The sequence below is a fragment of the Amycolatopsis sp. NPDC043885 genome, assembly GCF_056435685.1.
This window is the reverse complement of sequence record NZ_JBWKEA010000009.1, coordinates 1-95,562: the sequence shown is the minus strand read 5'-3', so window position 1 is coordinate 95,562 and position 95,562 is coordinate 1. Positions and strand designations below refer to the sequence as shown.

Annotated in this window: 95 protein-coding genes and 3 tRNA genes; 36 read left to right on the top strand and 62 right to left on the bottom strand. The window is 68.9% G+C overall.

Annotated features, from left to right (window positions below; translation table 11 throughout):
* Positions 1-167 precede the first annotated feature (167 nt).
* Positions 168-241, bottom strand: a tRNA-Gly gene (locus AC069I_RS25285).
* 84 nt (positions 242-325) lie between these two features.
* Between AC069I_RS25285 and AC069I_RS25280 the strand changes: the two genes are divergently transcribed.
* Positions 326-402: transfer RNA gene (locus tag AC069I_RS25280), tRNA-Pro, on the top strand.
* Positions 403-464: 62 nt separating this feature from the next.
* Here AC069I_RS25280 and AC069I_RS25275 read toward each other — a convergent pair.
* Together AC069I_RS25275 and AC069I_RS25270 are read right to left on the bottom strand one after the other, a co-directional pair.
* Complete coding sequence (locus AC069I_RS25275; protein WP_478266529.1) at positions 465-857, bottom strand: hypothetical protein; 393 nt, start codon at positions 855-857, stop codon at positions 465-467.
* Positions 858-979: 122 nt separating this feature from the next.
* On the bottom strand, positions 980-1,378 hold the full coding sequence (locus AC069I_RS25270; protein ID WP_478266528.1) for a hypothetical protein: 399 nt from the start codon (positions 1,376-1,378) through the stop codon (positions 980-982).
* 20 nt (positions 1,379-1,398) lie between these two features.
* Between AC069I_RS25270 and AC069I_RS25265 the strand changes: the two genes are divergently transcribed.
* The 3 genes from AC069I_RS25265 (at position 1,399) to AC069I_RS25255 (ending at position 3,660) form a co-directional block, all read left to right on the top strand.
* Positions 1,399-1,839 (top strand): N-acetyltransferase family protein, encoded by a 441-nt coding sequence (locus AC069I_RS25265; RefSeq protein WP_478232198.1) that lies wholly within the window; start codon positions 1,399-1,401, stop codon positions 1,837-1,839.
* A gap of 234 nt (positions 1,840-2,073) precedes the next feature.
* Positions 2,074-2,319 carry a TauD/TfdA family dioxygenase gene (locus AC069I_RS25260; protein WP_478229233.1) on the top strand — a complete coding sequence of 82 codons (246 nt, stop codon included), beginning with the start codon at positions 2,074-2,076 and terminating at the stop codon, positions 2,317-2,319.
* A gap of 126 nt (positions 2,320-2,445) precedes the next feature.
* Entirely contained in the window at positions 2,446-3,660 is a 1,215-nt protein-coding gene (locus tag AC069I_RS25255; protein ID WP_478266527.1) for an RNA polymerase sigma factor, read from the top strand.
* Here AC069I_RS25255 and AC069I_RS25250 read toward each other — a convergent pair.
* Positions 3,657-4,103 carry a nuclear transport factor 2 family protein gene (locus AC069I_RS25250; RefSeq protein WP_478229231.1) on the bottom strand — a complete coding sequence of 149 codons (447 nt, stop codon included), beginning with the start codon at positions 4,101-4,103 and terminating at the stop codon, positions 3,657-3,659. The genes AC069I_RS25255 and AC069I_RS25250 overlap by 4 nt on opposite strands.
* A 3-nt stretch (positions 4,104-4,106) precedes the next feature.
* A complete protein-coding gene (locus tag AC069I_RS25245; RefSeq protein ID WP_192745900.1) occupies positions 4,107-4,982 on the bottom strand; it encodes a TIGR03619 family F420-dependent LLM class oxidoreductase in 876 nt (291 codons plus the stop codon).
* Positions 4,983-5,092: 110 nt separating this feature from the next.
* Here AC069I_RS25245 and AC069I_RS25240 point away from each other — a divergent pair, with 110 nt between their 5' ends.
* Positions 5,093-5,863: a hypothetical protein gene (locus AC069I_RS25240; RefSeq protein ID WP_340687634.1), complete on the top strand. Its 771-nt coding sequence runs from the start codon at positions 5,093-5,095 to the stop codon at positions 5,861-5,863.
* Positions 5,864-6,048: 185 nt separating this feature from the next.
* Here AC069I_RS25240 and AC069I_RS25235 read toward each other — a convergent pair whose 3' ends face one another.
* Both AC069I_RS25235 and AC069I_RS25230 read right to left on the bottom strand, forming a co-directional pair.
* Positions 6,049-6,858, bottom strand: coding sequence for an Fpg/Nei family DNA glycosylase (locus tag AC069I_RS25235; protein WP_478266526.1), 810 nt, complete (start codon positions 6,856-6,858; stop codon positions 6,049-6,051).
* A gap of 1 nt (position 6,859) precedes the next feature.
* Entirely contained in the window at positions 6,860-7,333 is a 474-nt protein-coding gene (locus tag AC069I_RS25230) for a ribose-5-phosphate isomerase (protein WP_007034718.1), read from the bottom strand.
* 45 nt (positions 7,334-7,378) lie between these two features.
* On the opposite strand from AC069I_RS25230, the gene AC069I_RS25225 reads away from it, so the two are divergent.
* Together AC069I_RS25225 and AC069I_RS25220 are read left to right on the top strand one after the other, a co-directional pair.
* The gene (locus AC069I_RS25225; RefSeq protein ID WP_478266525.1) at positions 7,379-8,098 is read left to right on the top strand and encodes a 2-phosphosulfolactate phosphatase; all 720 of its coding nucleotides are present in this window, start codon (positions 7,379-7,381) and stop codon (positions 8,096-8,098) included.
* Entirely contained in the window at positions 8,095-8,898 is an 804-nt protein-coding gene (locus AC069I_RS25220) for an MBL fold metallo-hydrolase (protein ID WP_478266524.1), read from the top strand. Before AC069I_RS25225 ends, AC069I_RS25220 begins: the two co-directional genes overlap by 4 nt.
* Here AC069I_RS25220 and AC069I_RS25215 read toward each other — a convergent pair.
* Entirely contained in the window at positions 8,895-9,515 is a 621-nt protein-coding gene (locus AC069I_RS25215; protein WP_340687630.1) for a mycothiol-dependent nitroreductase Rv2466c family protein, read from the bottom strand. The two genes, AC069I_RS25220 and AC069I_RS25215, sit on opposite strands and share 4 nt — an antisense overlap.
* Positions 9,516-9,685: 170 nt before the next feature.
* On the opposite strand from AC069I_RS25215, the gene pepN reads away from it, so the two are divergent.
* Positions 9,686-12,259, top strand: coding sequence for an aminopeptidase N (gene pepN / locus AC069I_RS25210; RefSeq protein WP_478229227.1), 2,574 nt, complete (start codon positions 9,686-9,688; stop codon positions 12,257-12,259).
* Positions 12,260-12,332: 73 nt separating this feature from the next.
* Here pepN and AC069I_RS25205 read toward each other — a convergent pair whose 3' ends face one another.
* Complete coding sequence (locus AC069I_RS25205) at positions 12,333-12,815, bottom strand: DUF5130 family protein (protein WP_478229226.1); 483 nt, start codon at positions 12,813-12,815, stop codon at positions 12,333-12,335.
* Complete coding sequence (ctaJ, locus tag AC069I_RS25200; RefSeq protein ID WP_340687628.1) at positions 12,802-13,059, bottom strand: aa3-type cytochrome oxidase subunit CtaJ; 258 nt, start codon at positions 13,057-13,059, stop codon at positions 12,802-12,804. The genes AC069I_RS25205 and ctaJ overlap by 14 nt, the downstream gene beginning before the upstream one ends.
* Before the next feature lie 291 nt (positions 13,060-13,350).
* On the opposite strand from ctaJ, the gene AC069I_RS25195 reads away from it, so the two are divergent.
* Positions 13,351-13,713, top strand: coding sequence for a hypothetical protein (locus tag AC069I_RS25195; RefSeq protein WP_478266523.1), 363 nt, complete (start codon positions 13,351-13,353; stop codon positions 13,711-13,713).
* 118 nt (positions 13,714-13,831) lie between these two features.
* Here AC069I_RS25195 and AC069I_RS25190 read toward each other — a convergent pair whose 3' ends face one another.
* The gene (locus tag AC069I_RS25190; protein ID WP_478229224.1) at positions 13,832-14,326 is read right to left on the bottom strand and encodes an HNH endonuclease; all 495 of its coding nucleotides are present in this window, start codon (positions 14,324-14,326) and stop codon (positions 13,832-13,834) included.
* A gap of 410 nt (positions 14,327-14,736) precedes the next feature.
* On the opposite strand from AC069I_RS25190, the gene AC069I_RS25185 reads away from it, so the two are divergent.
* From AC069I_RS25185 to AC069I_RS25175, 3 genes are read left to right on the top strand one after another with little or no spacing between them, the layout of a single operon-like run.
* Positions 14,737-15,714: a mechanosensitive ion channel family protein gene (locus AC069I_RS25185; protein ID WP_478229223.1), complete on the top strand. Its 978-nt coding sequence runs from the start codon at positions 14,737-14,739 to the stop codon at positions 15,712-15,714.
* 20 nt (positions 15,715-15,734) lie between these two features.
* Positions 15,735-16,130: a globin gene (locus tag AC069I_RS25180; protein WP_125676391.1), complete on the top strand. Its 396-nt coding sequence runs from the start codon at positions 15,735-15,737 to the stop codon at positions 16,128-16,130.
* Positions 16,130-17,683 carry a glycoside hydrolase family 13 protein gene (locus AC069I_RS25175; RefSeq protein ID WP_478266522.1) on the top strand — a complete coding sequence of 518 codons (1,554 nt, stop codon included), beginning with the start codon at positions 16,130-16,132 and terminating at the stop codon, positions 17,681-17,683. The genes AC069I_RS25180 and AC069I_RS25175 overlap by 1 nt, the downstream gene beginning before the upstream one ends.
* A gap of 71 nt (positions 17,684-17,754) precedes the next feature.
* On the opposite strand, the gene AC069I_RS25170 is transcribed toward AC069I_RS25175, so the two are convergent.
* Positions 17,755-19,209, bottom strand: coding sequence for an LVIVD repeat-containing protein (locus AC069I_RS25170; protein WP_478229221.1), 1,455 nt, complete (start codon positions 19,207-19,209; stop codon positions 17,755-17,757).
* Between the two features lie 87 nt (positions 19,210-19,296).
* Here AC069I_RS25170 and AC069I_RS25165 point away from each other — a divergent pair, with 87 nt between their 5' ends.
* Positions 19,297-19,938, top strand: coding sequence for a DUF305 domain-containing protein (locus AC069I_RS25165; RefSeq protein WP_478266521.1), 642 nt, complete (start codon positions 19,297-19,299; stop codon positions 19,936-19,938).
* A gap of 74 nt (positions 19,939-20,012) precedes the next feature.
* Here AC069I_RS25165 and AC069I_RS25160 read toward each other — a convergent pair whose 3' ends face one another.
* The 9 genes from AC069I_RS25160 to AC069I_RS25120 form a co-directional block, all read right to left on the bottom strand.
* The gene (locus AC069I_RS25160) at positions 20,013-20,300 is read right to left on the bottom strand and encodes a hypothetical protein (RefSeq protein ID WP_478266520.1); all 288 of its coding nucleotides are present in this window, start codon (positions 20,298-20,300) and stop codon (positions 20,013-20,015) included.
* Positions 20,301-20,362: 62 nt separating this feature from the next.
* Complete coding sequence (locus AC069I_RS25155; RefSeq protein ID WP_340687621.1) at positions 20,363-20,998, bottom strand: DUF8010 domain-containing protein; 636 nt, start codon at positions 20,996-20,998, stop codon at positions 20,363-20,365.
* Positions 20,991-21,410, bottom strand: a complete 420-nt coding sequence (locus tag AC069I_RS25150; protein WP_340687620.1) for an acyl-CoA thioesterase — start codon at positions 21,408-21,410, stop codon at positions 20,991-20,993. Before AC069I_RS25150 ends, AC069I_RS25155 begins: the two co-directional genes overlap by 8 nt.
* On the bottom strand, positions 21,410-26,383 hold the full coding sequence (locus AC069I_RS25145; RefSeq protein ID WP_478229218.1) for an NAD-glutamate dehydrogenase: 4,974 nt from the start codon (positions 26,381-26,383) through the stop codon (positions 21,410-21,412). The genes AC069I_RS25150 and AC069I_RS25145 overlap by 1 nt, the downstream gene beginning before the upstream one ends.
* Positions 26,384-26,728: 345 nt before the next feature.
* Positions 26,729-29,209, bottom strand: coding sequence for a hypothetical protein (locus AC069I_RS25140; protein ID WP_478266519.1), 2,481 nt, complete (start codon positions 29,207-29,209; stop codon positions 26,729-26,731).
* A 16-nt stretch (positions 29,210-29,225) separates the two neighbouring features.
* Positions 29,226-30,902 (bottom strand): energy-dependent translational throttle protein EttA, encoded by a 1,677-nt coding sequence (ettA, locus tag AC069I_RS25135; protein WP_478229216.1) that lies wholly within the window; start codon positions 30,900-30,902, stop codon positions 29,226-29,228.
* 96 nt (positions 30,903-30,998) lie between these two features.
* Entirely contained in the window at positions 30,999-31,448 is a 450-nt protein-coding gene (locus AC069I_RS25130; RefSeq protein ID WP_340687617.1) for a single-stranded DNA-binding protein, read from the bottom strand.
* Positions 31,449-31,521: 73 nt separating this feature from the next.
* Positions 31,522-32,100 (bottom strand): hypothetical protein, encoded by a 579-nt coding sequence (locus AC069I_RS25125; RefSeq protein ID WP_478266518.1) that lies wholly within the window; start codon positions 32,098-32,100, stop codon positions 31,522-31,524.
* A gap of 93 nt (positions 32,101-32,193) precedes the next feature.
* Positions 32,194-34,215, bottom strand: coding sequence for a bifunctional copper resistance protein CopD/cytochrome c oxidase assembly protein (locus AC069I_RS25120; protein ID WP_478232213.1), 2,022 nt, complete (start codon positions 34,213-34,215; stop codon positions 32,194-32,196).
* A gap of 42 nt (positions 34,216-34,257) precedes the next feature.
* On the opposite strand from AC069I_RS25120, the gene AC069I_RS25115 reads away from it, so the two are divergent.
* Entirely contained in the window at positions 34,258-34,896 is a 639-nt protein-coding gene (locus tag AC069I_RS25115; RefSeq protein WP_478229213.1) for a histidine phosphatase family protein, read from the top strand.
* Here the strand turns inward: AC069I_RS25115 and AC069I_RS25110 are convergent.
* Together AC069I_RS25110 and AC069I_RS25105 are read right to left on the bottom strand one after the other, a co-directional pair.
* Positions 34,887-36,059: a sensor histidine kinase gene (locus AC069I_RS25110; RefSeq protein WP_478229212.1), complete on the bottom strand. Its 1,173-nt coding sequence runs from the start codon at positions 36,057-36,059 to the stop codon at positions 34,887-34,889. The two genes, AC069I_RS25115 and AC069I_RS25110, sit on opposite strands and share 10 nt — an antisense overlap.
* Positions 36,060-36,121: 62 nt before the next feature.
* Positions 36,122-37,300 carry an MFS transporter gene (locus AC069I_RS25105; protein WP_478229211.1) on the bottom strand — a complete coding sequence of 393 codons (1,179 nt, stop codon included), beginning with the start codon at positions 37,298-37,300 and terminating at the stop codon, positions 36,122-36,124.
* A 122-nt stretch (positions 37,301-37,422) separates the two neighbouring features.
* Between AC069I_RS25105 and AC069I_RS25100 the strand changes: the two genes are divergently transcribed.
* The 4 genes from AC069I_RS25100 (at position 37,423) to AC069I_RS25085 (ending at position 40,223) form a co-directional block, all read left to right on the top strand.
* The gene (locus tag AC069I_RS25100) at positions 37,423-38,472 is read left to right on the top strand and encodes a LacI family DNA-binding transcriptional regulator (protein WP_478266584.1); all 1,050 of its coding nucleotides are present in this window, start codon (positions 37,423-37,425) and stop codon (positions 38,470-38,472) included.
* Between the two features lie 186 nt (positions 38,473-38,658).
* Positions 38,659-39,048: a peptidase inhibitor family I36 protein gene (locus AC069I_RS25095; RefSeq protein WP_340687611.1), complete on the top strand. Its 390-nt coding sequence runs from the start codon at positions 38,659-38,661 to the stop codon at positions 39,046-39,048.
* A gap of 243 nt (positions 39,049-39,291) precedes the next feature.
* A tRNA-Arg gene (locus tag AC069I_RS25090) sits at positions 39,292-39,365 on the top strand.
* A gap of 240 nt (positions 39,366-39,605) precedes the next feature.
* Complete coding sequence (locus AC069I_RS25085; protein WP_478232217.1) at positions 39,606-40,223, top strand: MFS transporter; 618 nt, start codon at positions 39,606-39,608, stop codon at positions 40,221-40,223.
* A 3-nt stretch (positions 40,224-40,226) separates the two neighbouring features.
* Here AC069I_RS25085 and AC069I_RS25080 read toward each other — a convergent pair whose 3' ends face one another.
* On the bottom strand, positions 40,227-40,637 hold the full coding sequence (locus AC069I_RS25080; RefSeq protein ID WP_478229209.1) for a MarR family transcriptional regulator: 411 nt from the start codon (positions 40,635-40,637) through the stop codon (positions 40,227-40,229).
* Positions 40,638-40,724: 87 nt separating this feature from the next.
* Between AC069I_RS25080 and AC069I_RS25075 the strand changes: the two genes are divergently transcribed.
* The 3 genes from AC069I_RS25075 to AC069I_RS25065 all read left to right on the top strand — a co-directional run bounded on the left by AC069I_RS25075 (position 40,725) and on the right by AC069I_RS25065 (position 43,494).
* Positions 40,725-41,801 (top strand): substrate-binding domain-containing protein, encoded by a 1,077-nt coding sequence (locus AC069I_RS25075; RefSeq protein ID WP_478266517.1) that lies wholly within the window; start codon positions 40,725-40,727, stop codon positions 41,799-41,801.
* An 84-nt stretch (positions 41,802-41,885) separates the two neighbouring features.
* Positions 41,886-42,509: an AmiS/UreI family transporter gene (locus tag AC069I_RS25070; protein WP_478229207.1), complete on the top strand. Its 624-nt coding sequence runs from the start codon at positions 41,886-41,888 to the stop codon at positions 42,507-42,509.
* Complete coding sequence (locus AC069I_RS25065) at positions 42,496-43,494, top strand: aliphatic amidase (RefSeq protein ID WP_478266516.1); 999 nt, start codon at positions 42,496-42,498, stop codon at positions 43,492-43,494. Before AC069I_RS25070 ends, AC069I_RS25065 begins: the two co-directional genes overlap by 14 nt.
* On the opposite strand, the gene AC069I_RS25060 is transcribed toward AC069I_RS25065, so the two are convergent.
* A complete protein-coding gene (locus tag AC069I_RS25060; RefSeq protein WP_478266515.1) occupies positions 43,475-43,828 on the bottom strand; it encodes a hypothetical protein in 354 nt (117 codons plus the stop codon). The two genes, AC069I_RS25065 and AC069I_RS25060, sit on opposite strands and share 20 nt — an antisense overlap.
* Positions 43,829-43,839: 11 nt before the next feature.
* Positions 43,840-43,962 carry a hypothetical protein gene (locus tag AC069I_RS25055; protein WP_478266514.1) on the bottom strand — a complete coding sequence of 41 codons (123 nt, stop codon included), beginning with the start codon at positions 43,960-43,962 and terminating at the stop codon, positions 43,840-43,842.
* Positions 43,963-44,028: 66 nt separating this feature from the next.
* Between AC069I_RS25055 and AC069I_RS25050 the strand changes: the two genes are divergently transcribed.
* Positions 44,029-44,493: an SRPBCC family protein gene (locus AC069I_RS25050; RefSeq protein ID WP_478266513.1), complete on the top strand. Its 465-nt coding sequence runs from the start codon at positions 44,029-44,031 to the stop codon at positions 44,491-44,493.
* On the opposite strand, the gene AC069I_RS25045 is transcribed toward AC069I_RS25050, so the two are convergent.
* Positions 44,433-45,881 (bottom strand): MFS transporter, encoded by a 1,449-nt coding sequence (locus AC069I_RS25045; RefSeq protein ID WP_478266512.1) that lies wholly within the window; start codon positions 45,879-45,881, stop codon positions 44,433-44,435. The genes AC069I_RS25050 and AC069I_RS25045 overlap by 61 nt on opposite strands.
* A gap of 91 nt (positions 45,882-45,972) precedes the next feature.
* Between AC069I_RS25045 and AC069I_RS25040 the strand changes: the two genes are divergently transcribed.
* Together AC069I_RS25040 and AC069I_RS25035 are read left to right on the top strand one after the other, a co-directional pair.
* Positions 45,973-46,401 (top strand): winged helix-turn-helix transcriptional regulator, encoded by a 429-nt coding sequence (locus AC069I_RS25040; RefSeq protein ID WP_083649928.1) that lies wholly within the window; start codon positions 45,973-45,975, stop codon positions 46,399-46,401.
* An 8-nt stretch (positions 46,402-46,409) separates the two neighbouring features.
* Positions 46,410-47,384 carry an ROK family transcriptional regulator gene (locus tag AC069I_RS25035; RefSeq protein WP_478266511.1) on the top strand — a complete coding sequence of 325 codons (975 nt, stop codon included), beginning with the start codon at positions 46,410-46,412 and terminating at the stop codon, positions 47,382-47,384.
* Here AC069I_RS25035 and AC069I_RS25030 read toward each other — a convergent pair.
* From AC069I_RS25030 to ligD (AC069I_RS25010), 5 genes are all read right to left on the bottom strand, one after another.
* Entirely contained in the window at positions 47,362-48,750 is a 1,389-nt protein-coding gene (locus AC069I_RS25030) for an amino acid permease (RefSeq protein WP_478266510.1), read from the bottom strand. The genes AC069I_RS25035 and AC069I_RS25030 overlap by 23 nt on opposite strands.
* A gap of 36 nt (positions 48,751-48,786) precedes the next feature.
* Positions 48,787-50,151, bottom strand: a complete 1,365-nt coding sequence (locus AC069I_RS25025) for a pyridoxal phosphate-dependent decarboxylase family protein (protein ID WP_478229200.1) — start codon at positions 50,149-50,151, stop codon at positions 48,787-48,789.
* A 79-nt stretch (positions 50,152-50,230) separates the two neighbouring features.
* A complete protein-coding gene (locus AC069I_RS25020; protein WP_478229243.1) occupies positions 50,231-50,764 on the bottom strand; it encodes a MarR family winged helix-turn-helix transcriptional regulator in 534 nt (177 codons plus the stop codon).
* Between the two features lie 105 nt (positions 50,765-50,869).
* A complete protein-coding gene (locus AC069I_RS25015) occupies positions 50,870-51,142 on the bottom strand; it encodes a hypothetical protein (RefSeq protein WP_478229199.1) in 273 nt (90 codons plus the stop codon).
* A 60-nt stretch (positions 51,143-51,202) separates the two neighbouring features.
* On the bottom strand, positions 51,203-52,120 hold the full coding sequence (ligD, locus tag AC069I_RS25010) for a non-homologous end-joining DNA ligase (protein ID WP_478229198.1): 918 nt from the start codon (positions 52,118-52,120) through the stop codon (positions 51,203-51,205).
* A 46-nt stretch (positions 52,121-52,166) separates the two neighbouring features.
* Between ligD (AC069I_RS25010) and ligD (AC069I_RS25005) the strand changes: the two genes are divergently transcribed.
* Positions 52,167-53,132: a non-homologous end-joining DNA ligase gene (ligD, locus tag AC069I_RS25005; RefSeq protein WP_478229197.1), complete on the top strand. Its 966-nt coding sequence runs from the start codon at positions 52,167-52,169 to the stop codon at positions 53,130-53,132.
* On the opposite strand, the gene AC069I_RS25000 is transcribed toward ligD (AC069I_RS25005), so the two are convergent.
* Together AC069I_RS25000 and AC069I_RS24995 are read right to left on the bottom strand one after the other, a co-directional pair.
* On the bottom strand, positions 53,110-53,508 hold the full coding sequence (locus AC069I_RS25000; protein WP_478266509.1) for a VOC family protein: 399 nt from the start codon (positions 53,506-53,508) through the stop codon (positions 53,110-53,112). The two genes, ligD (AC069I_RS25005) and AC069I_RS25000, sit on opposite strands and share 23 nt — an antisense overlap.
* Positions 53,509-53,512: 4 nt before the next feature.
* Positions 53,513-54,367, bottom strand: coding sequence for a sigma-70 family RNA polymerase sigma factor (locus AC069I_RS24995; RefSeq protein ID WP_478266508.1), 855 nt, complete (start codon positions 54,365-54,367; stop codon positions 53,513-53,515).
* 104 nt (positions 54,368-54,471) lie between these two features.
* On the opposite strand from AC069I_RS24995, the gene AC069I_RS24990 reads away from it, so the two are divergent.
* Positions 54,472-54,885 (top strand): VOC family protein, encoded by a 414-nt coding sequence (locus AC069I_RS24990; RefSeq protein ID WP_478266507.1) that lies wholly within the window; start codon positions 54,472-54,474, stop codon positions 54,883-54,885.
* Between the two features lie 44 nt (positions 54,886-54,929).
* Here the strand turns inward: AC069I_RS24990 and AC069I_RS24985 are convergent, their stop codons facing one another.
* Together AC069I_RS24985 and AC069I_RS24980 are read right to left on the bottom strand one after the other, a co-directional pair.
* Positions 54,930-55,976 (bottom strand): WXG100-like domain-containing protein, encoded by a 1,047-nt coding sequence (locus AC069I_RS24985; protein WP_478232229.1) that lies wholly within the window; start codon positions 55,974-55,976, stop codon positions 54,930-54,932.
* A 6-nt stretch (positions 55,977-55,982) separates the two neighbouring features.
* Positions 55,983-56,285 (bottom strand): hypothetical protein, encoded by a 303-nt coding sequence (locus AC069I_RS24980; RefSeq protein WP_478266506.1) that lies wholly within the window; start codon positions 56,283-56,285, stop codon positions 55,983-55,985.
* A 174-nt stretch (positions 56,286-56,459) separates the two neighbouring features.
* Here AC069I_RS24980 and AC069I_RS24975 point away from each other — a divergent pair, with 174 nt between their 5' ends.
* From AC069I_RS24975 to AC069I_RS24965, 3 genes are all read left to right on the top strand, one after another.
* Entirely contained in the window at positions 56,460-57,269 is an 810-nt protein-coding gene (locus AC069I_RS24975) for a DUF4097 family beta strand repeat-containing protein (protein WP_478266505.1), read from the top strand.
* A gap of 223 nt (positions 57,270-57,492) precedes the next feature.
* Positions 57,493-58,749, top strand: a complete 1,257-nt coding sequence (locus AC069I_RS24970; protein ID WP_478229191.1) for an HNH endonuclease signature motif containing protein — start codon at positions 57,493-57,495, stop codon at positions 58,747-58,749.
* Positions 58,750-58,806: 57 nt separating this feature from the next.
* On the top strand, positions 58,807-59,424 hold the full coding sequence (locus tag AC069I_RS24965) for a tyrosine-protein phosphatase (protein WP_478266504.1): 618 nt from the start codon (positions 58,807-58,809) through the stop codon (positions 59,422-59,424).
* Positions 59,425-59,452: 28 nt separating this feature from the next.
* Here AC069I_RS24965 and pip read toward each other — a convergent pair whose 3' ends face one another.
* The gene (pip, locus tag AC069I_RS24960) at positions 59,453-60,388 is read right to left on the bottom strand and encodes a prolyl aminopeptidase (protein WP_478266503.1); all 936 of its coding nucleotides are present in this window, start codon (positions 60,386-60,388) and stop codon (positions 59,453-59,455) included.
* A gap of 132 nt (positions 60,389-60,520) precedes the next feature.
* Between pip and AC069I_RS24955 the strand changes: the two genes are divergently transcribed.
* Positions 60,521-61,600: a carboxylate-amine ligase gene (locus tag AC069I_RS24955; RefSeq protein ID WP_478266502.1), complete on the top strand. Its 1,080-nt coding sequence runs from the start codon at positions 60,521-60,523 to the stop codon at positions 61,598-61,600.
* A 12-nt stretch (positions 61,601-61,612) separates the two neighbouring features.
* On the opposite strand, the gene AC069I_RS24950 is transcribed toward AC069I_RS24955, so the two are convergent.
* Complete coding sequence (locus AC069I_RS24950; RefSeq protein ID WP_378444891.1) at positions 61,613-62,218, bottom strand: response regulator transcription factor; 606 nt, start codon at positions 62,216-62,218, stop codon at positions 61,613-61,615.
* A gap of 468 nt (positions 62,219-62,686) precedes the next feature.
* Here AC069I_RS24950 and AC069I_RS24945 point away from each other — a divergent pair, with 468 nt between their 5' ends.
* On the top strand, positions 62,687-63,385 hold the full coding sequence (locus tag AC069I_RS24945; protein ID WP_478266583.1) for an AraC family transcriptional regulator: 699 nt from the start codon (positions 62,687-62,689) through the stop codon (positions 63,383-63,385).
* Positions 63,386-63,463: 78 nt separating this feature from the next.
* Here AC069I_RS24945 and AC069I_RS24940 read toward each other — a convergent pair whose 3' ends face one another.
* Complete coding sequence (locus tag AC069I_RS24940; RefSeq protein WP_478266501.1) at positions 63,464-64,459, bottom strand: DUF1702 family protein; 996 nt, start codon at positions 64,457-64,459, stop codon at positions 63,464-63,466.
* A 435-nt stretch (positions 64,460-64,894) separates the two neighbouring features.
* Here AC069I_RS24940 and AC069I_RS24935 point away from each other — a divergent pair, with 435 nt between their 5' ends.
* From AC069I_RS24935 to AC069I_RS24925, 3 genes are all read left to right on the top strand, one after another.
* Positions 64,895-65,500, top strand: coding sequence for a response regulator transcription factor (locus AC069I_RS24935; RefSeq protein ID WP_478229186.1), 606 nt, complete (start codon positions 64,895-64,897; stop codon positions 65,498-65,500).
* Positions 65,501-65,663: 163 nt separating this feature from the next.
* Positions 65,664-66,476 carry an AfsR/SARP family transcriptional regulator gene (locus tag AC069I_RS24930; RefSeq protein ID WP_478266500.1) on the top strand — a complete coding sequence of 271 codons (813 nt, stop codon included), beginning with the start codon at positions 65,664-65,666 and terminating at the stop codon, positions 66,474-66,476.
* 47 nt (positions 66,477-66,523) lie between these two features.
* On the top strand, positions 66,524-67,210 hold the full coding sequence (locus tag AC069I_RS24925) for a winged helix-turn-helix transcriptional regulator (RefSeq protein WP_478266499.1): 687 nt from the start codon (positions 66,524-66,526) through the stop codon (positions 67,208-67,210).
* A 43-nt stretch (positions 67,211-67,253) separates the two neighbouring features.
* Here the strand turns inward: AC069I_RS24925 and AC069I_RS24920 are convergent, their stop codons facing one another.
* Positions 67,254-67,874 (bottom strand): L-threonylcarbamoyladenylate synthase, encoded by a 621-nt coding sequence (locus tag AC069I_RS24920; RefSeq protein WP_478266498.1) that lies wholly within the window; start codon positions 67,872-67,874, stop codon positions 67,254-67,256.
* A 358-nt stretch (positions 67,875-68,232) separates the two neighbouring features.
* Here AC069I_RS24920 and AC069I_RS24915 point away from each other — a divergent pair, with 358 nt between their 5' ends.
* Positions 68,233-70,554, top strand: a complete 2,322-nt coding sequence (locus AC069I_RS24915; protein WP_340687584.1) for a sensor histidine kinase — start codon at positions 68,233-68,235, stop codon at positions 70,552-70,554.
* Between the two features lie 18 nt (positions 70,555-70,572).
* Here the strand turns inward: AC069I_RS24915 and AC069I_RS24910 are convergent, their stop codons facing one another.
* The 8 genes from AC069I_RS24910 to AC069I_RS24875 all read right to left on the bottom strand — a co-directional run bounded on the left by AC069I_RS24910 (position 70,573) and on the right by AC069I_RS24875 (position 75,450).
* The gene (locus AC069I_RS24910) at positions 70,573-71,178 is read right to left on the bottom strand and encodes a response regulator transcription factor (protein WP_478229240.1); all 606 of its coding nucleotides are present in this window, start codon (positions 71,176-71,178) and stop codon (positions 70,573-70,575) included.
* Between the two features lie 248 nt (positions 71,179-71,426).
* On the bottom strand, positions 71,427-71,615 hold the full coding sequence (locus AC069I_RS24905) for a hypothetical protein (RefSeq protein ID WP_457956829.1): 189 nt from the start codon (positions 71,613-71,615) through the stop codon (positions 71,427-71,429).
* A 284-nt stretch (positions 71,616-71,899) separates the two neighbouring features.
* Complete coding sequence (locus AC069I_RS24900; protein WP_340687581.1) at positions 71,900-72,445, bottom strand: carboxymuconolactone decarboxylase family protein; 546 nt, start codon at positions 72,443-72,445, stop codon at positions 71,900-71,902.
* A complete protein-coding gene (locus tag AC069I_RS24895) occupies positions 72,417-72,899 on the bottom strand; it encodes a DUF6187 family protein (RefSeq protein ID WP_340687580.1) in 483 nt (160 codons plus the stop codon). Before AC069I_RS24895 ends, AC069I_RS24900 begins: the two co-directional genes overlap by 29 nt.
* Positions 72,892-74,211, bottom strand: coding sequence for an FAD-dependent oxidoreductase (locus AC069I_RS24890; RefSeq protein WP_478229183.1), 1,320 nt, complete (start codon positions 74,209-74,211; stop codon positions 72,892-72,894). Before AC069I_RS24890 ends, AC069I_RS24895 begins: the two co-directional genes overlap by 8 nt.
* Before the next feature lie 8 nt (positions 74,212-74,219).
* The gene (locus AC069I_RS24885; protein ID WP_125792998.1) at positions 74,220-74,705 is read right to left on the bottom strand and encodes a DUF6423 family protein; all 486 of its coding nucleotides are present in this window, start codon (positions 74,703-74,705) and stop codon (positions 74,220-74,222) included.
* A 221-nt stretch (positions 74,706-74,926) separates the two neighbouring features.
* Complete coding sequence (locus AC069I_RS24880; protein WP_340687578.1) at positions 74,927-75,235, bottom strand: DUF6235 family protein; 309 nt, start codon at positions 75,233-75,235, stop codon at positions 74,927-74,929.
* A gap of 92 nt (positions 75,236-75,327) precedes the next feature.
* A complete protein-coding gene (locus AC069I_RS24875) occupies positions 75,328-75,450 on the bottom strand; it encodes a hypothetical protein (RefSeq protein ID WP_478229182.1) in 123 nt (40 codons plus the stop codon).
* A gap of 305 nt (positions 75,451-75,755) precedes the next feature.
* Here AC069I_RS24875 and AC069I_RS24870 point away from each other — a divergent pair, with 305 nt between their 5' ends.
* The gene (locus AC069I_RS24870) at positions 75,756-75,932 is read left to right on the top strand and encodes a hypothetical protein (protein WP_340687576.1); all 177 of its coding nucleotides are present in this window, start codon (positions 75,756-75,758) and stop codon (positions 75,930-75,932) included.
* 186 nt (positions 75,933-76,118) lie between these two features.
* Here AC069I_RS24870 and AC069I_RS24865 read toward each other — a convergent pair whose 3' ends face one another.
* From AC069I_RS24865 to AC069I_RS24800, 14 genes are all read right to left on the bottom strand, one after another.
* Positions 76,119-76,310: an acyl-CoA carboxylase subunit epsilon gene (locus AC069I_RS24865; protein ID WP_478266497.1), complete on the bottom strand. Its 192-nt coding sequence runs from the start codon at positions 76,308-76,310 to the stop codon at positions 76,119-76,121.
* Positions 76,311-76,321: 11 nt separating this feature from the next.
* Positions 76,322-78,025 (bottom strand): acyl-CoA carboxylase subunit beta, encoded by a 1,704-nt coding sequence (locus AC069I_RS24860; protein ID WP_457956842.1) that lies wholly within the window; start codon positions 78,023-78,025, stop codon positions 76,322-76,324.
* Positions 78,022-78,189, bottom strand: coding sequence for a DUF6222 family protein (locus tag AC069I_RS24855; RefSeq protein ID WP_340687573.1), 168 nt, complete (start codon positions 78,187-78,189; stop codon positions 78,022-78,024). Before AC069I_RS24855 ends, AC069I_RS24860 begins: the two co-directional genes overlap by 4 nt.
* Before the next feature lie 15 nt (positions 78,190-78,204).
* Entirely contained in the window at positions 78,205-78,777 is a 573-nt protein-coding gene (locus tag AC069I_RS24850; protein WP_340687572.1) for a flavin reductase family protein, read from the bottom strand.
* Position 78,778: 1 nt separating this feature from the next.
* Positions 78,779-79,219, bottom strand: coding sequence for an acyl-CoA thioesterase (locus AC069I_RS24845; RefSeq protein WP_340687571.1), 441 nt, complete (start codon positions 79,217-79,219; stop codon positions 78,779-78,781).
* 1 nt (position 79,220) lies between these two features.
* Entirely contained in the window at positions 79,221-85,049 is a 5,829-nt protein-coding gene (locus AC069I_RS24840) for a type I polyketide synthase (protein WP_478266496.1), read from the bottom strand.
* Positions 85,050-85,855: 806 nt separating this feature from the next.
* On the bottom strand, positions 85,856-86,779 hold the full coding sequence (locus AC069I_RS24835; protein ID WP_478229179.1) for a carboxymuconolactone decarboxylase family protein: 924 nt from the start codon (positions 86,777-86,779) through the stop codon (positions 85,856-85,858).
* 2 nt (positions 86,780-86,781) lie between these two features.
* Positions 86,782-88,434, bottom strand: coding sequence for a GMC family oxidoreductase N-terminal domain-containing protein (locus AC069I_RS24830; protein ID WP_478266495.1), 1,653 nt, complete (start codon positions 88,432-88,434; stop codon positions 86,782-86,784).
* A complete protein-coding gene (locus AC069I_RS24825; protein ID WP_340687567.1) occupies positions 88,431-88,988 on the bottom strand; it encodes a DUF5987 family protein in 558 nt (185 codons plus the stop codon). Before AC069I_RS24825 ends, AC069I_RS24830 begins: the two co-directional genes overlap by 4 nt.
* Before the next feature lie 5 nt (positions 88,989-88,993).
* Positions 88,994-90,346, bottom strand: a complete 1,353-nt coding sequence (locus AC069I_RS24820) for a cytochrome P450 (RefSeq protein WP_478229177.1) — start codon at positions 90,344-90,346, stop codon at positions 88,994-88,996.
* A complete protein-coding gene (locus AC069I_RS24815; RefSeq protein ID WP_478229176.1) occupies positions 90,343-91,338 on the bottom strand; it encodes an enediyne biosynthesis protein in 996 nt (331 codons plus the stop codon). The genes AC069I_RS24820 and AC069I_RS24815 overlap by 4 nt, the downstream gene beginning before the upstream one ends.
* Positions 91,335-93,299 carry a CRTAC1 family protein gene (locus AC069I_RS24810; protein ID WP_478229175.1) on the bottom strand — a complete coding sequence of 655 codons (1,965 nt, stop codon included), beginning with the start codon at positions 93,297-93,299 and terminating at the stop codon, positions 91,335-91,337. Before AC069I_RS24810 ends, AC069I_RS24815 begins: the two co-directional genes overlap by 4 nt.
* Positions 93,296-94,252, bottom strand: a complete 957-nt coding sequence (locus AC069I_RS24805; protein WP_478229239.1) for a DUF1702 family protein — start codon at positions 94,250-94,252, stop codon at positions 93,296-93,298. The genes AC069I_RS24810 and AC069I_RS24805 overlap by 4 nt, the downstream gene beginning before the upstream one ends.
* A gap of 160 nt (positions 94,253-94,412) precedes the next feature.
* On the bottom strand, positions 94,413-95,315 hold the full coding sequence (locus AC069I_RS24800; RefSeq protein ID WP_478229174.1) for a helix-turn-helix domain-containing protein: 903 nt from the start codon (positions 95,313-95,315) through the stop codon (positions 94,413-94,415).
* Positions 95,316-95,562: the final 247 nt, after the last annotated feature.

Here is a 95,562-nt window from a genome sequence, read left to right as displayed (position 1 = left end):
GGTGGGAGGGGCGGGGGGTGGGCGGGGGGGGAGCTTGGGCGGGGGGGGGTGGGGGGGGGTTTTTGGGGTTCTAACCCGAAACGCCACTCACGACCACCCCGGCCGATGCTTCCCTCTACACAAAAGAACCCGCAGGCCAGGCGCCTGCGGGTTCGGATGTGAAGCTGTGGAGCGGGTGACGGGAATCGAACCCGCGTAGCTAGTTTGGAAGACTAGGGCTCTACCATTGAGCTACACCCGCGTGCCCCCGGAGTACCGGGTGCGAAAACAGCTTAGCGTGACCCGCTAGGCTGTGCGCACACCCCCCGGGAGATCGGGGAAGTCACGGGATGTGGCGCAGCTTGGTAGCGCATCCGCTTTGGGAGCGGAGGGTCGCAGGTTCAAATCCTGTCATCCCGACCAGATGGGGCCGGACCTGCGGGTTCGGCCCTTTCGGATACCGCCGCTCGGCGACGTCGGAACGCTCAGTCCCACCACAGCACGATTGCCAGTCGACGGCGGGCGGCTTCCTCGTAGAAGTCGCGTAGGACGGTGTGTTCCCGAGTCAGTTGTCCGGCCAGATCACCGCCCATACCCAGCGCGCTCTTGCCCAGCTCGGCCTCGATCCGGTCCGGGTCCGACGGCACGACGGCACGGACCGCATCGGGTGTCACGGCACGCAACGCTTCGGTGACCTCGCCGACCTGCGGTGGCTCCAACGCGGTCACCGGGTGTTCCCAGATCGTGTCGGGATGATCCCGGTAGGCCGGGTTGACTTCTTCCTCACCGCTGAAACAACGCCGCAGCCGTGCCAAGGTCCGGCCATCGGCTCCGGTCAGCGCCCAAGCCCGTTCCAGGGTGGCAGGCCACCAATCCATGTCGAGGTAGTCCTCGGCTGGAGTCGATGAGAAGGAGCAGAGCTCGTGCAGCGCGTCGACCGACCGACGACATGCGGCGAGTCGCGTGGCCGGGATGTGCCAAGGTCGTCGGCGGCGCCGGCTCAGCCTTGGGAGGGCCACAAGCGCAGGAAGCTCCGGACGTCGTCGAAACCGTCCATCGCCCGCCCGTCCACGTCGGCCGGGTCCGCTTCCGCGCGGGCGGCCAGAGATTCGGCGAGTTTCGCCGCCTCGTCGCCGAGCCGCCCGAAGCGCCGAGCGGTATGCCCCCAGCACAACCCTGCGAGCCCGAGCAAAGGGCCGCCCGGCTCGGCCCGTGTCCCCACCTCGGCACACCAAGGCTCGACGAACGCGTAGTCGTCGTCATTCAACGCGGTCCCGACCAAGGTCTCCGCCGCCTCGCCTTCGAACGATCTGTCCCGCAGGGCACGCTCCAGCGTCTCGACGACCGCGGCGTGGGGCAACGCGGGCGGGTTCTCGAAGCTCCGATGCGGCCGTCGCAAATCCGGGCAGGATGAGGATCATGGAAATCCGCCACGCCCTCAGCACCGACGCCCCCGCCGTGACCGCCCTCCTCACCGAGCTGGGCTACCCGGACAACGACGTGGAGGACGTGCGCGGCCGGCTCGAACGCTGGGCCCGGCATCCCGAAGGTGCCGCGTTCGTCGCCGAGGCGGACGGCAAGGTGGTCGGTGTCGTCGCGGTGGTCGCGATCCCACTTCTGGAGCGGCCGGGTTCGGGCGGGCGGATCGTGGCCTTGGTGGTGGACGAGACCCGGCGAGGCTCGGGTATCGGACGCGAGCTGGTCGCCGCGGCCGAAGCGGAGGCGCTGCGCTTGGGCTGCGACACCATGGAGGTCACCAGCTCCCGCCACCGGACCGCCGCGCACGCCTTCTATCGCGCGCGGGGATACGACGACCATTGTGAGCGCAGCGCCCGGTTCATCCGAAGGTTGACCGCCTGACCACTCCCGGATGCTGAGAGGCCCTAGGCCCACCAGCACCCGCTTGCGAACATCGGCACCGTGACCGGCAGGCGGAGCGCCAGTGCCGGCGCGGTGCCGGACGAAGGGGCGATCGCGCGCAGCACCATCGCGCCGCGCGAACCAGTGGCACACCGACGTCACCTTCGTGCTCGACCCGCCGAAGGCCAGCACGCTGCGCAGCCTGGTCGTCCCTCCTGCGCGGGGGCGCCATCGATGAGTGAAACGCTGATCGCCAACTCGGCCGCCGCCTACCGCGACCTGCCCGAACCGCTCCGGGCGTTCGCGGACACGCTGCGCGCCGAGCACACCGACGACTACGACTGCGCGAAGGCGCCGGAGACCCTCGACGAGGCGGAGCAGGAACGCCGCAAGGTGTTCGTGTCGCGGAAGTTCCGCACGGTCCACCCGGTGGTGCGGGTGCATCCGGTGACCGGCGAGCGCGGGGCTGTCCAAGGGTGAGTCGCGGGACATCCTGCGGCTGCTGCAGTCCTACGCATCGACGGGCTGCCGAGCGAATCCCTCGAAGGCGACGCTTCGCACTACTCCCCCGCCGCCTGACGGCGCGCATGAGGTAAGACTGGCGTCGTGAAGGACGATCGTCAGGTGGAAGCGCTCCTGCGGGAGCTGGCCCCGCAGGTCATCGGGTTGCTGGTGCGCAAGCACGGGCAGTTCGACGCCTGCGAGGACGCCGTCCAGGAAGCCCTGCTCTCGGCCGCGCAGCAATGGCCGGAGCAGGGTATCCCGGACAGTCCGAAATCCTGGCTCGCGACGGTCGCCTCCCGGCGGCTGGTGGACGAGTGGCGCAGCGAGAGCGCGCGACGGCGGCGCGAGGAGAACAACGCGCTGCTGGACCTCGCCCCGTCCCCTGTGTCCGATTCGGACGACACGCTCACCGTCCTCTTCCTGTGCTGCCACCCTTCCCTGTCCCCGCCGTCGCAACTGGCGCTCACCCTGCGCGCCGTCGGCGGCCTGACCACGGGCGAGATCGCGAACGCTTTCCTCGTCCCGGAATCGACGCTGGCCCAGCGGATCAGCCGGGCGAAACAGACCATCAAGAAGGCGGGCGCCGAGTTCGTCCTGCCGCCCGCCGGAGAACTGGCCGAACGGCTCCGAGTCGTCCTCCAGGTCCTGTACCTGATCTTCAACGAGGGCTACACGACCAGCGGCGGCCCCGACCTGCGCCGCGCGGACCTGACCGCCGAAGCGATCCGGCTGACCCGGCTGCTCCGGCGGCTCATGCCGGACGAGGACGAGGTCACCGGCCTGCTCGCGCTCATGCTGCTGACCGACGCCCGCCGCGGCGCCCGCGCCGGTGAGGACGGCTCGCTCGTTTCCCTCGCCGAGCAGGACCGTTCGCGCTGGAACGCGGAAATGATCGCCGAAGGTGTGTCGCTGGTGAGCGAGGCCCTGGAGGCGGGCCCGGTCGGGCCGTACCAGGTGCAGGCCGCGATCGCCGCCGTCCACGACGAGGCGCCCACCGCGGCGGACACGGACTGGTCGCAGATCCTCGCGCTCTACGACGTGCTCGAGAAGGTCTCGCCCGGCCCGGTCGTCACGCTCAACCGCGCCGTCGCGGTCGCCGAGGTCAACGGGCCGGGAGCGGGCCTCGAACTGCTGGCCACGCTCGACGACGACAGCCGGATGAGCCAGACCCACCGGCTCGATTCCGTGCGAGGACATCTGCTGGAACTGGCCGGGGACACCGGCGCCGCGCGCGAGGCCTACCTCCGGGCCGCCGGCAAGACCGCGAGCGAACCGGAGAAGCAGTACCTGACGCGGCGCGCGGAGCGGCTCGGCTAGGCCGTGTCCTTGCGGGCCGTGGCCATGGCACGCTCGGTTTCCCAGAACGCGCGCATCGACACGATCAGCCCGTCTTCGCGCACCCGGTAGACGAACACGCCGTCGGTGTCCACGCGGTAGCCGCCGGGCAAGTACGTCGTGATCGTGCCGACGTTCGCGACCTCGTCACCGGCCGCGTGCGAATCGCGGATGGTGAACCGGAAGCGTTCGACGTTCGCGATCGTCTTGTCCCAGAAGGCACTGATCCCGTCCTGCCCGTGATGCCCTTTGCCCTCCTCGTCGAACATCGACGGGCCGACCGGGTCCTCGACGACGGCGTCTCCGGCGAAGAGCGCGAGCCAGGCGGCCTTGTCCCCGGCGGTGACGGCGGTCATCGAGCGGAACGCGGCCTGGCGCGCGGGCGGCTGCGCGGCGGACGGATCCCAGCAGACGTCGACACCCATGGTTCAGTCTCCGATCTTCGCGATGATCTCGTCGCCGAACTTCTTGATGGAATCCAGCTTGGGGCCGACTTCGGCGTCGAAACCGAGGCCGTCGAACACCCACGGCATGGTGATGATGTCGGTGACGCCGATGTCGCCCTGCTCGCGGTAGCCGTCGAGACCGAACTTGTCGATGCAGACGGCCTGGTACTCGAAGGGATCGTCGGCGCGGCCCTGGTCGGCCAGCAGCCCGCGCAGTTTGGCGATCGTGTCGCGGAGGTCGTCGAACTTCATCATCGCCGACGACCAGCCGTCGGCGACGCGCGCGGCCCGGCGCAGCGCCACGTCGGTGTGCCCGCCGATGTAGAACGGCACCCGCGACGGCGGCGTCGGGCTCATCCGGAGCTTGTCGAAGTCGAAGAACTCGCCGTGGAATTCGACCATCCCGCCGTCGAGGATCAGGCGCAGCACCTCGATGGCCTCGTCCACGCGTTTGCCGCGTTTTTCGTACGGCGCGCCGCACCAGCGGAATTCCTCCGGCGACCAGCCGACGCCGAGACCGAGCCCGAAGCGGCCGCCCGTCAGCGCCGCGACCGAGTTGACCTGACGCGCGAGCAGGACCGGGTTGCGGGAGCCGAGTTTGAGCACGGAGGTGTAGAAGGTGAGCCGTTCGGTGACCGCGCCCATCGACGCGGCCGCGATCAGCGGATCGGCCCAGGGCGTCTCCTCGGTCCAGAAGCGGCTGCCGTCGGGCGTGTACGGATAGTCGGCCGAGACCGTTTCGGAATAGAACAGGGAATCCGGGAGCGCGATCGAGGAGAAACCCGCCTCTTCGGCCGCACGGGCGAGCTCGCCCAGCTGATCGAGCGGGTTCATCGCGATCGACAGGGTGAACTTCATGGAGCCGAACTATAACGTGTTCTAGTTTCTCCCGCCAGTGCGCGCGGGAACCACCGGCGGGCTCTCGGCGTTGATCCGGGCAAAGGCCGAACGATTCCTGGAGTGAACCCATGGGCACCGCGATCTTCCTGATCGTGCTCCTCGTCGTCGTGGTCGGCGGCGGCATCTACTTCGCGAAATCCCAGGCGGCGGCCAAGAAGCGCCAGCTGGACGACGCGAAGGCCGACGCGCGGCGCCTCGTCGAGCGGCTCGGCGGTCAGGTCATGAACCTCACCGGCACGGACACCGCCTCCCAGCAGGCGATGGCGGACGCGTCCGAACGCTTCACCGCGGCAGGCTCCCAGATGGAGCAGGCGCAGACCATCGAACAGGCCCGTCTGGTGCGCGAGACCGCCATCGAAGGGCTCTACTACGTCCGCGCGGCCCGCCTCGCGATGGGCATGGACCCCGGTCCGGAACTGCCCGGCAGCGAAGAGCGCGACCGGGCGGGCAAGGTCACCGAGTACCGCTCGGTCGACGTCGAGGGCGAGCACTACGAGGCTTCGCCGGACCCGAGCCAGCGGACGCCGCACTACTACCCCGGTGGCCGCGTGGCCGGCCGTCCGGTGCCGCAGGGCTGGTACAGCGAGCCGTGGTGGAAGCCCGCGCTCGTCGCCGGTGCCTGGGGGCTCGGTTCGATGCTGCTGTTCAGCGCGATGTTCTCCGGGATGGCGGGGATCGCGAGCGCGTCGGCCTGGGAATCGGGCTATGACGCGGGCCAGGAGGACGCGGCCGCGGACGCGGGCGGCGACGCCGGAGGCGACATGGGCGGGGACGCCGGTGGATTCGACGGCGGCGGCTTCGATGGCGGCGGTTTCGACGGCGGCGGGTTCGACTTCTAGCCCGCTGCTGCCGGGTCCGTGAAGGCCTCCTTCCCTACTCTCAAGGTAGGGAAGGAGGCCTTCACGGCTTATGTCGATCCGCCCGGCCAACGTCGCGGTGTCAGGCCACTGTGGCACGTTGCGAAAGTGGCTTTCGCAAACTTTGGCGAGCGTGGCCGTCGGTCAGGTAGGGGTCGGTGCCGACGTCAGGCGGGCTGGCACGTCGGGCACCAGAAGAGGTTCCGCGCCGCCAGATCGCTCCGCAGCACCGCCGTCCCGCACACGAGACAAGGCATCCCTTCGCGCCGGTAGACGTAGACCTCGCCCCCGTGCCGGTCCTGCCGCGGCGCGCGGCCCGTGGCCTCGGGCAGGTGCTCCGGCGCGACCGTGTCGATCCGTCCCACCCGGACACCGTGCCGCATGAGCGTCACGAGATCCGCCCACATGTCGTCCCACAGCCCGCGATCGAGCGCGCGGCCGGGGACGAGCGGGGCGACACCGTGCCGGAACAGCACTTCGGCGCGATACACGTTGCCGACGCCCGCCAGCACCGACTGGTCCATCAGCAGTGCCGCGATCGACGTCTTCGACCGCGAAATCCGCTCCCACGCCTTCTCCGGCTTCGCGTCCCGGCGCAGCGGATCCGGGCCCAGCCGCGCCTTGATCGCGTCGACTTGGGGCCCGTCCATCAATTCGCACTGGTTCGGGCCGCGCAGGTCGGCCGAATGCGTCGGGCCGACCAGCCGCATCCGCACCTGTCCGACGGGCTCGGAAACGGGCAGCGGCACGTCGGAAAACGTGCCGTAGAGGCCGAGGTGGACATGCACCGTCCCGTGTGGACCGTAGTCGTGGAACAGGTGCTTTCCGTACGCCTCGGCCTTCACCAGCACCCGGCCGTCCAAACGGGACGCTTCGGCGGCGAAGCGTCCTTGCGGACTGCTCACCTCGACCGGGTGCCCGGCGAAACGGCGTTTGTGCAGACGTGCCAAGCGATGGAGCGTGTGCCCCTCGGGCATGTCAGTGCTCGGGCAGCGGCGGCGGCCAGCCGGTGTTCTCGTAGTCCAGGATCTGCTGGACGCGGCGGCCGTGGCGCTCGTCCGGGCTCGGCGGGGTCGCGAGGAACGCCTCGACGATCTCCGTGGCCTCTTCGGTGGTGTGCATCCGCGCGCCGACGCCGATCAGCTGGGCGTGGTTGTGCTCGCGGGTGAGCTTCGCGGTCTCGACGCTCCACGCGAGGCCGGCGCGAGCGCCCTTCACCTTGTTGGCCGCGATCTGCTCGCCGTTGCCGGAGCCGCCGACGACGATTCCGAGGCTGCCCTCGTCCGCGACGACACGACGGGCCGCCTCGATGCAGAAGGCGGGGTAGTCGTCGGCCGCGTCGTAGACGAAGGGACCGACGTCCTCGACGTCGTGGCCCTGCTCCTTGAGGTGGGCCACGAGGTGGTTCTTCAGTTCGAAACCGGCATGGTCAGAGCCAAGGTAAACACGCACAGCGCGGAGTCTGCCATCACGTTCCGGGGCGAGCATGCTGTGGGGGTGGACATCAGGCTCGAATGGGGAAGCGAGGGCGTCACCGCCCTGGGCGCGGGCTGCGCCGTTCTCGTCATCGTCGACGTGCTTTCCTTCTGCACCACAACGGATCTCGTGCTCGGCAACGGCGGCCGCGTGCTGCCGGTCCGCTGGCGCGACCAGCGCGGTGAGGAGGCCGCGAAAGCGCGAGGCGCCATCCTCGCGGGTGAAGAACACTGGACCTTACGACCTTCGTCTGTGACGGAAATCCCTTCCGGCACCCTCCTGGCGCTCCCCTCGCCCAACGGCGCCACGCTGTGCGACACCGCCGCCACGACCGGTGCCGTCGTCCTGGCGGGATGCCTGCGCAACGCGGCCGCCGTCGCCGCCCGCGCGGCGGAGCTGGCGAACGGTCGGCCGATCGGCGTCGTCCCGGCCGGGGAACGCTGGGGCATCGACATCCGCACCGAAACCAAGACGTTCGGGCCGCTGAGGCCGTGCGTCGAGGACCAGCTCGGCGCGGGAGCGATCGTCTCGGCGCTGGACGGCTACGGCCGGCTGTCCGCCGAAGCCCGTCTCGCCGCCATCGCGGCAAAAGCGATCGACATCGCCGAAGCACTGACAGACTGTTCTTCGGGACGCGAGCTCGCCGCGGCCGGGCACGCGAACGACGTGCGACTCGCCGCGATGCTCGATAGCAGCGGCACGGTTCCTGTGCTGCGCAACGGAATTCTGGAGGATTCGTGACTTGGCTCGAACTCGCGGACGGCGTGTACGCCCGCCGTTACGAGGAGCTGGACCTGACCGTCGGCCTCGTCGTGGGCAGTGAGCGCTGCCTGGTCGTCGACGTCCGCGGCGACGTCGACCAGGGCGCCGAACTGGCCGCGGCGGTACGGGAGATCACGCCGCTGCCGTGGTCGGTCGTCTACACCCACGCGCATTTCGATCACGCCTTCGGCACGACGGCGTTCCTGCCGTGCGACGTCTGGGCGCACGAAGGGTGCCTGACGGAGCTGGCCACCTACGGCGACGGCGCGCGACGCAAGTGGATCCAGCACTACCTCGGCGAAAACCGGCCTGAGATGGCGGAGGCGCTGGAGCGCACCGAGATCACCCTGCCGGACAAGCCCGTCACCGACAGCGCCGAGATCGACCTCGGCGGCCGCGCCGCCGTGCTGCGGTTCCCCGGCCGGGCGCACACCGATCACGACCTGTTCGTGCACGTGCCGGACGCGGGAGTCGTCTACGCGGGCGACGCCGTCGAGAACGCCGAAGCAGGCTTCAGCGCGTTCTCGTTCAACGACGGCAGTTTCCTGGCCGAATGGCCCGGCGTGATGGACGCGATCCTCGCGCTGGAGCCGAAGATCATCGTGGCCGGGCACGGGGACCCCGTCGATACCGCGTTCATCGAGAAGCACCGCGACGGGCTGCGCGAACTTGTCGCGCTCAAGAACCGGATCGCGGCGGGAGACCTCACGACGGACGAAGCCGTCGCGAGGTCCTCCTACCCCGGCGATGTCACCAAGGCCGCCCTGGAAACGCCTTAGTCGAAGTTCAGCTCACCGGACCGGGTGCGCTTCAGCTCGAAGAAGTCCGGGTAGCTCGCCAGCGCGCGGGCGCCATCGAAGACCTTGACGGCGTCCTCGCCACGCGGGATCGAGCTGAGCACCGGGCCGAAGAAGGCGACTCCGTCGATGTGGATGGTCGGGGTGCCGACGTCCATTCCGACCGGATTCATACCTTCGTAGTGACTCTTCCTCAGCGCTTCGTCGTACTCGGCCGACTCCGCGGCGTCGGCCAGTTCGGCCGGCGCGCCGATGGCTTCGAGGGTCTCCTTGATGACCTTCGGGATGTCCTTGTCGCCCTGGTTGTGGTGGCGCGTGCCGAACTCCGTGTAGAAGTCGCGCAGGGCCTCCTCGCCGTTCTTCTGCGCGAGCGCGGTGGCGACGCGGACGGGGCCCCAGCCGCGGTCCAAGAGCTCCTTGTACTGCTCAGGCAGGTCGTCGCGGCCGCTGTTGAGCTCGGACAGGCTCATGATCCGGAACCTCAGGTCGAGGTCGCGGTGCTTCTCCACTTCGAGGATCCAGCGCGAGCTGATCCAGGCGAAGGGACAGATCGGATCGAAGTAGAAGTCGACCTTGGTCTTCTCGGACGGGGCGGTCATCAGGTTCTCCCAGTGCCATCGTCTTGGGGTGGGCCGGTACACACACAGGGTGCTACACAGCGAGCCAACATCGCGGCCGTCGGCGTTGTTCCCGTCGTCAGCACGGGCCTCGACATGATTGGATGCCTGTAGTTGGAAACCAAAACCGATACCGATGACCAGAGGTGCCAGTGCCCGCCCCCAACCTGACCCGAGACCAAGCCAAGCTGCGCGCGGAGCTGCTCGACGTCGAGTCCTACGACATCGAGCTGGATCTGACCGACGGCCGCGGCGGTCCCGGTGAGAAGACCTTCACGTCGAAGACGACGATCAAGTTCGCCAGCGCCAGAAGCGGCGAAGCGTCGTGGGTCGACATCGTCGCCGAGGGGATCGAGTCGGCCGTCCTCAACGGGACGGAACTCGACGTCAGCGGGTACGTCGAGGACAAGGGCGTCGAGCTGCCCGCGCTCGCCGAGTCGAACGAGCTCGTCGTGGACGCGGTCTGCCGGTACATGAACACCGGCGAGGGCCTGCACCGGTTCGTCGACCCGGTCGACGACGGCGTCTACCTCTACACGCAGTTCGAGACCGCGGACGCGAAGCGCATGTTCGCCTGCTTCGACCAGCCCGACCTCAAGTCGGTCTACCGGCTCACCGTGACCGCGCCGAAGGACTGGAAGGTCATTTCGAACGCGCTGGTCGAGTCGGCCGAGGAGACCCCGGAAGGGGCCGTCCGCACCGTGTTCAAGGTGTCCGAGCGGATCTCGACCTACCTGGTCGCGCTGATCGCGGGCCCGTACAGCGAGTGGCGCGACGAATTCACCGACGAGCACCGCACCATCCCGCTGGGCATCTACTGCCGCGCCTCGCTCGCCGAGCACATGGACGCGGACAAGCTCTTCACCGAGACCAAGCAGGGTTTCGCCTTCTACCACGAGAAGTTCGCGACCCCGTACCCGTTCTCCAAGTACGACCAGCTGTTCGTGCCGGAGTTCAACGCGGGCGCGATGGAGAACGCCGGCGCGGTCACGTTCCTGGAGGACTACGTCTTCCGCAGCCGCGTCACCCGCTACGCCTACGAGCGCCGCGCCGAGACGCTGCTGCACGAGATGGCGCACATGTGGTTCGGCGACCTGGTCACCATGCGCTGGTGGGACGACCTGTGGCTGAACGAGTCATTCGCGACCTTCGCGAGTGTGCTGGCCCAGGCCGAGGCCACCGAGTACAAGAACGCGTGGACCAGCTTCGCGAACATCGAGAAGTCGTGGGCGTACCGGCAGGACCAGCTGCCCTCGACGCATCCGATCGCCGCGGACATCGTCGACCTGCACGCGGTCGAGGTGAACTTCGACGGCATCACCTACGCCAAGGGCGCGAGCGTGCTCAAGCAGCTCGTCGCCTACGTCGGGCTCGAGCACTTCCTCGAAGGCCTCAAGGTCTACTTCGGCAAGCACGCCTGGGGCAACGCGACCCTGGCGGACCTGCTGGGCGCGCTGGAAGCGGCCTCGGGCCGCGACCTGTCGTGGTGGAGCGCGCAGTGGCTGGAGACCACCGGTCTCAACTCGCTGAGCCCGCGCTACGAGGTCGGCGCCGACGGCACGTACACCTCGTTCGCCGTCACCCAGACCGGCGCCAAGCCGGGTGCCGGTGAGCTGCGGACACACCGGGTCGCGGTCGGCGTCTACGACGAGGACGAGAACGGCAAGATCGTCCGCAAGTACCGCGTCGAACTCGACGTCGACGGCGAGCGCACCGAGGTACCGGGGCTGATCGGTCTCCCGGCAGGCAAGCTCGTGCTGGTCAACGACGACGACCTGACCTACTGCACGATGCGGCTCGACCCGGCGTCGCTGACCACGCTGATCGACCGCATCGCCGACATCACCGAACCGCTGCCCCGCACGCTGTGCTGGTCGGCGGCGTGGGAGATGACGCGCGAGGCCGAGCTCAAGGCCCGCGACTTCGTCACCCTGGTGCAGCGCGGCGTGCACACCGAGACCGAGGTCGGCGTGGTGCAGCGGCTGCTGCTGCAGGCGCAGACGGCGCTGAACTCGTACGCGAACCCGGCGTGGGCGGCGGACAAGGGCTGGCCGGAGTTCTCCGCCCGGCTGCTGGAGCTGGCGCAAGGCGCCGAGGCCGGTTCGGACCACCAGCTGGCGTTCGTGAACTCGCTCGCCGGATGCGTGCTCGACGACAAGACGCTGGCGATCATCGCGGGCTGGCTCGACGGCACGGCGCCGCTGGAGGGCCTGACCGTCGACACCGACCTGCGCTGGCGCCTGCTGCACGCGCTGGTCGCGCACGGCAAGGCGGAGAACCCCGAGATCGACGCGGAACTCACCAAGGACGACACCGCCGCCGGACGACGTCAGGCGGAGCGCTCGCGGGCGCTGCGGCCGACCGAGGAAGCGAAGGCCGACGCGTGGCAGCGGGCGGTGTACGACGACGAGCTGCCGAACGCGGTCAGCGACTCGCTCATCACCGGCTTCTCCCACCCCGGCCAGAAGCACCTGCTCGGCGGCTACGTGACGCGCTACTTCGAGGTCATCGACGAGGTGTGGCAGCGGCGGTCCAGCGAGCGGGCGCAGCCGACCGTGGTCGGGCTGTACCCGTCGTGGGCCGTCGAGCCGTCGACGGTGGAGGCGTCGGACGAGTGGCTGGCCGGGGAGCACCCGGCGGCGCTGCGCCGTCTCGTGTCGGAAGGCCGGGCCGGGATCGTGCGGGCGCTGGCCGCCCGAGAGTTCGACTCGCAGGCCGGGATCTAGTCCCGTAACGCAATGAAAGGTCCCTTCCTTGCAAATTTTGCAAGGAAGGGACCTTTCATTGCACTTGAGAGCGTCAGTGCTGCGGAGCGCCCGCCTGGTCGCTCAGCATGCGGAGGGCGTTCACGAGGCCGCCGATGAGGTCGCCTTCCTTGAAGGAGGCGACCATGCTGGCCACGGCGAGCTTCGCGCCGCGGTCGGGCAGGCGGTGCCGGGCCTGCGAGCCCGTCACGATCTCGATGACGCGCTGGCCGGGCGACACGGCGACGATCACGCCGTCGGCCGGGTTGTCGGTCGAGCTCAGCAGGCCTTCGGCGGTGGCGCGGGTGTCCTCGCCGAGGTCACCGAGGTACACACTGAAGTCCAGGCCGGTCTCGCGGCTGGCCAGGGTCAGCGCCTCGTCCAGCCGGGCAAGCTGCTGGGTCGTGAATGGGCTGTTCGGACCAGCCGGTTCGTACATCTTGGCGGCGGAAATCCGGCCGCTCGAAGTAACGGCGGCGCCGTAACCGGGCTCTTCGTCAACAGCGGTGGACGAATGGGTCAGTTCACCAGTTGCCACGAGCGCCTCCCGTCACCGAAGCTCCGTCCGCCGCACCCACGGCGGTCGCGCCGCCCGCGTGCGAATGCCTGGCGCCGACACCGTCGGGGTTGGCGCTCCACCACATGGCCGGGTACTCCCACGGCTGCCCCGGCCGGTACCGGGCGGCGCCCGCGCCCTTCGACCGCAGCGTGGCCACCCCGCAAAGCGCGTAGATGACCAAGGGGATCACCGCGAAGACCAGGATCGTCTCGACAAGGTTCACGCGCGTGAGCGTATCCGATGGCGCGAGGCCGCACCCGCTCGCACGGGTATGGGCCGCGGCACCTACCGCTCGTCGTCCGGAGGGGGCCGTCCGCCGCTTGCCGCGAAAGCGCTCCCACGTTGGGGCGAAGCCCGCAAGGCCGAAAGGTTGCAACTCAACGTACGGGCGGCCGCACCCGGCGCTGTCGTCTTGTCGCGGCCTTGAAATCCTCGTAGCTTTTTCACCTGTACGGGCCTTGCGCCCAGCTCCCCCACCCCAGCAGGTAACGCACCGGTCGCAGGAGGATATGTCATGCAGAGCACCCAGACACCCGGCCAGGCGATCATCGACGACATTTCGTCACTCTTCGAAATTGAATTCGTCCCCGGTACGCGTGTGACGGCGGGCACACGGGTTACGCGCGGTACTCGTGTCACTCGCGGTACGCGGGTCACCGCCGGAACCCGGGTCACCCGCGGCACCCGCGTCACCCGCGGCACCCGCGTCACCCGAGGCACTCGCGTCACCGCCGGAACCCGGGTCACCCGCGTCACCCGAGGCACCCGCGTGACCGCCGGAACGCGCGTCACCTGCGGCACGCGTGTCACTCGCGGCACCCGGGTCACCCGTGGCACCCGCGTCACCTGCCAGAGCGACTTCTCGCTCGCCGCCTGAGATCGAGCACGACCGGCTAAGCAGGGGACGGCGCACTCGTAACGAGCTTCACCACGGCATCATCGGCCCGCCCCGGCCGCCGCGAGGCAGCCGGGGCGCCGACGTGTTCACAATGCGATCAGGCCGCGGTTCCCAGGTACGGCCGCCACAACGGGTCGGCCTCCTTCGAATGCGCGAGCAGCCGCCAGTGCGGCCCGTGCGGGGCCCTCGGCACGACGCGCAGGCGCCAGCCGATCTCGGAAAGCAGCTTGTCCGCTTTCCGGTGGTTGCACTTGGCACAGCAGGCCACGCAGTTCGTCCAACTGTGGGGGCCACCGCGACTGCGCGGGAGGACGTGGTCGATCGTCTCGGCCCGCCCTCCGCAGTAGGCGCAGCGGTACCGGTCGCGGTGCATCAGCCCGGCCCGGGTCAGCGGCACCTGCGCGCGGTAGGGCACGCGCACGTAGGTGCTCAGCCGGATCACCGAAGGCACGGGCAGCGAAACCGTGGCGGCGTGCAGTTCGAGCCCCGCCGGGTCGCCGTGCACCACCTCGGCCTTGCCGCACATCACGAGGACCACCGCCCGCCGCAACGGCAGCGCCGTGAGCGGTTCGAACGTGGCGTTCAACAGCAATACCCGTCTGCGGCCCCACGAATTCGTGGTGGGTGCCGCCGTGGTCGACGGGTCCCGCCCTCTACGCTGTCCGGGCGGGCGGGCAACACCCCCTGGCCGCGTTCCCGGCCCGCCCGGTGGAGCCCCGTGCGAGGGGGCACCTCCCGGATGGGCGCGCAGCACGACCTCCGGCGCCTGTCCGGCCAAGGCTTGGCTCGGGACGCCGAGGGGGATGGGTTGTCGGTCTGGCACTCGACCACCTCCACCGGTGCAGGCATAGTCGACCACAGATCAGCCCCAAAGTGCACGTGTGTTACTGGACGTGTCACATGCGCGCGACCCGGCGGCCACTTGAAGTTGGGTGCTCCGCCTCCGCCGGGGCCGAGCGGCGTGACCGATCCCCGCCGAGTACGAAAGGACATTTCCTCTCCGTGAACCTGCTGCCCACCGAACCCCCGGCCTGCACGCGCGAGGCCGGCAGCCTGTGCTACCAGGTGTTCCAGGTCACAAAGAACGAATGGCTCTCCGCCTCCGCGGGCTGGCTGCTGACGAAGCCGCTCAGGATCCTGATGATCGTCGCCGTGGCGTTCCTGCTGCGCTACCTGGTGCGACGCCTGATCAACCGCGTGACTCGGATGCCGAGCGGCTCGTCGAAACTGCCCGCCCTGTTGAGACCGCTGCGGGAGAAGGCTCCCGAAGTGCTCGGGTCGGCGGTGATGGAACGGCGCCGTCAGCGCGCCGCCACCATCGGCTCGGTGCTCAAGTCGATGGCGACGTTCCTGATCTACGGCCTCGCGTTCATCCTGGTACTGGGCGAACTGGGCATCGACCTCGCGCCGATCATCGCTTCGGCGGGCATCGTCGGCGTGGCGCTCGGGTTCGGCGCGCAGAACCTGGTCAAGGACTTCCTGTCCGGCATGTTCATGATGATCGAGGACCAGTACGGCGTCGGTGACGTCGTCGACGTCGGTGAGGCGTCCGGCACCGTCGAGGCCGTGGGCCTCCGGATCACCACCTTGCGTGACATCAACGGCACCGTCTGGTACGTCCGCAACGGCGAGGTGCTGCGGGTCGGCAACTCGAGCCAGGGCTTCGCGGTGGCCGTCGTCGACGTCCCGCTCAGCTACTCCGCCGACGTCGAGAAGGCCACCGAGCTGATGGCCGAGAAGGCGAAGACGCTCCTGGAGAGCGAGGGGCTCGCACCGAACGTGCTGGAGCCGCCGGAGATGCTCGGCGTGGAGACCGTCACCCCCGAGAGCATCAAGCTCCGCCTGACGGTGAAAGTCCGGCCAGGCAAGCAGTGGGCCGTGCAGCGCGCACTGCGGGCGCATCTGCTCGCCGCGTTCGACGAAGCAGGCTTCGAGCCACCTCTGGGGCGCTTCATGGCGTCCGGCCCCGCCGGGCAGTAGGACAAGGGCAGAATGGAGCTGTGTCCGTGACCGAACCTGACCCCACCACCTTGTACGAAGCGATCGGCGGCGAACCCGTCTTCACCCGGATCGTCGCTCGGTTCTACGCCGAAGTGGCGGTCGACGAGGTGCTTCGCCCGCTGTACCCCGAGGAGGACCTCGGCCCGGCCGAGGAGCGTTTCCGGCTGTTCCTCATGCAGTACTGGGGCGGCCCGCACACCTACTCGGACCAGCGCGGCCACCCTCGGCTGCGGATGCGGCACGCTCCGTTCAAGATCGGCCCGATCGAGCGCGACGCCTGGCTGCGCTGCATCAAGATCGCGGTCGACGAGGAGAACATCGAGGAGCCCTACCGCTCGCAGCTGTGGGCGTACCTGGAGATGGCCGCCAACAGCATGATGAACAGCTTCGTGTGATGGAACGCGACGTGGCTTGGTGGGCCCAGGCGGTGTTCTACCAGGTCTACGTACGCTCGTTCGCCGATTCGGACGGGGACGGCGTCGGTGACCTCGAAGGCATCCGCGGCAAACTCGGGTACCTGGAGCTGCTCGGGGTCGACGCGCTGTGGCTGGCGCCGTTCTACCGCTCCCCCATGGCCGACCACGGCTACGACATCGCCAACCCGCGCGACGTCGACCCGATGTTCGGCACCCTCGGCGATTTCGACGTCCTGCTGACCGAGGCGCACAAACGCGGCATCAAGGTCACCGTCGACGTCGTCCCCAACCACACCAGCAACACCCACGCCTGGTTCAAATCGGCGATGGCTGCGCCGCCGGGCAGCCCGGAACGGGATCGCTACATCTTCCGCGACGGGCTCGGCCCGCGCGGCGACCAGCCGCCGAACAACTGGGTCAGCGCTTTCGGCGGCCCGGCGTGGACGCGGGTCCCGGACGGCCAGTGGTACCTGCATCTGTTCTCGCCGCAGCAGCCGGACCTGAACTGGACCAACCACGAGGTCGCCGCCGATCTGGAGCGGACCCTGCGGTTCTGGCTGGACCACGGCGTGGACGGCTTCCGCGTCGACGTCGCGCACGGCATGGCGAAACCGCCGGGCCTGCCGGACATGGACCCGCGGGTGAACGCGCTCGGGCCGAGCGAGTACTACGATCCGCGGTTCGACAACGACCGTGTCCACGAGATCCACCAGATGATCCGCAAGGTTCTCGACGAGTACCCGGGCACCATGGCCGTCGGCGAGATCTGGGTGACCGACGAGGAACGTCTCGCGCGCTACCTGCGGCCCGACGAGCTGCACCTGGCGTTCAACTTCCGGCTCGTGCTCACGCATTTCGACGCGGACGCGCTGCGGACGGCCATCGAGCGGTCGCTGGCGGTGCCGAAGTCCGCCGGAGCGCCCGCCACCTGGACGTTGAGCAACCACGACGTCTGGCGGCAGGTCAGCCGGTACGGCGACGGTGAACGCGGCGTCCGGCGCGCGCGGGCGATGGCGCTCGTCGAGCTAGCGCTGCCCGGAGCGGTCTATCTGTACAACGGCGAAGAACTGGGGCTCGGCAACGTCGACCTCCCGCCGGAAGCTCTCGCGGACCCGCGCGCCAAGATCTCCGGCGTCGAGTTCGGCCGGGACGCGTCACGGGTGCCGCTGCCGTGGGAAGGCGAACTCCCGCCGTTCGGGTTCTCGCGCAATCCGCGCACGTGGCTGCCGATGCCCGCTTCGTGGGCGTCGGTGACCGTGGAAGCGCAGCTGGAGGATCCGGCGTCGACGCTGTCGCTGTACCGGCGGGCGATCGAGATCCGTAAGTCGCACAAGGCTTTCCGCGGCGACGACCTCGAATGGTACGGCGCGCCCGCGGGGTGTTTCGCGTTCCGGCGGCGCGGCGGCGGGCTGGTGTGCGCGCTGAACACGTCGGCGAGCCCGATCGCGCTGCCGCCGGGTGAGGTACTGCTGTCGAGCGTTCCGCTGGTGAACGGCAAACTGCCGCCGGACGCGGCCGCCTGGCTCGTCTGAGCCCCCTGCAATGAAAGGCCCCTTCATCGCAAATTTTGCGATGAAGGGGCCTTTCATTGCACGCTAGTGGATCACTTGTTGAAGCCCGGGTGCAGCTTGTACTGCGTCTGGGCGTTGAACTCGTTCTGCCGGACGAGCTTCGCCGGGAAGGTCCGCCAGTCGTTGAGGTCCAGGACGTCCAGCCCCTTCACGATGTCGGACGAGTAGATGTGGCCGTTGTACCAGTACGCCGACCACGTCCCGCCGCCGACGAGCTTCTCGTTCGAGAGCGGGCCACGCTCCCAGAACGCGATCTCCTTCGGGTTCTTCGCGTCGGTGAAGTCCCACACCGAGACGCCGCCCTGGTACCAGGACTGGACCATGATGTCCTTGCCCGGCACCGGGATCAGCGAACCGTTGTGCGCGACGCAGTTCTCGGTCTCGGACTGCAGGCGCGGGATCTTGTAGTAGCTGACGAACTCCAGCTTGCGGTCGTCGCCGCGGCCGGTGATCTGGTAGATGCCGTTGGCGCCGCGGGTGGAGCCGAACTTCTCCAGGCAGGTCGCCATCCCGCCGCCACCGAGCTCGTCGGTGAAGACGATCTTGGTGGCGTCGTTGTTGAAGGTGGCGCTGTGCCAGAACGCGAAGTTCACGTTGTCCTGCACGCGGTTGAGGACACGCGGCTTGAGCCGGTCGGAGATGTCGAGCAGGACGCCGTCACCCATGCAGGCACCGGCCATCAGATCCTTCTCCGGCAGCGCCGTCAGGTCGTGGCAACCGGTGGTCGCGGACCGGCGGGTGCCGTCGGGGTTGGTACCACCGGGGTTGCCGCCGTCGTCCGGGAACAGCACCGGCGTCGCGACCAGCGAGGCCTTCGCCGGGTCCTTCACCGGGACCTTGATGATCGACAGCTTGTCGTGCGGCGGCTGGCAGTCGGGCAGGTTGGCCGCCGGCGCGTACGACGAGACGTAGATGTAGACGTCCTTGCCGCGCTTGTCCGGCACCAGGGTGTTGGTGTGCGAACCGCAGTCGGTCTCGATCGCCGCTACGTACTTCGGCGCCGCGAGGTTCGAGATGTCGAAGATCTTGATGCCCTCCCACGCCGACTTCTCCGAGGCGGGCTTCGAGACGCTGTTGCACGAGTTGTCGCTGCGCGACGAGTCGGTCGACAGGAAGAGCAGGTCCCCGGAGATCGACACGTCGTTCTGCCCGCCGGGGCAGAGGACCTGGCTGACGATCTTCGGGCGGTACGGGTTGCGGACGTCGAAGACGTTGAACCCGTCGTAGGTGCCGACGATCGCGTGCCCCTTGGTGAACGCGATGTCGGTGCCGGTCGAGTCCTTGGTGAACGGTCCCTGCTGCGGGACGTTCGCGATCGACCGGAGATTGGGGCTGTGGACGATCTCGTCCACGCCCGGAATCGCGGTCGCCGACGGTTCGGCGATGACGGCCGGCGCGGCGAGCGCGCTGGAGGCACCGAGGGCGGCGACTGCGGCCGCCGACACGAAGACCCTGGTCAAGCGGCGTTTCAGCCCAGGCTGCAGCACGATATGGCTCTCCTTCCACCCAGCTTTACGCGCACCTTATTCCTTATTTAGGCTCAACAGATACCGACCAACGGAGGAACTCCCGGGATGAGAAATAGTTTGACATCGGCACTGGTCGCCGCTGCTTTCGTAGTCTCGGGCTGCACCGGCGACGAAACTCCGGCGCAACCGGCCCAAAGTGCTCCGGTGATCGTGCCCGGGAAGCCCGGCGAGCAGGCGGGCACCGGCTCCCCCGCCCCGGTGAACCGCGATCAGCCGAACGAGGCCGACGTCGAGTACATGACGATGATGATCCCCCATCACCAGCAGGCGAAGGTGATGACCGATCTGGTGCCGGGAAAGACGGCGAACGAGCAGATCCGGGCGATCGCCGGGCGGATCTCGGTCGCGCAGGACGGCGAGGTCACGATGATGAAGACCTGGTTGTCCGACCGCGACAAGCCGGTGCCGGGCGAAGGGCACGCGGGCCACGGTGGCGGGCACGATCACGCGCTCATGCCGGGCATGGCGACCGAGGCTCAGCTGGCGGACCTGCGCGCGGCGAACGGGGTGGCGTTCGAAAAACTGTTCCTCGACCTGATGATCGCGCACCACCAGGGCGCGCTGACCATGGCCGAAGCCCAGCTCGGCAAGGGTGTGGAGATCAAGGCGCAGGAGATGGCGCAGGAGGTCATCACCGGCCAGTCCGCCGAGATCGAGCGGATGAAGACCATGCGCGGAAAGCTCTGAACCCTCGCGTTTCGTCCTCTGAACGCGGTAGTTCGTAACGCCAACTACCGCATTCAGAGGACGAAACGCGGGAGTCAGGCGTCGCCGGAGGAGCCCATGTCGAACCCGGAGTCGTCGGAGTCGTCGAGGGTGCCCGAGACGATCCAGGTCGCCAGCGCGGCGGCCTGGACGTAGGGAGCCGCCTTCGCCGCGGCCCGTCCGGCGGATTTGGCACGTCCCCACTTCTCCGGGCGTTCGGCGCGTTCCGGCGCCTCCTCACCCGGCGGGCGCTCGGTCCGCCACGGGGTCTCCTCCGGCCGGACCTCGGCGAGGAAGTCCGCGGTCGGGTCCTCCCCGTCCTTAGCGGCGTCCTTATCGCTCATGGAGACAGCCTGACACCGCGGGCGGCCGGAAGCCACCCGCGGTGCGAAGCGTAAGAAAGCCGTCAGAAGAGCAGCGGCAGGAGCGCGTGACGGCGCTTGAGGACCGCGCCGTACCGCGCGTCGATGCGCATCCACGAATCCGTCGCGGTGACGCGGACGACGTCGCCGTCGATGGACGAGTCCACGAAGCCCATCCCCGACAGCGCGAACAGGCACCGCATCTGGACCTTGATCTCCAGCTCGTTGCCCGAAACGGTGAGCACCGCCTGATCCATCAACGACGCCGGCGGCGTGCCGTGCGGGCCGACGTTGTCGCGGGCGAGGGTCACCCCTCGATCGGCCAGCTCCGAGATCACCGTCGCCGGCAGCTCGTCCACCAGCTGCCAGCGGCCGGGGGCGGGCAGTTCGGAGTGCCACATCAGGTCGCGGGCAGGCCCCGGATCCATGCGCTCGCCGCCGGCGACGGTCAGCGCGGCGAGCAGCTCGTTGCCGGACACCGTGATGTCCGAAGGCGAGATGTCACCGGCCACGGCCCTGGTCGCGAGGACCTCGAACGGCGTCGCGCACCACGCCTCGACGACGCCGTCACCGCGCTGCCGCAACCGCACCAGCGTGTTCTGGTCGAGCCGGACCGCCCTGGCCACGAACGCGCCGAGCGTTTCGCGGTCGCCCGCGTCCGGGATGACGAGCTCAGGCATCCGCGAACCCCTTCTCCAGGAAGGCACGTTCGTCCTCGGTCAGCCGCCGGGGCCGCTCCGACGCGGTGTCGAACGGCGCGAGCACCGTCTCGGCGGTGACCGCGACCTTGTCGGCCTCTGCCGGGCCACCGTGCACCCGGTAACCGAGGGTGAAGCTGGCGTGCTTCAAGTCCTTCAACGAGATCTCCACCCGGATGTCCTGATCGGACACCACGATCGGCGAACGGTAATGGACGGCCAGCTTCACCACCACGATGCCCTTGGGCAGTTCGGTGAGCCCCGCGCGGACGGCGTCCCCGAACAGCAGGGGGATCCGTGCCTCTTCGAGCAGGGTCACCAGATTCGCGTGGTTGACGTGCCCGTAGACGTCCATATCCGACCAGCGCGGCCGGATCAGGGAAATGTACGCCACTACCTCACCGTGCTCCGGATCTGCCTCGCCGCCACCGACAGCGTCGCCAGGTCGAGCTTGCCGGACTGGCTGATCTCGTCCAGTGCGACGCGAGCCCGCTGCAGCCGCGAAGCGTTCGTCTTCTCCCAGTGGGCGATCTTCTCGTCCGGGTCGGTACCCGAATCGCTGTGCCGCAACGCGTCCAGCGTGATCGTCCGCAAGGAACCGTAGACGTCGTCCCGCAGCGCCAGCCGCGCGAGCGCGTGCCAGCGGTTGCCGCGTTCGAGGCCACTGATCGACGTCAGCATCTTGTCGATGCCGAGGTGGTCGGAAAGCGCGTAGTACAGGCCCGCGGTCTCCGCCGGGGTGTGCACCGCGTCGATCCCCACCTGCTGCTCGGCCAGCTCCGCGACGTCGGTCACGTCGAGCAGGCCGTAGGTGTGCAGCAGCAACGCCACCCGTCCGGCGAGTTCCGCCGGGACGCCCTTCTCGATCAGCCGCTCGGTGTTCGCGTCCACCGAAGCGCGCTCGACACCGCGAAGCAGCTCGTGCGCCCGCGGGGCCAGCTCACCGACGACGCGGCCGAACCGGTTGATCTCGGCGAGCGGGGCCAGCGGCTGCGGCCGGTTGGTGAGGAACCAGCGGGCGGCCCGGTCGAGCAGCCTGCGGGTCTCCAGCATCATCTCGTCCGCGACCTCGGTCGGCACGACGTTGTCCAGCGCGTCGATCTGGGCCCACAGCGACGGCAGGTCGTACACGTGGGCGACCACGGCGTACGCGCGGACGGCGTCGGTCGCGGTCGCGTTCATCTCCTCCATCAGGCGGAAGACGTACGAGATGCCGGCGCCGTCGACGACCTCGTTGGCCACCATCGTCGTGATGATCTCGCGCTTCAGCGGGTGCTGGAAGATCGCGTCGCCGAAGCGCTCCCGAAGCGGCTTCGGGAAGTACTCGGGCAGACGACGCGAGAACACCTCGGAGTCCGGCAGCTCGCTCGCCAGCAGCTCGTCCTTCAGGTCGAGCTTGACGTGCGCGAGCAGCGTCGCCAGCTCCGGCGAGGTGAGGCCTTCGCCCGCCTTCTCCAGCGCGCGGAACTCCGCCGAACTCGGCAGCGCTTCGAGCTTGCGGTCCAAAGCGCCCTTCGCGACCAGCGCCGCGACGAGCCGCTGGTGCACCGAGACCATCGGGCCGGCGTGCGCCCGGCTGACCCCGAGCACGGCGTTCTGCCGGTAGTTGTCGGCCAGCACCAGCTCGCCGACCTCGTCGGTCATCTGCCCCAGCAGTTCGTTGCGCTGCTCGGCGTCCAACGATCCGGTCGAGACCAGGTGGTCCAGCAGGATCTTGATGTTGACCTCGTGGTCCGAACAGTCGACGCCCGCCGAGTTGTCGAGCGCGTCGGTGTTGATCTTGCCGCCCGCGCGGGCGAACTCGATCCGGCCGAGCTGGGTCAGGCCCAGGTTCCCGCCCTCGCCGACGACCTTGACGCGGAGCTGCTTCCCGTTGACGCGCAGGGCGTCGTTGGCCTTGTCGCCCGCGTCCGCGTGGGATTCGGTCTCGGCCTTGACGTAGGTGCCGATCCCGCCGTTCCACAGCAGTTCGACCGGGGCCAGCAGGATCGCCTGCATCAGGTCGTTCGGAGCCAACGCGGTGACGTCCCCGGCGAGCCCGAGCGCCTCGCGGACCTGCGGGCTGACCGGGATCGTCTTCGCGGACCGCGAGTAGATCCCGCCGCCCTCGCTGATCAGCGAGCGGTCGTAGTCCTCCCACGACGACCGCGGCAGGTCGAACAGCCTGCGCCGCTCGGCGAACGAGGTCGCCGAATCCGGGTTCGGGTCGAGGAAGATGTGCATGTGGTTGAAGGCGGCCACGAGCCGGATGTGCTCCGAGAGCAGCATGCCGTTGCCGAAGACGTCACCCATCATGTCGCCGATGCCGACGACGGTGAAGTCCTCGGTCTGAGTGTCCTTGCCCAGCTCGCGGAAGTTGCGCTTGACGCTCTCCCAAGCACCCTTCGCGGTGATGCCCATGGCCTTGTGGTCGTAGCCGACCGAGCCACCGGACGCGAAGGCGTCGCCGAGCCAGAACCCGTAGTTCGCCGAGACCTCGTTCGCGATGTCGGAGAACTTCGCGGTCCCCTTGTCCGCCGCGACCACGAGGTAGCTGTCGTCGCCGTCGTGGCGGACCACCCGCGGCGCCGGGACGGTCTTGCCCTCGACGCGGTTGTCGGTCACGTCCAGCAGGCCGGAGATGAACATCCGGTAGCAGGCGATGCCCTCGTTCAGCTGGGCGTCACGGTCCAGCCCGGGGTCACCGGTGGCCGCCGGCGGGCGCTTCACGACGAAGCCGCCCTTCGCGCCGACAGGCACGATGACCGCGTTCTTGACCGCTTGTGCCTTGACCAGGCCGAGGATCTCGGTGCGGAAGTCCTCACGGCGGTCGGACCACCGCAGGCCACCGCGCGCGACGTCGCCGAAGCGCAGATGCACACCCTCGATCCGGGGCGAGTACACGAAGATCTCGTACTTCGGCCGCGGCTCGGGCAGTTCGGGCACCGCGCTCGGGTCGAGCTTGAGCGCCAGGTACTGGCGGGAGTTCTCGTCCTCGTCGGTGACGTGGTAGTTCGTCCGCAGCGTGGCGAGGATGACCGACATCAGCCGTCGCAGGATCCGGTCCTCGTCGAGGCTCGTCACCTCGTCGACCAGCTTGCCGATCTCGGTGGTGAGCTGCTCGGCCTGCGACGCGCGGGCCTCGTCGCCGAGCGCGAGGTCGAACCGCGTCTCGAACAGCCGCACCAGCGCGGTGGCGATGTCGGTGTGCGCGAGGACGGTGTTCTCGATGTACTCCTGCGAGAACGGGATCTTCGTCTGACGCAGGTACCGTGAGTAGGCCCGCAGGATGGCCGCCTGGCGCCAGGTGAGCCCGGCGCGCAGGACGAGGCCGTTGAAGCCGTCGACCTCGCAGTCGCCGCGCCACGCGGCGTGGAAGGCGTCCTGGAAGCGGGTACGGAGGTCGTTGTCCGCGTGGTCGAGGACCTGCGGGTCGATCCGCAGGCCGAAGTCGTAGATCCACGACCGGCCGCCGTCCTCGCGGCGCAGTTCGTACGGCCGTTCGTCGACGACCTCGACGCCCATCCGCTGCAGGACCGGGAGCACCTGGGAGAGGGTGACGCCCTCGCCGCGCAGGTACAGCTTGAAGCGCCGCTCCCCCGCCTCCGCGTCGGCGGGCAGGTAGAACGACATCGACAGGTCGCCCTCGTCGGTCAGCGACTCCAGGGCACGGAGGTCGGCGAGCGCTTCGAGCGCGGTGAAGTCCTCCTTGTAGCCCTCGGGGAACACCGCGGCGAACCGCTGCCCCTGCTCACCGGCGGACTCTTCACCCATCAGGCCGATCGGGGCGCCGCCGTCCCCGGCGCGCCCGCGGCGTTCGGCGAGGATCGCCTCGACCATCCGGTCGTCCCAGCTGCGCACGGCTTCGTTGAGCCGTTCCTGGATGCGCAGGGTGTCCGGTTCGGACCACTGCGACGGATCGGTGTGCACGATGAAGTGCACCTGCGCGAGCACGGTCTCGCCGATGCGCGCGCTGTACTCCAGTTGTGTGCCTTCGAGTTCTTCGAGCAGGACCTCCTGCATCGCGAGCCGCGAACGGGTCGTGTATCGGTCACGCGGGAGGTACACGAGGCACGAGTAGAAACGGCCGTACGGGTCGCGGCGCAGGAACAGGCGCAGCCGTCTGCGATCCGAAAGCGTGATCGCGCCCGTCGTCGTCGAGTACAGCGAGTCGGTGTCGGCCGAGAACAGGTCCGCGCGCGGCCAGTTCTGCAGCACTTCGAGCATCCGCTGGCCGGAGAAGGACTCCATCGGGAAGCCCGCGCGGTGGATGACCTCGCGGACCCGGTTGCAGACCACCGGGATGTCGAGCACGTTCTCGTGCAGCGCGGTGGTGGTGAACATACCGAGGAACCGGTGCTCGCCGGTGACGTTCCCGTTGTCGTCGAACGTCTTCACACCGACGTAGTACGGATACACCGGGCGGTGCACCGTGGACGGCGCACTCGCCTGGGTCAGCACCAGCAGCGTCGGCGCGAGCGCGGACGCCGCCGTGTCCGGACCGGCGGTGAGACCGCGCGCGGCCAGGCTGTCCTGGCGCAGCACACCCAGCCCGGTGGCGAGCACCGCGCGCAGGGCGGGCTCGTCGCTGTCCGGGTGCGGGTTGTCGATCAGCTCGTAACGGCGGTAACCGAGGAAGGTGAAGTGGCCGTCGGCGAGCCAGCGCAACAGCCGGGCGCCCTCCGCGACCTCGTGCGCGGGCAGCCGCGGCGGGTTCCCGTCCAGCTCGTCGGCGAGACGGCACGCCGTCTCCGCCATCTTGTCGGTGTCCTCGACGACCTCACGCACATCGCCCAGCACCGACGACAGCCGGTTGTCCAGCTCGCGGGCACGGTTCGGGTCGGTCACCAGGTCGATCTCGATGTACATCCACGACTCGGCCGCCGAATTCGACGGCGGCTCCGCCGGATCCGCGTCCGGGTGGACCTCCAGCAGCTCACCGGTCAGATCCCGGCTCACCACGACGATCGGGTGCACGATGCGCTGCACCTGCACCCCGTCCCGCGCGAACTCGGCCGCGACCGAATCCACCAGGTACGGCATGTCGTCCGTGACGACCTGCACGACGGTGGCCTCACGCGTCCAGCCGTCTTCGGGGCCCGTCGGGTTCAGCAACCGCACCGCGGGACGGCCGGGCATCCGGTCCTTCGCGAGCTGCAGATGTGAGCGGACGGCGCCGACGAGGTCGACCGGGTCGTCACCGAGAATCTCTTCGGCCGGGATGTGCCGGTAGTACAAGCGGATCAAGTCGCCGATCTCCGGGGCGTATGCCGCGGCGGCGTCGATCAGGTCGTCCCGGATCTGCTCCGGGTTCGCCGACCGGCGCCGGGCGCCATCCTCGGTGCCGACATCTTTTCCGGGCGGGGACGAGACTCCCGTCGAGCTCATTGAGGCAACTCTCCACTGTAGCGAGATTGACACCGCGACCGGCACGACTCTGTACCGGCCCAGACCCAACCTACAGCTCCGGACAGTCGGCTCCACAAGGCCGGGTCCTTCCCTGCCGTCGAAGATTTCCCTGCTCAGATACCGGAATCGCCGTGATCGGTTCAGCTACTCGCGGGTCACATCGGCGGTCTGTCCGGGCCTCGCGGCGGCCCGCCGCACCGGGGTGACCAGCACCCATTGCCGCGCGGTGCCGCTTCGGGCGACCTCACCCGGCCAACTGAATCGTTCAAGCCGACCGCCACTTCCACCGAAGTGGGAGCAAGGGACCTTTGCTACCGCCCGGGGTCAGTCGCTGCCGTTGGCGCGGTGCCGGTCGTGGCCGTTGACGGGACGCTTTCCCGAGTCCTGGGAACCGAGCTGCTTCACGAGCGCGGCGGCACTGGCGGTACCCGCCTGGTGCTCCGCGAGCGCGCGGGCGAGCAGGTCGGCGAGACCGGCGTCCGGCGGCGGCTCGTCCTCCGCGATCGCGCGAGCGTAGCTCTCCGGAAACGGCGTGATCGGCCGCCAGGAGCCGGTGTCGGTCAGCGGGTCCAGCGCCGGCGGCATCCGCAACCGCGGCAGCCACGGATCAGCGACCTCTTCCTTGGCGCTCGAACGAGAGCTTTCCTGGACCCCGGCCGGGTCCTCCCGAGGCGGCGGCGCGAGCGGGACGGCGGGTTCGCTGTACTCGACGGGAGGCTGCTCCCGGCGGGCACGGCCGGTGCCGGCGCGTTCTTCGGTGACGGGTTCGGGGAGCACGGGATCTGCGACGCCGTCCGCGCGGCGGCGGCCACCGCCCTGCCCGCCCGTGCTGGAGATCCCAAGCCGGTCCAGTACCGATTTCGCCGCCACGGACCCGTGTTCGACGTCGTGCCTGGTCTTGCGCGAGACCGGCGCCGAGGATCGGCGCGCCCGCTCTTCGGCCGCCCACTCGTCGCTCTCCCACAACGGCGCGGCGGTACCCGGCGGACGGGTCTCCGCGGCCACGCGCGGCCGTGGTTCGGCGGCGGGTTCGGGAGCGAGAAGCAGTTCCGGCGGGACGGTCTCCGACGCCGCGACGGGCACCGGTTCCTCGGCCCGGCGCCGCGTGACCGGAGCCGGGGTTTCCGGCCGGGCGATCGCCGGTTCGGGAGCGACGGTCTCGCGAGCCGCGGGCTCCTCCTGACGGCGACGGCGCACGGGCTCCGGTTCCGGACGCGACACCGGTTCGGGGCGCGGCGCGGGCTCCGGCTTCGGCGGCGGCAGCAGTTTCGGCGCGACGGGTTCGGCCTTGGGCTCGAACCTGATCGACGGCTTGGTCTTCTTCGGCACCCGACGGCGCCAGTCGCTGTCGGACGTCACCGCTTCCCTGGCGGGCTCGGGGCGGGACGGCGGCTTCAGCACCGGCGCTTCGCTCTTTTCCGCGACCGGCGCCACGGGAGGCTCCACCGGGCGCGGAGGTTCGACCGGCGTATGCCGCGCAGACACGGATTCCGCATGCCTGCTCTGCCGCACGGGCCGCGGCGGCTCACGGCGAACCGGCGGCTCGGCAGCGGCACGCTTCGGGGGTGCCGCGTCGATCGCCGGGATCACCGCGGTCACCTCGGCCGGTTCCGGCGCGGGAACGGGCGCCGCGGCGGCGGTCGGCCGCGCGGCGACGGCACGCAGGACGTCGTCGAGGTCGACGGCCGCGTTCTCGGCCGCGCCGAATTCGCCGACCAGGACGTTGCACGCCTGCCGGCGCGCACGGGCGTGCAGATGTTCGGCGGCACGCGAACGGTGCAGGCAGCCGATGGCCTCCTCGGCCCGGCCGAGCCGTTCCTCGATCTGCGCGAGTTCCAGCCACAGCCGTGCCGTGACGGCGTGCAGGTTGTGGTCCTCGGCCCCAGCGACCGCCTCACGGACGAGCATTCCCGCGGCTTCACCGGATCCCGTGGGCAGCAGGACACGAGTGGCCACCGCCAGCCGCAGCCACGCGGCGGGCGCGATCCCGGCGGCACGGACGGGCGCGTCGAGGATCGGCTGCGCGACCTCCCGCGCCATCTCCGTGTCGCCCCGGTCCAGCAACGTGCAGACGAGTTGCAGGATCAGCCTGATCCGGACGAGACCTCCGTCGTCCTCCGGGTTTCCGAGCTTTTCGAGCATGCCGAGCCCGGTCCGCGCGGCGTCGGCGGCCGACGTCAGGTCACCATGCCGTCGACGGTGCGCCGACACCCCGACCCTCAGCAGCGCGCGGATCAGCAACTGGGAATCCGCCGCCATCGAGCCGTCGCCGAGCACGAGCTTGTCCGCCTCGGCGAGCACCCGGTCCAGTTCCGCCTTGCGGCCGAATTGCGCCAAGCAGCCCACGAGGTGACACAACGCCTCCGCCCGGTGCGAGGGCGAAACCGCCGGATCCGCCAGCAACGGACGCAGCGCGGCCAGACCCGTCAACGGGATGCCCACGCTGCGCGCGCAGACCGCCAGATCGATCCTCAGCCGGGCGGCGATGTCGCCGTAGCCCGCGTGTTCCGCGGCGCGCAGGGCGGCCACGGCCCGGCCGACCGTCCGGGGACGGCCACCGAGCCGGACCCGGGCGCTCACCACCAGGCTCTCCGCGCGGATCCACTGCTCGTCGGCACCGGCGGCCTCGGCGAGCGCGGCCGCGCGCTCCCCGAGGACCAGTGCGAGCTCGGGCGCCCTCAGGTGCAGGGCGTCCGCGCGTTCGATCAGCCTGCCGACAGCGGACAGGGTTCCCCCGGTGGCAGCCGTCCGCCCGCCCACCATGGTGGTGGGCGAGCCCGGCCGTTGGCGCTTGCTGGCTTCCACGGGGAACCCCCGGCCCTCAGTCGCGGGTCAGCTTGCGATGGGTGACGCGGTGCGGACGAGCCGCCTCGGCACCGAGGCGTTCGACCTTGTTCTTCTCGTAGCCCTCGAAGTTACCTTCGAACCAGAACCATTGCGAGGGGTTCTCGTCCGTGCCTTCCCAGGCGAGGATGTGCGTCGCGACCCGGTCGAGGAACCACCGGTCGTGCGAGATGACCACGGCGCAGCCGGGGAACTGCTCGAGAGCGTTCTCCAGCGAGCTCAAGGTCTCGACGTCCAGGTCGTTCGTCGGCTCGTCGAGCAGGATCAGGTTCCCGCCCTGTTTGAGGGTCAGCGCCAGGTTCAGCCGGTTGCGCTCACCACCGGAGAGCACGCCCGCCGGCTTCTGCTGGTCCGGCCCCTTGAAACCGAACGCGCTGACGTAGGCACGCGAGGGCATTTCGGTCTGCCCGACGTGGATGTAGTCCAGCTTGTCCGAAACCACCTCCCATACCGTCTTCTTCGGGTCGATCCCGCCGCGATTCTGGTCCACATAGGACAATTTGACCGTCTCGCCGATCTTGACCCGGCCGTCGTCCGGCTCCTCGAGCCCGACGATCGTCTTGAACAGGGTCGTCTTGCCGACACCGTTCGGCCCGATCACGCCGACGATGCCGTTGCGCGGCAGGTCGAACGACAGCCCGTCGATCAGCACCCGGTCGTCGAAACCCTTGCGCAGCTTCTCGACCTCGACGACCACACTGCCCAGCCGGGGCCCCGGCGGGATCTGGATCTCTTCGAAGTCGAGCTTGCGGTGCTTGTCCGCCTCCGCGGCCATCTCCTCGTAGCGGTCGAGCCGGGACCGCGACTTGGTCTGGCGCGCCTTGGCATTGGACCGGACCCATTCGAGTTCGGACTTCAGCCGCTTGGCGAGTTTGGCGTCCTTCTTGCCCTGGACCTCGAGACGCTCGCGCTTCTTCTCCAGGTACGTCGAGTAGTTGCCCTCGTAGCCGACGACGCGGCCGCGGTCGAGCTCCATGATCCACTCGGCGACGTTGTCCAGGAAGTACCGGTCGTGGGTGACGGCGAGGACGGCGCCGGCGTAGTTCGCGAGGAACTGCTCCAGCCACAGCACGCTTTCGGCGTCCAAATGGTTGGTGGGCTCGTCGAGGAGCAGCAGGTCGGGAGCGGACAGGAGCAGCTTGCACAGCGCGACCCGGCGGCGCTCACCACCGGAGAGGTGGGTGACCGGCTCGTCCGGCGGTGGGCAGCGAAGCGCGTCCATGGCCTGCTCGACCGTGGAGTCGATCTCCCACGCGTCGGCGTGGTCGAGCTCCTCCTGGAGCTTGCCCATCTCCTCCATCAGCTCGTCGCTGTAGTCGGTCGCCATGAGCTCGGCGACCTCGTTGAAGCGGTTGAGCTTGACCTTGATGTCGCCAAGGCCCTCTTCGACGTTTTCGCGGACGGTCTTTTCCTCGTTGAGCTCCGGCTCCTGCATGAGGATGCCGACGCTGGCGCCAGGCTGGAGGAAGGCTTCGCCGTTGCTGGCCTGCTCGATCCCCGCCATGATCTTCAGAACGGTGGACTTACCCGCGCCGTTCGGCCCCACCACGCCGATCTTGGCGCCGGGGTAGAACGCGGTGCTGACGTCGTCGAGGATGACCTTGTCCCCGACGGTCTTGCGCACCTTCTTCATGGTGTAGATGAACTCGGCCATGCAAACGATCGTAGAGCGAGGCGATCGCGGCCTTGACGGCGGTCACCACCGAGCTACCGACAGTCAGCCCGATATCACTGAGTGAGCATCGGAACCTCAGCCCACGGGCGCCTCCTCCAGCGCGGTGACCATGGGATTCCCGGCGGGCGGCGGCACCGACGGGATCGCCCTGGGCCGGTCACGTCCCAACCGGTGGATCTCGGCCGAGCAACGCGCCAGGTTGGGGCCGATGGAGAAGGCCTCAAGCTCAGGTAGACCCAGAGGTGCCGGGATCTCCTCCGCGGTCTCGGCGCCGCGTAGCCTCCCGGCCACGATCACCGGGTCGCCTTTGCTCAGGCAGGAGAACGCCGCCATCGCCAGCTTGCGCCAGCAGGTGACCTTGACCGCGAGCTGCCGTCCCTCGCCCCACTCCCCTCTTTCCTTGTCGTACCGGCGTTCGACACTCCGCAAGCCGAACGACACGACGTCGTGCCCGTGCCCCCGCTCCGGATGGTGGACCGGTTCGCTGGTCAGGTTGCCGATCATGGTCACCCACGTTTCGCCCATCGCCATCACACTCGCCCTTCTCCTCGTTCCGGGACCTTCCCGGCGTTTCCCTTGATCACAGAGTGCCTCGGACTCAAGGGCGGAAAGGGACGAAAACCGGATCTGTGGACAACTCCGGGCGTTGTGGGCTTCCTGTGGACAACTCGGGGCGGAAGAGCGGGCTTTGTCGGCGAGGCGTGGTAAGGGGCACTACCGATCGCGTGTCAGCTTGTAGGGCACCAGATCGACCACCAGCTCGTCTGCCGAGGTGGGTGATGCCCTGGGGTTCTTCCAGCGTGGTGAGCCATTCGGCGTGCCCCGGGTCCACGATCGCGGTGTAGGTCTTCGCGGCCGCTCCCGGACGCCGTTCAACGGCTCGGAGGATGTCGGCGGACCGAGCGTGGTCGAGAACGGCACGGATGGCCGCGTCGAACGTCGGCAACCCGACGGCCACCTGGGCGATTTCGTGGAAGCCGCCCTTGGGGATACGGGCGTAGGCGAGCCACGCCCGGCCACCCGCCGTCGCGATGACATGGCCGACCGGGAAACCGCCCGGTGTCCTGTCGTCGACGCAGACGTACACGGCCTTCCCGAAGTCGTCGTGTTCCGGCTTCAGGAAGAGCTTCCGTTGCTCCAGAAGCCTGCGGACGGTTGCTCCGATTTCGTCTGCCACCGCGGTCTCCCCACGATGGTGAACCTGCCACCGAAACCCAGGTTCCCACCGTGACGGGCGCCGCCGCCCCGTTGTCCGGTTGCGGCCAAAGCTCTAGGAGCCGGGCCCCCGTTCCTGATCGGCGAGTTTCTTCAGCATCGCGTTGTAGGCGTTCAGATCCGCGTCACCGGAGGCCTCTTCGCGGCGATCCCGGCGCCGCGCCTCCCGCTCGTCCTGCCGCGCCCACTGCACCAGCAGCGCGACGAGCACCAGCAGTACCGGCAGCTCACCGGACGCCCACGCGATCCCGCCGCCGAGCCGCTGATCGGTGAGGAGGTCGGTGACCCACGGCAGTTTCAGCCCGCGGTAGAAATCCTGTCCGAGCACGGTCTGCATGCTCATCAGCGCGATCCCGAAGAACGCGTGGAACGGCATTGCCGCGAACATCATCCCCAGCCGTCCCAGCGGCGGGAGCCGTCGTGGCGCCGGGTCGACACCGATCACCGGCCAGTAGAAGACGTACCCGGCGAGCAGGAAGTGCGCGTTCATCGCCAGATGCGCCCAGTGGTAGTTCAGCGCCGAATCGAACAGGCCCGAGAAGTACAGGCCGTAGAAGGAACCGACGAACAGCAGTAGCGCGACGATCGGATGCGTCAAGAACCTCGACAGCGGCGAGTGCACGAAGGCGAGCAGCCATTCACGCGGTCCGGGCGGGGCGTCCTTGCCCGCAGTGGGCAGCGCGCGCAGCGCGAGCGTCACGGGCCCGCCGAGCACGAAGAGCACCGGCGCCACCATGGACAGCAACATGTGGTTGCCCATGTGCACGCTGAACATCGCGGGCGCGTACCGGCCGATACCGGACGACGTCGCGATCAGCAGCACGAAACAGCCCGCGAGCCACGCGACCGTCCGGCCGGTGGCCCAGGTGTCACCGCGGCGCCGCAGCCGCCGGACTCCGGCGAGGTACAGCCCGGCGAGAACGAGCGCGAGGGTGCCGTAGACGAGGTCGAACCGCCAGTCCGTGAGCAGCCGGAAGACCGTCGGAGGACCGTAGAGGTCGTACCCGATCAGCAGTTCCGTTGTCGACGGCTGGGTCAGCGATTCCTGCGGCGGCGGGGTCTTCGCGAGCCCGGTCGCGATGCCGATCGTGACGAACATGATCAGCACCTCGACCGCGGCGAGCCGCAGCAGCTGACCACCGCCCGCTCCGTTCACCAGCCCGGCGACCCCCTTCTGCCGTTGCTGATGGCCGAAGACGCCGAGCAGCAGCAACGCGACGACCTTCGCGACCACCAGGAGGCCGTAGTCGGTGGTGAACAGGTCGGCGATCCTGATCCGCACCAGCGCGTTCACGATGCCGGAGACCGCCATCACGATCCAGCACACCAGCGCCAGCTTCGAAAACCGCGTCGCGGCGAGCTTGAGGTTCTCGCCGCGGCGCCAGCCGAGTGCCAGCAGCGCCACCAGCCCGCCGACCCACAACGCGGCGGCGACCAGGTGGTACAGCAGGCTGTTGGTCGCCATGTCGTGCGAGCCGCCGCTCGCGGAATGCCCCGTGACCGCGACCGGGACCAGGCCGCCGACGGACAGGAAGAAGACCACCGTCGTCCAGCCCCAGGTCAGCGCGAGACGGCAGCCGAGCGCGACCAGCAACGCGATCAACGCGGTGAACAGCCAGGCCTTCGGCTGCTCGATGGCGTCGACGAGGTCGACCAGTACCTGCGGCGAGAGCACCTCGGTGAACGGGCGGCCCGCGCCGTCGGCCGCGGAGAAGAAGATCGACGCGGCGGCCGCGAAGAACCAGACCCACGCCGCGACGCCGGCGACCCGGATGGCGGCGTAACCGTCGGCCGCGAGCGTGCCGGACTTCTGCGGCGGGACGAGGAACGCGGCGAGCAGCAGCGAACCCACGCACAGCACCGAAGCCGCCTCGGCCAGTACCCGGACGACGGTGATGCCGTAGCGGGTCACCAGGCCCGGGTCCGGGAGTCCGGCGATGACGTAACCGGCGCCACCGGTCAGCGCGACGAGGCCGACGGCCACCACCGCGGCCAGGAGCGCCCCGATCGACACCAGCGGCAGGACACCGGCCTTCCGCGCGGGTGGGGCCGGTTTCGTCTCGGGGTCTGAAGGCACGTCACGAGGGTATGCCGAACGCGCAACCGGCAAGATGGCGGCGTGCGGATCATCCTGCTGAGGCACGCCGAGTCACTCGGCAACGTCGACGAACTCGCCTACACCCGGATCCCCGACCACGCCCTGCCGCTGACCGACGCCGGTCGTGAGCAGGCGAAGCTGGCGGGCCCGGAGCTCAAGGAGGTCCTCGGCGGGCAGCGGACGGCGGTCTACGTCAGCCCCTATCTGCGGACACGGGAAACGTTGCGGCTGCTGGACATCCGGGAGGCCTGCGAGCGGATCGTGCCGGAGCCGAGGCTGCGGGAACAGGACTGGGGCAACCTCCAGGACCCGCTGGAGCAGGAGGTCCAGAAACAACGCCGCCACGAGTTCGGCCACTTCTTCTACCGGCTCCCGTTCGGCGAGTCCGGGGCGGACGTCGACGACCGGGTCGCGGCGTTCCTCAGCGAGCTGGCGGCGTGCGGCGAAGATCACCCCGAAACCGTGCTGGTCGTCTCACACGGGCTCACCATCCGCTTGCTGTGCCGACGGCTCTTCGGCTGGAGCATCGAGCTGTTCGAGTCCCTGTCCAACCCGAAGACCTGCGAATACCGCGTCGTGGAGCGGGTCGACGGCAAGTGGACGCTGGACCGCCCGTTCCGCCAGTGGCGGGACTCACCCGACGGGGAGACTCAGGTTTGAATCAGTTCAGCGGCGCGCAGCGCCCCCTTTGAGGGCGGCGGCGGGGGTATGGATGGAGGGGCGAGGAGCACCACCCTCGTTCCCAGCCCAGGGCTGGATTCGATCCGCGCGAATCCGCCGATCTCCGCCATCCGCGCGATGATCGAGTTCTCGAGGCCGAAGCCACGCCGCCGGGCCCCGACGTCGAAACCGGCGCCGTGATCGCGCACCGTCAAGGAAACCCCGCCGCCGATCTCTTCGACACTCACCACGGCCCGTCTGGTCCCGGAGTGCTTCAACGTGTTGCGCAGGGCTTCCCTGGCGGAGTCGTGCAGCGCCATGGCCGCCTCCTCCGAAAGCTCTGGAGCGGCGTCGTCCTGAACGACGACCTCGACGCGCAGCCCCTCCGCGGCCATTTCGGCGGCGAGCAGCCGCAGCCGCTGGCGCAGTCCGATTCCTTCGGTGGATTCGTGTTCGAGGCTGATCCGGATGCGCATCGCCTGAGCGCGTGCGATGCGGCGGACGCGGTCGAGGCTGGCCGCCGGGTCGAGTTCGTCGGCGGGTGCGGGGATCGCGAACGACTCCATCACCTGCAGGACGGTGTCGTGGACGTCGCGGCGGTGCCTCTCACGTTCCGCGGCCCGGCCCCGCTGCTCCCCGAACCCGACCGCGAACCGCATCGACGCGCCGACCAGGCCGGCGACCGCGAGCGACACCACCAGCGCGGTCGCGAGCGTGAGAAGGAGACCGAGTGAGGAGGCCGGATCCAGCAGGACGTGCGGTACCACCGCGGCCCCGATGGCCAGTGCCCCGGCCGCCGCGCCGCGCAGCAGGGTCCAGACCATCACCGTGCCCATCAGATGGGTCCAGGTGATCGACGTGATCGCGGTGTCCTGCGCGAACGGCGCCGCCCCGAGGACGAAGAGCGCGGCGAACGCGCTGTCCACCAACGGAACCAGCCTCGTCCCGGCCGCGGACCAGCGGAAGGTCCAGACGGTCGCGACGACGTTGGGCACCAGATGCAGCGCCACGAACGTCCACAGCACCGAAGATCCCAGGCCCGCCACCCACAGCGCTTGCACCAGCATCGCCAGCCGGAACGCCACCGGGACCAGGACCAGCCAGGGCACCGTGGTCCGCACCAGTCGCGCGGGGATACCTCTGCCGCCGCCGAGCATCAGCACCCTCCCGGATTAGCCTCACTGAAACAGCGACCGAAGCGCATTCATTTCAGTTTACCGAGATGTCAACGGGCGACGGGGTCGACCGCCTCCTCACGTTTCCGCGCCCGCGCCGCGGCCACCGCGGACGGCACGATCAGCGCGGCGGTCAGCCCGACGAACAGGAACGACACCGAAAGCGATGTCACCTGCGCGATCCCGCCGATCAGCGGCGGTCCGGCGAGGAAACCGGTGTAGGCGATCGCCGTGACGAAGGCCAGTTCGCGCTCGCCTCCCGTCCCGTCGGCGCGTTTGCCCGACGCGCCCGCGAGACTCAACGCGATCGGGAAGGCCGCGGCGAGCCCGGCACCCGCCAGCGCGAAGCCGACGAAGCCGAACACCGGAACGTGGGCCAGCGCGGCGAGCACGAGGCCGGCGGCGGCGATCCCGGCACCCACCGCCAGCGCACGCGTCGCGCCGAAACGGTTCTGAAGCCAGGCACCCGCGAGCCTGGCGAGCGCCATGGCCAGGGCGAATCCCGAGTACGCGAAGGCGGCGGCGCCGTCGCCGACCCCGTGCACGGACGTCATCAGCAGGGCGGACCAGTCCGAACTCGCCCCCTCCGCGATCGCCGAGAACAGCGCGATGGCGGCGAGCAGCCAGAGGACGGGACGTTTGATCGGCGCCACTCTCGGCTTCTCGACGGGTTCGGTGTGTACGGGTCGCGCGCCGGGCACGGCGGCGATGACGAAGGCGAGCACCACCAGGGCGGCCAGCGCGGCGACCGTGAGATGCCTCCCCGGCGACCAGTGGTGCGACGCGGCGAACCCCGCGGCGACGGAGCCCGCCAACGCGCCGAAGCTGAATCCGGCGTGCAGGATCGGCATGATCGCGCGTCCGGTCCGGCGCTCCACCTCGACTCCGGCGACGTTCATCGCCACGTCGAGCGCGCCGACGCTCGCCCCGAGGACGAACAACGCCCCGGCGAGCAGGACGACCGACGTCGAGAAACCGATCATCGGCAACGCCGCGCAGGCGATGATCGTGCTGCCCGCGACCACCGCGCGGGCACCGTACCGCTCGATCAGCCGCCCCGAAACCGACGCCGCGATCAGCATGCCGACGCTGGCGCCCAGCAGGGCAAGACCGAAGACACCCGGCGAGGCGTCCACTCTTTCCGACAACGCCGGAGTCCTCGGCGCCCAGGAGCCGAGCGCCGCCCCGTTGAGCGCGAACACGACGAAAACGGCCGTACGGTCACGCATAGACCCCAGTCTCCTTTCGATTTCCTCTTCCCCCAGAATGACTTAAGCGCTTCAGAAAGTCCACTGGCGCCGTCAGCGCCTAGACTGCGGCGGTGACCAGCACGCGACGGCGAAGGCCGACGTTGGACGATGTCGCCGACGCCGTCGGGGTGTCGCGCGCGACCGTCTCCAACGCCTACAACCGGCCCGATCAGCTGTCCGCCCAGCTGCGGGAAGAGGTGCTTCGCGCGGCCAAGAAAATCGGGTACGCGGGGCCGAACCCGACCGCCCGCAGTCTCGCCACCAGCCGCACCGGCGCGATCGCCGTCCTGCTCGACACGAATCTTTCGACGGCGTTCTCGGATCCCGCGTTGTCGGTCACCCTCGACGCGCTCTCGACCGTCGTCGATCCCGAGGGGCACGCCCTTCTGCTGCTGCCCGGCGACGGCGAGAGCGGCGGCCCGCGCGCGGAGCGGATCCTGACCGCGCAGGCCGACATCGCGGTGGCGTATTCGCTGGCCGACGGCGCGCCGGCGCTGACCGCGGTCCGGGACAGGGGCCTGCCGCTGGTGGTGATCGACCAGCCGCATATCCGCGGTTCGGCGAGGATCGGCGTCGCGGACCGGGCGGGAGCGGCCGCCGCGGCCCGGCACCTGGTGGAACTCGGGCACCGGCGGATCGGGATCTTCTCGGCGCAGTGCCTCTCGGCGCCGCGCGGCGGCGAACTGAGCGCGGCCGAGGCCCGGAACAGCCGGTTCCACGACAACCGCGAACGGATGGCCGGCTACCTGGAGACGCTGGCCGAGGCGGGGATCCCGACGGCGGACGTGCCGATCTGGGAGGCGTCCGGGCTCTCGGTCGAAGGAGCTCTCCCGAGCGCTTTCGGCCTGTTGGATCGGCTGCCACGGCCGACGGCGCTGCTGTGCATGTCGGATCTGCTGGCCCTGGCGGCGATTTCGGCCGCCAGACAGCTCGGCCTGTCCGTCCCGGGCGACCTTTCGGTCGTGGGCTACGACGACGTCCCGCCCGCCCGGTGGTCCGAACCACCGCTGACGACGGTCCGGCAGGACCTGGCCGCCAAAGGACGGGCGGCCGGCGAACTGGTGCTGGCCCTGCTGCGCGGGGAGAAGGTCCCCGCGCCCGCCGAGGTACCCGCCGAACTGGTCGTCCGGGATTCCACCGCGCCCGCTTAGCAGCCGATTCCGGCGCGCGCAAGGCGCCCCGGTGATATGTGGACAACTCGCCCCGATCGAGCGGCGCACAACTACTTATCCACAGAAGTAGAAATGCGGGCAGACAAACCCTTCCCCGCGCGCCATCGTGGAATCACACATTCACCGACGGCGATCGAGCGCCGATTCACGGGGGAGAACCCAGCCATGCAACGACGTTTGACCAACCTGCGCGCCCGCCTCCCACACGTGCTCCTGCTGGCCATGGTCGGCCTTCTGACCAGCGCCGGAGTCGCGAGCGCCGCCACGGCGCCGCCCGAACCCGCCTGCCAGAAGGGCGAGTTCTGCGTCTGGGGCGAAGAATCGTACGGCGGCGCGGTGCACAAATTCGACCTGCGCACCTCCAATCCCGACGAATGCATTCCCTTACCCGAAGGCTTCGACGGGCATTCGTTCGTCAACCGGCTGAGCAGGGACGTGACGATTTACCAAAGCGAGGAGTGCACGACCGAAGGAGATTTCATCACCTATCCGGGTGGCGGCACCTACGTGCCCCAGGGTCCGTTCGTGATTCGCGCCCTCAAGATCTGGGACTGACCACCCCGGCGGTTCGCGCCGGTCGCTCGCGGAAGAGTCGACTCGCGACCTGCGCGAACCCAGGGGCCGCTCCCCCGAAGCGGCCCCGGCCCGTGAGCGCGTCACCCCGCGTCGTGACGCGCTCACGGGCGTTCCAAAAAAAGGGTGGGCTCGACCTGAAACGATCTGGCGGTGTCGAACGATCGACAGGTAGGCGACGGCTAAGCTGCCGATGCTGGGCGACACCCAACGTCGCCGACGTCGGCCCTCGTAGCTCAGCTGGATAGAGCAAGAGCCTTCTAATCTCTAGGTCGCAGGTTCAAGTCCTGCCGGGGGCACGTCGCGGCTGGTCACAAGCACTTTGTGACCAGCCAACTCAAACGCAGAAGGGGCTGGGTCAGCACAAACCCAGCACTTTCGATCCGCGTCACGCTCGCGCGGGCGGCACTGCTGGGGCCTCTCCGGATGCCCCAGCAGTGGCGGTCCGTGACGCCTTACCCCTGTTGTTGGTCACTGTCACACCGGCAAGGCTTCGTGAAGTGGTCCACCCACCTCGCCGTGCGCTATAGGTTGTGCCCATGTACGTGCCGACGCCGACCCAGCGCGACTCGCAACCGACCGCCGCGCCTCCCTGGTGGCTCGTCATCGGACCCGGGTTCGCCGCGCTCATCGGCCTGTTCCTGCTCACCGTGATCTACCGGTTCGACGGCGAGTCGGCCCTGCAGATCGATCTGGGCATGTCCAGCCAGTCGCTGCTGCTGAACGGTCTCGTGGCGTATGTCGTCGCGGCCGCGATCGCCTTCCCCGCGGGCCTGCTGCTCGGCGCGCGCTTTCCGACGTCGGTGACCGTGCCCGCGATCGTCTTGATGCTCCTCGGCGTGCTGCTGGTCGCCTTCGGGCCCAGCAGCGGCCTGCTCCTGGTCGGGCGGGTGCTCAACGGACTCGGCGCGGGCGCCGTCCTCGGTGTGACCGTCGCGCTGATCCGGCGTCTCAGAACCGGTCGCGGCGTCGCGGCCGGCGTGACGGCGGGCCTCGGTGTCCTCGCCTTGGTGGCCGCACCGGTTCTCGGCGGGCTGCTCTCGGACGCCACCGGCTTCCGCGTGGTGTTCGTGGTGGCGGCGCTGTTCGTGTTCGTCGCGCTCGTCGTCGCCGGGGTCATCGGCATCGTCGCGCTGGCCAGGCCGAAACACCCCTGACCTTCAGTCGCCGAGCCCCCGCAACGCCACGAGCACTTCGTCCGGCACGTCGAGCCGGGCTTCCACCTCTGACACCTTCGCGGCCACGCGCCGGTGCGTCGCCCGGCCGCGGGCGCTGAGGTGGACGAGGACGCGGCGTCTGTCGGCGGCGTCGACCTCGCGGTAGGCCTGCGCGGTGGTCACGAGTTTGTCGACCACCCTGGTCAACGTCGGGGCGGTGGCGAGCGTCCGGTCGGCGAGGTCGGCCATGGCGAGGCCGCCCTTGCCGCTCAGCGTGTCCAGCACCAGCCATTGGTCCAGGGTGAGACCTTCCTTGGCGAGCACCTGCTCCACCCTGGCGGCGACGGCGCGGGCGGCGCGGGTGAGCGAGCCGGTGAGCGACGTTCCGGCGGTCGTGACGCCGCGTGTCCCCATATCCCGTCCCCTTGCCAAAACCGGACACCCTCGCAATACTTCCAGGTGAAAGCACTTTGACCTTACCGGGCCACCGCACGGAGCGCCATGCCCCCACGCCTCGCCACCCGGCCCCGCGACGACACCTGGCGTGTGGCCATGGTGGTCCCGTTGCAGGGACCGGCCGGGCTGTTCGGCCCGTCGTGCGAGGCGATCACGGAGCTGGCCGTCCACGAACTCAACGAATCCGGCGGCATCCTCGGCAGGCGGGTCGAGGCCGAGGTGGTCGACGGCGGCGGCACTCCCGCGCGAGTAGCCGACGAAGTGCGGCGCCTGGTCGCCGGTGGGCGGGTCGACGCGGTGAGCGGCTGGCATATCTCGTCGATCCGGCACGCGCTCGCGCCGGTGGTGGCCGACAGGGTGCCGTATGTCTACACCTCGCTCTACGAAGGCGGCGAGCGCCGCTCGGGCATCTTCTGCACGGGCGAGACGCCGCGCTGCCAGATCGAGCCGGCACTGCGCTGGCTGCGCGATCACCTCGGCGCCCGGCGCTGGTTCGTCGTCGGCGACGACTACGTGTGGCCGCACCGATCGACCCGCGCGATCCACCAATACGCCAAGGATCTCGATCTGCGCATCACCGGAGAGGCCTTCGTCGGGCTCGGCGCGGGCGATATGTCCACAGTGGTCCGCGAGGTCGAACAGTCCACAAGCGACGGTGTGCTCATGTTGCTGGTCGGACAGGACGCGGTGCGCTTCAACCGGGCTTTCGCCGCGCACGGGCTCAGCGACCGGCTGCTCCGCTTCAGCCCGCTGATGGAGGAGAACATGCTTCTCGCCAGTGGCGCGAACGCCACCGGCAACCTCTACGTCTCCGCCGCCTACTTCCGCTCGATGGTCACCGCCGACGCGATGGACCTCCTCGGCCGCTACGTGGGCCGCAACGGCCCCGGCGCGCCGGCCTTGAACAACGCCGCCGAATCCTGTTACGAGGGGCTGCATACACTGGCCCAACTCGTCGGCAGGGCGGGGACGTCGGAGCTTCCGGCGCTCAACGCGGCGATCGACGGCGTCGCTTATCACGGACCGCGCGGCACGATCGAGTTCCGCGGGCAGCAGGCCGATCAGCACGTCCATCTCGCGGTCGCCGACGGCTACGACTTCGAAGTCCTCACCCGGCTCTGAAATCCACCCTCTTGACTCGCTCCGGCACACCACTTACTTTCATTTGAAACTATTCCATATGACGCACGTTATGCGGAGGTGAGCATGGGCAACGTGGGCCTGCTCTACGTCGGCGCCGCCTTGATGATCAACGGCCTGATGTTGCTCGGACGGGTACCATCGCGTTCGGCGGCGGTGCTGAACCTGTTCGTCGGCGCCCTGCAGTGCGTCACCCCGACCGTGCTGATCGTCCAGGCGAACGGGAATCCGGACGCGATCCTCGCCGCGTCCGGCCTGTACCTGTTCGGTTTCACCTACCTTTACGTCGGCATCGCGAACCTCGCGGGCCTGGCACCCGAAGGTATCGGCTGGTTCTCGCTCTTCGTGGCGGGCGCCGCCGTGGTGTACGCGGGAATCGCCTTTTGGCACGACAACGACCCGGTGTTCGGCGTCATCTGGTTGTCCTGGGCGTTGCTGTGGGCCCTGTTCTTCGTGGTGCTCGGCCTCGGGAAAGAACAGCTGACCCGGTTCACCGGCTGGACCGTCCTGCTGCTCAGCCAGCCGACGTGCACGGTGCCCGCCTTCCTCGGCCTGACCGGCGCTTACCGCAGCGACGGCGGCACCGCGCTGCTGGCGGCGGCGATCGCGGTGGCGCTGGTCGCGGCCGCCGGTTCCCTCGACGTCCTGAAAAACCGTTCGGAGAAAAGGAGTCTTCATGCGACACGGTGACATTTCCGCCAGCCCGGACACGGTCGGTGTCGCGGTGGTCAACTACAAGATGCCGCGGCTGCACACCAAGGCCGAAGTCCTCGACAACGCCCGCAAGATCGCCGAAATGGTGGTGGGCATGAAGTCCGGGCTTCCCGGAATGGATCTCGTGGTGTTCCCCGAGTACTCGACGCAGGGCATCATGTACGACCCGAAGGAAATGTACGAGACCGCGGCGACGATCCCCGGCGAGGAGACCGAGATCTTCGCGGCCGCGTGCCGGGAAGCCCAGACCTGGGGCGTCTTCTCCATCACCGGCGAGCGGCACGAGGACCACCCGGACAAGCCGCCGTACAACACGCTCGTGCTCATCAACGACCGCGGCGAGATCGTCCAGAAGTACCGCAAGATCCTGCCGTGGTGCCCGATCGAAGGCTGGTACCCGGGCGAAGACACCTACGTCAGCGACGGCCCGAAGGGCATGAAGATCTCGCTGATCATCTGCGACGACGGGAACTACCCGGAGATCTGGCGCGACTGCGCGATGAAGGGCGCCGAACTGATCGTGCGCTGCCAGGGCTACATGTACCCGGCCAAGGAGCAGCAGGTCCTGATGGCCAAGGCGATGGCGTGGGCCAACAACTGTTACGTCGCCGTGGCGAACGCCGCCGGTTTCGACGGCGTGTACTCGTACTTCGGCCATTCCGCGATCATCGGCTTCGACGGCCGCACCCTCGGCGAGACCGGCGAAGAGGAATACGGGATCCAGTACGCGCAACTGTCGGTCTCGGCGATCCGCGACGCGCGCACCTACGACCAGTCGCAGAACCACATCTTCAAGCTGCTGCACCGCGGCTACACCGGGGTGCAGGACGCGGACGAAGGCGACAAGGGCGTGGCCGAGTGCCCGTTCGACTTCTACAAGCTCTGGGTCACCGACGCCAAGAAAGCGCAGGAGAAGGTCGAGTCGATCACCCGCGACACCATCACTCCTCGGCACCCATGATGAGGACGGTGGGCCGGACACCCCTCGACGTGGGGGCGAAACTCAACGCGAGCGGGACGAGCACGAGCGCGAAGTAGGTCCACAAAGGCCAGTGGTACAGGTGGTTCAGGTGCCACGTTTCCTTGAGGGCGATGAAGAAGGCGCCCGCGGTCACGATGAACCAGCCGCGGGCCTTGTTGGCGAAGGTGGCCATGGTGCGCCGCTGCTCGGCCGTGAACGAGTTCATGACCTCGCGGTGCACCTTGCGTCGCCGTCGCCGTTCCTTGGCGATGGCCACCGGCGGCAGCAGCCACCACCAGCGGGAAGCAGGCTCCCCGAAATCGGGCCGGGGCACCTCGACCGACCTCAGGTCGCGAAGCGCTCGCTCTCCTCACGGAGTTCGAGCGCGCCCTGGTACACGGGTCCGGCGACGAGGAGCCAGCCGCCGAGAAAGGCGGACCAGGCGATGAAGTAGTCGATGCGGATCACCCTTCCCCGGACCACCGCCGTCCGTGATCCGCGATGATCGGCCTATCCGCCCTTAGACTCGGCGTCATGGACAGGATCGACAGCGGCAGCCGGAGGATCGCCGCCCCGCCCGAGACCGTCTACCAGGCACTCCTGGACCGCGAGTCGCTCGAAGCCTGGCTGCCGCCCGAGGGGATGCGCGGCCGGATCGAGCACTGGGATCCGCGTCCCGGCGGCGGTTTCCGCATGGTCCTCACCTACCTCGACGCGTCCGCCGCGCCCGGCAAATCGTCGGACGCGACGGACGTGGTCGAAGTCGGGTTCGCCGAGCTGGTGCCCGCGGAACGCGTGGTGCAAAAGGCCGTCTTCGAGTCCGAAGACCCGGCGTTCGCGGGCACCATGACGATGACCTGGAGCCTGGCCGCCGCGGATCACGCCACCGAGGTGACCGTCACCGCGACGGACGTGCCGTCCGGCATCGGCCAGGCCGATCACGAGGCCGGTATCGCCTCTTCACTGGCCAACCTGGCCTCCTTCGCCGAAACGCGCTGACGGCCGGACGCGATCACGATCGCGGCGAGGACGGCCATGACCAGCGGCACGACCAGCGCAGCCCGGAAACCGCTGAGCGCGGCCTCTCGCGAACCGTCACCGAGCGCGGCGACGTTGACGGCGGTCACCGCGGACAGCCCGAGCGCCGCGCCGAACTGGAACGCCGTGTACAGCAACCCACCCGCGAGTCCCTGTTCGTCCTCGGCGATCCCGTCGGTGGCGACGATCGTCAGCGGACCGTAGGCGAGCGCGAACCCGAGGCCCAGGATGATCATCGACGGGAACATCGCCGCATATGTCCAGTCCAGGCCCAGCGGCAGGAACAGCGCGTACGCCACGGCGGCGAGCACGAGTCCGCCGAAGATCAGCCGGGTGTTGCCGAACCTCGCCACCAGCCGCGGGGTCAGCGTCGGCGCGAGGATCGCGTCGATCCCGACGGCCAGCAGCGCCAGGCTCGTCTCCAGCGTCGACCAGCCCAGCAGTTCCTGCAGATACAGCGTGACGAGGAACTGGAACCCGAAGAACGATCCCGCGAACAGCAGGGCGCCGGCGTTCGCCCGCACCAGCGTCCCCGACTTCAGGATGCCCAACCGCACCAGTGGCGCGGGCGAGCGGCGTTCGACGGCCACGAAGGCCGCCAGCGCCGCCACTCCCCCGGCGAACGACGCGAGGGTCCAGCCCCAGCCCTGTCCGGGGTGTTCCAGGCGGACCACCGCGTAGGCGATCAGCAGCATCGCCACGGTCACGGTGAGCGCTCCGGGGAAGTCCAGGCGACGCGGCACGCGTTCCTCGCCCGCCGGTTCCTTGATGAGCCACAGCGCGGCGAGCAGGATGACGGCGGACAGGATCACCGGCGTGAAGAACACCCATCGCCAGTCGATCCTGGTCAGCAGGCCGCCGATGACCAGGCCGAGCGAGAAACCGCCCGCTCCGGTGCCGGCGTAGAACAGCAGCGCCTTGTTGCGTTTCGGGCCTTCCTCGAAGCTCGTGGTGATGATGGACAGCCCGGCCGGGGTCATGAAGGCCGCGGCGACGCCGGTGACGAACCGGGCGAGCAGCAGCATCCAGCCTTCGGTGGCGAACCCGCCCAGCCCGGAGAAGACGAGGAACACCACCAGCCAGGCGAGGAACATGCGACGGCGGCCGTACATGTCGGCGGCGCGTCCGCCCAGCAGCATGAACCCGCCGTAGCCGAGCACGTAGGCGCTCACGACGCCGCTCAGCGTCGCCGTCGACAGCCCGAGTTCGGCCCGGATGGACGGCAGCGCCACGTTCAGCATCGCGACGTCGATGCCCTCCAGGAAGATGGCGCCGCACAGCACCAGGAGCACGCCCCAGGCCCGCCCGCCCATCCGGTCGGCGCGCGGCGGCGTTCGTGTGTTGCTCAAGATCGACTCTCCCTCAGTGAACGGGAACCGACGGTTACTCATCAGCCGGTCGGTTCCCTCTTGTAACCAAAGGGATCGTCCGTCACTATCGATGACCATGGAAGAAGGCACTTTGAACTCACCCAGTCGTTGCGAACTCACCGAGGAGGACTACGAGGCCTTCCAGTGGGACACGCGCGAGGACTGCGAGGTCCGCCAGATCCTCGACCGGGTGGCGGACAAGTGGTCGCTGTTGGTGATCGCTCTGCTCGACCGGAACACGCTGCGGTTCACCGAACTCAAGTACAAGATCGACGGCATCAGCCAGCGCATGCTCACCACCACGCTGCGGCATCTGGAACGCGACGGGCTGGTGAACCGGACCGTCTATCCGGTGGTGCCGCCCCGGGTCGAGTACGCGCTGACGCCGCTGGGCATGACACTCCACCAGACCATCCAGTCGCTGGTCACCTGGACCGAGGACCACCAGAGCGAAATCGCCCTCGCGCGCGCCCAGTACGACAAACGCGTCACCGCCTAGGGAGTCGCATGGCCAGGCTGTCCGGAGGGGATCCGTCACTGCTGCGGCGGCTCAACGCCATCGCCGTCCTGCGCGCGCTGTACGCGGCCGAGGACCTCACCCTCGCGGAACTGGTCAAGGCGAGCGAGGTCTCCCGGCCGACCGTCGAGGAGATCGCCGCGGACCTCGGCGAACAGGGCCTGGTCGAGGAGGTCCCGCTCTCCCCCGGCGCGCCGCGGCCGCGGGGCAGACCCGCCAAGCGGTACCGGTTCCGCCAGGAGTCCGGGCACGTCGCCGGCCTCGAAATCGGCCCGCATCAGGCGTTGTGCCTGGTCGCCGACCTGCGGGGCGAGGTCGTCGGCCGGGCGAAGGCCGGGCTCACCCCGGAAATGGCCGCCGCGGACCGGCTCGGCACCGCGCACCGGGTGCTCGGCACGGCCGTCGAAGGCCACGTCAACGTGCGGGTGCTCGGCATCGGCACCACCGGCGTGGTGTCCGGCGGCAAGGTCGTCCGCGACGACCGCCTTCCCGGCTGGACCGGCGTCGACCTTCCCACGGAGTTCGGCGGCGGCTGCCCGGTGCTGGCCGGGAACGACACCAAGCTCGCGGCACTGGCCGAACACTGGCGCGGGACCGCGCACGGCGTCGACGACGTCGTCTACGTGCGGGCCGGGCGCACCGTCTCGCTGGGCCTGCTGCTCGGCGGGAAGCTGCACGCCGGCCACCACGGCGCGGCCGGCGAGATCGGCACCCTGCGACAGGCCGGCGAATTCGTCGAGCTAGTCGCCGCCACGGTCCTCGCCGTAGACCCCGAGCTGGTGGTGATCGGCGGCTCGGACGACCTGTTGACGGCGAGGCTTCGCACCGAACTGGCCCGGCTGGCGCTGTTCCCGGTGCGCGTCGAAACGTCGGCGCTCGGCGAAGACGCGGTCGCGCTCGGCGCGGTCCGGCTGGCGCTGAGCCGGGTGGAGCGTGAACTGTTCAGCGTCGCGGACGTCGCCTGAGCAGGCTGATCACCACGATCAGCACGGCCACCGCGCCGCTGGTGAACAGCTGCGTCCGCGCGTCGGCGTCCGTCCACATGAGAACGAGCACGCCCGCCATCGCGATCAGCGCGACCCAGCTGAGCCATGGGAAACCCCACATCCGCACCGGCAGATCCGCGGCCGTGCCGTCCCGTTCCGCCGCTTTCCGCAGCCGCAGCTGCGAGACGGCGACGAAGATCCAGACCAGCAGGATATTCGCCCCGATGGCGTTCAGCAGGAACGGCAGGACATGTTCGGGGGCGAGGAAGTTCAGCAATACGGCCACGAAACCGAAGGCCACCGACGCGAGCACCGCCGTCCGCGGGACGCCCGCGCCGGACAGTTTCAGCATCGCCCGCGGCGCTTCACCGCGTTCGGCCAAGGAGAACACCATCCGCGAGGCACCGTAGAGGTTCGCGTTGAGCGCCGAGAGCAACGAGGTCAGCACGACGAAACTCATCAGCAGCGCCGCCGACGGCACCCCGATCTTCTCCAGAATGGTGACGAAGGGGCTGGTGTTGGCCGAAGCGGACTCCCACGGCAGAAGCAGCACCATCAGCGCCACGGAACCGATGTAGAACAGCAGCAGCCGGACGATGACCGTGCGCGTGGTGCGGCGGATCGAATCCGCCGGGTCCTCGGACTCCGCCGCGGCGATGGTGACCAGTTCCATGCCGCCGAAGGAGAACGCGACCGCGAGCAGGCCGGTCAGCACGCCTTGGAGACCGTTGGGCAGGAAACCACCGTGCCCGGTGAGGTTGTCCAGGCCGACCGGCGTCGTGCCCGGCAGGATCCCGAACACCGCGAGCGTGCCGAGGACGAGGAAGCCGACCACGGCGGTCACCTTGATCGCGCCGAACCAGAACTCGAACTCCCCGAACGAGCGCACCGCGAACAGGTTCACCACGGTCAGCACGGCCATGAACAGCAGCACCCAGGTCCACTGTGGAATCCGCGGCAGCAGGCCGTTCGCGATCCCCGCCGCCGCGGTGGCCTCGGCCGCGACCACGACCACCAGCAGCGACCAGTACAGCCAGCCGACGGTGAACCCGGCCCAGCGGCCGAGCGCCTTCTCCGCGTACACCGAGAACGAGCCGCTGCTCGGCTCGGCGGCCGCCATCTCGCCCAGCATGCGCATCACGAGCACCATGAGCAAGCCCGCGACCACATAGGACAGCAGGATGCCGGGGCCCGCGGTCTTGATCCCCGCGCCGGTGCCGACGAACAGCCCGGCGCCGATCGCCCCGCTGATGGCCAGCATGGTGACGTGCCGCCGCCGGAATCCGGTGCCGAGCGATCGGGTCTCGATCGCGGTCACGGGCTCGGCGGGACCTGGTGCGGGCATGGCGGATCCATTCGTCTGCGGCGGTACTGGAGAAGCTCAACCGCGGGACAACTCTTCCAGCCGTTCGTGCAGCCGGTCGACGTGGTCCTCGCTTTCGGGCTTCATCAGCACGCTACGCAGGATCCTCGCGCCGTCCGCATCCGCGTCGACCCCGGTGTGACGCAGACCGAACCGCGCCTCGCTCACCCGCAGTGTGCTGAGGAACACCGGCTCCCTCGCCGCGGCCATGCCGGTGCGCAGGATCCGCGCGCTCTCCTGGTCGATCTTCGACAGCGAAAGCGGCTCCGTGCGGGGGAAGTAGGTGACGATGTCGAGTTCCGGTGGCTGGTACAGGTCGAACCGCTCGGAGTCCTCCAGCAGCTTCGCCCACCGCAACGCCGCGCGGCGCCCGGCCGCGAGCACCCGGCCCAGTCCGTCGGGAGTGGGCGGCAGGACCCGGAAGGTGAGCCACAACGCGGCGGCGGCCGCGCCCGCCCGGGAGCATTCGAGGCTGATCTCGCCGAGATGCAGCCCTTCCGAGGTGAAGTAGGTGTACGGCGAATCGTGCAGGTAGAACCGGCCCGCCCCGGGGTCCTTGAACAGCACCGCGCCGCACCCATAGGGCTGGAGGCCGTGCTTGTGCGGGTCGATGACGATCGAGTCGGCCTCGGCGATGGCGAGCCACGGGGCTTCGGGCAGCCCTTCCGGACCGTCCAAACCGGACAGAAGCCGGAAGAACCCACCGTAGGCGGCGTCGACGTGCACCCGGACGCCGTAGCGTTCGCGCAGCGCCAGCGCCTCGTGGATCGGCTCCACCGTGCCGAGCGCGGTCGTCCCGGCGGTGAGCACGACGGTGCCGATCTTCCCGGTGCGCAGCAGATCTTCGAGCGCGTCGAGGTCCATCGCGCCGCGCGCGTCGACAGGCACCGTGTGCCCCTCGACGCCGAGGACGCCGCACATCCGGCCGTGCGTGTAGTGCGCCTCGGCGCTGTACGCGATCCCCTTGCCCGGATGCGTTTCCCGCGCGACGAACAGCGCTTCGAGGTTCGCCACCGTGCCACTGGTGGTCAGATGCCCCAGATGCTCGGTGTAGCCGAACATCGTGGCCAGCTCCCGGACGACCTCGCGTTCCATCTCGGCGGTCGCCGGGCCGCCGTCGAGGGCGTGGTTGTTGGGGTTGACCAGCATCGCGGCCAGGTAGCCGACCACCGCGGCCGGATGCGGCGGTTTGAGCATCTGGCCCGCGTAGGACGGGTGGAAGAACGGGTAGTTGTCCTTCAACCGCTCGGTGAGCTCTTCGAACGCGGCCTCGAACCGCCCGTCGGAGATCTCCAGCGACGGATGCGGCCGGAAGGAGCCGAACGTCTCCGCCCACGCCTCGTTCGACGTCAACGCCTGACCGAGCCAGTACCGGAAGTCCATCAAGCGCGCCCTTCGCTTCGTTCGGCTCCAAAAAACGTAGGAGTCGGCGGAGGCCTCGCGCAACCGTCTTCGGTAGGGGTCAGCTCTTCCGGGTACGCCGTTCCTCGCCCTTCTCCTCCAGTTGCCTGACGATCTCCCGCAGCGAACCGGCCAGCGCGGTGCAGTCCGCGGGGCTGAGCCGTTCGGTGACGAACGCTTCCTCCTGGTTGAACTCCGGGAAGAGCTCCCGCATCAGCCGCTCCCCTTCCGGGGTCAGCGCGAGCAGCACCAAACGTCCGTCGACGGGATGTTTCCGCCGGGTGACCAGTCCGTGCGCCTCCAGGGTTTTCATGACCCCGGTGAGCGTCCCCTTGGTGATGCCGGATTCCGCGGCGACGTGCCTGGTCTCCTTCTCACCGAAGATCCACACCACCCACAGCACCACGAACGCGGTCCAGGTGAGACCGGCGGTGCGCAGAACCGAGTTCTCGAAATGCAGCCGGACGGCCGTCGCGGCGCGGTGGAGATTGGCCACCGCCTCCATCCGCTCCCACAGCAGCGGAATCCCGCCCAGTTTGGCCCGCACGGCGTTCTCGGTCTCGGCCAGTGTGTGATACCCGGTCAACAGCCACATCCTCACCGGCCCCGGAGGTACCAGCCCGATGGGCACGCACCCCCGCGCACCCGCTCCGCAGATCGTATGCGGAACGGGCGTGAGTCCACAGTGGTCTTTCCGGGCCTAGGCGGCGGACGCCAGCGGCTCAAGGAGATCTTGTCCTGTTTCGGACAATTCCGCGGGTACCCGGCTGCCGGGAACGCCACCGGCGGGCAGCCGGATCAGCCCGGCGTGGGCGAGGTGGTGGGCCGTGCTCTGGTCGCTGCACGGCAGGCCGTCGACATAGAGGTCCGGCTCCAGACTGATGGTGATTTCAGCCCGGCCCTGAGCCACGGCTCGCAGCATGGCCAGGGCCCGGCATGAGAGGTCTTCGGGGTCTTTCGCTGTCTCGTTCATTCGGGGTCACTCCTCTGACCTGGGAGTTTCCCGTCGGCCACGGTTCAAACATGACACCGGTCACCGTTGGGGGACGGCCGCCCGATGCTCGGCGATGTCGCCGAACAGGTCACCCATCTCCTCCACGCGCTCAAGCACCTGCTCGGCGGTGAACAGCAGGTCCTCGGCCTTGCGGCAGGCTTCGACCTCCTCCCAGGTCACCGGTGTGGAGACGGTCGGGATGGCACGGCCCCGCAGCGAGTACGGCGCGATGGTGGTCTTGGCGGTGTTGTTCTGGCTCCAGTCGATGAACACGCGACCGGGGCGGATGGCCTTCGTCATCCTGGCGACCACGGTTTCCGGTGAGCGGCGCTCCAGTTCCTCCGCGACGGCCTTGGCGTACTCGGAGGTGCGTTCGTCGGACCGCGTGCGCACCGGGCAGTACAGCTGCATTCCCTTGTTGCCGCTCGTCTTCGCGTACACCGTGAGACCGTCTCCGATGAGCAGGTCGCTGAGGGTCTCGGCCACCCGGCAGCAGTCGACGACGTCCGCGGGCTGCCCGGGATCGAGGTCGAACACCAGCAGATCAGGCGATTTCCGCGCGCCGCGGGGGCCGACCATCCACTGTGGAATGTGCAGTTCCAACGCGGCGAGATTGGCCGCCCACATCAGGGTCGGCAGGTCGCCGACGACCGGGTAGTCGAGCGTCTCGTCCCCGCCCCGGCGGCCGCGGTTGGTGAGCCGCGCCGTGCGCACCCAGCCGGGGGCGTGCCGGGAAACGTTCTTCTCGTAGAACGGTTCGCCGTCGACACCGTCGGGGAACCGGCGGAACGTGGCTGCGCGGTCGCGCAGATGGGGGAGCATGACGGGGGCTATCCGGCGGTAGTAGTCGAGGACCTCGCGTTTCGTGAAACCGTGCGCGGGGTAGAGCACCTTGTCCAGATTGGACAGGCCCAGCCGCCGCCCCTCGACCTCGACCGTTATCCGCTCCTCAGGCACCCTTCGACGATAGATCACCGGCGGGGTTTCCGGGGTACCGTGAGGCATGAGCACCGTGCCGGACGCGATCGCCCCGATGCTGGCGACCGATGGTGACCTGCCCACCGGCGGATGGGGCTACGAATACAAATGGGACGGCTACCGCTGCTGCCTGCGTGTCGCGCGGGACGGCGAGACGCGCCTGACCAGCCGCCGCGGCCTCGACGTCACGGCGACGTACCCGGATGTGACCGCTGAGGCGCTCAGCGGCCGCGAGGCCGTCCTCGACGGCGAGATCGTCGTCCTCGACGACCAGGGACGGCCCAGCTTCCCGCTGCTGCAAACGCGGCATCTGCGCACTCCGGACGAGTCGCTGCTGGAACGCAGCCCCGTGCACTTCTTCGCCTTCGACGTGCTGTTCCTCGACGGAGACGTCCTGCTCGACGAGCCGTACGAAGCCCGGCGCGAGATGCTGACGTCCCTGGGCGCAGGCGGCCGCATCGCCGTCCCGCCGGGGTACACCGACGGCGACATCTCCCCCGATCAGTTGCTCGAAGTCGTCCGGCAACACGGACTCGAAGGGCTGATCGCGAAGAAGCTCGACAGCCGGTACTACCCCGGCAAGCGGACCCGGCAGTGGATCAAACGGGCGCTGTGGCACACCCAAGAGGTCGTGATCGGCGGCTGGCGCCCCGGCGACGGACGGCGCTCGGGAACACTCGGCGCGCTGCTGCTGGGCGCGCACGACGACTCCGGCGGCCTTCGGTACATCGGCGACGTCGGGACCGGATTCAGCGACAAGGTCCTCGAAGACCTGCACGCCCGGCTCACCCCGCTGGAACGGAAGAAGCCACCGTTCGCTTCGGAGGTCCCCCGCGACCGGGCACGGCGGGTGCACTGGGTCGAGCCCGAGCTCGTCGGGGAGGTCGTCCACCGCAACTGGACCCCGGACGGCCGCCTGCGGCACACGACCTGGCGAGGACTGCGGGCGGACAAGACGCCCGAGGACGTCAAGCTTCCCTCCGCTGGATGAAGCGCAGCATGGTGCCGGAGGGGTCGAGGAAGGCACAGTCGCGGACTCCGCCGGGGCGGTCGATCGGTTCCTGCATCACTTCCGCGCCCGCGGCCTCGATGCGCTCGAAAGTGCCGTCGCAGTCGTCGGTCGCGAAGACGAGACGGCTCAGCAAGGCTTTGGACATCAGGTCTTCGATCGCGGACCGGTCCGCCGGTGAGACACCACGGTCGGCGCCGGGTGGTTCGAGGATGATCCGCACGTCCGGCTGCGAAGGCGGACCGACACTCACCGGCCCGTCGTTCCACACGGTGAAGCCGAGCACGTCACGGTAGAAGCCGAGCGCGCCGCCGAGATCGTGGACGACGAGTGTGCAGGAGGAGAACCGGAGGTCCATGCCGTCAGACTTCGCTGACTTTGGCGCTGAGAAAGGCGATGTCGAGGCCCCGGAGGCGCTCCTGGTCGGTGTCGATGTCGATCCGGGTGATCTTCCCGTTGCCGAAGCCGAACGTGAAGACGGCCTTCGCCTCGCCGCGATGCGACCAAACGGCCGACGGAACGCCGTCGACCAGGGCGAGCCGGGCCGCCTCGGCGCGTCCGGAGAAGAAGGCCGCCACCGCCTGGCCGCCGCGGACCTCGCCGACCACGGCGTCCGGGTCGAGCAGTTCGAGCAGGGCTTCGAAATCCCCGTTCCGGGCGGCGGCCAGGAATGCGGCGATGACCTCCCGCTTCGGGGATCGCGCGGCGTCGGTCTCGTCGGAGGCGGTCTGCACCCGGCGCCGCGCCCGGCTCGCGAGCTGCCGGGACGCGGCCGGGGAACGGCCCAGGACGGTGCCGATCTCGCCGAACGACACGGCGAACACGTCGTGCAGGACGAACGCGAGCCGCTCGGCGGGGGTCAGCTTGTCCAGCACCACCATCAGCGCGACACCGACCGAGTCGGCCAGCAACGCCTCGTCCTCCGGGTCTTCCTGGCCGGTGTCCGGCACAGCGGGCTCGGGCGGCAGCGCCCCGGCGGACTCCTCCCGCCTGGCGCGGCGGGATTCCAGCATGTTCAGACACACCCTGGCGACGACCGTGGTCAGCCAGCCCGCCGGATTCTCGATCTCGTCGGTGTCCGCGCGGCTGACCCGCAGCCACGCCTCCTGCACCGCGTCCTCGGCCTCCCCGGGTGAGCCGAGGATCCGGTAGGCCACCGCCCGCAAGCGGCTTTGGTGCTCGGCGAACCGCTCGCTCACCCAATCGTGCTCGGCCATCTGTCACATTCCTCCGTCCGGGTCTGTCACATCGAATGACCGGTGAACCTGTCTCGATGTGACATCGCCGGTCCGACCCCCTTTCGAGTCCACAGGAGAACATCATGAAAGCGCACGTCAGCTCGATCCTCCTCGGTGTCCAGGACCTGGCCAGGTCCAAGGCGTTCTACACGGAAGGACTCGGCTGGAAGATCAAGGACGACTACGGCGTCTCGGTGTTCTTCGAACCGGACGGCGGCTCGCGGGTCGGCTTCTACGGCCGCGAAGGACTGGCCGGTCAGGTGGGCACGAGCCCCGAAGGCAGCGGGTTCAGCGGGCTGGTCCTCACCTACGTCGTCCGCGGCGAAACCCGCGTCGACGAGGTCGTCGCGGAGGCGGAGAAGGCCGGCGCCACGATCCTGAAACCCGCGGGCGCCCTGCCGTGGGGCGGGTACGGCGGCACCTTCGCGGACCTGGACGGCTATATCTGGAGCATCGGCTACAGCGCGAAGGGCACGGATCAGCCGTACGCGGAGTGAACACCGCGTGAGCCTGGCCCCTCGTCCCGCGCGAGGGGCCAGGCTCACAGCGGCCGGATGGCACCTGCCTGCTCGAGTCTGTCGCGGCGATCGAGGATCGCCTTGGTGACGGCCTCCGGGGTCAGCGCGCCCGGACCGTACTCGTGCGCGAGATCGATACCCAGTTGCACGGACGCCTGGTCGGCGGGATCGGTGGGATGGCCGTCCTTCCAATCGGCGGCGTTGGCGCCGGCGTGCAGGGTCCATTCGTCGATTCCGCCGACGGTGCCGACGTATCCGTAGTGGATGTTGGACCAGACGTCGTACCGGATCTGTCCCTGCAGCCCCGGCAGCGGGGTGAACGTGTTGTCCCCCGTGGTCATGTCCAGGATCCTGCCCTTGTGGTCCCACTGGGCGCCGGTGTTCACGAGGTCGTACCACTCCTTGAGCGCCTCGACCTTGTCACCGATCGAGGTGAAGGGATTCACCTTGTCCTGCAGGAGATCCCGGATGTTCCGGATATCCGTCGACTGCCCGTTGCGCACCATCTCGTCGGTGATGAACGCGAGAATGGCGTCGTATTCGGCGACCGGGTTCTCCGAAGGGTTCTGAGTGGTGACGCCCGAATCGAGACCGGTGACCGACGCGACGCCCGCGGTGAGCAGGTCCCGGACCGCGTTGGCCACGACGAGGACGAAATCGCGCCGTTCCCCTTCGTCCCGCATGTTCGCGTAGGGCTGCTCCCGGTCGTCAACCGTCGCGCGGATGGCCTGCTTCACTTGCGCGACCAGCGACGCGAAACGGCTGACGTGGTCGAACAGCTGCTGACAGCTCGTCCTGACGTTGGTGGTCGTGCGTATCGTGCCCTCGACGCGCTGCGCGAACATCTCGCCGGCCTTGTCCCGCCACGCGTCCCGAATGTCGTTCGGCTCGACCCGTACCGGCGTGAACGCCAGTGAGGCGTCACGCCAGGCGACCGCGAGCGCCTGGACCTTGTCCTCGTCGGTGTCGGGCCAGGCCATCGCGGGCTCCCGGCTCCCCCGGACCGCTTCGATCTCGGCTCTGACGGCCGCCCACAATCCGTGGGCGTTGTTCGGCGGCGGCACGACCATCCGGCCCTACTTCCCGAATCCGGAGGCGGCGTCCCGATCCGCCTGGGCGTAGGTCGCAGCGGAGATCTTCGCCCCGTAGCCGTCGGCCTGCCACAGCGCCGGGAGCGGATCGGCGTGACTCAGCACCGAGATCTCCGACGGCCGGTATTCGTCGAGGAAAGCCGTGCCGAGCGGGTCGACGCCGATCCCGGCCCGCTCGGTTTCGACGGTCCGCCGGAACTTGCCCCACTCGCGTTCCATGTCGTCGCCGATCGCGACGAGTTGTGCCCCGATCCGGTTCACCGTGGTGATATCCATGTCGACGGACATCGGCCCTCCCTTCCCTTCGGGTGATTCTCCGGCCGCTCGACGAGGACCGGGCCGTCGTGACCGGTACCGGTCAGACCGTGTCCCCGGCGTGTCAGCGCCGTGGCGGTCCGGTGTCAGGCCGGTCGGTGATCGTTGCTTTCACCAAGAGAGATCACCACCACCGAGGAGTTCGAGATGTCTGTTTTCCCCACGCCGGAGCCGATCACCGCCACGCTGACCATCGCCGGTGCCCGGGTGCGCGTCGCCGCGAGCGAGCGCCCGGACACGGTGGTGCTGGTCGAGCCGATCGACGCCGCGAGCAAGTCGGACGTGAAGGTCGCCGCGAACACCAAGGTCGGCTTCGACGACGGGAAGCTGTCGATCGAGACGAAGAAGGCGGGCGGCAAGGAAGGCTCGGTCGCGATCACCGTCGAGGTGCCCACCGGTTCGCGACTGGTGCTGAACACGGCTTGGTCGGACGTCAGCGCCGAAGGGCAGTTCGGCGACTGCTCGCTGGAAATGTCGTCGGGCCGGGTCCACATCGACCACGTCACGGCGGTGCGCGGCGACCTCGCGGCCGGCGAGGTCACGATCGGGCACGTCGCCGGGACCGCGGACGTCGAAGGCGGCTCGGCCGGGGTGCGGATCGGCGAGGCAGGCGGCGTCGTCAAGTACTCGGGTGCGACCGGCAAGGTCTGGATCGGGCACGCCCGGTCCGACGTCGACCTCTCCGGTTCGAGCGGGAGTTTCGACATCGACCGCGCCGACGGCGACGTCGTCGCACAGGCCGCCAACTGCCCCATCCGCGTCGGACGGCTGTCGCGCGGTTCCGCCGAGCTGGCGAACGCGTCCGGCGGTATCGAGGTCGGCGTCGACGGGGACACCGCGTCGGTGGATGCCAAGAGCACCAAGGGTTCCGTGCGCAACTCCGTCGCCGAGGGCGGCGGCGTCAAGGTCCACGCGCGCACGCGACTCGACGACATCGTCATCCACCGCGCCGCGTGAGCCCGGTCCGAGGTGGTCGCAATTAGTCGGCTGATTGCGACCACCTTCCGCTTTGCGTTCGTTTAATGCACTTCTTCGCGTCTTCGCGCTTCTTCGCGACTTAAGCGTGCTTCGCTGCTTTAAGGTTGCTTCGCAGCTGTCGTCACCGGTCCATTCGGAACACTTTTCTCCGCTGGGCCGTTTGGTCTAGCGCAGGTGTTCGATTCGGAGTAATGTCGGTGTCGTGGCCAGCAACGATGCACCTCCAGGGACGTCCACCGAGTGGTGGCGCGTCGACACCGCGACGCTGCATGCCCGCAAACAAGAACTGGAAGTTCTGAAGCGTCGGGCGGATGCGGAGCAGAACGCTATTTTGGCGGAAATCAATTCCCGTGGGGTGCGTGGGTGCAGTGGTCATTCGACGTTGGCGGCGTTGATTTTCGAGGACTTCCTGGTGACGGACAAGGAAGCCAGCGCCCGGGCCGACCGGGTCCTGGCGCTGCATCCCGGCCCGGCCATCGGCGGTGAGGCTGAGCCTCCGCTGGCGCCGTTGACCGCCCAGGCCGCCGCTGAGGGTGCGATCGGCGGTAGCCAGATCGACGCGATCATCCGGACCCTGGCCCGGATTCCGTCCAGCGTGCTGGAGGAGGATGTGCGGGCCGGGGAGGCGATCTTGGTGGAGTTGGCGCGGCGGGCGGGGCCGCGGCAGATCGCCCGCGCCGGACGGCGCCTGCTGGACAAACTGGATCCGGACGGGAAAGAGCCTCGCAGCGAGGACCCGAAGGACGCCCGGCCGGAGTTGCGGTTCGTCAAGCACCGCGACGGCACCCTCGGCTTGAAAGGAATCCTCGACCTGGAAACCTATGCGCGGTTGAAGTCCGATCTGGATCCGATGGCCAAGCCTCATAAGGCGATCGACGGGGTGCGGGATTCCCGCAGCCAGGACGAACGCTACGGAGATGCTTTCACCGACTATGTGCGGTTGAAGACCACCAGCCGCAACCTCCCCGGCCAAGCGGGCGAGACCACGCACATCCTCATCACCATGTCCTACGAGGACCTGATCAACGATCTCGGTGAGGCGCATTTGGATTTGGTCGGCCCGATCAGCGCCACCGACGCGAGGATCCTCGCGTGTGATGCGCGGGTGCGACCGGGTGTTCTCGGCACCGCCGGAGAACCCCTGGACATCGGCCGATCGAAACGCACCGTATCCCTCGCCCAGAAGTACGCGTTGACCCTCCGCGATGGTGGCTGCGCCTTCCCGGGCTGCGATATGCCGGTGCCGCGCTGTACTGCCCATCACATCGTCTTCTGGCGACACCACGGCGAAACGAAAATCGACAACCTCGTGCTCCTGTGCACCAAACACCACCGATTGATCCACCACAGCGAGTGGAAAGTCCAGATCGCCCAAGACGGCCTACCGGAGTTCACCCCACCCACCTACCTCGACCCCACCGGGACCCCGAGACGCAACATCATGCACCTCAGGACATAAGCCGACCCCAGCGAGAAACCGCCTAAGCTCGACGACAACTCACCTTGGAGTCGCGTGATGAAGCTGGCTTGGGATGGCTGCCTCAACGGCCGCGACGTAGGCGGACTGCCCTCGGCCGATGGCCGGCGGATCCGGTTCGGCGCGTTTTTCCGATCGGACAGCCACGACCGGTTGACGACCGACGGAATCGCCGCGGTCCGCGGCGCGGGAATCGGTCGCATACTGGACCTCCGGTGGGCACGGGAGACCGTGTCGGGCCCCAGCCCGTTCGCCGGCGATCCCGTGTACCGCAACACTCCCCTGATCGCCGAATTGGCCGAGCAAGGCACCACCATGCCGGACGCCTACCGGACCATGCTCGACGAAAACCGGCGCCGGATCACCGGCGTCTTCGTTCAGCTGGGTGACGCACCGCCCGGCCCGCTCGCGGTGCATTGCAGCGCGGGTCGCGACCGGACGGGTGTGCTCGTGGCACTCGCGTTGAGCGTCGCGGACGTTCCACCCGCTTCGATCGCCGAGGATTACGCACGCACGGATGGTTGCAGCGGTGACACGATCCTCCGGATGCTGGCTCATCTGAACGACCGTCACGGAGGCGTGCACGCGTACTTGCTGAAGGGCGGAGCGACCCATGTCCAGCTCGCGCAACTGCGGAACCGCCTGCTTTCCTCTTGAGAGGTAAGGCGAACGCGTCCCAGTACCCTCAGACCGCGAACCGCTCCAGCGCCGCCAGCTTCCACGCTCGTTTCACGTCGCTCGAGTGATGTCCCGAGTCGTCGTCGATCAGCAACTCCGCTCCTGGCCAGGCGCGGGCGAGTTCCCAGGCCGTGTCCACCGGGCAGCTCAGGTCCCGGCGGCCGTGGATCAGCACGCCGGGAATGTCCCGCAACAGACCGGCGTCGCGGATCAGCGCGCCGGGCTCCAGCCAGCCCGCGTGGGAGTAGTAGTGCGTGACGAGGCGCGCGAACGCGAGTTCCCACTCGCCGATCGGGCCATTGTGGACGGTCGCGCCGGGTTCCAGTGACAGCACGGTGTCCTCCCAGACGCACCAGGAGCGGGCGGCCTCGGTCCGCACCCGGGCGTCGGGATCTTCCATGAGCCGGGCATAGGCGGCGACCAGATCGCCGGTGAGATCACCGCGGAAGCGGGCCCATTCTTCGGGGAAGAACCGGCCGACGCCGTGATACAGCCAGTCGATCTCGGACGGCCGTGTCGTGCTGATCGAGCTGACGACGATCTCGGTGACCCGCTCCGGGAACCGTTCGGCGTAGGCGAGCGCGAGCGTCGTGCCCCACGAACCTCCGGTGACGAGCCAGCGTTCGATACCCAGATGCTTCCGCAGCCGTTCCATGTCGGCGACGAGATGATCCGTCGTGTTGTGCCGCAGGTCGGTCGCCGGGTCGCTCGCGTGCGGGGTGCTGCGGCCGCAACCGCGTTGATCGAACAGCACCGCGCGGTAGCGGGCCGGGTCGAACATCCGCCGCATGCCCGGCGTACAGCCCTGCCCAGGGCCGCCGTGCAGCATCACCGCCGGCTTCCCGGCCGGATTCCCGCAGGTCTCCCAATAGACGAGGTTGCCGTCGCCTACATCGAGCAGTCCTTTGTCATACGGCTCGGCTGGGGGATACAGATCGATCATGAACCAAGGCTAGACCGTCAGTGAGACCCCGAAACACTTTCGCCGCAACGAAGTTCAGCACACTGGCCCTTTCCTCGCCGCGCCAGAGGAGGCAGATTCAGTGACACCGGCGAAACCACGGAACGGGGAACCATGTTCACCCTTGGTATGGAAGAAGAGTTCGTCCTGCTCGACCCGGTGGACGGCTCGGTCGCGTTGCGGGCCCCCGAACTACTCGCCGGCCTCGTCCCCGGGCCGGATGTCACCGGTGAGCTGATGCGGTTCCAGATCGAGACCGCGACCGGCGTCTGCCGCGGCCTGGACGAGGTGCGCTCGGAACTGACGCGGCTGCGGCAGATCGTCGCGACGGCGGCGCGGGCCGACGGTTGCCTGATGGTGGCGACGGGCATCCCGCCCTGCGGCCTGCGGGGAGACACGCTCACGCCCGAGCCCCGGTACCTGCGGATGGCACAGGCGTTCCCGGACCTGATCCGCGAGGCGGGGACCTGCGCCTGCCATGTGCACGTCGGTCTGCCGTCGCGGGATCTCGGCGCACGGGTTCTCGCCGGGCTGCGGCCGTGGCTCGCGCCGTTGCTGGCGCTCAGTGTCAACTCCCCGGTCGAAAACGGCATCGACTCCGGATGGTCGAGCAGGCGCTTCCCGCTCTGGGACCGGTGGCCGACGGCGCGACCACCCGACGAATGGTCCGGCGCGGCCGCGTACGACCGGAGCATCGGGGAGGCCGTGCGCCACGGCGCCGCCCTCGACGCGGCGGGGGTGTACTTCTACGCCCGCCTTTCCCCTCGGTATCCCACGGTCGAGGTGCGGATCGCCGACGTCTGCCTGTCCGTCGACGACGCGGTGCTGCTCGCCGCGCTGGTGCGCGGTCTGGTCGCGACCTGCGCGGCGACGACGAGACCGCCGCGCGCCCGCGGTACCCGGATCGGCGCGGCCTTGACGGCGGCAGCGCGCCGGGGACTGGACGGGCCCGGCGTCGACGTCTTCACCGGCGGGGAGGCCGATCAGCGCGATCTGCTCGGCGAACTCGTCGAATTCGTCCGGCCGGCGCTCAGGGCGGCGGGTGACGAGGAGGACGTCGAACGAGGATTGGAAGCGCTGTTCGACCACGGCACCGGCGCGGCCCGGCAACGCCGGTTGCTCGCGGAAGCGGCTTCCCCCGGCGAGTTCGCCGCGGAGCTCGCCCACGCCACGATGACCGTCCCGGCCAGGTGAGGCGCCCCCGCGTCACAGCCAGCCGGACTCCCTGGCGATCCGCACCGCGTCGACCCGGTTGCGGGCGCTGAGCTTCGAAACGATCGTCGTCAGGTAATTCCGCACGGTACCGGCGGACAGGAACAGCTCGGCGGCGATCTCGGTCGGGTCGGAGCCGACCGACGCCAGCCGGAGCACCTCGATCTCGCGGGTGGTGAGCGGGCATTCCTCGCTGTCCCAGGCGGCGAGCGCCAGGTCGCCGTCGACGACGCGCCGCCCGGCGGCGACCCCGCGGACCGCGTTGGCGAGCCGGTCGGCGGGCGCGTCCTTGCGCAGGAAGCCGTTGACCTTCGCGGCCAGCGCCCGCCGCAGGGTGCCGGGGCTGCCGAGCGAGGTGAGGATCAGCGTGCGGACCCCGGGCAGCCGCTCATGCAGCTCGGCGGCCGCGGTGAGGCCGTCCTTGCCCGGCAGGTCGATGTCGATGAGCGCGACGTCGGGGCGCGTGGACTGGGCGAGCGGGAGGATCTCGTCGCCGCTCGCGCATTCGGCGACGACCTCGATGTCGGCTTCCAAGCCGAGCAGCGCGACCAGTGCCCCCCGGACAATGTGCATGTCCTCGGCCACCAGGACCTTGATCATCGACCCCATCTGCCTTTCCGCCCGCGTCGCTCCCCCCGACCGACGATACTATCCTCACATACCCGTTCCGCGAAATGGAAACCGGCCCTTGACCACCGAGGGGTGCGCGGTCAAGGGCCGGTTCTGTGTTGTCGCGGGAATACGTTCTTCGCACCACGCCAACACGGTCGGGGGGGGTTCCGACGTGAATGTGTTGCCAGGAATTCTGCGGCCGCTCGGCGCCGGGATCCAGTGCGCGCACCATTGCCGGACCGTGGTTTTCGCATGGTCGAGCCGCGCGCCGGGCGACCGTGAAATTTTCACGTCGCCGCGCACATGAATTCATAGCGGGCGATGAATCAAGCACTTCAGGAGTAGCGGCGGCGAACAGTAGTGTCGGAAACCGCAAACATCCCAGAAATCCTCGAGCGAAAGGACGGCACAATGGATGAGACTGTCCGGCGAGCCGTGGAGCGAGCCATTGGGGCCATGCACGAGAAACTGGGCGAAGAGCTCACTATCGACGACATCGCCCGCGCCGCGACCTTCAGCAAATTCCATTTCAGCAGGGTGTTCCAGCAGGCCACCGGCGTCTCTCCCGGTCGGTTCCTGTCCGCGCTGCGGCTCGACGAGGCCAAACGCCTGCTGCTGACGACCTCGATCTCGGTCGCCGACATCAGCCACCGCGTCGGCTACAACGGTGTCGGCACCTTCAGCACGCGGTTCAGCAACCGCGTGGGCCTCTCTCCCTCGGCGTACCGCCGGCAGGCTGGTTTCCAGCACCGCCTGGCGGGCGAACCCCTGCCCGGCGCGAAGCCGGCGATCGTCCGCGGTTTCGTGTCCGCGCCGCCGGAGATCTCACCCGGTCTCGTGTTCGTCGGCCTCTTCCCGACCCGTATCCCCGAGGGCGCGCCCGTGCGGCACACGGTCATCGACGTCCCCGGCCCCTATCAGCTGACCGACGTCCCCGAAGGCACCTGGCACCTCGTCGCGCACTGCGTGACCGGGCCGCTCACGCGCCGCGGCACCGGGCTCACCGGGCACCACGGGCCGATCACCGTCGAACCGGGCGTCACCGCGCGGCTGGCGGACCTGCGAGTGCGCCCCAAGCGCCTGTTCGACCCGCCGGTCCTGCTCGCGCTCCCCGATCTGCGGCACCGGCCGCAGCCGGTCAGGCAGGCGGCCTGAGCCTCACCCGCGTGCCGCGAAAGGGCCGTTCAAGACGCCGGACGTCTTGAACGGCCCTTTCGTGACATCCAGGTGCCCTCAGGCGGCCAGGCGGCCAGCCGACGGGGCGAGACCGTCCCGGATGTTCTGCCGCCACAGCTCGTACGCGGGCGTCCCGTCCGCGGCGTCCTCGGTGACCTCGGTCGAGTCGGCCAGGTCGACGGCCTCCTCGATGCTCAGCCCGGCGAGCGTCCGCACGGCGAGGCGGGTGTGCGGGGGGACGAACGACGAGAACGTCCTCGCCTTCACCGCGAAGACGACGCCGAGACCGAGTTCGTCCTGGTGTTCACCCGCCGCCTCGCGCAGCCTCTCCAGCCCGGCCTGGTCACAGCCGCCCGCGAAGGTCGAGGCCAGCCCGACACCGCTCCACAGGTCCGGGCGGCGTCCGGCGGGGAAGCGGTCCACCGCCTCGGCGACCTTCACCGGATCACCGCCGTTGATGAACCACAACGCCCGCCCGATGCCCTGGTCGCAGGCGCGGGGGAAGTACGCGGGGGCGCCCGCCCACGGGTACGGCTTGGGTACGAACTGCTCACCGACCCACTTGTCCGTGTCGAAGTAGGCACGGTCGAAGGCGTAGCCGTCGACGGCCAGCCAGCTCATCGTCGGGTGGAACGGGACGCCGTCGAGCTCCGGCAGCACCTTCTTCCACAGCGGCCGGGGCAGGCGGGCCATCGCGAACCCGATGCCGATGTAGGTCAGGAAGACGTGCGGGAGGCCGGGGCCGCTCATCAGTTCGGCCGTGCGGTCCTTCCGGCCGCCGGGCATCACGTCGAGGATGGTGAACGCCATCGCCGCGCCCTCGTAGGCGAATCCGCGCATCTCGGGCTCGACCATGTCCAGCCGCCGTTCGGCCTCCCACAGCGCCGGCGCGTCGATCCCCCATTCGAACCCGCACACCACCGACTGCGGGATCGACTCCAGGCGTGCGGTCGCCGGCGTCGGCGGCACTCCGAATCCGCGCCCCTCGAAACCGACCGAAGCCAGCGAAGGCGCGAACAACACCTTACGCAGAGCACCCAGCAATGAGCTCATCACATACGTCCTTTGTGGATAGTGGCGAATTCGCGCGCGAACCGGCTCGTGCCAGGACACCACGACGCGGTCTCCCCCCGCTCGACGCACGATCGAGATCGGCGCCGGTACCGCCGAACAGGCCATCCCGGGCTCCCGGAAAGGGCGGGTTCACCCGTTCGCCGGACTGATTCACCGGAATGCAAAGTACTCAACAGGGAATGAAAACCACTCGGGACACCATTTTTGCCAACTTCTTGCATAACGGTGAGTAATCGATCGGTCGCAGTTTCACCACCTTCGAAGCCATGCCATCGTCGCAGCTCACCAGGGAATCGATCTTGCCGATCTACCACCGGCAAATGCGTAACCTTGTATCGTGCGAATCAGATTCACTCTTGCGGGTTTGCTGGGTACACTGAGAGTTACCGTGTTTCTGGGGAAGAGGAGGTCGGAGTGATCCGAGTCCTGTTGGCCGAGGACATGCACCTGGTCCGCGGCGCCTTGGTCGCCTTGCTGAACCTCGAACAAGACATCGAGGTCGTCGCGGAGGTGGGTTCCGGCGACAAGATCCTCCCGATGGCGGCGGAGTACCTGCCGGACGTCGCGATCATCGACATCGATCTGCCCGCCAAAGACGGGCTCACCGCCGCTTCCGAACTCTGCCAGCAACTTCCGGACGTCCGCACGCTGATCCTCACGTCGCTCGGCCGCCCAGGCACCGTACGCCGCGCGCTCGACGCGAAGGTCAACGGCTTCCTGCTCAAGGACGCGCCCGCCGACAAACTCGCCAACGCCGTCCGCTTGGTCGCCACCGGCCGCCGGGTCATCGACAGCGAACTCGCCTTGTCCGCATGGGGAACCGAGGACTGCCCGCTGACCCCGCGGGAGGTCGAGATCCTCCGCCTCGCCGCGAACGGGCACACGGTCGCCGACATCGCGGCGGAACTGTTCCTGTCACCGGGAACCGTCCGGAACTACCTCGCCACCGTGGTGACGAAACTCAACGCACGCAACCGGGTGGACGCCATCCGCATCGCCCGCGATTCGGACTGGCTCTGACCCGGTTCGCGTCTTCTCTTTTGCCACAACCGGTTCAGCGCTCCAATTCGTGACGATCGCATACGGGGCAAAGAAAAAGTCACGGTCCGTCGTGTGTTTCCGGCACTGTTCCGAAGGTTCCGCCTCTGTCACCGTCATTGAGGGGAGTCCGGAGGGGCAGGGGATGTACGCGATGACGATCGAACCGGGTGACACGGTCGCCTCGACCGATGCGCCGCACGGCTTGCGCGCGCGGCTCCTCGGCCCGCTCGAACTGCACATCGATGCCACCGATCGCGCGCCGAGCACGCCGAAACTCCTGCAACTGCTGGCGATGCTGCTCATCCGCCCCGGCAGGACGGTCCACGTCGACTCCCTCGTGCACGAACTGTGGAACGAAGCCCCGCCCCGCAGTGCCCGCCGGGCCCTGCACACCTACGTCCACCACCTCCGCCGTCACCTCGACCCCGGTGGTACCGGCGATCTGCTGGTCACCAGCCCGCCCGGCTACCGGCTCGAGATCGACGCGGATGTGGTCGACGTGGCGGAATTCCAGCGGCTCCACCGGGTCGGCCGTGAACTGCTCGAAGCAGGCGACGACGCGGCGGCCGCGCACGCCTTCCGTACCGCACTGGACCTGTGGTCCGGTCCCCCGCTGGCGAACATCCACTGTGGACCGACCCTCGCCGCCTACACCGTCTATCTGCTGGAGGAGCGGCGCGATGCCCGCGACCTGTGGATCGAGGCCGAGATCCGCGCCGGCAGGCACCGGGAGATGCTCGGCGTCCTGCGGTCGCTGACCACCGCGGACCCGTTCGACGAAACCCTGCACGCCCACCTGATCCGCGCACTGGGGCTCAGCGGACGACGCAGCGACGCACTGGCGTCCTACGAGTGGCTGCGCTCCAGGCTCGAGGACGAACTGGGGGTGAAACCCAGCGCCGAACTGCGAGAGCTGCACCGCGAACTGCTTTCCGAGGGACACCCGGTCCGCTGACCGAGCACCACCGCCACCACCAGATCCAGGAATATGAGGAGTCAAGCATGACCGCTCGCACCTATGGCCAGTTCTGCGGCCTCGCCCGCGCCCTCGAGATCATCGGGGAACGCTGGTCCTTGCTCGTGATCCGCGACCTGGTACTCGGCCCGAAACGGTTCGACGAGCTGCAACAGGGCTTGCCGAAGATCCCGATGAGCATCCTGTCGACCCGGCTCAACGAGCTGGAGCAGCACGGTGTCGTCCAGCGCCGGGTGCTCTCGCAGCTCGACGCCGGGGTGGTCTACGAGCTGACCGAGTACGGCAACGACCTCGACCAGATCCTGCTGCAGCTGGGCCTGTGGGGTGCCCGTTCGCTCGGCGACCAGACGGCGGACGACCTGTTCACCCTCGACTCGGCCGTCCTGTCGCTGTACACCACGTTCCAGCCGGACGCGGCCCGTGGCGTCCACTGCGCGTTCGAAATGCACTACGGCGGCGAGATGGTCATCCACGCGGTGATCGAGGACGGCGCCCTGACCGCGGGCGAGGGCACGCACCCGGACCCGGACCTCGTCATCGAGCCGCGCGGCCCGTACATGCTGAAGCTGCTGAACGGCGAGATGGACGCGGCGAGCGCGCTCACCAGCGGCGCCGTGGCCGTCAAGGGCGATCCGGACAAGCTGGAGCTGTTCACCCGGATGTTCCACATCCCCTCCGCGCCGACGAAGACCGAAGGGCTCGTCACGCACTGAGGACCGTTCCAGCGGCGGGGCCGGGACGCCGGTCCCGCCGTTCCTATTCGAACCGTGCGGTGTCGCCGGCGCCCCGCCGCACGATCTCCGGTTCCCCCGACGAGAAATCGATGACGGTGGTGGGTTCGACCCCGCAGTCACCGGAGTCGATCACCGCGTCCACCACGTGCTCCAGATGTTCCTTGATGTCCCAGCCCTGGGTCATCGGCTCCTCCTGGCCGGGTAGCAGCAGCGTGCTCGACAGCAGCGGCTCGCCGAGTTCGCCCAGCAGTGCCTGGGTGACCACGTGGTCCGGGATGCGCACGCCGACGGTCTTCTTCTTGGCGTGCAGCAGCCGTCGCGGAACCTCCTTGGTGGCCGGAAGGATGAACGTGTAACTGCCGGGCGTGGACGCCTTGACCGCGCGGAAGACCGCGTTGTCCACGTGCACGAACTGGCCCAGCTGAGCGAAATCCTGGCACACCAGGGTGAAATGGTGGCGGTCGTCGAGTTTGCGGATGCTCCGGATACGGTCGATGCCCTGCTTGTTCCCCAGCTGGCAGCCGAGGGCGAAGCAGGAGTCCGTCGGATACGCGATGAGCCCGTCTTCGCGCAGGATGTCGACGACCTGTCCGATCGCGCGCCGTTGCGGATTTTTCGGGTGTACGTCGAAATACCTGGCCATGCGCAGAGCTTAAGGCCACCGGCCCGCGCCCGCCGCGAGAGGCTGTCGCGGGCCGCGTACACAGTGGATCTCCGCGCCCGTTCCCGGCCGCCGCGTCTTCCATCGTGGTATGTTCCGCGATGAACGCGGTGGTGCGAACAGCCCACACCCGTGCGGGTGAACACCGGAGTTTTCCCGTCCCCAGCGGGGAAAGCGTCTCCCTGTTCGCCGTTCTTCCGTTATCCGGAGGGACCGACCCGGGTAACGAACATGGGCTATGATCCGAACCATAGCGATGGAGAGCCGTGTCACGGCCCGGGCCATCGCGAGGGGGGACGCGACCAGATCGAGCCGTCTTTCTGTTACCACTGGGGTGCCTGTGCCGGACCAGCTCGCTGTGACCGCCGAACCTCTCGGAACCGCCGGCATCGACCGGCGTCCTCGCCGGGCGCTGTTCCTCGCCGGGCTGGTCATCACCGTCGTCTTCGTCAACGCCTGCCTCTTCGGTCTGCTCGGCGTCCTGCTTCAGCCTGGGATGGACCTTCAGCACGGCTTGCTGGCCGTGCTGTACGTCGGGCCCGTGCTCGCGATCCAGCTGCTGTACTTCAGCCGCCCGGCGATCCGCCTGGACACCCGGCGGGCGAAGGCGACTCTGGGGGTCCAGACCGGTCTCGCCTATCTGCCGGTACTGCACTTCGACGAGGCGCTGACCTCGCTGACCACCATCGCAGCCGGCAGTTCGCTGCTGATCCTCCGCCCGCGGGTCGGCTGGCCGGTGTTCACCACCCTCATCGCGGCCACGTCGTGGATCCTGTGGATCCATGCCGACTCCGCGCTCGGAGCGACGATCGACACGGTCAGCGCGGTGGTCTACGGGCTGGTCACGTATCTGCTGACCTGGCTCGCGAGGCTGGTGAACGAACTGCATCAGGCCCGCACCGAACTGGCGAGGCGAGCCGTGGCGGAACAGAGGCTGGCCTTCGCCAAGGACCTGCACGACCTGCTCGGGCTCGGTCTGTCCGCGATCTCGCTCAAGGGTGAACTGGTGCACCGGCTCCTGCGCAAGTCACCGCAGCGGGCGCGCGAGGAACTGGCCGAGATCACCGGGATCGCGCAGCGCACGCTGTCCGACGTGCGGTCGGTGGCCAGGGGGTACCGTGAGCTGTCGCTGGACAAGGAATCGCGCACCGCGGTGTCGTTGCTTTCAGCCTCGAACGTCGCGGTGCGGGTCGATCTCGAACAGGTCGAGCTGCCGGTGAAGCTGCGCACCTTGCTGGCGAAGGTGCTGCGAGAGGGCGTCACGAACGTGCTCCGCTACACCGGCGTCCAACACTGCGAGATCGCCGTGCGCACCAGCGAGGGCCGCGTCGCGCTGGAGATCGTCCATGACGGCACGGCGCACGAGGACGTCCCGGCGGAGACGGCCGAGAGCCTCCGCGAGGTGACAGACGAGATCATCGGACACGGCGGGACGCTCAGCGCGGGTCCCGACTCGACCGGACGATGGCGCCTCCATGCCGAACTGCCGGTGCCCGAGCAGGCCGACCCCGCCGAAGCCGCACTGGCGCGGGGTCCCAGTCACTGGTCCCGGATCGACGCCAGGAACGTCCAGTGGATGCTGACGGCGGTCTTCATCGTCTTCGGTCTCTCGGCCATGTCCCGGGTCTTCAACCTGACCGGGGACGGCTGGCGCATCGCGCTCGTCGCCGGCCCCCTCACCGCACTCGTCACCCTGCAACTGGCCTATTTCGCCCGGCCGAACGTCCGGCTGCGTTCACGGCGGAGCTACGCGCTGCTGTTCGTCCAGGCCTGTCTGGTCTTTCTGCCGCTGATCCCGCTCGGGAACGCCTGGGTGAGCCTGCCCAGCCTGTTCGCCGGCACCGCCCTGCTGGTGCTGCCGCCGATCGCGGGATGGTCCGCGTTCGCCGCGACGGTCGCCGGGCCCGTGCTCATCCGGATCGAGTCCGGCGCCGGCTTCCTCGACGCGTTCAACACCTTCGCGTCCCAACTGAACACCGGCCTGATGGTCTTCGGGCTCATCTGGCTGACCCGGCTGGTGACCGAACTGGGTGAGACCAGGAAACGGCTGGCCGAGGTCGCGGTCGCCGAGGAACGGCTGCGCTTCGCCCGCGACCTGCACGACCTGCTCGGCATGAGCCTCTCGGCGATCGCGCTGAAGAGCGAGCTGACCAGCCGGATCATGGACATCGACACCACGCGGGCCTCCGACGAGCTGCTGGAGATCCTCGGTCTGACCCGGCAGGCACTGACCGACGTCCGCTCGGTGGCAAGCGGCTACCGCGAACTGTCGCTGGACAAGGAGTCGCGGTCCGCACAGGCGGTACTGACGGCCGCTGACGTCCAGGTGCGGCTGGAGATGGAACACGGGGATCTGCCTGCCCCGGTGCGCACGGTGCTGGCCGTGGTGCTGCGCGAGAGCGTGACGAACGTGTTGCGGCACAGCAAGGTCGAACGATGCGAGATCGCGGTGCGGCGGGTCGGCAACGGGGTCGCGCTGGACATCGTCAACGACGGCGTCGTGAACGGGCAACCTCGGAATCCGGACAAGCCGGCGCGGGTCGAGGTCGCGGGCAGTGGCATCACGAACATGTCGGATCGCGTCGCCGGGCTGGGCGGCGAGTTGACCGCCGGTGTCGAGGCCGACGGACGGTTCCGGTTGCGTGCCGTGGTGCCGGTCTAGACCACGGTCCAGCACCGCTCAGAGCCAGCCGGATTCCTTCGCGATCCGGATCGCGTCGACCCGGTTGCGTGCGTTGAGCTTTGCCACGATCGTGGTCAGGTAGTTGCGCACCGTTCCGGTGGAGAGGAACGCCTTCGCCGCGACCTCCAGGGTGTCGCGGCCCTCCGCGGTCAACCGCAGGACGTCGATCTCGCGCGGGGTCAGCGGGCAGTCCACGGTGTCCCAGGCGGCCAGCGCCAGCTCGCCGTCGACCATCCTCCGTCCGGCGGCCACCCCGCGCACCGCGTTGGCGAGCTTCTCCGCGGGGGCGTCTTTCAACAGGAAACCGTTGACCTTGGCCGCCAGCGCCCGGCGAAGAGTGCCTGGTCTGCCGAGGCTGGTCAGGATCAGCGTCCTGACCTCGGGAAGCTGCTCGTGGATTTCGGTGGCCGCGGTGAGCCCGTCCTTGCCGGGAAGGTCGATGTCGATGATCGCGACCTGAATCCGCGAACTCCGCGCGGCGGCCAGGATCTCGTCTCCGGACGCCACTTCGGACACCACTTCGATATCCGGCTCCAGCCGCAGGAGCGCTACCAGGGCCCCTCTGACGATATGCATGTCCTCGGCTATGAGAACTCTGATCACCATCGGCGCCGCCCCCTCCGCGCACGCTGCCCCCGTCACCCAACTTAAACACGGCCAACCGGAATGCGTTCCACCATTCGAGTGATGAGTCGGCTCTGCCAAGGGATGTCCGACTTGGTGGATTACGCGGCGAACGAGTTACCCGGATACGAGTGCCGCACTCATTGGCGACTTTCCGTAAGCTCACGAAGCCGACCGCCTCTCACGTTCGCGATGTGAGAGGCGGTCGGCGGAGCGGGTGGCCGGTTTCAGCTCGCCTCGGCCAGAGGCGGAGGGACCTCACAGGTGGTGAAACAGCCGAAGACCTGCCCACCCTGCCGGTTGGACCAGTTGTCGAACCGGTCGATCACCAGCTCGACCTGGTGCCCGGCCGAAGTGGTGTCGATTCCCCGGACGGCGAAGAGCGAACGGACGTTGTCGGTCGCAGCGTTCTGCATCGAAATGACTCCCAGGCTGGTCGGGGCTTTCTTTCAATAAGACGATCGTGCCCGCATGTCCGTTTCCCAACCAGTGCCGTGCATCATCGCGGGAATATGCTTTTTGCCTACTCCGGAAGGTTCTCGCGATTGCTCCGTTCCCTCGATCAACGCCATCGAATGGAGTAACGCGCACCGTCATCGGTGACGGTGCGCGCCGAAGCGATCTCTTTATGCCACGATCACCGATAGTCACGGGACTACCCCGAACAGACCAATCTATACGTCCACTATGGACAGAGGTTTCAGGAGCCGAGCAGGGTCGCCAGGCCGGCGTATCCGCCCTCTTTCAGGCGCACGCCGGACGTCTTCGCGTACGCGGCGTCGGCGCGGATCCCGAGCCCCTCGACCATCCGGTTCATGAAGTTGAACAGGGCGCACACGAGCACCGCGTCGTGCAGCGCGGCTTCGTCCCAGCCCGCCGCGAAGACGGCCTCAGCGTCCTCTTCGGTCACCTGGGACGGCGTACGCGTCAGCTTGCCCACATAGGCCAGCACGGGCTTCATGCGCTCGTCCACGGGCGCGGAACCGAGGTCGTCCAGTGCGGCGGTCAGAAGTCCTTCCGGGACACCGAAAGCCTCCGCGGTGACGGTGTGGACCCCGTGGCAGTACCCGCAGTCGTTGACGCCGGAGACGTAGGCCGCGATCAGCTCCCGCTCCCCCGCGCCGAACGCCGACGGCGCCCGCATGATCAGCTCGTGCAAGTCCAGCAGCTTCGCCGCCGGGGCGGGAAACCGCTGGAACACCTGCAGCAGAGTGGCGTCAGTCGGCAAAGACCCGAGATAGGACATCTTGTGCGCTCCCCTGTTCCGGCGACCGCATGGTCGAGGCGGACCGGACCGCGTCGTCGATGTCGTCGCGCCGCAGCCAGCAGGCCGCGAGGCAGGACACCGATGCCGGTCCCAGCCCGGTCACCGTGGCGGTGACGCGCGCGGTCGCGTGTTCCCATTCTCGGCGCAGGGAACCCGCCGACGCCATCTCCGGACCTGCTTCGATCAGCGGGCGGACCGCGCGCCAGCGGAGGATGCCGGCCTCGACCAGCGCTTCGGTACGGAGGTCGAGCGCGTCGTGCCGGGCCTGGTCCACGGCGAGGGCGACCAGCGCGGGCTCGTCGGCGATCCGGGCGAGCCCGACGCCGGCGAGCAGGCGTTCGGCGTCCAGCCCCAGCAGGATCACCCCGGCCTCGGTCGAGGGAGCGTCGTCGATCGACGGCAGGGTGAAGCGGGAGTCGTAAGGCTCAGACACGGGCGACGTCCTTCGTGGCCGTCCGCAGCGGGAGGTCGCGCCGCAGGTTTTCGGCGACGGTGGCCGCGACCCGTGCGGTGGCGACGCGGTGACCGTCGATGTTGCGGGCGGCGGGCCCCAGCGCCATCCCCGCGGCCGCGCCGACGGCGAAGACCCGGGGCGCGCCGAGGTAGGCGAAGGTGCGTTCGTCCAGCCGCGGCCAGCCGCCGCGGTCGAGGACGGCCTCGGCGGGCATCAGGCCGTCCCCGATCGACGGCGTGGTGCCGAGCGCCAGTACGGCGTGGTCCACGGACACCCGCGAACCGTCTTCGAGGTGGAGGCCGACACCGGGCGTCACCTTCGTGATCGCCCTGCCGCGATGCACGATCAGCCTGCCTTCGGCTTCGGCCGCTTGGAGCATCGGTCGGAACTCGAACATGATCGACGCGCGCCGGAACCGGCCCATCAGTTCGAGCCGCTCGGACCAGCCCACGCCGTCGAAACGAGCGCGGCCTTCGGGCCGGAAGAACGACGAGTTGACGTCGGCGCACTGGTAGCGTTCGCCCGCTTCGCGGACCACCCAGTGCACCTCGCGGCCCTGGGCGAGACCGTTGGAGATCAGGTGCGCGGCAGTGAGGCCGGCACCGACGACGGCGAGCCGCTTCCCGCCATCGGGAACGGGTTCGTCCCAGTAGCTCACCCCGCGCGGTGGACGGCCGCCGCCCCACCAGGTGCCCGGGGCGGACCGGCGCTCCTCTCCGAGGCACAGCACGACGTGCCGCGCGGTGACGGAGAACCGGTCGGCGCGGACGGTGACGGCGTCCGCGGTCGGCAGCACCTCGCGGACCGAACCGCGCCAGGTCCGCTCGGTGACGTGATGACTCGCCGCGAGATGACGGCAGTAGGCCTCGAAGACGTCGACGGGCACGACCGAGCGATGCCCGGCCTGCGCCATGCGGATCTCCCGGCGTTCCACCGGGGTGAGCACCGACCAGTGCAGCCGGGCGAAGTCCAGGAGTTCGCAGTCGCGGTACCCCTCGACGCCGGGGTGGTGCTCGTACGGCGACCGCAGCACGCGCTGGCCGAGCAGATCGACGCGGTCGAAGAAGCGGCCGCAGGGACGGCCGTCGCGGTCGACGACGACGATGTCGGTCACGCCGTGGTGCCACAGCGCGGAAGCGACCGCGAGCCCGGCCGGGCCCGCCCCGACGACGACCACGTCGGCGGCGGACGGCGGTTCGGCGGTGACCGCCGCGCGGGTGCCGGGGAGTACCGGCCACTCACGCCCGCGCGGCGATTCGAGGAGATGGGGTTCCGGGACGAAGGTGATCACCGGTGTGCTCAGCCGATCACGGTCACCGGGACGATCAGCTCGATCACGGGCCGCTGCTTCATCCCGTTGCTGATCATTTCGTCCAGGGTCTGCTGGGACTGCTCGGCGGTGTCGGTCGCGATCGGGCTGTAGCGGGAGTAGGAGTAGGTCGGCTTCCGGCCGCCCGCGTCGAGCGAGTACACCTTGAGCACCGCCTCGCCAGGCCGGACTTCACCGTCGTAGAAGGTGAGGCGGCGCTGATCCGGCGTCATGAAGGACTTCGAGAACTGGCGGGAAAGGACGAGCGTGTCGGCGTCGTTGACGAAGGTCGAGTCCTCGTCGGTGACGACCTGCATCGCGACCCAGGTCTTGTCGGTCAGGTTGGTCTCGGACTTGATGACCTGCCAGCGGCCCGGTTCCGGGAGATTGACACTCACCGAGATGTCGTGATCAGTGGTGTCGATCGCCCCGGAGATCATCAGCACCCGCCGCCGGACGTCGGCGACCCCGGCCATCTGAATGTCACGTGCGCGTACCCGAGTGGAAACATCCAATCCCGGGAATTCAGGTGATGACATCTTTCACGCCTCCCAGACCTCGATATCGCAATTCAATCCCCGGCATGATCCCCCCAGCCGCAAACACCGGAAGAATTTCACGCTGAACTGGGCGATGTCAAGATGAGGAACACATGATCCACTCCCCGTCCGGACTGGGCCGTTCGGCGGTACCCGGGTCAGGATTCGTCGGATTCCTCAGCCCAGGCCGCCGCGGGTGTGCCCTGCTCCAGCGCCCCGATGTAGACGATCTCGAACGAGGAATCGGCGCGATCGATCCCGATACGGAGGACGAGGTCGTGTTTCACCAGAAAAAGAAACTGATGCGGTTCCCTGCTGTCGCCGAAAATGTCGTAGATGAGGAAGGCGGAGCCGTCCGCCACCGCGAAAAGCGCTTCGTAGACGACATTCCGGTCGGCCTGCGGAGCATTGATCGCCCATTCTTCCAACACCTGCAAACCCGACGTGAGCTGGAGGCGCATAGCCATCCGGAGGCCTCCTCGAGGTCTGGTCGGTTCGCGGGCGATCTTCATGGTCGCGCGCGCGATACCTGATGGTCTTCTTCGTCCGTGCGCCGTGCCTAGTTGTAACCGAGGACGATGTGGTCGGCCGGGAAATCGTTTTCGGTGGCCTGCCTCGGCTCCGGGACGACCACCGCCGCGCCGGCCTCCGCGCCCCCGCGCGGGTCGAAATCATCGGTCACGACCCAAATTCGCACCTGTGCCGTCATGACGTTCCTCCCGGCCTTCGATGAACGACTCACTTGACAACCAAGGATGGACCCGTCCGATCGTGACCCGCTCGAGGACGGGCGGAGGCCTCGGTGAGCAAAGGAAAAGTCGCCGCCGGAGGGCCGCCGGTAGTGCCCTTGAGGTAACTCGGAACCCAGGGAGCCACCATGACCGAACGCCTCGACCCGTACGAGATCTACGCCGACGACGAAGTCGACGTCGACTTGCTGGGCCTGTCGTGGCCCGACCCCGCGGTCCCCGAGCAGCGGGGCCGGCAATGAGCGCCGCGGAGCGGCAGCGGACCTGTGCGGCCTGCGGGGGCCCGTTCCGGCCCGGGGAGCGAACGGGTCTGGAGGCCGTGCTCGACGGAGAGATCCTCTACGTCGCGGTGCACGCCCGCCACAGTACGTATCCGCCGCGGCGGGAAATCGAGGCGGCGCGACGTCTCGCGTGAGTCAGTGAAGGCCTCCTTGAGGGACTCTGGGTCCCCAAGGAGGCCTGGGCACGCGTGATCGAAGACCGCACACGCGTGATTGAACGCGTAACTCGCGTGATTGAACGCGTGACTCGCAGATGCGCCCGGAAACACGCGTGTTACGGCTCCAGACACGCGTGTTACGACCAAACGCCCGCGTGTGTTCTAGCGCAGCGTCGAGGTACGCCAGGTCGGCGCGGCGAGCGGCGACCAGGTGGAGCGGGCCGGCGCCGCGGGCGGGGGCGCGACGGAGGCCAACGCGGTGAAGACGGCCACGAGGGCCGCCAGTTCGGCGTCTTCCGGGTCCCCGCGCAGGACCCGGAAGACGGGCGCACTGTCCATTCCGGACGGTGACATGGTTCCCCCGTTCAGATCGGGTGGTTGCCGTGCTTGCGCTGGGGCGCCGCCTTTCGCTTGTCCTGCAGCATGTCCAGCGCCCTGGCGACGGCGGACCGGGTGTCCGCGGGGTCGATGATGTCGTCGACCAGCCCGCGTTCGGCCGAGTACTGCGGGTTCATGAACTCCTCGGTGTATTCGGCGACCAGATGCGCGCGCAGCGCGTCCGGATCGGGCGCGGCGGCGAGATCCTTGCGGAACAGCACGTTGACCGCGCCCTCGGCGCCCATCACGGCGATCTGGTTGGTCGGCCACGCCAGCGAGAGATCGGTCCCGATGGACCGCGAGTCCATCACGATGTACGCGCCGCCGTACGCCTTGCGCAGGATCACCTGGACGCGTGGCACGGTCGCCTCGCAGTAGGCGTGCAGCAGCTGGGCCCCGTGCCGGATGATCCCCGAGTGCTCCTGCTCGACCCCCGGCAGGAAGCCGGGGACGTCCACGAGCGTCACCAGCGGGATGCTGAAGGCGTCGCAGAACCGCACGAACCGCGCCGCCTTCTGCGACGCCGGGCCGTCGAGCACGCCGGCGAACACCACCGGCTGGTTGCCGACCAGGCCGACCACCCGCCCGTCGATCCGCGCGAGCGCGCACAGCACGTTGCCTGCCCATCGCTCGTGCAGTTCGAAGAACTCGCCGTCGTCGGCCAGTTCCGCGAACACCTCGCGCATGTCGTACGGCTTGTTCGGCTCCACCGGGACGAGTTCGGCGAACCTGGGCCGCCGGTCCTTGCCCGCGTCCTGCGACGGCTCGCGGGGCGCGGGCTCCAGGTAGTTCGACGGCAGCAGCGACACCAGGTAGCGGACGTCGGCGAGGCAGCTCTCCTCGTCGTCGTGCACCACGGTCGCCACGCCGGACGACGCGCCGTGCACGTCCGCGCCCCCCAGTTCGTCGTGGCTGACCCGTTCCCCGGTCACGGTCTCGACGACGTCCGGCCCGGTCAGGTACATGCGGGCGGTGTCGCGCACCATGAACACGAAATCCGCGAGCGCGGGCGAATACGCCGCCCCGCCCGCGCACGGCCCCAGCACCACGCTGATCTGCGGGATGACGCCGGACGCCTCGACCTGGCGGCGGAAGATTCCGCCGTAGCCGTCGAGCGCCATGACGCCTTCCTGGATCCGCGCTCCCCCGCTGTCGTTGAGCCCGATCAGCGGCGAACCGGTGGCGATCGCCAGATCCAGCACCTTGTGGATCTTCGCCGCGTGCGCCTCGCCGAGCGAACCGCCGAAGACGGTGAAGTCCTGCGCGTAGACGAACACCCGCCGTCCGTCGATGGTGCCCGACCCGGCGACGACGCCGTCGGTGTACGGCCGGTTCTCCGCCAGCCCGAGCCCGCTCGCCTGATGCCGCCGGTACAGCTCGATCTCGGTGAAGGAATCCTCGTCCAGCAACAGTTCCAGCCGCTCGCGCGCGGTGTGCTTGCCGAGCGAGTGCTGCCGCCGGACGCCGTCGAGCCGCCCGTCGACGATGTGCTCGCGCAGCTCGTCGCGCTGGGCGCGCAGCAACGGCATCGTCGGCTGCGGCGGGTGCACCGGTTCGGCGCCGCGGGCGAGGGGGATCACCCGCCCGTCGGTCGCCCTCGGGACCCGGGAGCGCCGCAGCCGGTCCTCCGGCAGCGGCACCACCTCGGAGTCCTCCGCGCGTTGTGCTCCCGGGTCACCTTGCAGGGTCACGCCGCGTCCCGTAGCCGTGCATCACGCTCGAGTTCGTCAAGCTCGATCTCGCGCATGATGTCGCGCCAGCACACCCCCCGTCCGAGACGGGGCATGGTGGTCACCACTGGCGGCCGCTCGACCGTGGGCGCCGGGGCGGACGGGGTGGATTCGTTGATGGTCATGACTTTCCTCTCCTGTCAGGCCGATGCCCGGATCCGGCCGTCGATCTGGTGGTAGCCGCCGCTGTAGAAGACCAGCGAGTCCTGCGCGGTGCCGCGGCTGGAGGCGACCACCTTGCCGAGGAAGATCGAGTGGTCACCGCCTTCGTAGACTTCGGCCAGCTCGCATTCCAGCCACGCCAGCGCGCCGTCGAGCAGCGGGGCGCCGGTCTGCGGACCGGCCGTCCAGTCCACCGAGTCGAACTGGGCGAGCCCGGCAGGGCGGCGCCAGTCGGCGAAGTACTTCGCCAGTTCCTTCTGGTCCGACGCCAGCACCGTGACCGCGTACGAACCCGCCGTCACGATCGCCTCGTGCATCCGCGCCGCGCGGGAAACGCAGCACAGCACCATCGGCGGCTCCAGCGACACGGAGGTGACGGCGTTGGCGGTCATCCCGTGGGCCCGTTCGCCGCCGGCGGTCAGCACGGTGACCCCGGTGGCGAACTGGCCCATCACCTCCCGCAGCCCGGCCTGAGCGGACAACCGGCGGCGGGCCACGGGCGACGGCAGGCGTTTCAGCACGGGCCGCGAAGGCTCGTCCAGCGTGCCCACGTCATTCCCCCTTGCCGTCGACCGCGTACGGGGCCAGCGCCTCACGCAGCTGCTCGGGCACCCGGCTGGGCACCGTGGCCGTGTTCGGGCCGCGCATGCACGCGATCCGCTGCCTTCCGCGGGCCACCAGCCGCTCACCCTCGTCGGTGAGGTGGACGTAGTCGAAGGTGAACTGGACCTGGGTCTGCGTCAGCTCTTCCAGCCGCAGCCGGATGGACAGCTCGTCGAACGCGGTGATCTCCGCGTAGAACTCGCAATCCACCTTGAGCGTGAAGAGCTTGAGGTCGTCACGGACCTCTTCGAGCACCGCGGGCGCCTTCTCCTTCAGGAACATTTCGCGGCACCGGCCCTGCCAGCGCACGTAGTTCACGTAGTAGACGTTGCCCACCAGGTTGGTCTCTTCGAACCCGACGGTATGCAGGATCTCGTAGTAGTCGGCCATGTCAGTTCTCCTCTCCCTGGAGCACCGCGAAGACGACGGGATCGGGCCGGTCGTTGACGGTCGTCACCCAGGTGGCGATGCGGGCACCGCCGTGGGAAAGCACCGCCCAGCCGTCCGGGTCGACCCGGTGCACGGTGAGCGCCTGTGTCATGTCCCCGGTCTTGCGCACGCATTCCAGCGCGCTCCAGACCCTGGTGTGCGCGACCGAAAGCGGCTCGCGGGCGTCCGCGGCGAGCAGTTCGCCCACCGCCAGCAGATCCTCACCGAGCAGCCCCGCCCAGTCCTCGGGCGTCCGCTCGATCGCGGTTTCGACGTCGCACGCGACCCGGCCGCCGCCCGCGATCGCCAGGGTGAGGTCGGCGCTGTGCGACGCGCTCACCTCGACCCCGTCGGCCTCCGGTTTGCCGTCCGGGCGGTAGCGGATCTCGAGCGGGGCGTCGACGGCGCGGCCGGCGGCCAGTGCCGTCTGCGCCCGCCGTTCCGGCGTGGTCTCCACGGAAGCGCCCACCGGGTCCGGTTCGACGACGATCGCGCGGGACGAGCCGAGCAGCCGTTCCACGGAACGCTCCAAATAGGACCCGAGCATCGACGGAACCCACGGTCCTTCGCCGTCACGCTTGCGCACCGCGCGCAGCTTCAGCCCTTCCCAGCGCTCGACCAGCTTCCCGTCGGGGTTGCGGACGTCGAGGTCGTAGAGGTAGCTGTCGCCGTCCTGCGAACGCTCGCGGGCGTCGAGGAGCACGTACTCCGGGTCCTGCTCGCCGGGTTCGGCGAGGTACAGCCGCTCGATCCCTTGCGGCAACAGGGTCGCGTCCGGGACACAGCACTGGATCGCGTGCATCATCGCGTCGCGGGTGCCCGGGTCGGCCAGCAGCTTCTCCTGCGGGAGGAACGGCGCGAACCAGTCGACCTCGGCGCCGGTCGCGATCTCCGCGACCGCGTGCCGCGCGCTGGCCCGCCGGTAGCCGGTGACCCGCTGGAATCGCTTGCCCTGGAACAGGACCGTGCCGTACAGCTCGGTCGTCGGGTCGACCGGGACGGGCGGCAGCGCGACGTCGCGGACGACGGTCTCGCCGAGCGGATCCGGCCGGGAGAACCGCAGCCGGGCCCGGAAGTGGTCGGCGCTGAACCCGGTCTCCCCGCTTCGCAGCACCACGTCCACCGTTTCGGCGTCCCTGGCCAGCGCGGCGAGCCGGATCGTGGTCGACCCGCCCGGCGAGACGATGATCGGGCGCAGGAACTCGACGTCGGAGAGCACCGGCGCCGGCAGCGTTTCCGCGCCGAGGGCGGCCTTCGCGACCTGGGTCATCGCCTCCATCCCGATCACCGCCGGGAACAGCAGCTGACCGTCGAGCAGGTGGTCGGCCAGATACGGGTCGCTGCCCGCGGACAGGTCGGCCTCGGTGATCAGCTCGACACCCGGGTAGTGCACGACCGCCCGGTCGACGAAGCGGGTCAGCGGCAGTTCGCGCTTCTCCACCGGCAGGGTGGCCAGCCCCCCGGTCCGGCCGCAGACGACCAGCACCGACGGGGCGGTCGGATCGCCGACGACCTGGCGGAGGATCTCGATACCCTCCTCGGTCGGGATCGGGGTGATCCCGTCGCGCATCAAAGCGCTGACGACGCCGAGCTTTTCGCCCATGCCCGTCCCCGACCAGACCGACCATTCGAGGGCGATCGCCCTGGCCTGGGGGTGTTCCTGGCCGAAGCGGACGGTCAGTTCGGTCATCCAGTCGTTGGCCGTGGCGTAGTGCGCCTCGCCGCGCAGGCCCGCCCGTCCGATGATGCTGCCGAAGGTCACCAGCAGCTTGATCTTGTCCTGGTCGACGGCGTCGAGGACGGCGTTGAGGCCACCGATCTTCGGGGCCAGCGTCTTGCGGAAGCTCTCCTCGGTCAAGGAGAACAGCGCGGCGGGCTCGTTGCGGCCCGCGCCGTGCAGGACCGCGGTGACCGGGCCGAACTCGGCCTGCACGCGGCCGATCGCGTCGGCCACCTGACGGGCGTCGGTGACGTCGGCGCGTTCGTAGCGGTAGGTGATGCCCGCCGCCGCCATCCGGCCGAGGTTATCCGACAGTTCGGCGTCGTCGGCCGGGTCGCTCCGGCCGAGCAGCGCCAGTTTCGCGCCGGAGTCCTTGGCCAGCGCCAACGCGCTCTCGGCGGTGATGCCCTTGCCGCCACCCGTGACGAGCAGGACGTCGCCGGAGTCCAACGGGGTCCCCTCGGCCTCGGCCGGGGTCATGGCCGCGAGCTTCGGCACCGTGCGGACCCCGGCGGCGTCGTAGCGGACCTCGCTGAAGTCGTTGGTCGCCGCCACTTCGGCGACCACGGTGGACACCGCGGCGCTGACGGCCTCGGGATCGACCGGGCCGACGTCGGCGAGATCGACGATCGTGGTGCGGGCCGACGGATCCTCCAGGCGCAGCGTCTTCGCCAGACCGGAGGCACCGAGACCGTGCTGCACCACGACGAACCGCGTGCCGTTGGGCGCGGCCAGCACGGCGCGGCCCGCGTCGAGGAACAGGCCGACGTCGCCGGAACCGCTGTCGGAGTTCAGGCAGAGGAGGACACCGTCGCCGACGCCCGCGGTGGCCAGTGCCGCGCGCAGCGGCTCCGCCAGCGGATGGCCGTCCGGCGCGAACGCCGTCCACTCGGCGGTGGACAGCCCCGGCGTGAGATCTGGCGACGGTTTCGGCGCGACGACGTACTCGACCCCGAACGGCCGGACCCAGGGTCCGACGCCGGTGACCTCGGCCTGGTTGCTGTCGGCGGGTTTGGCGGTCTGGGCGAGTTCGTCGATCATCTCGGCGAGTTCGCCGAGACAGACGGTCGCGAAGTTCGGCATGCCCTCCAGCGCCGGGCGGCCGAGCGCCCGGGTCACGTCGTTGACGAGCTGGCCGACCGTGATCGACGAAAGGTGCAGGTCGTCGAGCGGATGCGTGTCGGCGGTGACCGCTTCGAGGGGCAGTTCCACCCGCTCGGAAGCGAGCTTGCGCAGCAGGTCGAGAGTGCTGCTGCCACCGCTCTCCGAAGCCGTTCCGGCCGGGGCCTCGGCAGGCGCGGCGGGGTCGGCGACCCGGTCGCGGGTCAGGTCGGCACCGATGGACGGCGCGGCCTCACACGGGCTGGTGAGGAACGAGAACTCCCCGTCCACCGGCAGCGTCCGCACGATCCGGCCGTCGAACAGCGCGGAGGTGTCCAGCGGGGCGCCGAACGTGAACGCGGCGCCCGCGACCTTCAGCAGCGCAGCCAGCTTCGGGCTGTCGGTGTCGATCGCGAGCACCGGCGTACCGGGCGCGATCTCGCCGAACAGTCCGGTGAGCACGTGGCCCGGGCCGACCTCGATCACCAGGTCGCTGCGCTCGGCGACCTTCGCGGCCGCCTCGCGGAAACGGACCGGCAGGACCACCTGGTCCCGGAGCAGATCGCGCAGGTCCTCGGCGGCGTGCAGGACGTCACCGGTCACCGTCGAGACGACGGGCCGGTCGAGCCTGGCGAAGTCGAACGCGGCCAGCTCCTCGGTCATCGCCTCGGCGGCCGGGACGACCGCCGGCGAGTGGAACGCGTGCGAGACGTTGATGCGGGTGGCGGTGACGCCCTCCGCACGGGCACGGGCGACCACCCGGTCGATCGCCTCCGACGGTCCGGAAAGGACGGTCTGCTCGGGCGCGTTGTAGCCCGCGATGACGACGTCCTCACCCTCGGCGAAGCGCTCGGCGACCCCCGGGCCGGCGGCGATCCCCGCCATGGCGCCGTTGCCGTCGCTCGCGGTCGCCATCACCTTGCCGCGGATCTTGGCCAGCTTGAGGACTTCGCGTTCGGTGAGCGCGCCACCCCAGTGCAGGGCGGTGAGCTCACCGAGACTGTGGCCGGCGACCGCCTGCGCTTCGATGCCGAGGCTCTTCAGGACGCGGAGCCCGGCGAGCGAACCGGTGACGATGCGCGGTTGCGCGACCTCGGTGGCGACCTGGTCGGCGCCGGTCGAAAGGCCCGCCGCGCGATAGATGTCGTCGGCGTGGGCGAAGCGCTTGCGCAGCGCGCCGACCGTACCGCGCCCGGAACCCTGGCCGGGGAACAGGAACCCGATCTTCGGGTCCTTGACGCGGGAGCCCGCGAAGATGCCGTCGCCGGTGGAGAAGACTTCCGGCTCTCCCTCGCCGAGGAGGTCGAGCAGCTTGGCCAGCTTGCGCTCGGCGTCCTCGGGATTGGTCGCGACGATCGCGGCGCGGACCGGTTTCCCGGACAGTTCCGCGGAAAGCGTGGCCGCGAGGTCCCCGAGCTCCGCCAGCGAGAGCTTCGGCACGACTTCCAGCAGACCGGTCAGCCTGCCGCGCAGCGACGCGGCGTCGTCGGCGTCGAGGAGCAGCAGTTCGCTGTCCTGCCGTCCGGCGACCAGCGAGCGGGTCCGCTCGTCGAGGTCCTTACGCCGGGCCGCGCCCGGCGCCTCGGTGACGGTGACGTGCGAGTTGATGCCGCCGAAGCCCATCGCGGAGACACCCGCGCGGACCGGGTGGTCCGCGGGCCACAGCCCGGCCTCGGTCGGGACGTACATCCGCGCGGAGTCGCCGACCAGCGACTCGTGCGGCTCGTAGTGGCCGGTCGCGGGCGGGATGACCTGGTGGTACACCGCCAGCGTCGCCTTGATCAGCCCGGCGACACCGGCCGCGGCCTTGGTGTGGCCGATATTGCCCTTGATCGTGCTCAGCGCGGCGCGATCGGCGAGCGGGTCGGCGTCGCGGCGGGCGGTTGAGAGCGCCTCGATCTCGGTGGCGTCGCCCAGCGCGGTCCCGGTGCCGTGGCCCTCGAAGTAGGAAACGGTTTCGACGCCGTAACCCGCCTTCTCGTACGCCCGCTGAAGCGCGAGACGGTGACCCGAGGCCTCCGGACGGGTGATGCCGCCCTTGCCGTCGGAAGAGACACCCCAGCCGCCGATGCTGGCGTAGATCCGCTTGCCCTGCGCGATCGCGTCGTCCTCGCGCATCAGCACGAGCATGCCGGAACCTTCGCCGGGCCAGAAACCGTTGGAATCGGCGTCGTAGACCTTCATCTCCCGCTTGGCGAGCGCGCCGGTCTTGGCGAAACCGATCACCTCGAACGGGTCGATCGACAAGTCGACACCGCCCGCGATGGCGACGTCGAGGTCGCCCTCGGAAAGCGCGTTCGCCGCCGTGACCACCGAAAGCAGCGAAGACGAGCAGGCGCCGTCCACGGTGAACCCGCCACCGCCGAAGTCGAAGAAGTTGCAGACGCGGCCGGCGATCGTGTTCGCCAGCCCGCCCGCGAGCGTGTCCTCGTCGATCGCGGGGAACGGGGCCTTGTACTGCGCCTCGAGGTCGTGAAGGAACTCGGCGGTGTCACTTTCGGCCCAGCCGCGCTCGGCGAGGGCCGCCGCGACCGTGCGGCGCACGTACGGCCAGCGCAGCCGCATGATGTTGGCGCGCGAGAACTCGCCGGTGAGGCTGTTGCCGATGACCACGCCGGTGGCGGACCGCGGCAGCCCCTCGCCCTCGGGGAACCCCGCGTCCGCCAGCGCCTGCGCGGCGACGTCGAGCGCCAGCCAGTGCGTGGTGTCGGTCGACCGGAACGTGCTGCCCGCGACCTTGTACTTGATCCGGTCGAATTCCCAGTCGCGGAGCACCGCGGCCTTCTGGGCGTAGAAACGGTCCGGCGCCTTGGGGTCGGGCGAGTAGTAGTCCTCGCGGTTCATCCGCTCGTCGGGCAATCTCCGGAACGCCCTGCGGCCGGCGAGGACGTTCTCCCACAGTTCTTCCGGGGAACCGGCGTCCGGGTATCGGAGACCGATACCGACAATCGAAATCCGCTCAACGCTCATGCCACCGCACTCCCCTAGCTCTCAAGACTCAAGTCACGGAATCCGGTCCCGGCGCCGGGCTCTGTTCCCAGAAACGCGGCCGCCGTCCGTTCGCGCAGTCCGGTCAAGCATGAACCGGCGGCGGGTGCGAAGTCTTCTCTCTGGTTGTTGAAGGTGATCCGGCCTCTGGCCGAGCGATCAGGGCCAGGCACGTTCGGATGTCGGCATCAGTGCCTCCGTCGTGAACCGGGTGAGCCGGGAGTGGAATCGCCCAAAGCGGCCCGACGCGACCTCGACTGTCCACTAGGGACAGTGTCGAGACCGAAGCGCCCGATTCGAGCGCTTCTCGACCGGGTCTTGAGTGACAAAGAGCGCTCTATCGAGGGGCAAGGCAAAGGTGTCGCCGGTTGGGGGTGCGTGGAAACAGGGACGTTGAGTATCCCTATTTCCACCCACCCGTCCTGCACTGGTCGCGACAGGGACGGTCTCGCCGGACTGTGTGGATTTCGGGTCATCCAACGCACCAAAATCCACACAGCGAGGGACGCGGTCCGATGGAGGGAGGCGGTCCGGCGCCGCGCCTGAACACGACACCTTTGATTTACCTGTCAACAACCCTCATTACCACTTACGACCCCGCTCGAAACCGCACATATCGCCCCAGATCAGGCACTCAGGAGCCGACCACTGTCCTCAGTGGACGGTCGGGACCCCGCCGGCGCCCAGAATCACGTCCCGAGGGCGGGCCGACGACGTCGCGAAAGCCACTTTCGCAACGTTGAACGTTGGGAAAGTGGCTTTCGCGACACAACACCGACCGCGCGGCCTCACCGACCACGAAACGAAGCGACCGAAACAGCACGAGCGGCGGCCGTGAAACTCGCCCACCCCACCAGCTCGACCAGCTCTCGATCAGCCAGCCCCGCGGCCGCGACCAGAGCGTCGTCGACCTGGTAAGGCGCCTTCGCGACCACCAAGGCCAACCGGACCCCGGGATCGTCGAACGCGTCCACCCAAGACCGGCTCAGCCCAGGTGGCATACCGTCCCAAGTGGACAGATCGCGCTCCACGGCCTCCCGAACGGCCGAAGGCACCGCCAATGCGCCAAACACCGACGAAGCACGGGAGAAGGCGTCCGCGACCACAGGATTGCCCGCGGCCCAGCCGAAATCTCCCGAACCCGGGGGAAGCAGCTCCAGCGACTCCCCCGGCGAAGCATCCTCCACCGGACGAAGGAACCGCCCCAGGACCGCCTTGGCCTTGGCACGCGCCGAATCCGGCACGGACGAAGGTAACGGCGACGGCCCGAGGAACACGCTCACCACCCGGTTCAGGTAGTGGAACGCGAACGCGACGGCGGTCAGCTCCGCACGGGCACCCGCCGTCAAGGACCCCGCACGAGGGTCGGCCTCCGAAGAGCGCCCGAGCGAGTCCAGTGCCATCCCGTGGACTTCGACACAGTACGGACACGAGTTCTCCCGCGACACCAGGGTCGCGACGACCTCCCGGTCCGCCCGGCTCGTCTCTCCGGCCGCCACCAGCGACTCTCGCAGCATCACCCAGCTCGCCGCGAGCACGTCCGGCGACGGCGAATGCAGCGCCACCGGCGGGGCCAGCATGCCGAAGTCGCGTTCAAGCCGGCCGTAGACGTCGCGCACGAGTCCGGTCGCCCGGCCGAAGGACACCGGCCGGACGTACCGGACTTCGCGCAACGCCCGTCGCAGCGCGAGCCTCACCAGCGCAGGCGCCATGATCAGTTCCCGGCCACCAGCGACAGCTTGCTGACAGCACGCCGCCCGGTGATGGAGCCGTCCGGGGCGGGAGCGCCGTAGGTGACGTCGACGCCGCGTGTCTGAAGCGCCCGCACGATACCCGGCACCGACCGCTCGGCCAGCGCCGCGATCGTCATCGCCGGGTTCACCGTCAGCGCGCCCGGCACGGAAGCGCTGTCGGTCACGAAGATCCCGGGGTGATCGCGGAGTTCGTGGTTCGGGTGCAGCGCCGAGGTCGCCGGGTCGTCACCGATCCGGCACGACGCCAGCGGGTGCACGGTGTACGCGCCGACGACGTCGTTGGTCCACGGCGCCACCTTCGCCAGGCCGTCCTTTTCGAGGATCTCCTTGCACTCCGCGTCGGCCAGCGCCCAGCCGTGCCGGGTGTTCGGCGTCGGGTCGTACTTCAGCGGACCGCGGCCGAGCATCTGCTGCGAGATGCGGTAGGCGTTGCCGGTGGGCGGCGGCGCGCCGAAGACACCCTCGTTGTCGTCCTCGGTCATCAGGAAGATGGTCAGCCAGGAGGCCCACTTCTTGAGGATCTCCTTCTTCTGCGCCCCGAACCAGCGAGGTTCGTCGCCGTCGGGCACCTGCGCCAGGATCGTGCCGAGCCCCGGCGGGAAGTACAGCTGCTCCAGCGAGTACCGCTCGTACTCCGGCAGCGAACCGTCGAGCTTGTCCCAGTTCGCCACGGTCGGGCCCTTGCCGATGTGGTTGGCCTCGTAGACCTTCCCGTCCTCACGGGACAGTCCGAGCACCTCGCGGACCCGTTCCTCGTTGATGATCGCGGTGTTGAGCCGCTCACCGTTGCCCGAGAAGTACCGGCCGACCCCGTGCGGCATGGTGCCCAGCGCCGCCTCGGAACGCTGCAGGATCACCGGGGTCGCGCCGGCACCCGCGGCGATGATCACGATCTTCGCGTCGATCGTCCCACTGCCGGACTGGAGGCGGTAGTCCTCGTCGTCGACGACGTTGAAGTGCACGCGGTAGTCACCGCCGTCGACCCGCTCGATCCGCTGGACCTCGTGCAGCGGCCGGATCTTCGCGCCGTGCGCGAGCGCGGCGGGCAGGTAGTTGGTCAGCAGCGAGCGTTTCGCGTCGAACCGGCAGCCCGCCATCATGAAGTTGCAGTTCACGCACCGGTCGTTGTCCACCGCGACCGGCGCCGGGTTGGCGGTCCGGCCGGAGTGGTCGCAGAACGCCGCCCACAGGCCACCGGCGTACGAGACGTCGTTCCAGTCCTGTTTGGACACCGGAAGCGATTCCGAAACGCGGTCGTACCAAGGCTCCAGCGAGTCCCGCGTGATCTCCGAAGGCCACATGCGGCGGCCGATGCTGCCGTGGCGCTCGAACACGAACTTCGGCGCACGCGGCATCGCGGCGAAGTACACCACGCTGCCACCGCCGACGCAGTTCCCGCCGAGCACACTCATCCCGTCGCCGACGACGAAGTCGAAAGCCCGGGTGTAGGACGAGCCGAGCAGATAGTCGTGCTCGAAGTCCTTCGTCTCCAGCCACGGCCCGCGTTCCAGCACGGTGACCTTCGCCCCGCCCGCGGCCAAGTGGTAGGCGGGGATGGAGCCACCGAACCCGCTGCCGACGATGACGACGTCGGTCTTGTCGTAGGCAGTCATGCGGGGCTCCCGGAAGGTGTCGTGTCGGGGTGGAGCCGCGCCAGCTCGCGGCGATAGGAGAACTTCGGGAACCGCCACAGCCCGTCTTCGTCCGGCGCGGTGTACCCCATCGCCAGCAGGCCGGGGTGCCCCTCGGCGATGGCTTCGGCGGTGTGTTTGTGCGCCGCGCTGTCGAAGGACATGTTGCAGAACAGGGCGAGGCTCACCCAGCCGTCCTTCTCCGGATGCCCGGGCGCGGTCAGCGACCGCACGAGCGCCGTCCTGTCGGCGAAGGACAACGCGACGAACGGTGGCAGCGACTCGTCGAGCGCGAGGTCGTGCTCCTTGGCGTAGCCCTTCGCGTGTTCGTTGAGGGACTGCGCCAGATACGGCAGCCCGACGGTCACCCCGGTCGCGTCGGTGTGCAGCAGTTCGAGCGCACCCGCCACGACCGCGCCCGGCCCCTCCGCCGCGCCGGCGATCGCGTGGTCGCCGGGGAATCGCTTCTCCCCCGGCAGGATCGTGTCCGCGTAGGCCTCCAAAGTGGACACCTTGACCTGTTCGTCCGAATCCACGGAACCTACCTCCTGTTCCTGGTGTGCACGGTCATCGGCAGCCCGCCCCGCACCCGGAGCGACAACATCGCTTCGGGCACCACTTCGTAGCCGGGGAGCTTCCTGAGTTCGAGGTCCCGCAGGACCATCGTCAGTACGAAGACGGCCTCCATCACGCCGAGGCTGTTGCCGATGCAGAACCGCGGCCCGGCGCCGAACGGGATGTAGGCGTACCGGGGCCGTCCGCTCGGCCGGTCCGGATCGAACCGGTCCGGGTCGAACCGCTCCGGCTCCGGCCAGAACTCCGGGTGCCGGTGCAGCGTGTAGGGCACGACGACGACGTCGGATCCGGCGGGGACGTGATAGCCGCCGATCTCGTCGTCGGCCTGCGCCACCCGCGGCAGCAGCCACACCGGCGGATACAGCCGCATGACCTCTTCCACGACCCTCGCCGTGTACGGCAACCGGTGCAGGTCGTCGTGTGTCGGCAACTGGTCGCCCAGTACCGCGTCGGCCTCGGCACGCAGTTTCGCCGCGATCTCGGGATGTTCGTCGAGCAGGTGGAACGCCCAGCCCAGCGTGCTCGCCGTCGTCTCGTGCCCGGCCAGCAGCAGCGTGATCAGCTCGTCCCGCATCTGCTCGCGGGTCCCGTCGGTCGCGATGAGGCGGGAGAGCACGTCCTCGCCGTTCTCGACCGGGTTGGCCAGCCGCTGCTCGACGAGTTCGTCGGCGATACGGCGGAGGTCGGCCCGCGATTCCCGGAACCGCAGTTGTTTCTTCAGCGGGGCCCACTGCGGGACCATGCTCAGCGTCACCGCTTCGAACATCGCCTGGTCCTGCACGGCTTCGAAGGAGTGCCCCAGCGAGGCGAATCCGCCGAGGTCCGCGTCGAGCAAGGTCTTGCCGAGCACACCGAGGGTCAGCCCGGTCATCTCGTGCAGGATCTCCACCGGTCCTTCGGTGTCCCGCAAGCGTTTCACGAGTCCTTCGACCTCGTTCGCGACGACCGAGGCCTGCCGCGCGATCCGCTTGGGCTGGAACACCGGCTGGATGGTCCGGCGCTGCTTCTTCCAGACGTCGCCGTCACTGGTGAGCAGCCCGTCGCCGAGTGCCCGCCTCGCCTCCTGGAGGCCGATTCCCTTGTGGTAGTTGGCCGCGTTGTCCGCGAGCACGTGTTTCGCCAGGTCGGGGTGGTTCACCAGGTACATCGTCTTGGGACCGATCGCGATCCGGACGACGTCCCCGTGCGCCTCCGCCGAATCCGACATGAGCGCCAGCCGGTCGGTGAAGAGCTTCTTCAGCAGACCGAAGGTCGCCCGGCGCGGCGGGCCGGGCGGCGCGAGACGCGCCGCCCGGCTGGTTTCCGCACCGTGGGTCATGCCGCCACGGCCCCGGTTTCCGTCTCCGGCTTCTCGGCCGGTTTGGGCAGGGAGGTGACTTCGGCCGCCTTCGCCTGCTCGGCCTCCCACTTCTCGGTGGCCTTCTTGGAGAAGTGCAGCCCCCACAGGAAGCCGCCGCGGATGAGGCAGACCAGCGCGGTGGCGAGGAACAGGCCGTAGGCCACGTGCACGACCATGAAGAACCCGTACGCCAGCGCCACGCCCGAACCGAACAGGACCTGCGACGCGGGCTTCGACGGGGTCGTGCCCGGGTCGGTAACCATGTAGTTCGTGTAGAGCACGAACGCCACCCCGGTCATCATCCCGAGCGCGCCGGGGATCGCGGTGTCGAACATCCACCCGCGGATGATCGCCTGGAGGGCGAAGGTGATCAGCCAGGCGCCGATCAGCCACATCCGCTGCGTCAGCATCGCGTTGAGGACGGTGCCCGAGACGATGATGATGCCGACGATCAGCCAGCCGACCCAGGAGTCGACCTGCTCGGTGAAGTGATACGGCGGCGCGATGCTCGCCCAGGGGAACACCAGCAGGATGATCGTGATACCGAAGTTCGACGGGTTCATGTAGTGCCGCAGCCGGCCGCGCACCGGGGCCTGCAGGACCCATTTGGCGCCGACGGCGACCACCACGCCGAACATCATGACCAGCACCTGGTCGTTGACGTAGGTGAGCATGTTCAGCGCGAGACCAGTGATGTGCGCCGGGAAGAGGAACTCCACAAGTCCCTTGAAACCGTTGCCGCGGAAGCGGACCTCCCGGCCCTGTGTCCGGGCGCCGATGATCTCCAGCAGGATTTCCGTGGCGTAGGCCGTGGCCAGCGCGATGAACGGATAGGTGTAGGGCTGCTCGAAACCGAGCACGGTGTAGCCGATGATGTTGAAGACGGTGATCGAGATCGCGAACCGGCGGAGGGCCGTGATCGTCTTGTTGCTCTTCGGTGCGGTGAGTGTCTGCTCAGCCATGACGGTCATTTCTCCTTAGCCTGAGCGCCGAGCTGGAAGGTGTGGCTGCCCGGGGTCAGCTGGACTTCCTGCGTGCGGATCTGCCCGGTCAGGTCGCGCCACTGCAGGCAGACCTTCACCGGCCCGGTGACCTTGCCGAGTCCGATCTGGATCTCGTGGCTGCGCTTGCCGGAGTGGCCGCTGCCACCGTCGACGCGGTCCATGTACTTCTTGCCGTCGGGGGTTATGACGGTGACCTGCGCGCCGATCGCCGCGGTGCCCGCGGCCTGGAGCGGACCGTCCGCCGAAGCCTTGTCGTGCACCAGCTTCAGGTTCAGGTACGCCCCGGAGTCGGGGCTGACATTGCGGTAGAAGATCGGCTGCTCCCACTGGCGGGCCACGGCGAAGTCGAGCTTGCCGTCGCCGTCGGCGTCGCCGGTGGCGATACCGCGCGTGGGCACCGGGACCGCGAGCCCGAGGCGCGGGGCCAGGTCGGTGTAGCGGCCGTCGGCGCTCTTGGCCCAGAAGTGCAGGGTGTGGTCGCCACCGACGTCGTCACCGGCCACCATGTTCGGCCAGAAGGACGGGTGCTTCAGCAGTTCGTCGTTCGAGGTCGCCAGTTCCTGCAGCTGCGGCCAGCGGTTGACGTCACCCTTGACGAACCCGGTCGCCTGCGTGATCACCGATTCGCCGCTGTTGTTGTAGTCGGCGATCTTGACGTCCCAGCCCCAGCCGGACCACGCGGTGCCCGCCTGTGCGCTGCGGTCGACCCACGGCGCCTCGCCGCCCTGCAGACGGCCGCGCAGATCCGCGGTGTCCTTGGCGGTGTTCATGAACTGGAAGTGGCTTTCCTCGATCCCCCAGGACGTCGTGATGTTGCTGACGTACAGGTCGTAGAGACCGTCGTGGTCGAGGTCGGCGAAGTCGACGCCCATGCCCTTGAAGGAGTCGTTGCCGAGCACCTTGGACTTCGGGTCGTTGGGCCCGCGGACGCCCTTCACCTCGGCGAACTCGACGTGACCGGGGCGGGATTTGTTGTACAGCAGGCGGTCGTGGCCGAAGTCGTTGCCGATGTAGAGCTCCGGCAGGTTGTCGCCGTCGACGTCGGTCGCGCTGGCCGCGAGCGACCAGCCGCCCTGGGCGTCGGCCGGGATGGCCTTGTCGTCGAGGGCGAACGACGCGGTCGGCTTCGCGCCCTGGGTGGCGCCGGTGAACCGCAGGATGTACTTGCCGCCGGCGTTGTCCGCGTGCGACATCGACTTGTTCATCTCGACCCCGCCGGAGACGCGGTCGTCCAGCACCGCGCTGTCGGGGAAATAGTTGCCGATGAAGATGTCCTGGTGGCCGTCGCCGTCGAAGTCACCGACCGAGGCGGCGTTGGTGTTCCACAGTGGACCGGAGTATTCGCCGTTCTTGGAGTTGTTGCCCGGCACCAGTTCCACCGGCTCGTAGGCCTTCGGCTCCAGCTTCGTGGCGCCCGGCTTCGAGAGGAACAGGATCGGGGTGCGGCCCCAGTAGTAGGCCAGAAGGTCGACCCGGCCGTCCTCGTTGTAGTCCGCGGGCACACAACCCATGGGCGCGATGTACTTGCCCATCGGCAGCGGCGCCGCGTCGAGCGCGAACGGCGCGTAGCGGTCACCGCCCTTGCCCGGCGTCGGGGTGATGACGACCTGGTCGCTGCGCGGGTCGACGAAGCACAGGTCGTTCGCGAGCCGGTCGCCGTCGAGGTCGTTGACCGCGATCGCGGCGCCGACCGACGAGATCCAGGCCCGGATGTGCTCGTAGTCCTTGTTCACCGTCCGGATCGACTGGCTCTTCGCCGCTTCCGGCAAGGCGATCGTGAGTGGTTCGAACGCGTACTTCGAGGCCATCGTGTCGGCCTCGGCGGTCGAGACCGTGGGCAGCTGGGCCACCACGAACAAACCCGCCATCAGCACCAACGCCACGATGCCCGCAAGCTGCTTGCGGAGCCAGCCCAAGGTCGCGGTCATTTCCCTGCACCTCCAGATTTGAGAACCTCGACGGCGATGCGCTGTCGCCAGGTTTCGAATGCCGGGAGTTCGCCGTCGACCACGGTCGCCGGGCGCACCTCCTGGGTGATGGCTGCGGCCCGCTCGGCCGGCAGCCCGCAGATCGCCTGCGTGGCGATCTCGGTCTCGGGGATCAGCAGCCCGGCGCGGACGCGGGCTTCGGCGGCGAAAGCGCTGCCCTGGGCGAGGTTTCCGCGGTGCTCACCGGCGAACTCGGCCAGCTTCAGCAGTTCGTCGGAAGTGACCCCGCAGGCATAGGTCGAGGCGAGCCCGACCCCGGCGTAGAGGTCTCCGTGGCGCCGCTCCGGGAAACGCGCGATCGCGTCGGCGACCAGATCGACGTCGGTACCGCAGATGAACCACAACGCCCGCCCGATGCCCTGGTCGATCGCCCGCAGCGAGTACCCGTCGTTGCCGGGCGGCCAGGAGAAGTCCGGGTCCTGGAACTGCCCATCGATGTACTTCGCCGTCTTGAAGTACGCCTGGTGGAAGCCGTACCCGTCGAGCACCAGCCAGCGCAGCAACGGGTCGAAGTCCTCGGCGGAGGGCCAGCGGAAGCGCGGCAGCCGCGCCATCGCCCAGCCGACGCCGACGTAGATGATGTAGTCGTGCTTCTCACCGGGCCCGTCGAGGAACCCCGCGATATGCCGTTGTCCACCGCCCGGCAGCCCGTCCAGCATTCCGTAACCCATTCCCGCGCCTTCGTAGGCGAAGCCGCGGTATTTCACCGGAATACGTTCGAGCCATTCTTCCGCCTGCTCGACGGAACGCGCCTCGACCGCGTGCGCGTAACCGAGCAGGAATTTCTCACCGACGGTCTCCAGCAATTCTTGAGCGGCCGGGCTCTTCTTGTGGAAACCGCGCTTGTCCAGTGACGTCTCGGAGACGTCCGGCGTGATCATGCGGCGTCTGATCGTGCGCCAACCATTGCCCAACGCACTCTCCCCCTAACGGGTGGATTCGAATTCCGGATCGCTTAAAGCGTCACATGCGTGGTGATAGCCCAGCTACTCCACGGTTGCGTCCGCGTTCTCCCGGTTTGCGAGACCGGGAGAACGCGGGAACGACTTTCGGTCAGGCAACCGCGCGCAGGTACCCGGGCGCCGGCGCGACCATCCGGTTCCCCGCCGGCGTCGAGCCACCGGCGAGGGTGATCGCCATCGGCGCGTCGATCGGCAGTGGGGCGCGCATCGGCATCCGGAGGTGGACCATGCCGTACCGGGTGATGTCGACGCGGCCGGGCAGCGTGCCCACGGAGAACGAGGACGCCGCGGTCCCGGCGGCGTGTTCGGCCACCCCGATGACGGTCCACCGGCCCTCGGGGACGTTCTGGATCTCGATGTCCGCGGACAGGACGTTCGCCCTGCCACCGAAGGCGACCGGGCCGCACTGCGGGATCGACTCGGCGAACAGTCCGATGAGGACGGTCGCCGGGCCCGCCCCGCGCGGGGTCTCGACCCGCACGCTGATCGTGCCGGTACCGGTTCGCATCGTGGGGCTGCCCATTCCGGCGCTGTGCAACGCTTCCAGGGTCGGAAGCCGCTGGAAGTGCGGGGCCATCGCCACGAGCAGCTCGCCGACCTCTGGATCGCGGTACCGGGTCGGGGTCATCCCGACCGCACGGGTGAAGCGGCTCGTGAACGTGCCGACACTGCTGTAGCCGACGCTGCACACGATGTCCGACACCGTCAGCGATGTCGTCAGCAGCAGTCGTTTCGCTTCGAAGAGCCGGATCGCGGTGAGGTAGCGGCCGGGGGTGACACCGGTCGCCTTCGCGAAGATCCGCGAGAAATGGAACGGGCTGACGAAGACTTCCTGTGCCAGGTCGCTCAAGGTGATCGGGTCGAAATACCTCGCGTGCATCGCGGAGATGGCCTGCAGGACCGCGGGTTGCAAGGGGGACGCCGGCTCAGGGTGCCGACCGGGTTCGGTGACGCCTTTCTCGTTCGCCGCCATGGCGACTGTTCGTAGCTGCATCAGACCAACCTCGGATTCGCTGTCGCTTTTCTCTGTACGCCAGCTAACGCGTCGGTGATTTCAGCGGGCTCGATGAGCGATCGAGATGGGTCCTGCGGTCTTGTCCGAACTTGCGCGATCGGCGGACGGTCGTGGGGGGTGAAGAAGGGTCTCACCATCTTTCCCCCCCCCCACCGCCCCCCCCAAAACCCCCCCCCCCCCCCCCCGCGTCCCCCAGGAAACCGAGCACGCCCCCCCCCACGACGAC

Coding starts and splice junctions, on each gene's coding strand:
- AC069I_RS25275 (WP_478266529.1), bottom strand. CDS start 857: ATGGATTGGTGGCCTGCCACCCTGGAACGGGCTTGGGCGCTGACCGGA.
- AC069I_RS24955 (WP_478266502.1), top strand. CDS start 60,521: ATGTTCACCCTTGGTATGGAAGAAGAGTTCGTCCTGCTCGACCCGGTG.
- AC069I_RS25155 (WP_340687621.1), bottom strand. CDS start 20,998: ATGCCTGAGCTCGTCATCCCGGACGCGGGCGACCGCGAAACGCTCGGC.
- AC069I_RS25025 (WP_478229200.1), bottom strand. CDS start 50,151: ATGGACTTCCGGTACTGGCTCGGTCAGGCGTTGACGTCGAACGAGGCG.
- AC069I_RS24985 (WP_478232229.1), bottom strand. CDS start 55,976: ATGGTCGTGCCGCCGCCGAACAACGCCCACGGATTGTGGGCGGCCGTC.
- AC069I_RS25085 (WP_478232217.1), top strand. CDS start 39,606: ATGTACGTGCCGACGCCGACCCAGCGCGACTCGCAACCGACCGCCGCG.
- AC069I_RS25050 (WP_478266513.1), top strand. CDS start 44,029: ATGGACAGGATCGACAGCGGCAGCCGGAGGATCGCCGCCCCGCCCGAG.
- AC069I_RS24950 (WP_378444891.1), bottom strand. CDS start 62,218: ATGATCAAGGTCCTGGTGGCCGAGGACATGCACATTGTCCGGGGGGCA.
- AC069I_RS25165 (WP_478266521.1), top strand. CDS start 19,297: ATGAGAAATAGTTTGACATCGGCACTGGTCGCCGCTGCTTTCGTAGTC.
- ettA (WP_478229216.1), bottom strand. CDS start 30,902: ATGGCCGAGTTCATCTACACCATGAAGAAGGTGCGCAAGACCGTCGGG.
- pip (WP_478266503.1), bottom strand. CDS start 60,388: ATGATCGATCTGTATCCCCCAGCCGAGCCGTATGACAAAGGACTGCTC.
- AC069I_RS25030 (WP_478266510.1), bottom strand. CDS start 48,750: ATGCCCGCACCAGGTCCCGCCGAGCCCGTGACCGCGATCGAGACCCGA.
- AC069I_RS24905 (WP_457956829.1), bottom strand. CDS start 71,615: ATGCAGAACGCTGCGACCGACAACGTCCGTTCGCTCTTCGCCGTCCGG.
- AC069I_RS24800 (WP_478229174.1), bottom strand. CDS start 95,315: ATGCAGCTACGAACAGTCGCCATGGCGGCGAACGAGAAAGGCGTCACC.
- AC069I_RS25265 (WP_478232198.1), top strand. CDS start 1,399: ATGGAAATCCGCCACGCCCTCAGCACCGACGCCCCCGCCGTGACCGCC.
- AC069I_RS25095 (WP_340687611.1), top strand. CDS start 38,659: ATGCAACGACGTTTGACCAACCTGCGCGCCCGCCTCCCACACGTGCTC.
- AC069I_RS24990 (WP_478266507.1), top strand. CDS start 54,472: ATGAAAGCGCACGTCAGCTCGATCCTCCTCGGTGTCCAGGACCTGGCC.
- AC069I_RS25035 (WP_478266511.1), top strand. CDS start 46,410: ATGGCCAGGCTGTCCGGAGGGGATCCGTCACTGCTGCGGCGGCTCAAC.
- AC069I_RS24840 (WP_478266496.1), bottom strand. CDS start 85,049: ATGAGCGTTGAGCGGATTTCGATTGTCGGTATCGGTCTCCGATACCCG.
- AC069I_RS25075 (WP_478266517.1), top strand. CDS start 40,725: ATGCCCCCACGCCTCGCCACCCGGCCCCGCGACGACACCTGGCGTGTG.
- AC069I_RS25215 (WP_340687630.1), bottom strand. CDS start 9,515: ATGACCGCCCCGTCCGAGAAGACCAAGGTCGACTTCTACTTCGATCCG.
- AC069I_RS24965 (WP_478266504.1), top strand. CDS start 58,807: ATGAAGCTGGCTTGGGATGGCTGCCTCAACGGCCGCGACGTAGGCGGA.
- AC069I_RS24930 (WP_478266500.1), top strand. CDS start 65,664: ATGTACGCGATGACGATCGAACCGGGTGACACGGTCGCCTCGACCGAT.
- AC069I_RS24815 (WP_478229176.1), bottom strand. CDS start 91,338: ATGACCGTCATGGCTGAGCAGACACTCACCGCACCGAAGAGCAACAAG.
- AC069I_RS25105 (WP_478229211.1), bottom strand. CDS start 37,300: ATGCGTGACCGTACGGCCGTTTTCGTCGTGTTCGCGCTCAACGGGGCG.
- AC069I_RS25145 (WP_478229218.1), bottom strand. CDS start 26,383: ATGAGCTCGACGGGAGTCTCGTCCCCGCCCGGAAAAGATGTCGGCACC.
- AC069I_RS24885 (WP_125792998.1), bottom strand. CDS start 74,705: ATGGCCGGGGTCGCCGACGTCCGGCGGCGGGTGCTGATGATCTCCGGG.
- AC069I_RS24820 (WP_478229177.1), bottom strand. CDS start 90,346: ATGACCCACGGTGCGGAAACCAGCCGGGCGGCGCGTCTCGCGCCGCCC.
- AC069I_RS25040 (WP_083649928.1), top strand. CDS start 45,973: ATGACCATGGAAGAAGGCACTTTGAACTCACCCAGTCGTTGCGAACTC.
- AC069I_RS24810 (WP_478229175.1), bottom strand. CDS start 93,299: ATGACCGCGACCTTGGGCTGGCTCCGCAAGCAGCTTGCGGGCATCGTG.
- AC069I_RS25015 (WP_478229199.1), bottom strand. CDS start 51,142: ATGAACGAGACAGCGAAAGACCCCGAAGACCTCTCATGCCGGGCCCTG.
- AC069I_RS25020 (WP_478229243.1), bottom strand. CDS start 50,764: ATGTGGCTGTTGACCGGGTATCACACACTGGCCGAGACCGAGAACGCC.
- AC069I_RS24865 (WP_478266497.1), bottom strand. CDS start 76,310: ATGTCACCGTCCGGAATGGACAGTGCGCCCGTCTTCCGGGTCCTGCGC.
- AC069I_RS25160 (WP_478266520.1), bottom strand. CDS start 20,300: ATGAGCGATAAGGACGCCGCTAAGGACGGGGAGGACCCGACCGCGGAC.
- AC069I_RS24845 (WP_340687571.1), bottom strand. CDS start 79,219: ATGGCCGACTACTACGAGATCCTGCATACCGTCGGGTTCGAAGAGACC.
- ligD (WP_478229197.1), top strand. CDS start 52,167: ATGAGCACCGTGCCGGACGCGATCGCCCCGATGCTGGCGACCGATGGT.
- AC069I_RS24920 (WP_478266498.1), bottom strand. CDS start 67,874: ATGGCCAGGTATTTCGACGTACACCCGAAAAATCCGCAACGGCGCGCG.
- AC069I_RS24925 (WP_478266499.1), top strand. CDS start 66,524: ATGACCGCTCGCACCTATGGCCAGTTCTGCGGCCTCGCCCGCGCCCTC.
- AC069I_RS24980 (WP_478266506.1), bottom strand. CDS start 56,285: ATGTCCGTCGACATGGATATCACCACGGTGAACCGGATCGGGGCACAA.
- AC069I_RS24900 (WP_340687581.1), bottom strand. CDS start 72,445: ATGTCCTATCTCGGGTCTTTGCCGACTGACGCCACTCTGCTGCAGGTG.
- AC069I_RS24975 (WP_478266505.1), top strand. CDS start 56,460: ATGTCTGTTTTCCCCACGCCGGAGCCGATCACCGCCACGCTGACCATC.
- AC069I_RS25250 (WP_478229231.1), bottom strand. CDS start 4,103: ATGGGTGTCGACGTCTGCTGGGATCCGTCCGCCGCGCAGCCGCCCGCG.
- AC069I_RS24880 (WP_340687578.1), bottom strand. CDS start 75,235: ATGGCTATGCGCCTCCAGCTCACGTCGGGTTTGCAGGTGTTGGAAGAA.
- AC069I_RS25130 (WP_340687617.1), bottom strand. CDS start 31,448: ATGGGCGAAACGTGGGTGACCATGATCGGCAACCTGACCAGCGAACCG.
- AC069I_RS24835 (WP_478229179.1), bottom strand. CDS start 86,779: ATGGCGCCTGCGCTGGTGAGGCTCGCGCTGCGACGGGCGTTGCGCGAA.
- AC069I_RS25000 (WP_478266509.1), bottom strand. CDS start 53,508: ATGGACCTCCGGTTCTCCTCCTGCACACTCGTCGTCCACGATCTCGGC.
- AC069I_RS25260 (WP_478229233.1), top strand. CDS start 2,074: ATGAGTGAAACGCTGATCGCCAACTCGGCCGCCGCCTACCGCGACCTG.
- AC069I_RS24945 (WP_478266583.1), top strand. CDS start 62,687: ATGCACGAGAAACTGGGCGAAGAGCTCACTATCGACGACATCGCCCGC.
- AC069I_RS24830 (WP_478266495.1), bottom strand. CDS start 88,434: ATGACTGCCTACGACAAGACCGACGTCGTCATCGTCGGCAGCGGGTTC.
- AC069I_RS24940 (WP_478266501.1), bottom strand. CDS start 64,459: ATGAGCTCATTGCTGGGTGCTCTGCGTAAGGTGTTGTTCGCGCCTTCG.
- AC069I_RS25195 (WP_478266523.1), top strand. CDS start 13,351: ATGCAGAGCACCCAGACACCCGGCCAGGCGATCATCGACGACATTTCG.
- AC069I_RS24995 (WP_478266508.1), bottom strand. CDS start 54,367: ATGGCCGAGCACGATTGGGTGAGCGAGCGGTTCGCCGAGCACCAAAGC.
- AC069I_RS25245 (WP_192745900.1), bottom strand. CDS start 4,982: ATGAAGTTCACCCTGTCGATCGCGATGAACCCGCTCGATCAGCTGGGC.
- AC069I_RS25240 (WP_340687634.1), top strand. CDS start 5,093: ATGGGCACCGCGATCTTCCTGATCGTGCTCCTCGTCGTCGTGGTCGGC.
- AC069I_RS25080 (WP_478229209.1), bottom strand. CDS start 40,637: ATGGGGACACGCGGCGTCACGACCGCCGGAACGTCGCTCACCGGCTCG.
- AC069I_RS25065 (WP_478266516.1), top strand. CDS start 42,496: ATGCGACACGGTGACATTTCCGCCAGCCCGGACACGGTCGGTGTCGCG.
- AC069I_RS24870 (WP_340687576.1), top strand. CDS start 75,756: ATGAGCGCCGCGGAGCGGCAGCGGACCTGTGCGGCCTGCGGGGGCCCG.
- AC069I_RS25175 (WP_478266522.1), top strand. CDS start 16,130: ATGGAACGCGACGTGGCTTGGTGGGCCCAGGCGGTGTTCTACCAGGTC.
- AC069I_RS24855 (WP_340687573.1), bottom strand. CDS start 78,189: ATGACCATCAACGAATCCACCCCGTCCGCCCCGGCGCCCACGGTCGAG.
- AC069I_RS25070 (WP_478229207.1), top strand. CDS start 41,886: ATGGGCAACGTGGGCCTGCTCTACGTCGGCGCCGCCTTGATGATCAAC.
- AC069I_RS25235 (WP_478266526.1), bottom strand. CDS start 6,858: ATGCCCGAGGGGCACACGCTCCATCGCTTGGCACGTCTGCACAAACGC.